Below are 113679 nucleotides of genomic sequence, written 5' to 3'. Positions count from 1 at the left end.
GCGGGTGCGGGCGGTGGCCTGAGTGATGAGATGGTGTAGTTCGGCGGCGAGGCGGGGTGTGGTGACGGGGAAGGCTTCGACGCGTTCGCCCTCGCGGAACAGGTAGCGGCCGTCGTCGATGTAGTCGACGATCTGCAGGCGCGTGCCGCCCTCCTTCCAGCCGTCGAGGGCGGGGCCGAGGTCGACGCGGAATTCTGCGTAGGTGCGGAACGGGCGCTTCAGGAAGCGGGTGGCCAGCTCGCCGGGAGTGCGGCGGGAGCCCGGAGTCTGGGGTTCGGTCAGCTCGTCGCGGTGGACGTTGAAGCCTTGATGCTTGCCCGGCGGGATCGAGGGCAGGACCGCGATCAGGCGTTGGGTGACGGTCTTCGCCGGCCGCAGATAGATCAGGATGTTGCCGCCCCGGCCGTATTCGGCGCCCGGGAGCTGCGCGGCGACGACACCGTTGCCCGCCTCGGTGACCGCACAGGCGCGGACCATGCGCGTGCGGCCGTCGAACCGATGCCCGAACAGCTCCACGCGGATTTCGGGGTGGGCCAGCGCGTGCAGCGCGTGATAGAGCGCTTCGTCGGCGCCGATCTTGGCGATCAGCGAATCCGCGGCGTAGCGGCACTCCTGATCGAACTCGTCCTGGGTTTCCACGCCCGAGGTGAAGGTGAGCGGCCACGGCATCCGGTCGCGGCCGAGTGTTTCCCAGGCGACCCAGAATTCGAACGGGGTCAGTTCCCAGGCGTCGGTCATGCGTCGCCGCCGATCACCGGCGGAACGTGCGGGCGGTCGGGGCCGAGCAGTTCCTCGTGCACACCGCGCAGGTAGTCGGGGGCCTTGTGCTCGTCCTCGTCGTCCTTGCCGCCGCGGGCGCCGGGTGCCATTCCGCCCATGCCACCCGTGCCCGCACGGCCCGCTGCCCCGGTGCCGGGGGTGCTCGCGGTGCCGCCGCGTTGGGGGTTCTGGGCACCGGCACCGGGCACGGCTGTACCTGTGCCGGGCGCGCTCGGGTTCCCGCCTCCGCCGCTCGTGCCGCCGCCTCCCGGGGTGCCACCGCCGGGAGAGCCGCTGCCGGGAGAGCCGCCGGGTGTGCCGGTCAGTGTGGTGGCGGCCGGCGCGGTGCTGTCGGGATCCGTCGCGGCGGGCGAGGTGGTGTCGGGGTTCTCGGTCGTCTCGGGGTCGGCCGTTGTCGAGGTGTCGTCGGTGGTGTCGTCCGGAGTGGCCGTCGTCGGGTCGGTCGGGGTGGTGGCGGGCGTCGTATCGCCGGGATCGGTCACGCCGTTCGTGCCGGTCGTGGTGCCGTCGGTCGCGCCGTTGCCGGTGGGCCGGTAGGTGGTGCCGTCGTCGGCCGGGTTGCCGGACTGCGGCTTCGTCGGCGCGGGCACCTTCGGGACCTGGGTGTCGGATTGCAGCGCGACCGGCCGGTAGACGGTGTTCATCACCTCGCGCGCCGCGGCCTGCGCGGCTTCGGCGCGCGCGGTGCTCGCGCTGTCCATCGCCAACCCCGACATCGGCGACAGGATCTGCACGATCACGCCCATCTTGGTGTCGGACTGACTCTCCGACTCGTGCGGCACCGAATACTTCACCTGCTGGAACCCGGACCGCGCCTCCGCCATCTTGTTGGCGATGAGCCGCGCCGCCTGATCCACCTTGTGGATATCGGCCAGATACTGCTTGGTGCTCGCCAGCGCCTGGGTCGCCGCGGCGCCCGCCCACCCGCGCTCCATCTCCTTCTGGATGTTGTCGTGGAAGGCGGTGGCCTTGGCGGTGGTGTCGTCGGCGAGCTGGGTCCAGCCCTGGATGCTGGTGCTCATCTGGGTGATGTCGATCGACTCGACGAACTGCCTGATCCGCGCGTGCGACATGTCATGGAAGCTCTCCATCACGCCGCCGAGCCGCTGCGGATCATATTCACCGGTGAACCCGGCGGTCAGCGCGCTGTTGGCGGCGTAGAGATCGGCCCGTTCCCGATTACCGTCGGCCTGCGCGGTCAGCTCCGAATCGGTGGCGCTGACATCGGAATCGAACAGCTCACCGACGCGACCGGCCAGCGTCGGGATGGTGGTCCGCGGATTCGCGAGATCCGACAGGAACTCTCCGAGCGACATGTCTCCCCCTGAGGTCAGTCGAGCGTGGTCGTCTGCTGCTTGATGGCCAGTTGCGTCGCTTCGTCGCAGTTCTTGTACGCCGCACCGGCTTTGCGGTACATGTCGGCCATTTGGGTGAGGATTTCGATGTGCTGGCGGGCGGCATCGAAGTACGAACCGGAACCCTCGCCGCCTTCGGCCAGGTTGGCGAACTTCTTGGCGAGTTCTTTCGCGGAGTTGAGGTCGCCGAACGAATCGACGGTGACCATGCGCTGAGTCCGCCGGGCGAGCCCGTTCAGGTCGGTGATGTAGTCCTCGCACAGCTTCGCGCAGCGTTCAGCCGCGTCCACCTCGATGATGAGACGGCCCGCAGCCGCCTCGCTCGCCAGAGTCTGAAACTGCTGAGCCAAGATATTCGGTGCTGCCACTGCCCTCTCCTCTCGAATCCTCTCGACTATTGCGGCAGGTACGCCATGAAGTGCGGTGCCGCCGCGGCGGCCCACTCGCATGGATCGGTCGTCGATTTGTCGCTGAGGAATCTCATCGCCGACACCGAGACGCGGCCCCGACTCGTGTCGAAGGTGACCTGGCATTCGTTCGGCGGGGTTTGCGAACCGACGTAGTGCTGAAGCGCGCGACGGTCACCGATCGTCACATCGCGGAATTCGCTGAAGCGGTCGTTCGCGCGGAACTCATCGAGCGTGTGGGTGGTCGAGATCAGGCCGATGTAGTGTCCGCCAGCCGACCAGTCGCACCCTTTCCAGTCCTCGCGACCGACAGTGAACGGATTGTCGTCCTTCGACGCCGGATCGGCCCCCGCCGCGACCAACGCCCCCTCCGGCACCGTGCACGGATCGAACAACTGCTCCTTCGTCAACGGCGCCCCACTGACCTCGGCCTGCCCACCGCCCTCCTCGGAGCACCCCGCGAGCACCAGCACGGCGCAGGCCCCGACGGCCAACCCGATCAGTCGCATCGTCTCTCCCTTTCCGCGCAACCCACTCAATAGTCTTTGACGCGGCCGGGGCCGGTTCGGTTCCCGCCCGGCTCAGGCCGGGACGTTGGCTTCGTGGCCGAGGGTGCGGAGGGCGGCCTTGATCTTGGACTGGGCCTCGTCGAGGGATTCGGGGGAGGGGTCGGTGTCGGCGCCGGAGATGTCGAAGTCGCCCATGGTGTAGGCCGGGAAGACGTGGGTGTGCAGGTGGGGGACCTCCAGGCCGGCGATGAGCAGGCCGGCGCGGGGGGCGTCGAAAGCGAGGCGGACGGCCTGGCCGATGGTCTGGGCGAGGCCCGTCATCCTGGCCATGACGGCGGGGTCGACGTCCTGCCACTGGTCGATCTCGGCGCGCGGCACGATGAGGGTGTGGCCCTGGGTGACGGGGGCGATGGTGAGGAAGGCGACGAATTCGTCGTCGGTCCAGACGAAGCGGCCGGGGAGCTGTCCTGCGATGATCGCGCTGAAGACGGATGCCATAGCCGCGAGCCTAACTAGATGCCGACGAAATGCGACAGGATGCCCTGCACCTCGTAGATGTCGACCTGCCGGTTGAACCGCTGCTTGACTGGCTCGTTGCCGCTGCCGATCCAGATGTAGAGCTCGGCGTCGAGGTCGAAGGTGCCCGCGGTCTCGACGGCGAAATGGGTGATCGAGCGGTACGGGATGCTGTGGTAACTCACCTTGCGCCCGGTGACGCCCTGTTTGTCGACCAGGATCAGGCGCCGATTGGTGAACAGCATCGCGTCGCGCACCAGGATGAACGCCGAATACACCTGCTCACCCTGCCCGAACAGCTTGGCGTACTCCTGCTGGGCGGCGGCCGGGTCGATGCGACCCGCGTTGCCCATCATCCCGTCGAGCAGACCCATGACGTTCTCCCCTCGCCCGTTCCCGGCGGTGTGGTGCCGCCGACCCCATTGTCCCCCAAGCGAACCCGTCGCGGGGGGGCCTGCGCGGGTGAATTCCCGGTACGGGCCGGGGGAGGGGAACCGTGGTCACCGCCACCGGATATTGCGACTCGATGGCAGGCCGGGGCGTGCGAAGTGCGTGCGAAGTGCGCGACTAATCTGTGACCGTGCGCGTACTCGTCATCGGTTCCGGAGCCCGTGAACATGCCCTCGTCCTGGCGCTGCGCCGGGATCCGTCGGTGACGGCGGTGATCGCGGCCCCCGGCAATCCCGGCATCGGCCAGCAGGCCGAACTACGCCAGGTCGACCCCTGCTCGGCCGAGGCCGTCGTGGCGCTGGCGACCGATGTGGCCGCCGACCTCGTGGTGATCGGGCCCGAGGTGCCGCTGGTGCTCGGCATCGCCGACGCCGTGCGCGCGGCCGGCTTCCCCGTGTTCGGCCCGTCCGCCGACGCGGCCAGGATCGAGGGGTCGAAGGCGTTCGCCAAGGACGTGATGGCGGCGGCGGGTGTTCGGACCGCGCACAGCGAGATCGTCGACAACCCCGCCGACCTGGACGCGGCCCTGGACCGCTTCGGCCCGACCTGGGTGGTCAAGGACGACGGCTTGGCCGCAGGCAAGGGCGTCGTGGTGACCGCCGATCGGCGCGCGGCCCGCGATCACGGCGCCGAGCTGCTCGAACAGGGGCATCCGGTGCTGCTGGAATCGTTCCTGGACGGGCCCGAGGTGTCGCTGTTCTGTCTGGTCGACGGCGAGACCGTCGTCCCGCTGCTGCCGGCGCAGGACCACAAGCGCGTCGGCGACGGCGACTCCGGCCCCAACACCGGCGGCATGGGCGCCTACACCCCGCTGCCGTGGCTGCCCGCCGAGACGCTGACCGAGATCGTCGAGGACGTGGTGAAGCCGGTCGCGGCCGAGTTGGTGCGCCGGGGCAGCGCGTTCTCCGGCCTGCTGTATGCCGGGCTCGCGGTCGGGTCGAACGGGCCCGCCGTCGTCGAATTCAATTGCCGCTTCGGCGATCCCGAGACCCAGGCCGTGCTGGCCCTGCTCGACAGCCCCTTCGCCGAACTGCTGCACGCCACCGCCACCGGCCGCCTGGCCGAGGTCGAGCCGCCGCGCTGGAAGGACGGCGCCGCGATCACCGTCGTCCTCGCCGCCGAGAACTACCCGGCCCGCCCGCGCACCGGCGACGTGATCACCGGCGCCGAGGACAACCTCGACGGCGACACCCTCGTCCTGCACGCGGGCACCGGCCAGCGCGAGGACAAGGCCCTGGTCTCCGCGGGCGGCCGCGTCCTCAACGTCGTCGGCGTCGGCGCCGACCTCGCCCAGGCCAGGGAACGCGCCTACGCCCGGCTGGCCCAGATCAAGCTGCCCGGCAGCCATTTCCGCACCGACATCGGCGCCACCGAGGTCGTCATCCCCGAACGGGCGGTCGCGGCCGAGTAGGAGCCTGCGATCAGGTCGTAGAGGGTCAGTCAGCACTCACGTAGGCTGAGCCCATGTCGGCACCACGCGAGAACTCCGCCCGGGTGGTCACCGTCGAGGAGTTCTTGGCGGGGGCTCCCGAAGAGTTCGGTGATATCCACGACGGCGTGCTCATCGAGTGCATGGCGCAGTCGCCCGAGCACGATCTGGTTGTTCGCCGACTCGCAGCAGCACTGGAATACGCCGTGGACCCGGATGGGCCCTGCCGCGAAGTGCACAGCGATACCCCGGTGCGACTCGCCGACAGCGAGACATCCGACGCCACCCATCGCCTGCGGGTCCGCTATCCAGACGTCATGCTTCGCGATTGCAGTGCAGGCGGTTACGACGTACAGACCGTGGCCGGGGAGACGCTCTTGGTCGCCGAGATCACCTCCGAGGGGACAGTCGACGCTGATATCGGCATCAAGCGCGAGTTGTATGCTCGCGCAGGTATCCCGGTGTATCTCATCGTGCATTTCGACAAGGACTGGCAGCAGATCACCGAAATCGAGGAGTGCCGTCTGGACTGGTCCGGCCGGCGGTACGTCACTCGGCACACCCATACCGATGCCCTCGTGCTGACCAGCCCGGTGGCTCTCGCAGTGACTTTCAACGACTTGCAGAGCCGGCTGCCGCGACGCCGTTGAACAGCATGCCGGCGGGGTCGCTCGCCGCGAACCTCAGGTCAGGCTGAGGCCGTGTAGGGCCAGCCAGGCCTGGGGGTCGACGTGTTGGCCGTTCTGGACGATCTCGAAGTGCAGGTGGGGGCCGGTGGAGTCGCCGCGGTTGCCGATGCGGGCGATCTGCATGCCGGCGGGGACGCGTTCGCCCTGCGAGACGAAGAAGTCGTACATGTGGCCGTAGATGCTGATGGTGCCGTCGTCGTGGCGGATGCGGACCCACAGGCCGAAGCCCTGGGCCGGGCCCGCCTCGACGACGGTGCCGTCGGCGACGGCGTAGATGGGGCTGCCGATGGGGGCGGCGATGTCGATGCCGCGGTGCATGGTGCCCCAGCGGGAGCCGAAGCCCGAGGTGAACGCGCCCTTGGCGGGCAAGCTGAAGCCGCCGCCGGAGGGGGTCGAGCCCGGCACCATCACGCCGGGGACCACCGGGGCGCGCTGACCCATCCAGTCCTGCCATTCGCCCGAGGCGGCAGCCGCGGCCTCGGCCTTGGCGCGTTCCAGCGTCGCGCGGGCCGCCGCGGCGACCACGGCGGCCTCACGCCGCTTCTCACCCGCGGCGATGGCGGCGAGCAGCCGACTCGACGACTGTGGGTTCGGCAGCAGCTGCGGGGTGTAGGCGATGGCGACGTGCTGGGCCTCGCCCAATGCCACGGGGCGGTCGCTCGGCACGTCGGCGCGCTGGGCGTCGGCGGCGACGAACACCGCGACGATCGCGACGCCGGCGATCAGCACCCGCCGTTCGATGAGCACCTGGCGCACGCGGTCCCGGCTCGGCCGCCGCTCCCACAGCGTCTCGGCGAGTGCCTTGGGGCGTAGCCAGAAGACTTTGCGCACCTCGCCCGCGCGCAGCTCGTCCGCGATCTCGCCGACCACGGGATGCGCCGCGGTCCAGCCACGCACCCGGTCCCTGACGCCGATTTCTGGCCGCAGCTGTGAGCGCCAATCCGCCTGCAGGATATGGCCGTTGGCGGTGAAAACCCGGCGCCGAGCCACACGATCGCCCATCGCGGCGTCAGCGGCTGTAGAGCTGTCGTCAGCGTCAGCGTCAGCGTCAGCGTCAGCATCAGCATCAGTGGCAGCGGCAGCGGTGGCACTGGCTGTGGGGCGGTCGGCCGCGGTAGCGGTGGCTGTCGAGCTGTCGGTGACGGCAGCGTCAGCAGTGGTTGTGGGGCGGTCGGCCGCGGCCGCGGTGGCTGTCGAGCTGTCGGCGAAGGCAGCGGCAGCGGTGGTTGTGGAGCTGTCAGCGGCGGCGGCAGCGGTGACTGCATCTGCGTCATCCGCCGCAGCTGGTTCGTCGCGGCCGACGCGCGAGACCGCGTCGCGCTCGGTGTCGGCTGAACTCACAGGCGACGACGGGTCTGCCGCGGGGATCGCGGCGGTGTCAGTGGTGGGCGCGGACGATGTCCGGTCCGCTGCGGCGCCGGAGGTCGTGTCGTCGGCCGACGCGGTATCGACCGTCGACGTCCGTCGTCGCCCTCGCGCCGTCTTCACCCACTCCATGCTGCCCCCGCGCCCCGGCCCCGACGCGGCCTCGCCTGCTGCGTCGGTGGCTGCGTATTCGCTGTCGGAGCCATTGTGCCGACCATATCGGTGAACGCCCGCATCCGGGTGCTCTACCGTTTTCGGGGTGTCCAGACAATCGCGCCGGTCGACCATTCCCCCCTTCTACGTCATGGACGTGTGGAAGGCTGCGGCCGAGCGGGCCAGAACGCACGGTGACGTGCTTGTCCTCGCGGCGGGCCAGCCCTCGACGCAGGCGCCCGCGCCCGTGCTGCGCGCCACCAGGGCCGCGATCGACCACGAGCTGCTCGGCTACACCGAGACCTTCGGCATCCTGCCGCTGCGCGAGGCCATCGCGGGCCATCACAGCGAGACCTACGGCTACGACGTGCACCCGGACGAGGTCGTGGTCACCACCGGTTCCTCCGGCGCGTTCACGCTGATCTTCCTGGCCGCCTTCGACGCGGGCGACACCGTCGTGGTGGCCAGGCCCGGCTACCCGGCCTACCGCAACACCCTCACCGCCCTCGGCTGCACGGTCGTCGAGCTCGACTGCGGCCCGCAGACCCGCTTCCAGCCGACCGTCGCCATGCTCGAGGCCCTGCCGGAACCGCCCGCGGGCCTGGTGGTGGCGAGCCCGGCGAACCCGACCGGCACCATGATCGACCCGGCCGAGCTGGCCGCGCTGGCCCGCTGGTGTGAGGCGAACGGCACGCTGCTGATCTCCGACGAGATCTACCACGGCATCACCTTCGGCGACTCGACCCCGACCGCCTCGGCCTGGGAGTTCTCCCGCGACGCGGTGGTGATCGGCTCGGTCTCGAAGTACTTCTCGATGACAGGCTGGCGGCTGGGCTGGATGCTCGCGCCCGCCGACCTGCGGCCCGCCCTGCAGCGGCTGGCCTCGAACATGACCGTGTGCCCGCCCGCCATCTCCCAGTACGCGGCGATCCACGCTTTCGGACCGGAAGCCAAGGATGAGCTGGACGGCCACGTGCGCCGCTACGCGCGCAACCGGGCACTGTTGCTGGAGGGTCTGCCGAGCATCGGGATCACCGACCTCGCGCCCGCCGACGGCGCCTTCTACGCCTACGCCGATATCGGTCACTTGACCAATGACTCACTGGCCTGGTGTGAGCGCGTGCTCGCCGAGACCGGCGTCGCGCTGGCGCCCGGACTCGACTTCGACACCGTGCACGGCATTCGCACGATTCGCTTCTCCTTCGCGGGCGCCACCGACGACATCGCCGCAGCACTTGACCGGTTGGGAAGGTTCCTGAAGGACTGACCAGTCTGGACTCAACAGTGATGTGCGACAACAACTTTGCCTAGTACGAACACATCTTTGCCGGGATGCGGTAAAACTCAGTTATCCCGATTTCCCGCGTTTCCCCGATGACGATTGCGCACGGTTGAACTGATGATGACTGGCACGATGGCACGGTGACCACCGCGACGACCCCGAAAGGCGAACGACGTCGCCAGGCCCTGGTGGCGGCGGCGGCTGAACTGTTGCTCGAAGGCGGCTTCGACGCGGTGCGACATCGCTCGGTGGCGTCGCGAGCCGATCTTCCGCTCGCCTCGACCACCTACTACTTCGAGTCCCTGGAAGATCTGATCGCCCGCGCCGTGGAGTTCAGCGGCGCGATCGAACTCGACGCCATGCGCCGCCGGGTCGGTGAGGTGAGCCACCGCCGTCGCGGCTCCGAGGCGACGGTCGACCTCGTCCTCGACCTGCTCGTCGGCCCCGACGACGGCGATCTGGACGCCAGGGGGCAGCTGATCGCCCGCTACGAGCGTTCCGTGGCCTCGGCGCGGCACCCCGAGTTACGCGAGGTCCAGCTCCGACTACGCACCCAGCTCGAAGAACTGCTCGCCGACGTGCTGCGCCGCTCCGATCGAGTGGTGCGCCCCGAGCAGTTGCGCCGCCTGGTCGCCGTCGTCGACGGCGCCGTCGTGGCCGCGCTGATAGAGGGTCATCCCGAACCGCGCCGCCCCGCACGGGCCGGTCTGCTGGAGATGATCGACATCGTCGCCCCGCCCGTCGTGCCGAACATGATGCCCCAGCAGCTGGAACGCGCGCGCCAATTAGACTGAGCGTTCGTGAGCCTTGTCCCGAACGTCCTCGCCACTCGTTACGCCAGCCCGGAGCTCGTCGCGCTCTGGTCGCCCGAGAACAAGATCGTGCTCGAGCGCCGGCTGTGGCTCGAGGTGCTGCGGGCGCAGGCCGCGCTCGGCATCGACGTCCCCGCGGGGGTGATCGAGGACTACGAGCGCGTGATCGCCCACGTCGACCTGGCCTCGATCGCCGAACGCGAGCGGGTCACCCGCCACGACGTGAAGGCGCGGATCGAGGAGTTCAACGCGCTGGCCGGGCACGAGCACGTGCACAAGGGCATGACCAGCCGCGACCTCACCGAGAACGTCGAGCAGCTGCAGATCCGGCTCTCGCTCGAGCACGTCTACGACCACGGCGTGGCCACCGCCGCCCGGCTGGCCGAGCGGGCCGCCGAGTACCAGGCGCTGGTGATGGCGGGTCGCTCGCACAATGTCGCCGCGCAGGCCACCACGCTGGGCAAGCGCTTCGCCTCCGCCGCCGACGAGGTGCTGGTCGCGCTCGCGCGGCTGCGCGACCTGATCGATCGCTACCCGCTGCGCGGGATCAAGGGCCCGATGGGCACCGCCCAGGACATGCTCGACCTGCTCGACGGTGACGCGGGCAAGCTGGCCGCCCTCGAGCAGCAGGTGGCCACCCACCTCGGCTTCGCGAACGTGTTCACCAGCGTCGGCCAGGTGTACCCGCGCTCGCTCGATCACGACGTGCTGTCGGCGCTGGTGCAGCTGGGCGCCGGCCCGTCCTCGTTCGCGCACACCATCCGGCTGATGGCGGGCCACGAGCTGGTCACCGAGGGCTTCCAGCCCGGCCAGGTCGGCTCGTCGGCGATGCCGCACAAGATGAACACCCGCTCCTGCGAGCGCGTCAACGGGCTGCAGGTCGTGCTGCGCGGCTACAGCTCGATGGCGGCCGAACTCGCCGGCGCGCAGTGGAACGAGGGCGACGTGTTCTGCTCGGTGGTGCGCCGCGTCGCGCTGCCCGACGCGTTCTTCGCCATCGACGGCCAGACCGAGACGTTCCTGACCGTGCTCGCCGAGTTCGGCGCCTACCCGGCCGTGGTCGCGCGTGAGCTCGACCGGTACCTGCCGTTCCTGGCCACCACCCGCATCCTGATGGCGGCGGTGCGCGCGGGTGTCGGTCGCGAGACCGCGCACGAGGTCATCAAGGAGCACGCGGTCGCGGTGGCGCTGGCCATGCGCGAGCAGGGCCGCGAGCCGGATCTGCTGGACCGGCTCGCCGCCGACGACCGGATGCCGCTGGACCGCGCCGCGCTCGATGCCGCGCTGGCCGACAAGTCGGCCTTCATCGGCGCCGCGTCGGATCAGGTGTCCGAGGTGATCGCGCAGGTGCAGAAGCTGGTCGAGGCCAACCCGGAGGCCGCGCGCTACACCCCGTCGCCGATCCTCTAGTCCCCGTGCCGCGTCCGGGTATTCGTGTCAGGGCGCGGCGCCTCGCGGGCATTTTAGGATGGGGTGTGAACCCCTACACGATCTTCAGCGACATCGTCGCGGGCCGGGCGCCCGCTTCCAAGGTCTACGAGGACGACGACTGCCTGGCCTTCATGGACATTCGTCCCGTGACGCCGGGGCATGTGCTCGTGGTGCCCAAAGTGGCCGCGCCGAGTCTGGCCGACCTCGATCCCGCCCTCGGCGGCAAGCTGTTCCAGGTGGGGCAGCGGATCGCCGCCGCGCTGCGCGCCAGCGAGGTGGCCGCCGACGGGGTGAACTTCTTTCTCGCCGACGGGGTGACGGCCGGGCAGGAAGTGTTCCATGTGCATCTGCACGTGATCCCGCGGACGCCGGGCGACGGTTTCGGGCTGCGCGCACGGCCGACGTCACCGCCGCGCGCCGACCTCGATTACCTCGCCGGGTCCATTCGCGGCGCCCTCACTCGCTGACTTCCGGGCGAACCGGTCATCCCGTACCGGAGGGTTTGCTGACGAAACGCCCATAACGCCGAATGCTTTCTGATCGTTCATCCGTGGGTTACTTTGGACTGTCATTGGCATGCGGTTATGGAGGGTGGGACTGTGCGTCGTACAGGTGTTGCTGCTTCAGTGCTGGCATTCGCCGTCGCCTTGCTCGGCCCCGCGATCGTGCACCCCGCCCCCGCGGCGGCGGCCCAGATCGTCGGGATGAACAACCTCAGCTCCACCCGGACGGCCATCACCGTCACCTCGCCCGCCATGGGGCGCAATATCGACCTGCAGGTGCTGCACCCGGCGGGCGGCGGTTCGCGCTCGACCTACTACCTGCTCGACGGTCTCGATCCCGGGATCGGCCAGAGCACCTGGACGAACGCGACCGATGCCGAGGCCTTCTTCCGCGGCAAGAACGTCAATGTGGTGATGCCGCTCGGCGGCCAGGCCAGCTACTACACCGACTGGATCGCCGACGACCCGCGCTTCGGCCGGTACAAGTGGGAAACCTTCCTCACCCAGGAACTGCCCGGCCTGATCGACGCCGAGTTCAACGGCAACGGCGTCAACGGCATCGGTGGCCTGTCGATGGGCGGCAACGCGGCCTACATCCTGGCCGCCCGGCACCCGGGGCTCTACCGCGCGGTCGCCGGGTACAGCGCGTGCCCGGACAGCGCGATGGCGGCGGGCGCGATCATGTTCTCCATCGCCAACCGCGGCGGCAACCCGGGCAACATGTGGGGCGCGCCGGGCAGTCCGGAATGGGCCGCCCACGACCCGGCCCTGATGGCCGAGCGGCTGCGCGGCAAGGCGCTGTACATGTCGACCGGCACCGGCATCCCCGGCCCGCACGAGGCCGAGCTCAAACCGCAGCTGGCGGAGAACATCTTCCTCGGCGGCCCGATCGAGCTCGGTGTCAACACCTGCATGGTGGCCTTCGAGCAGCGGCTGCGGGCCGCCGGTATCCCCGCCAAGATCGACTGGCACCCGGTCGGCACCCACTCGTGGTCCTACTGGGAGGACGCCCTGCACGCCTCCTGGCCGACCATCGGCCCTGCGCTCGGCGCCTGAGCATCGGCGACGCCGCGGGACTGCCCGCCGCGGCGAGCGGCCCGGACGAGGTACGAGGCCCGGCTCGACGGCTGACCAGCCGCGAGCCGGGCCTCGCGCGTTCGCGCGCTAACCCACCGACCGCCGACGCAGCATCGCGCCCGCGCCGACACCGACGATCGAAAGCCCGACGATGATCAGCACGTATCCCGCGGGGAAGCCCAGGATCTCGACGTACTCCCTGCGCTTCACCCGGTCACGCACGATCGTGTCGTCCGGCGCGGCACCGAAGATGAAATCGCTGGTGATGGCCGAGGGCTGGGTGATCCGCACGGAGAGCTGGGTGAGGTAGTTCTTTCCCGCGGCCAGTGACGCCAGGTCGGGGTCGGTGAGTTCGCCCACGGGCGAGGCGAATTCGGTGAACGTGGACTGCGTCGCCGCGTCCGGGTCGGTGCGCGTGACGCGGTGGTCGCCGAACACGTACAGCCGCACCGACTGCGGCGTGGTCGCGGCGGCGGACATGCGCATCGGATAGATCAGCCGATCCGAGTCGAAGGTGAGGCGGACCGGATCGAGCGCGCCCGACAGCGGGGTCGCGCTGGTGAGGCGCATGGCCACGAACGACCAGCCCTCTCGCAGATAGGGATCCAGCGTCGCGCTTACCTCCGGCCGGAGCTGATAGCCGTTGGCAGCCAACCACTCCCTGACTCCGGTCAGATCGCCGCCGCGCAGGGTCGTCGCCTCCAGCGGCCCGAGCTGGACCTGCCCGAGCACCTCGGGCCCCGAACCGGGCGCGGCGCCCGAGGTCTCGCCGGTGTCGCGGCCGAACCAGTACCGGTCGGTGACCACTTCCGGCGCGGTCAGCCGGGACAGCTCGGCGAACGCGGCGGAGCTGCCCGCCGTGACGGTCGCCGGGGTGGGCGTCGGCATGATCAGGGCCGCGTCGGCGCCGTCGAACCGCATGTCCAGGCGCATCAGTATCGACTCGCGCCGCCCGTCCCAGCCGAGTACGGCGGTCTCACCGTCGACCCGCGCCGAATCGCCCCGGCCGACGACACCACCGCAGGCGCACGCCGTCGCAGGCGTCAGCGCCACCGTGGCCGTCGCGACCACCACCCCCACTGTCACGGCGAGCGACCGAATCGCGTTACGCATCCCCATGGGAGCAGGCTACGCACTCCCGGCTCCTCGGCAATCGGTAGAAATACCCACGCGCGCAAAGACTCCCGTGTGCGAGGCGGCCGACTGCCGCGATGTCGGCTCTCGCCCGGCCGCCGACACCACGCGCCATGTCGATGTCGAACGGTCGGCGACGGCACCTCGACACCCACGCCTTTGCTCAGCCCTCGGCACATGGCGCGGCGGCTCGTCACGAGGTAGTCATGGGCGTTCAGCGGCGCGCTCGGTAGTACTCGCGCCGTTGCCGAGCTCCAGTGGCGGGCGCGGCTCGTCATGATATTTCCGTGAGCCTTCGGCGGAGGGTGCGGCGACGTTTCACGGCGTCGGCGTGGCATTCAGCCGCGGGCTCGGCGCCGAATCACGATGACGCCGATCAGGGCAGCGGCCGCGAGTCCGATCCCGGCGAACACCCACCCGCGCGGCACTCCGAAGAGTTCCACGTTCTCGACGTGGGTGACGGTCTGGCGGAAGGGTTCGTCGCTCGCCGCGCGGACGAAGGTGGCGTCGGTGGTGATCGTCGACGGAGCGGGGACGGTGGTGGTGAGGACCGTGAGGTAGTCGTGGCCGCGCTGGATCGGCTCGTTCAGCAGTGCTTGATCGGCTGGTGTGAGGCGACCGGCGAACTCGATGTCGATGTTGTGCTGGTTGGCGTCGGAGTCCCCGCGCGCGAGTCGATGATCGGCCAGCACGTACATCTTGGTTGTCATCGGTCCGGGCGCCCCTCGGTCGGCCCGCATGGGGTAGATGAGCCGATCGGTCTCGAAGCGCAGCCGGACGGGCTCGGTGGAGACGCGCCCGTCCGGATTGTCGAAGGTGATGCCCCGGTGCATGGCTTCGCCGAGCTGGACGGCGGTGAACGACCAGCCCTCCCGGCGGTAGCCCTCCAGCGCGTCGCGCGTGGTGGGGTCGACGGCGATGCCTCGGGCCGACAGCCACGCGTCGACGGCCTCCAGTGAGCCGGACAGGCTCGGCGGTCCCGGTGGCGACATTCCGCCGAAGACGCTGATGTAGTGCTGGGCCGGTGGTGGTTCCACGGCGGTGAACCAGTTCCGATCCACGACGACTTCGGGTGCGCTGAGGTCGTGCAGCGCGCCGAACAAGCCCGGCTCGACCGGTGCGGTCTCCGCTGGGGCCGGCGTCGGAACCACCACCGCGAGCTGCTCGGATTCCGCCTGGATCGACGGGTCGATGACCAGCGTCTCGGTCCGTCCGTCCCAGGTCAGGAACACATTCGTGAACCCGGCCGAGGGCGGCGGCGAACCGGCGGGGCCGAGCGGAACGGCGGCCGACGCCACCGGCGTACTCGCCCACAGCGCCGCGACGGCGAGGCCGAGGCGGAGGGCGGCGATCATGCGCATCGGCCCAATCTAGTGAACAGCGCAGTTCGTGCCGCGGCCGAGTTGGCGGGCCGCTGACCACGGCTGCGGCTACGGTGGAGCGCATGGCTGGCGAGAATGTGACGGTGTCGGCGCCGAGTGCGAAGAAGGTGCCCACCGAGCGGGTGCACCACGGCGATACGTTCGTCGACGAATACGAGTGGCTACGGGACAAGGAGAATCCCGAGGTCATCGCGTATCTCGAGGCCGAGAACGCGTACACCGAGGCACGGACGGGCCAGCTGCAGCCGCTGCGGGACAAGATCTTCGACGAGATCAAGGCCCGCACCCAGGAGACCGACCTGTCGGTGCCGACGCGGCTGGGCGAGTACTGGTACTACTCGCGCAGCTTCGAGGGCAAGCAGTACGGGGTGCACTGCCGCTGTCCGATCGACGCGAACGCCGAGGGCATCGACGCGTGGACGCCGCCGCAGCTCGAGGTCGACACGGTGATCGAGGGCGAACAGGTGCTGCTCGACAGCAACGTCCTCGCCGAGGGCCTCGACTTCTTCGCGCTGGGCGCGTTCTCGCTGAGCCACGACGGCAATCTGCTGGCCTACTCCGTCGACAGCACCGGCGACGAGCGCTACACGCTGCGCATCAAGGACCTGCGCACCGGCGAACTGCTGCCCGACGAGGTGGCGGGCGCCGCGCCCGGCGCGACCTGGTCGCTGGACGGGACGCACATCTTCTACCAGACCGTCGACGAGTCCTGGCGGCCCGACACCGTGTGGCGCCACCGCGTCGGCACCGCCTCCGACGCCGACGTGACGGTGTTCCACGAGCCCGACGAGCGCTACTGGGTGAGCGTCGGCGCCACCCGCTCCGAGAAGTACCTGATGATCTGGCTCGGTTCCAAGATCACCACCGAGGGCTGGGTGCTGGAGTCCGACAATCCCGAGGGCGAGTTCCGGGTGCTGCTCGCGCGCCGCGAGGGTGTCGAGTACTCGGCCGAGCACGCGGTGATCGGCGGCGAGGACCGCTTCCTGATCCTGCACAACGACGTGGTCGACGGGGTGAAGGCGGAGAACTTCGTGCTGGCCGAGGCGCCGGCCGACGACCCGTCGGACATGACCGTCCTGGTCGGGCACCGCGAGGACGTGCGGCTCGAGGACATCGACGCCTTCGCCAACCACCTGGTGCTCAGCTACCGTCGCGACGCGCTGCCCCGGCTGTCGGTGTGGCCGCTCACCGCGGACGGCTACGGCGAGCTCACCGAGCTCGACTTCGGTCTCGAATTGTTCTCCGCCGGTGCGGGTTCCAGCCCGGAGTGGGAACAGCCGACGCTGCGGGTCGGGGTCACCTCGTTCATCACGCCGATGCAGGTGTTCGACTACGTGCCCGCCACCGGCGAGCTGCTGCTGCGCAAGGAACAGCCCGTTCTCGGCGGCTACGAGCCGAAAGACTATGAGCAGCATCGCGATTGGGCGGTGGCGTCCGACGGCACCCGGATCCCGATCTCGATCATCAAGCGCCGCGACCTGCCCGCCGACGGCCCGAAGCCCACGCTGCTCTACGGCTACGGCTCCTACGAGGCGAGCATCGACCCGTCGTTCTCGGTGTCGCGGCTCTCGCTGCTCGACCGCGGGATGGTGTTCGCGGTGGCGCACGTGCGCGGCGGCGGCGAGATGGGCAGGCTCTGGTACGAGCACGGCAAGACGCTGCGGAAGAAGAACACCTTCACCGACTTCGTCTCCTGCGCACAGCATCTCATCGACGCCGGGGTCACCGCTCCGGACCGGCTGATCGCCGACGGCGGCAGCGCGGGTGGGCTGCTGGTCGGCGCGGTGGCCAACCTGGCACCGGAGCTGTTCGCGGGCATCCTGGCCAACGTGCCGTTCGTCGACCCGCTGACCTCGATCCTCGACCCGTCGCTGCCGCTGACCGTGATCGAGTGGGACGAGTGGGGAAACCCGTTGGAACACAAGGACGTCTACGAGTACATGAAGTCCTACTCGCCGTACGAGAACGTCGAGGCCAAGGACTACCCGGCCATCCTGGCCATCACCAGCCTCAACGACACCCGCGTCCTCTACGTGGAACCGGCCAAGTGGGTCGCCAAACTGCGCGACACCAAGACCGGCGACAGCGAACTGCTCCTGAAGACGGAGATGAGCGCCGGCCACGGCGGCGTGAGCGGCCGCTACGAGAAGTGGAAGGAAGTGGCCTTCGAATACGCCTGGGTCCTCGACAAGGTCGGCCTGGCCGACGCGTAGAGGCGTGCGGTGATGTTCGTCGGGGCGTCATCGGTGGAGCACGCGGGCGTCACCTCGGGCTGACACCGTTGGTTCATGAACGCTGAGCTGCTCGTTTCCGTGTCGGGGATCCGGGACACCACCCGCGATGCCGCGATCGAGTTCGCTGCGGAGATGGACCAGCGGGCGGTGCGCCTGTCGCTGCTGGTCGCGCCCCGGTTGAAGGGCAAGTACCGGCTCGTCGACGATCCGGCGACGCAGTCGTGGCTGCGGGGCAGGCGGCTCGAGGGTGACGCGATCGTGCTGCACGGGTACGACCAGGCCGCGACCAAGCGCAGGCGCGCCGAGTTCGCGAGCCTGCCGCGGCACGAGGCCACGCTGCGGCTCAAGGCGGCCGACCGGGTGATGGAGCAGGTGGAACTGCGCACCCGCCTGTTCGCGGCGCCGCGCTGGGACGCCTCGGCGGGCGCGCTGGCCGCCCTGCCCGATGTGGGCTTCCGGCTCGCGCTCGGCCTCACCACCATCACCGACCTGGAACGCGCGGCGACGAGCAAGGCCAGGGTGTACGGGATCGGCGAGGGCTTCCGCGCCGAACCGTGGTGGTGTCGCGCCCTGGTGATGGGCGCCGCCCGCACCGCCCGCCGCGGTGGCACCCTGCGCCTGGCGATCTCGGCCGCGCAGTTGCAGCGCTCCGGCCCGCGCCAGGCGATGCTCGACGCCGTCGACCTCGCGCTCTACCACGGCGCGCGCAGCGACGTGTACCGCTGGGAACCGTTCGCCGCGGCCAAGGCTGCCTGACCGCCACCGCCGCGCGCAGCGGCGATCACGCGCGCGGCGGTGGCCCTTGTTCCGGCACCTCCGGCCTGGCGTCATGGGTGAACCCACCCGCCTCGGCCCTGGTCAGCGGTGTGCGGCGAGGGTTGTCCGTGAGCTGGCGCAGGCCGCGCCGGATGTCGGCGAGCAGCAACTGGACCATGTCGACGGTGAAGCCGTGTCGGAACACCGCCCGCATGATGGTCTCGTCCTGCCGGTCGGCGGGCAGCGGATAGGCGGCGATGAGCCAGCCACGGACCCGCAGCCGGTCGGACAGGTCATAGAGGTTGTAGTCGGCGCCGTCGACCAGTCGCCACGCCACCGCGGTGATGCCGCGCTCGGGTTCGCCCGCGTGGATCAGCTCGAACGGTCCCAGCGCGCGCAATCCCTCCGCGAAATGCCGGGCGACCAGGTAGATCGCGGACTGCACGCGGGTGTAGCCGGCCCGGCCGAGCCGGATGAAGTCGTAGTACTGGGTGATCACCTGGCCGCCGGGCCGGGAGAAGTTGAGGTTGAAGGTCGGCATGTGGCCGCCGAGATAGTCGACATCGAAGACCAGCTCCCTCGGCAGATCCGCGGCCTCGCGCCACACCACCCAGCCGACGCCGAGGGGCGCGAGCCCGGTCTTGTGGCCGGAGGCGTTGATCGACTTCACCCGCGGTAATCGGAAGTCCCACACCAGATCCGGGGCCGTGAACGGTCCGAGGAAGCCGCCGCTTGCCGCGTCGACGTGGATCGGGATGTCCGGCCCGCCGCTGGCGTGGAGCCGGTCCAGGGCCGCGCTGATCGCGGCGACGTCCTCGAACAGGCCGGTGAAGGTCTGGCCGAAAGTCGGCACCACCGCGATGGTGTTCGCGTCGCAGTAGGCCGCCAGATCGTCGGGGTGCAGGGTGTAGCGGTCGCCGCGCAGCGGCACCTGACGCAGCTCGACATCGAAGTAGCGGGCGAACTTCTCCCAGCACACCTGCACCGGGCCGCTCACCAGATTCGGGGTGCCGGTCCCGCCGCGCGCCCGCCACCGGAACTTGGCCGCCAGCCCGCCGAGCATCGCGGCCTCGCTGGAGCCGGTGGTGGAGGTGCCGAGGGTGGTCGCCGGGTCGGGCGCGTGCCACAGGTCGGCGAGCATCCGGACGCAGCGGTGCTCGAGCTCGGCGGTCTGCGGGTATTCGTCCTTGTCGACGATGTTCTTGTCCAGCGACTCCGCCATCAACCGGCGGGCGGGTTCGTCGATCCAGGTGGTGCAGAAGGTGGCGAGGTTCATCCGGGCGACGCCGTCGAGCAGCAGTTCGTCGTGCACGATCTCGTAGGCGACCTCGGGGAAGAGCTCGTAGGCGGGGAAGCCGCCGTGCGGTGCGGGGCGGGTGAAACCGGGAAGGCTGAAAAGGTCGTGAGGATCCGGGTTCTCGGCCATGGTGGGCTCCAGTCAGGGGGTGCACTGCCAGGTGTTAGCTCCAGGGGAATTCTGCAACGATTTGGCGCGAAAGTGCTCGATTCGAGCGTATCCGGAGGATGCTCAGCGGTTACTATGCGTGAGCAGTTGATCAAGGGTTTCCGCTAGTTGTGCATTTCACAGCAGGAGGCAGCGTTGATGACGGGCACCGCGACGAAAGCCGCGACGACGACGAAGTATCTGTCCTGGGTGACCTTGGCGCTGATGACCACGAGTTCGGTGGCCAGCCTCCGCTCGGCGCCCACCATGGCTGTCTACGGATTGGCCTGTGTCTTCCTGTATGTGATTCCCGCGATTCTCTTCCTGCTACCGACTTCACTGGTGGCGGCGGAATTGGCGTCGGGCTGGGAGGGCGGCGTCTACAAATGGGTGGGCGACGGGTTGAACAAGCCGCTCGGCTTTCTCGCCGTCTGGTGCCAGTTCGCCATGACGATCTTCTACTACCCGAGCTTGCTCGCTTATGTGGCAAGCACTTTCGCCTACATCACTCATCCGTCGCTGGCGTCCAACGGCCTGTATGTGGCGATCGTGATCATCACCGTCTATTGGGCGGGCGTGTACGTGTCCTCGCAGGGCACCAAGACGGTGGCCGGCCTGTCGAGTATGGGTCTGGTGATCGGCACGCTGATTCCCGGAACGGTTCTGGTCGTGCTCGGCCTGGTGTTCCTCGCACAGGGCAATCCGTCTGCGGCGCCGATGGATTCGAGTCATCTGCTGCCCGCGTGGACGGGCCTGGCCAGTCTGGTGCTGATCGTCAACAACTTCCTGTCCTACGCGGGCATGGAAATGAACGCGGTGCACGTGTCGTCGCTGAAGAATCCGGCCAAGGAATTCCCGAAGGCGATGTTCCTGGCCATGGGCCTGGTGCTGGTGATCTTCATCCTGCCCGCGCTGGCGATCAGTTGGGTCGTCCCGTCGGCGAGCCTGAGCCTCACCGCGGGCGTGATGCAGGCCTTCGACGGATTCTTCAGCCATTTCGGGATCGGCTTCCTCACCCCGATCGTCGGCATCGCGCTGGTGGCCGCCGCGCTCGGCGGCATGCTCACCTGGCTGGCCGGACCGTCCAAGGGGCTGTTGCTGATCGGGCGCAGCGAGGGGTATCTGCCACCGGTCCTGACCAAGCTCAACAAACACGGCGTGCAGCAGAACATGCTGGTGGCCCAGGGCGTCTTCACCACCCTGATCGCGCTGCTCTACGCGTTCATCCCGAATGTCTCCAGCGCGTACTGGATCCTGTCGGTGATCACCACGCAGGTGTATCTGATCATGTACGTGCTGATGTTCGCGGCGGCGGCGAAATTGCGCAGAGACGATCCCGATCATCCGCGCGGCTATCGCGCGCCCGCCTTGCTGGCGCTGTGCGCGCTCGGCGCCGCGTCCTCGATCGCCGCTTTCGCGATCGGCTTCGTGCCGCCCTCGCAATTCGGTGCGGGCAGCCCGTGGGTGTATGTGCTCATCGTCGGCGGTGGCATGGGCATCGTCGGTCTGCTCATTCCCTATCTTTTCTACCGAAATCGCAGGGACAGCTGGAAATTCGCCGTTCCGGAAGGGGAGAAGGCATGACGACCGGAGACGCCCCCGCACAGAAGCGCCGCTGGATCTACATCACGGCCGGTGTCCTGCTCGTGGTGTTCGCGCTGACCGGCCTGTTCACCTTCACCGCGATTCGGGAGAACACCCAGGCGAACACCAAAGCCCAACAGCTGCACGACAATCTGCTCGCCGCCGGGCTTCCCGCGCCGGAGCCGACAGTCATCGCCAACGCCCTCGGCGACGACGGCGGATCGGTATGCCAGGACCCGAGCTCGCCGCTGATCAAGGCGAAATACCAGGCCTCGCTGAGCAATGGCGCGTCCGGGCCCGGTCAGCGCCCGGTGATCGGTCCGCGCGACACCGCGGAGGCGGTCGGCCTCACCATCGCCGTCTACTGCCCGGATCGCCTGCAGGACTATCTTTCTCATCTGGACACCCTGAAGCTGGACGACACGACGAAGTGAGGCGGGATCGATGACGGAAGCCTTCGATTTGGACGCGCTGCGCGGGAAGATCGCCGGCCTGATGGGCCAGGCGAAAAAGGACCTGACCGAGCTCGTCGCGCTGAAATCCGTCGCCGACCCCCGCCAGTTCCCTGCCGAGGGGTGCGAGCGGACCGCGCGCTGGGTGGCGGACGCGTTCACCGCGGCCGGGCTCACCGAGGTCGGCCTGCACGAGACGCCCGACGGGAGCAAGGCGGTCATCGGGCACCGGCCCGGCCCGCCCGGCACCCCGACGGTCCTGCTGTACTGCCACTACGACGTGCAGCCCCCGCTCGACGACGCTGCGTGGAAGACGCCGGTCTGGACGCTCACCGAGAAGGACGGCCGCTGGTACGGGCGCGGCGCGGCCGACTGCAAGGGCAATATCGTCACCCACCTGACGGCACTGCGCGCGATCGGACCGGATTTCCCGATCGGCATCAAGGTCGTGTCGGAGGGCTCGGAGGAGCAGGGCACCGGCGGGCTGGAGAGATTCGTCGTCGCCAATCCGGAGCTGCTCAGCGCCGATGTCATCCTGGTCGCCGACTGCGGCAACTTCGCGGTCGGTGTGCCCACCTTCACCCAGACGCTGCGCGGCAACGTGAACGTGGTGGTCACCCTCGAGACGATGCGGGGGCCGATGCACTCCGGCATGTTCGGCGGTCCGGCGCCGGACGCGCTGGCGGCGATGATCCAGCTGCTGGCCTCGCTGCGGGACAAGGACGGCAACACCACCATCGACGGTCTCACCGACGACCAGAAGTGGACCGGCGTGCAATACCCGGTCGAGGACTTCCGCGCCGACGCGGGCGTGCTCGACGGCGTGGACCTGCTCGGCAGCGGCACCGTCTCCGACATGGTGTGGGCGCGGCCGGCGCTGACCGTGCTCGGCATGGACGTGCCCGCCGTCGTCGGGTCCTCGGCCGCGATCCAGCCGACCAGCCGGGCCAGGCTCAACCTGCGGATTCCGCCGGGCACCGAGCCCGAACAGGCCCTCGACCTGCTGGAGAAGCATTTGCGCGCGCACGTGCCGTGGAACGCGCGCCTCGACATCGAGGTCGAGGCATTGGGCGAACCGTTCGTCGCGTCCGAGCACGGGCCGGCCCGGTCGGCGCTCGAGCAGGCGATGGCGACCTCCTACGGTCGCGCGGTGACGACCGAGGGACAGGGCGGCTCGATCCCGCTGTGCAACGTCTTCGCCGACACCTATCCGCAGGCCGAGATCATGCTGATCGGCGTGGAAGAGCCCAAGTGCCTGATCCACGCGCCCAACGAGAGCGTCGACCCGAGCGAGATCGAGCACATGGCGCTGGCCGAGGCGCTGTTCCTGAGCAGCTACCGCTGACTCAGAACTGCGCCTGATCCTCCGGCTGGATCACCCGGAACTCGGTGCCGGCCGGAGCCATCTCGGTCAGCCTGCCGAAATAGACGCCGTGCGCGGCCGGATCGATGACGCCGTGATGGATGGGCACCGCGGTCCGCGGGTTGACCGCGCGCAGGTAGTCGACGGCGTCCCAGATGCGCATCCACGGCGCGGCGGCCGGGATGGCGAGGACGCCGACCGGCACCGGCGGCACCCACAGCGAGTCACCGGGGTGCACGAGCTGGGCCGGGTCGGCGGCGGTGCCGAGCTGGAAGACGGTGTTGTCGATCACCGGGATGTCCGGGTGGATCACCGCGTGACGGCCGCCGCCGCCGGTGATCTGCAGGTCACCGAGCTCGAGCACCTGTCCGGCCGAGACCGGTTCCCAGCCCTCGGCGCGCTGCTGCGCGGTCTGCGGGTCCGAGAGCAGCCGTGCGGTCGGATTGGCCTCGATCAGCGCTTCGATCCGGTTCGGGTCGATGTGGTCGGGATGCTGATGGGTCACCGCGATCGCGTCCAGTCCGGTGATGCCCTCGAAGCCGTGCGCGAAGGTGCCCGGATCGAACAGCACTTTCGTGCCGTGCAGTTCCACGAGGATGCAGGAATGACCGAAGTGGGCGATGCGCATAACCCCGATGCTAAGCCGCCACGACCCCGGAAGGCGGGCACGACGGCCGGGTCAACTAGGATTTCTCCGTAACCCCCACACCACATGAGGAGCAACGCGTGGCACGAGTCGTGGTCGAGGTCATGCCGAAGGCCGAGATCCTGGACCCCCAGGGACAGGCCGTGGTCGGCGCGCTCCCGCGTCTGGGATTCGCCGGAATCTCGGATGTGCGGCAGGGCAAGCGATTCGAGCTCGAGGTGGACGAGAGTGTCTCCGACGCCGAGCTCGAGCAGATCGCCGAGGCGCTGCTGGCCAACACGGTGATCGAGGACTGGAAGGTCGTGCGCGTCTCGTGAGTGCTCGCATCGGCGTTATCACTTTCCCGGGCACGCTCGACGACGTCGACGCCGCCCGCGCCGTGCGGCTGGCCGGCGCCGAGGCCGTGAGCCTGTGGCACGCCGACGCCGACATCAAGGGCGTCGACGCGGTCATCGTCCCCGGTGGCTTCTCCTACGGCGACTACCTGCGCTGCGGCGCCATCGCCCGGTTCGCGCCGGTGATGGGCGAGGTCGTGCGCGCCGCCGGTCAGGGCCTGCCGGTGCTCGGCATCTGCAACGGCTTCCAGGTGCTGTGCGAGGCGGGCCTGCTGCCCGGCGCGCTCACCCGCAACGAGGGCCTGCACTTCATCTGCCGCGACGAGTGGCTGCAGGTCGAGGCGACGAACACCGCCTGGACCTCCCGCTACGAGCAGGGCGCGCAGATCCTCATCCCGCTGAAGTCGGGCGAGGGCCGCTACCAGGCCTCGGCGCAGGTGCTCGACGAGCTCGAGGGCGAAGGCCGCGTGGTGTTCCGCTACGCGGGCGACAACCCGAACGGCTCGCAGCGCGGGATCGCGGGCATCTCCTCGGCCGACGGCCGGATCGTCGGCCTGATGCCGCACCCCGAGCACGCCACCGAGGCGCTCACCGGTCCCAGCGACGACGGCCTCGGCATGTTCTACTCGGTGATCGACACCCTGATCAGCGCCTGAGTTTCCGCCGCGACACCGCCCCGACCTCACCTCGAGGCCGGGGCGTTGTCGTCACTAGGGCAACCTGTCCAGGATCTCGAAGTCCACGCCGTCCGCGCGGGCGAGGTGGGCCGGGCCGACGGCTTGGTTGCCGAGGAAGCCGTTGCGGGCGGACGGGCCGTCCAGGACGATGCCGGTGGCGAGGCGACCGGCGATGGTCGGCACATCCAGCGTGCCGACCGTGTCGGCCAGGGTGCGCAGCAGGTGGACCGCCTCGTAGGTGGAATTGCTGAAGGTGGTCAGCGCCGGGGCGAACGCGCCCTGGTGTCTGCGGTAGCGGGCCCGGCGATCGCGGCCGTCGGCGGTGCGTTCGTCGACGAAGAAGCTCGACGCGACGTACAGGTTGGCGTTGGCGGCGGGGCCCGCGCTCAGCAGGACGTTCTCGTCGACGGCGGGGCTCAGGCGCGGCATGATCGCGGGCAGGCCGGTCGCGGCGAACCGCCGGTTGAACCGGGCGGTGTCGGCGCCGACCATCAGGATCAGCACCGCGTCGGCGCGCAGCAGGGCGGGGCTGTCCAGGAACGCGTGGAAATCACGGGTGCCGAGCGGGACGTACTGCTCGAGCACGATATCGGCGGGTGCGGGCAGCGCGCGGCGCAGCGCGTTGACCGTCTGGCGGGGCCAGATGTAGTCGTTGCCGATCACCGCCCATTTGCGCACCCCCAGTTCACGCGCCATCCACGCCACGGCGGGCACCGTCTGGTGATCGGGATGCTCACCGACCAGGAGGACGCCGGGCCGTTCGTCGGGGAGGCCCTCGTGGTCGGTCGCGTACAGATAAGGGACGCGCCCGTCGACGGCATCGGCGACCGCGCGGCGCACCGCCGAGGTGTGCCAGCCGGTGATCGCGCCGACCATGCCGGTCGCGAGAAAGGCCTCGACCTCGGCGGCGACGGCATACGGGGAGCGGCCGCCGTCGATGGTGGTCAGCCGAATTTCGCGGCCCAGAATTCCTGTGCCACCATTGATTTCGTCGACGGCGAGGGAAATCGCGGCGGTGCAGGAGGGGGCGATGATGCCCGCGGGGCCCTGCGTCGGCACGATCGAGAGAATCTCGATCGTCTCGTCCCGACTCTCGTCGCGCGTTGGCATTCTGTACTCTATCGCTTTGAAATCATGTCGGCAGGTGGGAAATGCGATCGGTGTCCATCATAAGTGGGTCTTCCACACTGCACGGTGCGCTGCGTTCGGCGGAACGCAACTGGGTTCGCCGGCTGGAATCGGCGCTGTCGGCCGAGAATCTCACCGCCGATCACTGGGCCATTCTTTCGCAGCTTTCCACCGATGACGGCATGACCATGTCCGAATTGGCGGCCGCCGCCCGTTTGGCGCCGTCCTCGGCCACCCGGCACGCCGATTGTCTCGCCGAACGCGGGCTGATCTTCCGGGTCGCCGCGACCGATGACCGCCGCCGCATCCTGATCGGTCTGAGCGGTCTCGGCGCGAAGGTCGTCGACCGGGTCAGGACGCAGGAACAGCTCGCCGAGGACGAACTGCGAGCGCGGCTCGGTGTGCGCCGCTATGGCGAACTGGCCGCCGCGCTCGCTGTCATCGCCGATCTGTAGCGCGCCGCCGAATCAGCTGGTCAAGGCCAGCTCGACGAAGGCGCCGAGCGCATGGTCGATGGGGTGGGGCAGCGGTTTTCCCGTGGCGTCGAGTTCGTTCCAGCGCTGCATGTTCACCGCGACCGACAGCTGCCGCGTGCCGTCGGCGCTGATCCAGGACAGCGCGCCGCCGCCCCAGACCGAACCCTCGTGGCCCCAGAATTCGCCGTGTCCCGGGCAGCGTCATCTTCTGTACGCCGAGCCCGTATTCGATGATCTTGCCCTCGAACGAGACGACCGGCCCGGTGCGGCGCATCTGTTCCAGCGACGAGGAATCGATGATCGCGCCTGCCATCAGCAGCCGGAAGAAGCGGTTCAGATCGGCGACGGTCGAGATGAGCGAGGCCGCCGGGCCCACCCACGACATGTCGTAGACGCTGTAGTCGCGCGGCGGGTCGATCATGCCGAACCAGGACTCGTAGTGCAGCGAATGCGGTCCGTCGAGCTCCGGTCCCGTGGGGAGTTCGGTGTCGCGCAGCCCGGCGGGCTCGATGACGGCGGCGGTGATGTACTCCCGCGCGGGCAGGCCCGTCACGGCCGTGATGAGTTCGCACAGGAGCAGGTAGTTGGTGTTGGAGTACACGCCGGGCCTGCCGCCCGGCGCGCCGGTGGCGGGCGCCGCGACACCGAGTGCGATGAGGTCGGCCGGGACGAATCGGGTGAAGCGGTGGTCGTCGAGGCTGGCCGGTGTCGTCTTCGTCAGGTCGGGGAAGGCCGCGAGGGACGGGTAGGCGTGCGGGAGGAGGTCGGCCAGTCCGCTGGTGTGCTCGATCAACATCCGGATCGTGATCGCGGCGCCGCGGTCGCCGGGAACCAGGTGTGACAGGTGGTGGCCGACGGGCGTGTCGAGTGACAGCAGGCCGTCCTCGACCAGGCGCAGCACCGCGGCGGCGGTGAACGTCTTGGTGATGCTGCCGACGCGGTGGCGCAGGTCGGCCGTGACGGGGCGGCCGGTGGCGAGATCGGCGACACCGGCGGCGCCGCGCCAGGTCTCGTCGCCGGCGCGTGCCTCGGCGAAGACGCCGGGCAGTCCGGCGTGGTGGATGGTCTCGAGGGCGATCTGGAGCTTGGCTGGATCGAAAGTCGTGGTCACGGCCCCACTATCGGGCGGGGGCGCCCGCCGGGTATTGGAAGAAATTTCCCCATGCCCGGTATCGGTGCCTGGCGATGGTGGGCAGATAGTGCGTGGCCAGTGCGCCCGGAGTCCGGTCGGCGAAGATCGACACGTCGCGACACAGATGGGCCTGGTCGGTGTATCCGCAAGCCACCGCGACCTCGGCGGCGGGGCGGCCGGCCAGGAGGCCGTCGACCGCGGCGCGGAAGCGGACCAGCATGGCGGCCCGCTTGGGCGTCAGCCCGATCTGGGACTCGAAGCGTGTCCACAATCGCTTGTGGCTCCAGCCGAGTGATTCGGCCAGCGCGCCGATGCGTACTCGACCGCCGGTGCTGAGGATGCGATCCCAGCCGGCGAGCACCTCGGGGTCGGGGGCGCGCGTGGGCGAGCAGCCTTGCGTCAGAAACGATTTCGTCAATGCGAACCGCTCGTCCCAGGTGGGGGCGGCGGCTAGCTGCGCGCGGAGGCGCTGGGTGCGCGGGCCCCACAGGTCGTCGAGGTCGAGCGCGCCGCGGCCCAATTCCGCGGGGGCGACGCCGAGCAGCGACCAGGCCAGGGTCGGCGCGAGCCGAACCTCGATACACGCCGCGCGCGCACCACGAATTCGCATGGGTTCGATGGACATTCCGGCGACGAATCCGCCCAGATTCCGGCTGCCCGACCCGTCGTCGACGAGCAGTCCGCGATCGCCGAATTCGATCAGCACGGTGACCACCGCGGCGCCGGCCACGCGCAGATCGACGCCGGTCCCGGCCGTGTCGCGATAACCGATGAGCGCGATGCCCGGCGACACGGCGCCGGCCGGGACCGCGAAATCCCAGCCCTCATCGGAGCGGTGGTCGAAGTCCAACGTCCCCACCCCTCCAGGCTAGGGGAAAGATACGATCGCGAATATGCCGGTATCTCTGACCGCGGCCACGGCGAGTGGCCTGTGCGCCTTCATCGACGCTTCGCCGTCGCCCTTCCACGTGTGCGCGACGGTCGCCGAGGAATTGGCGGCGAACGGGTTCACGCCGCTGTCGGAGGCACAGCCGTGGGAGAGCGCGGGCGGGAAACACTTTGTGGTGCGCGGTGGTTCGCTCATCGCGTGGGCCGACTACGACGCGGCGCCCACCGACCCGTTCCGGGTGGTCGGCGCGCACACCGACAGCCCCAACCTGCGCGTCAAGCAACACCCCGACCTGGCGGGCTCGGGCTGGCAGCTGGTCGGGCTGGAGCCGTACGGCGGCGCGTGGCTGAACTCCTGGCTGGACCGTGAACTCGGGATCTCCGGGCGGTTGAGCGTGCGCGAGGGCGCGCGGATGCGGGACGTGCTGGTGCGCGTCGACGAACCGATCCTGCGGGTGCCGCAGCTGGCCATCCACCTGTCCGAGGATCGGCGCGGGGTGACCCTGGATCCGCAGCGGCACGTCAACGCCATCTGGGGGACCGGTGACGCGCCCGCTTCGTTCCTGGATTTCGTGGCCGAGCGGGCCGGGGTCGACGGCGCCGACGTGCTCGGCTGGGAACTGATGACCCACGACCTGGCCCCGAGCACGCTGGTCGGCCGCGACAACGACCTGGTGAGCGCGCCCCGCCTGGACAACCAGGGCACCTGCTACGCGGGGCTGCAGGCCTTCCTCGCCGCCATCGACGATCCCGGCGCCGCGACGCCGGTGCTGGTGATGTTCGACCACGAGGAGGTCGGCAGCCAGTCGGATCGGGGCGCGCAGTCGGATCTGCTGCCCGCCGTGCTGGAGCGGATCGTGCTCGCCCGCGGCGGTGGCCGTGCCGACTATCTCGCCGCTCTCGCCGGTTCGGTCGTCGCCTCCGGTGACATGGCCCACGCCACCCATCCGAACTACCCGGATCGACACGAACCGGCGCACCGGATCGAGGTCGGCGGCGGGCCCGTGCTCAAGGTCAACCAGAACCTGCGCTACGCCACCGATGCCGCGGGCGCCGGCGCGTTCGCGCTGGCCTGCGCGCAGGCTGGGGTGCCGCTGCAGCGCTACGTGCACCGCGCCGATCTGCCCTGCGGTTCCACGATCGGCCCGATGACCGCGGCCCGCACGGGCATCTCCACCGTCGACGTCGGCGCGCCGCAGCTGGCCATGCACTCCTGCCGGGAACTCATGGGCGCGGCCGACGTCCCCGCCTACGCGGCGGCGCTGGCGGCTTTCCTGACCCCGGCCGAGCTCGACTGAGCCGTCAGGCGGCGGGCTCGCGCTCGGGCCGGTAGGTGATCACCGCGTAGACGATCACCGCGAAGGTGGCCCACACGTAGGTGCTGCCGATGATCTGCTGCCACCACGCCCAGGCGAGTTCCTTGCCGCCCGAATGCGGCAGCACCCACTGCGGGCCGATGATGAACAGCACCGTGAAAACGCCCACCACCGTGGTGAATCCGCGCGAGCGACGGCGCGTGGCCTGGTCGACGGCGACGACCAGCGCCGGGGCGACCCACACCCAGTGGTGCGACCACGACACCGGCGAGACCAGCAGCACGGCGGCCGCGTTGACCAGCAGTGCCGAGACGTCGCGGCCCGCGCCGATCAGCCGGTACATCCACACCGCGGCCAGCGCCACCGTCAGCGCCGACAGCAGCAGCCACAGCCCGGTCGCCACCGACTCGTCGAGGCCGAGCCGGAACAGCGTGCCCTTGATCGACTGGTTGCCCGCGAAGTACGGCGTGCCGATGCGGCCGGTGTCGGTGACGGTGTGGAACCAGTACTGCACCGAATCGCTCGGGAAGAGCAGGAAGCCGACGCCGACCGCGCCCGCCGCCGACACGACCATCGTGCCCGCGGCCTTCCAGTCCCGGCGCAGCAGGAAATACAGCAGGTAGGCGGCGGGAATCAGCTTGATCGAGACCGCGATGCCGATGAGCATGCCGCGCGGCCAGAACGGCTTGCGCACCAGCACGTCGACGGTGATCGCGGCCATCAGGATCAGGTTGATCTGACCGAAGTTCACCGTCTGCCGGACGGGTTCGAGGAACTGGGCGAGCCCGACCCCGGCGATCACGACGGTCAGCACCGAGATCCGGTCGAGCTCGGGCCGGATCCGCACCAGCACCACCCACAGGGCGACGGCCAGACTCAGCAGCGAGGTCACCAGCACGACGACCTCGGCCACCGCCAGCGGCATCAGCGCCAACGGCACGAAGAACGCCGCGGCCAGCGGGGGATAGGTGAAGGGCAGGCCGAGTCCCATGACCGGCGGCATCGGCCCGTAGAGGTCGCCGCCGTCGAGCCAGACGCGCGCGCCGTTGCGGTAGACCTGCAGGTCGATGTACCCGTGCCACCAGTGCGCGAGCACCGCGACGACCGCGGAGAAGACGAAAAGGCCGATCGCGGCGAACAGCCTGCGCCGCTGCCGATCGGTGGCCTCGGACGACGCCGACGGCCCGGCGGGAAGGGAGCTGGGCGCCGCGTCGTGCGCGGGAACAGGAGACTCGACCTGCTCGGCAACCCCCGGACTCTCGTTCACGGCGTCAGACTAGCGGGTCGGGTCGTGCCCGAAGCGCAGGTGTGACCTGGGCGAGTGCGACGTCTGTCACTTGTTCGCAATACTCGGGGCGGGCCGTTCGGCCGCGACGAGGGCCAATTAGACTCTGGAGTCAAGTTCCCCCGGCCGAAAGGACCCTGGTCTCCCGTGACACTGCAGGTCGACACCGTCGCTACCGCCGCAGCCACCCCGGATGCTCCGCAGCCGTACAAGGAACTCGGTCTCAAAGACGACGAGTACGCCCGCATCAAGGAGATTCTGGGCCGCAGGCCCACCGACGCCGAGCTGGCGATGTACTCCGTGATGTGGAGCGAGCACTGCTCCTACAAGTCCTCGAAGGTGCACCTGCGCTACTTCGGTGAGACGACCACCCCCGAGATGAAGGCCTCCATGCTGGCCGGCATCGGCGAGAACGCCGGCGTGGTCGACATCGGCGACGGCTGGGCGGTCACCTTCAAGGTGGAGAGCCACAACCACCCGTCCTACGTCGAGCCCTACCAGGGCGCGGCCACCGGCGTCGGCGGCATCGTGCGCGACATCATGGCGATGGGCGCGCGCCCGATCGCGGTGATGGACCAGCTGCGCTTCGGCGCGGCCGACGCCCACGACACCCGTCGCGTGGTGGACGGCGTGGTCCGCGGCATCGGTGGCTACGGCAACTCCCTCGGCCTGCCGAACGTAGGCGGCGAGACCGTCTTCGACGCCTCCTACCAGGGCAACCCGCTGGTGAACGCGCTCTGCGCCGGCGCCATGCGCGTGGAGGACCTGCACCTGGCCTTCGCCTCCGGCGCGGGCAACAAGATCATCCTGTTCGGCGCGCGCACCGGCCTCGACGGCATCGGTGGCGTGTCCGTGCTGGCCTCGGACACCTTCTCCGGCGAGGAGACCGGCACCGGCCGCAAGAAGCTGCCCGCCGTGCAGGTCGGTGACCCGTTCACCGAGAAGGTGCTCATCGAGTGCTGTCTGGACCTCTACAAGGCCGGACTGGTCGTCGGCATCCAGGACCTCGGCGGCGCCGGGCTCTCCTGCGCCACCTCGGAGCTGGCCGCCGCCGGCGACGGCGGCATGCACATCGACCTCACCAAGGTCCCGCTGCGCGCCGCCCACATGACTCCCGCCGAGATCCTGTCGAGTGAGTCGCAGGAGCGCATGTGCGCGGTCGTCACCCCCGAGAACGTGGACGCCTTCATGGCCGTCTGCAAGCGCCACGACGTGCTGGCGACCGTCATCGGTGAGGTCACCGACGGCGATCACCTCGTCATCAGCTGGCACGGCGAGACTGTCGTCGACGTGCCGCCGCGCACCGTCGCCCACGAGGGCCCGGTCTACGAGCGCCCGGTCCAGCGTCCCGACTACCAGGACGCGCTGATCGCCGACACCACCGCGAACCTCACCCGGCCCAAGACCGCCGACGAGCTGCGCGAGACGCTGCTGACGATGATCGCCAGCCCGCAGCTGTGCAGCCGCAAGTGGATCACCGAGCAGTACGACCGCTACGTGCGCGGCAACACCGTGCTCGCCGAGCACGCCGACGCCGGCGTGGTGCGCATCGACGAGGAGTCCGGCCGCGGTATCGCGCTGGCCACCGACGCCTCGGGCCGCTACACCAAGCTCGACCCGTACACCGGCGCGCAGCTCGCGCTGGCCGAGGCCTTCCGCAATGTCGCCACCACCGGCGCCACCCCGAAGGCCGTCACCAACTGCCTGAACTTCGGTTCGCCGGAGGATCCGGGCGTGATGTGGCAGTTCCAGCAGGCCGTGCGCGGTCTGGCGGACGGCTGTGCGGCGCTGGGCATTCCGGTGACCGGCGGCAACGTCAGCTTCTACAACCAGACCGGCAAGGACGCCATCCTGCCCACCCCGGTGGTCGGCGTGCTCGGCGTGATCGACGATGTGCACCGCCGCATCCCGACCGGTCTCGGCCTCGAGCCGGGTGAGTCGCTGATCCTGCTCGGCGAGACCCGCGACGAGCTCGACGGCTCGATCTGGTCGCAGGTCGTGCACGATCACCTCGGTGGCGTGCCGCCCAAGGTCGACTTCGCCCGCGAGCAGCTGCTCTCGGAGGTGCTCACCTCGGGTTCGCGCGACGGCATGATCTCGGCCGCGCACGACCTGTCCGAGGGTGGCCTGGCGCAGACCGTCGTCGAAGCCGCGCTGGCGGGCGAGACCGGCTGCCGGATCATCCTGCCCGAGGGTTCCGACCCGTTCGTCGAGCTGTTCTCGGAGTCGGCGGGCCGCGTGCTCGTCGCCGTGCCGCGCTCGGAGGAGACCCGGTTCACCCGCATGTGCGAGGCGCGCCAGCTCCCGTGGGCGCGCATCGGCGTGGTCGACCAGGGCTCGGATTCGATCGAGGTGCAGGGCCAGTTCTCGGTGACACTCGCCGAATTGCGCGAGGCGTTCGAGGGCACCCTGCCTAAGCTGTTCGGAGCGCATACCGCCTGAGAAGGATGAGGAGTCGAGCTTGACCAACCAGGAACCGAGCTCGACTCCCACGCCCGCCGCGCGGGACAACCTCTTCGTCCGTGGAATCCACGTGGCGGAGAGGTTTTTTCATCCCAACTACACCGGCCTCGTGGTGGCCACGCTGTTCTTCGGCCTGTCGCTGACGCCCTCGCTGCTGCCCCGTGACTGGTTCTTCCAGGGTCTGCTCAGCGGCATCAACGCGACGATCGGCTACGGCCTGGGCTGCGCGCTGGCCTGGGCGTGGCGCAAGTGGATCGCGCCGCGCGTCAGCTGGCCCGCCGCCGAGCGGATGTGGGCCCAGCGGCCGAGTTGGACCATGCTGGCGATCAAGTCCGCGATCGTGTTCGCGTGTCTGCTCTTCGCCGTTCTGATGAGCGTGCGATCGGCGCACTGGCAGCGCGAGATCACCGATCTGATGGGGATGGAGCCGGTGTCCGACACCGGATATCCGCGGACCGTGCTGGTCGGCGCGGTGGTGGTGGGGCTGCTCATCTGGATCTCGCGCGGCGTGGTGCGGCTGGTGCGGGCGGTCACCCGCGGGCTGAACCAGTGGGTGCGGATCCCGGCCTCGTTCGCCCGGCCGCTCGGCGTGGTGGTCGTGGTTGTCGCCGCGGTGCTGCTGTTCAACGGCGTGCTGGCCAAAGCCTTCTTCGCCGTGGCCAATTCGGCCTTCAGCGCGCGCAACGGGCACACCTCGGCGCACGCGATCCAGCCGACGCTGCCCGAACGCTCCGGCAGCCCCGAATCTCTGGCGGCCTGGGACACCCTCGGTTCGGAGGGTCGGTGGTTCGTCTCGAACGCGCCGACCGCGCTGGCCATCAGCCAGGTCACCGGAAAGCCCGCCCGCGAACCGATCCGGGTGTACGCGGGCCTGGAATCGGCCGACGGTTTCGAGGCGCAGACCGACCTGGCCGTCGCCGAACTCGACCGCACCAAGGCCTTCGAACGCGAGGTGCTGGTGGTGATCAGCACGACCGGCACCGGCTGGGTCGACTCGACCAGCGCCGAATCGGTCGAGCTGATGTTCGGTGGCGACACCGCCCTGGTCGCCACCCAGTACTCGTATCTGCCCAGCGCGCTGTCGTTCCTGTCCGACCGCGACAAGTCGATGACCATGGGCCGCCTGCTGTTCGACAAGGTCTACGAGCGCTGGGCCGCGCTGCCCGCGGAGACCAGGCCCAAACTGCTGGTCTACGGCGAGAGCCTGGGCTCGCAGGGTTCGGAGGGCGCGTTCTCCGGCCTGGCCGACATCCGCAATCGCACCGACGGCGTGCTGTGGGTGGGTCCGCCCAATTCCAACCGGCTGTGGTCGGAGTTCGTGCGCAGGCGCGATCCGGGCACCGAGGAGATCACGCCGATCTTCGCCGACGGTCTCTCGGTGCGCTTCGCCGCCAGCGCCGACCAGCTGGGGCGGCCGTCGGACAAGTGGACAGATCCGCGCATCGTCTACTTGCAGCACGCGTCCGATCCGGTGGTGTGGTGGTCGCCGGACCTGCTGTTCGAGCAGCCGGACTGGTTGGCCGAGAAGCGCGGGCCCGATGTGTCCAGTGCGATGTCCTGGTATCCGATCGTCACGTTCTGGCAGGTCGCGGCGGATCTGCCGCGCGCGCAATCGGTGTCGAACGGGCACGGCCACAACTACGGCAACGTGGTGCCCGACGCGTGGGCCGCGGTGGCCCAACCCCCGGACTACACACCGGAATTGGCGGAGCGGATCAAGGCGTACCTGATCGAGTCCGCGGCCACCGAGCATCAGCTGAAGTAGCCGGGCGGGGCAGCGCCGAACCCCTCGATCGGGGCTGCCCCTGTCCCGGCTACGACACCGACCGGAACGGATTGTGTTCGGCGATCAGCTGTTCCAGCCGTGCCTCATCGATCCGTCCGATCAGCGACTGCGCCTCCTGCTGGTCGCGCACGACCTTCGCGAGGGTGAAGCAGCTGGTGACCAGGAACAGACCCGACATCGCGAGGAACCCGCGCTGCCAGGCGTCCAGCGGCAGGTAGTAGATGCCCGCGGCCGTGCCGAACAGGCTGACGGCGAACGCGATCGCGGCCTGAACCATGTACGCCGAGGTGTTCTTCGGCTTGGCATTCGGTGTGCTCATGGAAATCAGTGTGCTGAGCGGGGGTTTCGCACGGGCGCGTGAAACTACTCGAGTGCGATGGGTAGTTGCCGCCGCCGAGAGTGACCGACGCGCCATCCACAACACCCCGCTGGGCCGGAACCGGCCAGCCATACTGGATCGGTGTCCGCCACAGGCTCCACCCTAGAGACGCTGCGTGCGCGCGGCGCCGGGGTGCTGCGCCGCCTCGAGGACATCATCGACCTGAACTACCCCGGCCTGGTTCTGGCCACCCTGTTCTTCGCGCTGTCCGTGACGCCCTCGCTGGTGCCGCGCGACTGGCTGTTCCAGGGCCTGATCAGCGGGATCAACGCCGCCATCGGGTACGGGCTCGGGTGCGTGCTCGAATGGCTGTTCCGGCGCTGGGTCCGGGCGAAGATCCCGATCCCCAGCCCCTCCGACCGGCTGCGCTACGGCATCAAGGCGACGGTGCTCGTCGTGTGCGCGCTGGTCGCCGCGCTGATGCTGGTGCAGTCGGCGCGCTGGCAGCGCGAGATCACTTCGCTCATGGGGATGGCGGGCACGACCACCCCCGCCTACCTGCGGACCGGATTGCTCAGCGTGGCGGTCGGCGTCGCGGTGGTCGCCGCCTACCGGACCGTGCGCACGCTGGTGCTGGTTCTGGCGCGGCAGCTGAACCGGTGGGTGCGGGTGCCGCGTGAGCTCGCCCCGGCCGCGGGGGCGCTGGTGCTGGTGGTGTTCACGGTGACCATCGTCAACGGTGTGGCCTCGCGGGCGGTGTTCGCCGTGGCCAACTCGGCGTTCAGCGTGCGCAACGACCGGATGACCGAGCACGCGGTGCGCCCGGAGCAGCCGGAACGCTCCGGCAGCTTCGCCTCGCTCGCGCCGTGGGAGACCCTCGGTTACGAGGGCCGCTGGTTCGTCGCCAACGGGCCGCGCGCCACGGACATCACCGCGGTCACCGGAAAGCCCGCGCGCGAACCGATCCGGGCGTACGTGGGCTTGGAGTCGGTGACCGGCGAGCAGACCGCGGCCCGGCTGGCCGTCGACGAACTCGAGCGAACCAAGGCCTTCGAGCGCGCGGCGATCGTGGTGGTCACCACCACCGGCACCGGGTGGGTCAACGGGATGGCGGCCGGGGCGATCGAATATCTCTACGGCGGCGACACCGCCATCGTCGCCACCCAGTACTCGTATCTGCCGAGTGTGCTGTCGTTCCTCTCGGACCGGGAGAAGGCCGCCGCGGCCGGCCGGGAACTGTTCGACGCGGTGTACGAGCGGATCTCGACCCAGCCGCCGGAGCAGCGGCCGAAGCTGTTCGTGTACGGGGAGAGCCTGGGCTCGCAGGGCTCCGAGGACGCCTTCGACGGGCTCGCCGATCTGCGTGAGGAGGTCGACGGCGCGCTGTGGGTCGGGCCGCCGAACTCGAATCGGCTGTGGCGGCAGTTCGTCGACCGGCGTGATCCCGGCTCGCCCGAGGTGGCGCCGCGCTACGCCGACGGGCTCGTGGTCCGATTCGCCGACGACGCAGGGGATCTGGCGAAGGGCGTCACCTGGCTGGAGCCGCGCATCGCCTATCTGCAGCACCCGTCCGATCCCATCGTGTGGTGGTCGGCCGATCTCATCTTCACCCAGCCGGATTGGTTGAGCGAGCCGCGCGGCGCGGATGTCTCGACACAGATGCGGTGGGCGCCGTTCGTGACGTTCTGGCAGGTGACCGCCGATCTGACCAATGCGCAAGGGGTTTCGGACGGGCACGGGCACCGGTACGGGTCGCTGGTGCTCGACGGCTGGCTGGCGGTCGCCGAGCCGCCGGGGGTGAGTGCGGAGGTGGTCGAGAAGGCCCGTGCCGCACTGGAATCGGCCGAGGAGTACGAGCGGGAGGTGAAGTGAACCCGGTGGCGCGGGCGCGTGGCGCGGTCGCTCTCGCGCTGCCGCCGCTGTGGAGCAATCGGGTGCTGCCCGCGCTGGAGCTTCCGCTGCGCGGGCGCACAGCGGCCAACCTCGGATTCGCCGTGGGGTACGGGGTGGTGTTCGCCGGTCGTCCGAACTGGCTGTCGACCAAGGGGTTGCGCTGGGGGTTGGGTAGCGCGGCGTTGGTGTTCGCCGGTTTCGGTGTGGCCCTGGCGGTTCCGGCGCTGCGCCGGATCCCGCTCGAGGTGGCCGAGCGCGTGCCGGAGACCTCGACGCTCGAGTGGATCGCCCTGCACATCCCGGTGGGCACGGTGCTGGCCGAGGAAGCGGTGTTCCGCGGCACGCTCGACCCGCTGCTCGACGAGATGACCGGACCGGTCGCGGCGACCGGCGCCGGCGCGCTCGACTTCGGGCTGTGCCACGTCCACGCGGCGCGGGTCGCCGGGGAGTCGGTGCCGGGGACCGTCGCCCTCACCACCCTGGCCGGGCTGGTCTTCGGAGCGTTGCGCAGACACACCGGCAGTGCGACCGCGCCCGCCCTGCTCCACCTGGCGATCAACGCCGGGGGAGCGATGCTGCCGCTCGCGGCGCTCCGGCTGGAGCTGCGAGCGGGCCGCGGGGCCTAGGCCGCCATCGACTCGGTCAGGCTGTCGCGACGAAGCCCGCGACGGCGTCGGTGAAGGCGTCGTTGTCGTCGCCCGCCGCGGTGTGGGCGGCCGTGGTGATCTCGGCGAGGCGGGCGTGTGGCGCCAGGGCGAGGAAGGCGGCGGTGCCCTCGTCGCTGACGACATCGGACTTGCCGCCGCGCACGAGCAGGACGGGGATTGTCAAAGCCTCTGCGGCCGACTCCATCTCGGCGATGCGGGCCTCGGCGTCGGTGTCCAGGTTGCTGATCAGGTCCGGATCCCAGTGCCAGTACCACCGGCCGTCGCGTTGGCGCAGATTGCGCAGCAGTCCGTCGGCGTTGTCGGGGCGCGGGCGGTGCGGCAGGTAGGCGGCGACCGCGTCGGCCACCTGGTCGAGGGTATCGAAACCGTCGCGGTGCCTGCCGAGGAAGTCCATCACGCGCTCCACGCCCTTGGATTCCGAGCGGGGCACGATGTCCACCAGCACCAGCGCGCGGATCGCCGCGCCGCCGGGCGCTGCCGTCGCGAGCAGGCCGGTGATGCCGCCCATGCTGGCGCCGACCACCACCGCGCCGCGCTCCGATGTCGCGCCGAGCTGCTCGAGCACGGTGAGCAGATCGCCGACCATCACCTCGCGCGTGTAGTCGCGCGTCGGTGACCACTCGCTGTCGCCGTGGCCGCGCGCGTCGACGGCGACCACCCGCATGCCCTCGGCGGCCAGCGCGCGGCCGGTGCGCTTCCACGAGTGCCGGTTCTGGCCGCCACCGTGCAGCATCACCACGAGCGGCCCGTCCGCGGGGCCGAAGGCATCGGCGGCCAGCGCCAGCCCGTCGGCGCCGCGCAGGCGCAGCGTGGTGGGTTCCAGCGGCTCGGTCGAGCTCGACATGACACCTCCTGAACGACGTTCACTGTGCTGAACGATGTTCAGAATGTAGCGTGAGGACCCGATCGAAGGGAAGTGGGGACGAGTGGCCGAACCGAGCCGGGCGGGGCGTCGCGACGAGATCGCCGAGGCGAAACGCGCGATCATCCTGCGTGCGGCCCGGACGATCTTCGAGCGCGACGGCGTCGACGCGGCCAATATCCGGGCGATCGCGACCGCCGCCGGCTACACCCCCGGTGCCCTCTACGGCTATTTCCCGAGCAAGGAACACATCTACGCCGCGCTGCTCGGCGAATCGCTGGAACGGCTGTCTGCCGAGGTGGCCGAGGTGACCGCACTGGCCGACCCGGCCGACCGGTTCCGCGCCGCCGGCCTGGCCTTCTTCGATTTCTACGACGGCAACCCCCGCGACCTCGACCTCGGCTTCTACCTCTTCCGCGGCGGCATCCGCCCGCACGGCCTCGGCGCCGAACTGAACGCGGGCCTCAACGCCGTCATGCTGGCCGGCCTCGCCCCCATGGTCTCGGCCACCGTCGAACTCGGCGCCACCGAGGACCGAGCCCGCGTCATCACCGCCGACGTCCTCGCCCACCTCTCCGGCCTGCTCCTGCTCGCCCACACCAAACGCCTGGCCCTCCTCGGCGGCACCGACGCCCGCCAGATGATGCGCGACTACCTCGACCTCCGCATCGACGCCCTCCACACCGGCCGAGGCTGACTGCGCCGGACCCGTAGCTCGACCGGCCCAGCCCGGCTGATGACCCGTCGAGCGACGGTGTTCTCGAAACGCAGAGTGCCGCTGTCGGACTCGGTTCGCTCGGTCGCTCCGCAGGATGCTGTGGCATCATCATTCGGTCTGTGAGGGGGGGGCGATGGGTTTGCTTCGAACGCTCGGTTGGGCGATTGCCGTGACGGCGCTCGTGGGTGGGTGCGCGCGACCTGCGGTGCCGGAGTGGACGTGGGTCTCTGGCTACTCCCGATTGCCCAGTGGCTGCGCTGATCTCGGCGAATCCGTGGACGGGGCCGTTCGTGGATTCCTCGGCGCGCTGCCTGGCCGGGATCGGCCCATGCATGCCAGGAAGCTGTCGGAGCGGGATCTGTGGTGCTCACTGACCGCCGAGGACCCGGTGCCGAGTGAGCGAACCGGCCCGATGTCACGCACGGCCACGGTCTCGCTCACGCTCGAGACCACACCGCGAATGGAGCAAGCCGGACCGACGACCGCGGCGATGACATCGCGCGAATTCCTGCCACCGGCGTCCGCTGTGGGCGCTCCCGAGTCGCTGCCCGGAGTCGGCGACGCGGCGCGGATCTGGGTGGTGCGAACTTCCCGGGACACTGTCCAGGTCGAAGCTGAGGCCGTCGTCGGCAATTTGACCATCAGGGTCATCACGGGCGGTCACAACTGGAGCCTCGGATATCCCAACGGGGACACCTCTTCGTTGCGCGAGGATCTGCGATCCGGTGCCGAGTCGCTCATCGCCGCGGTCGCCCGTACGATCCCGCCGCGGCTGCCGACGGCGGTGTTCGACGGCGACAGCACTACGTCGTCGTCCAGTGCGCCGACCAGCACGCCGAATTCTGCCGCGCCGGTGTGGGATCCGTGTGAGCTGACCAGGACCGCGCTCGCGGGCTCCGAGCTCACCCAGGCGGAGAAGTCCAGCCCAGACCCCGCTCATTCGAAGTCCTGCTATTGGAAAGGATCCTGGTTCAACCTTTCCGTCGAGTCCACCGAAGAATGGTTCGCCAGGCGTTTCTACGACCGCGACCGCTATGTGACACCGACACCGGTCGAGGTCGGCGGCCGGACCGGCCTACGGCTGTCCTGGGTGGACAGTGAGTACACCTGCGACCTGGCCTTCGATGTTCCACAGGGTGAGGCCGAAGGGCGGCAGGTCGGCGCCGTGCTGCTCCAAGTCGACACCGGTGTCGAGGCTGGACTCCGTGAGGAGGCGTGCGCGAAGGTGACCAGCCTCGCCGAGAAGATCGTCGGTCACCTGCCGCCTGGCCGGTGACCCGGCGCGGCTCGCAGGAGCCCGCTCACGAGTTCGCGAGCTGCGCCGCTCTCTGGAACGTGACGCCGAGTACCGCGCCGATGTCCCGCACCGGCACCCCGTCAGCGGCCAAGCGCCGCGCGGTCGCTGTGGCCAGGGCCATCGCGTGTGCTTCCTGCCGAGCGGCCTCGGCCCTCGCTGCGGAGACCTCTGCCGCCGCCGCGGTGACGTCGGTATCGCCGACGTGTGCTGTGACGTCGAGTTCGACAGACGACGGTGCGACATCGGCGACGGTGCAGATGTAGTTGGTCGCCTCTATGCCGATGTCGGCGTACCGGCGTGCCTGGGTGAGCCCTTCGATGTTGCCGTTGACGCCGTCCAGTTGGGGAATTCGGATCATCCACCAGCGATCGTCGCGGGAAACCTCGATGCGGTAGACGGTCATGATTCCTCCGTGCATTGCTGCGTGCAGTGGGCGATCGCTTTGTTGACAGTGCGAACCATGCCCGGTGATTGCGAGTTGTGCCCGGAAGCCACGGTGACTGTGATGACTCTGTGTCGACATATCCACATGGTGTGGCTGCCCTTTCCCGGGCGACTGGTGAAGCCGGCCGCGACGAGACGCTTCAAGGTGGTCCGCGTGGGCTCCGGTGCGATCACCATTTTAGTCTAATCAATTTTACGCAATCAAGTCTAATTAAGTAGACGAGTTCGAGATGCTGTACGTGGGTGACGATGCCGGTTGTCGGCAGGGGTCGGTAGCGTTGCGCGGATGGCGCGACAGAAGGTGGATCCGGCCCAGGTGCGGGCGGCGGTCGCAGCGGTGGCCAACTGGCTGCGGACGGCTCAGGCGGCGCAGCCGGAGCGGCCGGTGATCGCGGCCGCCGTGCGGGGGACCGCGCGGGCGTTGGCCGCGGATGCGCCGGGGCATTCGGTGGAGGTGCGGGTGCCGCCGTTCGTGGCGGTGCAGTGTGTCGAGGGGCCGCGGCACACGAGGGGGACGCCGCCGAACGTGGTCGAGACCGATGTCAGGACCTGGCTGCTGCTGGCCACGGGCCTGCTCGACTTCGACGCGGCCGTCGAGTCCGGCGCCCTCTCGGTCTCGGGTACCCGCGCGGGCGAGATCGCCGCCTGGCTCCCGATCGTGCCGCTACGGCCGTCCGGCCAGCAGGCCTGATCTCGGGTGCTCGCCGGTGCGGCGTATCGGCCCGGGCTTATCGCACGCCGACAGTGCTGTCGACGTCTTCATCACCAGTCGGTTTTCGGTGTTGGTGACGCGCACGAACCCGAAACGTGAGTAGAACGCGGCCGCCGACTCATCGATGGCATCGACGACGATCAGCCGGCCGCCCGTCGTCTGAGCCGCTCCCAAGATCTTGGAGACCGCGTCGACGAGCAACTGTTCGCCCAACCCCTGACCATGCAGAGATCGATCGAGCGCGAATTTCGCGAGAAGGAACGCCGGGACGACCTTCAGCCCGGAGGACAACTTCTGTGAGAGGCCGTCGACGTCGCGTTCCACCTGGGTCGGCGCGATCGCGTAGTAGGCACGCACAGTCGGATCGTCCTCGGTGACCCATACATACGTGCGGCTCGTCCAGCGCTGCTCGGCCTGCAACGCCATACGCTGCAACCACTCGTCGAGAACCGGTTTCCCGCAGTCGAACTCGCTGAGTTTGTGGTCGACGGTGATCGCCGTCGAGATCCAGGTCACCGGCGAACGAAGACTCGGGGCTTCGCGGCGGCCTTCGCCAACGCTGGAGCCTCATCGGGTGCATCGAGTGACGCCATCATCGCGTCGAACTGTTCGGCGGGCATCAACGTTCGGCTCGACAGCGCCAAGATCCGGTCCGCGCGGTCGAAGGCCGCCGCTCGGATGAACTCGCTCAAGGTCTCGTTGACCGCGTCGGCGGCGGCTTGGAGTTGTGTCTGTCGTTCCTTGTCGAGTCGCACCTCGACTCGTTGGGACTTCGTGGTCACGTCGATGCCCCTCTCTGGTCTGGAACGCGACGGGTCCGCGCGTTGTCCTCGGGTTTCGACCCATTGTACGGACAATGTACGGAATGCTCTACCGAGTTGCGGCGCCGCGGCTCAGGCTGCCGCGTTCGTGCGGTGCAGGCCCTTGCGGTCGTAGTAGCGGGTGATGAGGACCCCGCCGACGACGGCGATGAGGATGCCGAGCAGGGACATCCAGATGCCGCGGTCGAGGCCGGCGGCGTAGTTCGCGTCGAAGTAGAGGATCGAGCGGACGCCGAGGAAGACCTGGTGCATCGGTTCGAATTCGGCGAGCCAGACGAACTGGGTCGGGATGGCTTCGATGGGGACGGTGCCGCCGGAGGACGGCAGGCCGAGGATGACGAACAGGGCCAGGTTCACCAGCAGGCCCGCGGTGCCGAGGGCGGCCAGCGAGGTCAGGGCCGTCCAGCCGACGGCGATCATGGCCAGCACCGAGAACAGGAACATCGCCAGCGGATTGTCGACCGCCATGCCGACGATCCTCGCCGCGATCAAGAAGATGATCGAGACGACCACCGCCACCAGTGCCATCACGCCCCATTTGATGAGCAGCGTGTGGAACCGCGAGATCGACGCCGTCGGATAGTGCACGTACCAGGGGCCGTACTCGGTGGGCACGAAGCCGAGGTGCGCGTCGACCATCGTGTGGATCACCATGCCGCCGACCATGCCCGCCAGCAGCAGGAGCAGCGCGTAGAAGAACGCCGTGAGCCCCTCGCCGCTGCCCGGCGGCAGCGGCCGGAACTCCTGCTGCACGATGTCCACCGGGCTCGCGAGGGTGATCTGCGCGGCCCCCGACACCTCCGGCGTCGGCGCGCCCTCCGGCGTCTGCGCCAGCGTGGCCCGCACCTGGTCGGTGAGCTGCGCGCCGACCTGCTTGTCGACCTCGGCCAGCGCCTGATCGCCGATGCGGTGCACGATCTGGGTGCCGAACGCGCCCATCCGCGGATTCGTCTGCAGCGTGATGACCGGCTTCTCCATCTCACCGGCGACCACGCTGCCGACGCCGAGATTGCCCAGCCGTTTGCTGAAATCGCCGGAGATGATGATGGCGCCGTAGATCTGCGCGGTGCGCAGCAACTGTTCGGACTCCGCCTTGCCGACCACCAACAGGTCGACTTTGTCGGCGGGCACGTTGGCGATCAGCCCGTCGGCCACCTGCTTGCCGAACTCGACCCGCTCGCCGGTGCCGGTGACGTCGCCGACGTCGAGGTTGACCAGCGCGACGGGGAAGTCGTGCAGGTTCTCCTCCGGGTCGGTCACGTACCCGAGGTACATGATGCCGAGCAGGGCGGTGAGCACCGTGAGGACCAGCGTCGGCATCACCACAATGTGCGACCAGTGCCGCCGATCTTTCCCAGATGTGGCGAATGTCGCTCCGCCGCTCGCCGGCTGCCCGGAATCTTTCGGCTCCGATGGTGCGTTCTCACTGTTCTGAGCGGCATCATCGGCCGGTTCGTGCGCGCTGTGGTCAGTCGTCACCTTGCGCACGGTAACAGCTCGTCATGGCCGATCGGTGGGTTCGCGGCCGGTGATTGCCGCCGGTGTGCGAGCGCGCGTACAACGCGGTCGTCTTCACCCGTAGAATGACGGGTGCCCCCAGCCCGCCCGAACAGGGAGCAAACGGTGAATGACTCTCACGAGCCCGAGAACGAGCCCCGCGAGGAGTGTGGCGTCTTCGGCGTCTGGGCTCCCGACGAGGACGTCGCCAAGCTCACCTACTACGGCCTGTACGCCCTGCAGCACCGTGGCCAGGAGGCGGCGGGCATAGCCGTCTCCGACGGCTCCCAGATCCTGGTCTTCAAGGATCTCGGCCTGGTCAGCCAGGTCTTCGACGAGCAGACCCTGGGCGCGATGCCGGGGCACATCGCCGTCGGCCACTGTCGCTACTCCACCACCGGTGGCGTCACCTGGGAGAACGCGCAGCCGATCTTCCGCACCACCGCCGTCGGCTCCGGCCTCGCGCTCGGCCACAACGGCAACCTGGTCAACACCGCCGAATTGGCCGGTCGCGCACGCGAACTGGGCCTCATCGGCGCCGGCGTGATCGACGGCCGCCCGCAGATGACCGGCGCCACTTCCGATTCCGACATCGTCACCGCGCTGCTGGCCCACGCCGCCGCGGACTCGAGCATCGAGCAGGCCGCGATGGAGCTGCTGCCGCAACTGCGCGGCGCGTTCTGCCTGACCTTCATGGACGAGCACACCCTGTACGCGGCGCGCGACCCGCACGGCGTGCGCCCGCTGGTGCTCGGCAGGCTCGAGCGCGGCTGGGTGGTCGCCTCGGAGACCGCGGCGCTCGACATCGTCGGCGCGGCGTTCGTCCGCGAGATCGAACCGGGCGAGCTGCTCGCGATCGACTCCGACGGCGTGCGCTCGATGCGCTTCGCCAACCCCGAGCCCAAGGGCTGCGTCTTCGAGTACGTGTACCTGGCTCGCCCCGACACCACGATCGCCGGGCGCTCGGTGCACTCCACCCGCGTGGAGATCGGCCGCAAGCTGGCCAAGGAGAACCCAGTCGACGCCGACCTCGTGATCCCGGTCCCGGAATCGGGCACCCCGGCCGCCGTCGGCTACGCGCAGGGCTCCGGCATTCCCTATGGCCAGGGCCTGATGAAGAACGCCTATGTGGGCCGCACCTTCATCCAGCCGAGCCAGACCATCCGCCAGCTCGGCATCCGGCTCAAGCTCAACCCGTTGCGCGAGGTGATCCGCGGCAAGCGGCTCATCGTCGTCGACGACTCCATCGTGCGCGGCAACACCCAGCGCGCGCTGATCCGCATGCTGCGGGAGGCGGGCGCGCTGGAGATCCACGTGCGGATCGCCTCGCCGCCGGTGAAGTGGCCCTGCTTCTACGGCATCGACTTCGCCTCGCGCGCGGAGCTGATCGCCAACGGCACCGGCGCCGACGACAGCTACGCCGACATGGTCGACAACGTGCGCCGCTCGATCGGCGCCGACAGCCTCGGCTACATCTCCACCGAGGGCATGATCGCGGCCACCGAGCAGCCCGCCTCGCGGCTGTGCACGGCCTGCTTCACCGGCGAGTACCCCATCCCACTGCCGGAGGAAGCCGCCATCGGCAAGAACGTGCTCGAGGGCATGCTGTCGGGCAAGCCGGAGTCGCGGCTGCTGGCGGAGAACGTCAACGCCGACGCGTTGAGCAGGCCGTAGCGTCACTCGTTCGACGGAGGGGTCGGTCAGGATAAGCCTGGCCGGCCCCTTGTGTGTTGTGTACGCAAGAAATTCCGGTGCACGAATATTTCGTAAGATTAGTTCATAACATGACGGCAATTTTTCGCTCGATTTGAAACTGGGCGGTAATGGTTCGCCTGTACGGTCCCCCGTTATATCGCTAGCTCACCGCGTCGTCACCGCACCCGAGATCCGGGTGTGGCGGCGACGCAGGCGTTCGAGAATGGGACCTGATGTTGAACAGTGCAATGGGCGGACGCAAGAATCGCGCGAAACAAGTTGCCGCAGTGGGAATCGCCGCCGTGGTCGCCGCCGCGCTGGCCGGGTGCGGCTCCGGCCGGACCGACCAGGCGGGCTCCGGAGCGGGCCTGGTCGTCGGCACCACCGACAAGATCTTCGCGCTCGACCCGGCCGCGGCCTACGACAACGGCTCGCTGCTGGTGGAGACCCAGATCTATTCGTACCTGCTGAATTTCGCGCCCGGCGACACCACGCCGAAGCCCGACGCGGCGGAGAAGTGCGAGTTCACCAGCCCGACCGTCTACACGTGCAAGATCAAATCCGGGCTGAAATTCGCCAGCGGTAATCCGTTGACCGCCAAGAGCGTGAAGTTCTCGTTCGACCGCATGGTGAAGATCAACGATCCGCACGGTCCCGCCTCGCTGCTGGGCAATCTCGACAAGACCGACGTGGTCGACGATCTCACCGTCGCGTTCACGCTCAAGGTCGCCAACGATCAGACCTTTCCGACCGTGCTGCCCACCCAGGCGGGCCCCATCGTCGACGAGCAGGTCTTCCCGGCCGACAAGGTCGCCACCGACGAGGAAGTGTTGCAGGGCAAGGGCTATTCCGGCCCGTACACGATCACCAGCTACGACAAGAACAAGCTGGTGGAGTACAAGGCGAACCCGGACTACCAGGGCCTGCTCGGCAAGCCGGCGACCGAGACGGTCTCGACCAAGTACTACGCCACCTCCGACAACCTGAAGCTGGACCTGCAGAACGGCGCCATCGACGTCGGCTACCGCTCGTTCACGCCCACCGACATCGACGCCCTGCGCAAGGACAGCAATGTCAAGGTGACCGACGGTCCCGGCGGCGAGCTGCGCTACATGGTCTTCAACATGAACACCATGCCGGGCAACACCCCTGAGCAGAAGCTGGCCGTGCGCAAGGCCATGGCGTCCTCGATCGACCGCGAGGCGCTGGCGACCAACGTGTACAAGGGCACCTACCAGCCCGCGTTCGGCTATGTGCCGCAGGGCATGCCGGGCGCCGCGACGCCGCTGCAGGACATCTACGGCGCCAAGCCCGACAAGGACAAGGCCGCCAAGTTCCTCGCCGACGCGGGCATGGCCGTGCCGGTGACGCTGAACCTGCAGTACAACCCGGATCACTACGGTCCGAGTTCGTCGGAGGAGTACGCCGCGATCAAGTCGCAGCTCGAGGCCTCCGGCCTGTTCAAGGTGAACCTGCAGTCCACCGAGTGGGTGACCTACCAGCGCGAACGCGCCTCCGACACCTACCCGCTGTACCAGTTCGGCTGGTTCCCGGACTTCCCGGACGCCGACAACTACCTCTCGCCGTTCTTCGGCCCGAACAACTTCCTGCAGTCGCACTTCGAGAACCCCGGCATCAACGCCCAGCTGACCGCCGAGGCAACCGAGCCGGACAAGACCAAGCGGCTCGAACTGATCAAGCAGCTGCAGACCGATCTGGCGCAGAACCATCTGCCGACCCTGCCGCTGCTCTCGGGTAAGCAGGTCGCGGTCTCCAAGCCCGGCGTCACCGGGCTCGACCAGACCCTCGACGGCTCCTTCAAGTTCCGGTTCACGGTGCTGGGCAAGTGAGTCAGGACACCGCCGCGCCCGGATCGCCGGTCCGGGCGCGGCGCACGGGGACGGGAAAGAGCAAGGGCGGCGGGCAGTCCCGCCAGGTGGCCCTGCTGAAGTATCTGGCGGTGCGGCTGGCGCTGATCGTGCCGACCGCCTGGCTGCTGGTGACGGTGGTGTTCTTCCTCATGCGCGTGATCGGTGACCCGATCAGCGCGGCCCTGGGTGGTCGGCTCACCCAGGACCAGATCGAGGAACGCAAGGAGGCGGCCGGCTTCAACCGGCCCATCCTGACCCAGTACTGGGAGTACATCTCGGGCCTGGCCCGGCTGGATTTCGGTCGCTCGCAGGACAATCGGGCGATCAGCGAGGTGGTGGTCACCTACGGCGCGGCGACGGTGGAGCTGGTGTTCTGGGCGCTGATCGTCGCCTTCGCGGTGGGTGTGCCGCTGGGCCGCTACGCCGCGACCCATCGCGACACCCCCGCCGACGCGGCGCTGCGCCTCGGCGCCATCGTGGCCTACGCGGCGCCGGTGTTCTTCGTCGGCATGCTGCTCAAGCTCGTGTTCTCGGTGGGCCTCGGCTGGTTCCCGGTCGGCGGCAGGGCGAGCACGAATGTCGAACTGGCCCTGCAGCATGTGTCGCCGAAGACCAACATCCTGGTCATCGACGCCATCCTCTACGGCGACCCCTCGTACCTGCTCGACGTGCTGAAACACGCGGTGCTGCCCGCGGTGGCGCTCGGCCTGCTCACGGCCGGTGTGTTCCTGCGGCTGGTGCGGGTGAATCTGATCCAGACCATGCGCAGCGATTTCGTCGAGGCGGCCAAGGCGCGTGGGCTCACGCCGCGCGTGGTGGTCGGCAGGCACGCGGTGCGCAACGCGCTGATCCCGATCATCACGGTGATGGGCATGTGCATCGCGATGATGCTCGGCGGCGCGGTACTCACCGAGACCACCTTCGAGTGGAAGGGCCTGGGCTATCAGCTCGCCGAGTACCTCAAGGCGCGTGACTTCGTCGCCGTGCAGGGCATCGTGGCCTGTATCGCGCTGGTCGTCGCGCTGATGAGTTTCGTCGTCGACGCCATCGTCGCGATGATCGACCCGAGGGTGAGGTTCTGATGAGCGCACCGGTGGCCACCAGCAAGTGGCGCATCCCCGGCGCCGAACTGATGGCGAGAACCGCTGGGCTGCAACGGGTCACGCTGATCACCGGCCTGGTGCTGGTGGCGGTGTTCGTGCTGGTGGCGGTCTTCGCGCCGCTGCTTGCGCCCTACGACCTGGCGCAGAACTCCGCCGACGGGGTGGCGTTCGTGCCGCAGCAGGGGCCATCCGCCGAGCACTGGTTCGGCACCTCGGTCCGCGCGGAGGACGTGTTCTCGCGCGTGCTCTACGGCGCGCGAACGGCGTTGAGCGTCATCGTGATCGCGGTCTCGCTGTCGCTGCTGATCGGCGTTCCGCTCGGTCTGGTGTCCGGGTACGTCGGGCGCTGGGTCGACCGGGTGCTGACCCTGGTGATGGACGCGATCTACGCCTTCCCGACGCTGCTGCTGGCGATCGTCGTCTCGATCGTGGTGGCCGGCGGCACGTCGAGCAGCCTGGGCGGCGTGCTCTCGGCCGCGATCGCGATCACGGCGGTGTATGTGCCGCAGTACTTCCGGGTGGTCCGCAACGCCACGGTCGCGGTGAAGAACGAGCCGTATGTCGACGCCGCCCGGGTGACCGGCGCGTCGACCTCGCGAATCATGTTCCGCCACATCCTGTCCAACGTCACCAGCTCGCTGCCGGTGATCCTCACCATCAACGCCGCCGAGGCCATCCTCACCCTGGCCGCCCTCGGCTTCCTCGGCTTCGGCATCGAACCGACCCAGGCGGCCGAGTGGGGCTACGACCTCAACAAGGCGCTCAACGACGTCTCCAACGGCATCTGGTGGACCTCCATCTTCCCCGGCACCGCGATCGTGCTGGTGGTGCTCGGGATGACGCTGGTCGGCGAGAGCCTGGACGAGACGCTGAATCCGATGCTGCGCACCCGGCGTTCGGTGACCACGGCCACCGAGAACCCGGCCGCCGCCGTCGACGACAAGGAACTGACCGAATGACTACAACTGTCGAACCGGCGGCCGCGCTGTCGGTCTCGGGTCTGTCGGTCACCTTCGCGACCGACGCGGGCCCGGTGCACGCCGTGCGCGGGGTGTCCTACGAGGTGTTCCCCGGCGAGGTACTCGCCATCGTCGGCGAGTCCGGGTCGGGCAAGTCGGTGAGCTCGCGCACCGCCATCGGGCTGCTGCCGCAGTCGGCGCAGGTGAGCGGGCTGGTGACGGTGGGGGACCGGGCCGTCACGCAGATGAGCGAGAAGCAGCTCACCGCGTTGCGCGGCGGCGCGGTGTCGATGGTGTTCCAGGAACCGGCGCGTGCGCTGGATCCGCTGTTCACCGTCGGCTTCCAGATCGCCGAGGCGCTGCGCGCGCACAGCGAGATGAGCAAGAAGGACGCCAGGGTCAAGGCGATCGAGCTGCTGCGCTCGGTGGGCCTGCCCGATCCGGAGCACCGGGTGGACTACTACCCGCACCAGCTCTCCGGCGGGCAGAAGCAGCGCGTGATGATCGCGATCGCCATCGCCTGCGAACCGAAGGTCATCATCGCCGACGAGCCGACCACCGCGCTGGATGTCACCGTGCAGGCCGAGATCCTGGAACTGCTGCGCGATCTGCGCGACCGGCTCGGCAGCGCCATCGTGCTGATCACCCACAACATGGGCGTCGTCGCCGACCTCGCCGACCGCGTGGTGGTGATGCGCGAGGGCGTGGTGGTGGAGCAGGCGCCGGTGGACGAGCTGTTCGCCAGCCCGCAGGCCGAGTACACCAGGGCGCTGCTCGACGCCGTCCCGCACCTCGGCGCGGCCACCGTCGAGCGGCCCGCCATCGATCCCGGCGCGGAGCCGGTGCTCGAGGTCAGCGATCTGGTGGTGCAGTTCCCCGGGCCGTTCGGGCGCCCGGCGTTCCGCGCCGTCGACGAGGTGAGCCTGACGATCCGGCCGGGGGAGACCCTCGGGCTCGTCGGCGAGTCCGGGTCGGGAAAGTCGACCATCGGACGCTGTGTCGCGGCGCTGCAGCGGCCCACGTCCGGGCACGTGCGCATCCGCGGCCAGGACATCGCCACGCTGTCCCAGCGCAAGCTGCGCCCCATCCGGCGGCGGTTCGGGTTCGTCTTCCAGGACCCGGCCGGCTCGCTCAACCCGCGGCTGACCGTCGGCGAGTGCGTGGCCGAACCGATGGTCGTGCACCGCACCGGTGACCGGGCGGCCATTCGCGCCAGGGTGCGCAAGCTGCTCGACGACGTGCAGTTGCCCGCGGGCGCCGAGAATCGCTATCCGCATGAGCTCTCCGGCGGGCAGCGGCAGCGGGCCAGCCTGGCCAGGGCGCTGGTGCTCGACCCCGACCTGCTGGTGGCCGACGAGCCGACCAGCGCGCTCGATGTCTCGGTGCAGGCGGCGGTGCTGGAGCTGTTCGCGCAGCTGCAGCGCGAGTGCGGCTGGGCGTGCCTGTTCATCAGCCACGACCTGGCCGTCGTCGACCAGCTGGCCGACCGGATCATGGTGCTGCGCGAGGGGGCCTGCGTCGAGGAGGGCGACAACGAACAGATCCTGCGCGCTCCCCGGCACGAGTACACCCGCCGTCTGGTGGCCGCGGTCCCCGTCCCCGACCCGGTGCGCCAGCGAGCGCGGCGGGCCGAGATCGCGGCCACATTCGCCACGGAGCTGGAAGAATGACTTAGGAGCCGCACGACAGCTGAACCGGCGGATCACTTAGAGTTACTAGGCATCTATCCGCCGATTCGGTTTGGAGCTTTCCCCCACAATGACTGAACAGACCCCCAGCGGCGCCGGCGCTTCCTACGCCGCCGCCGGCGTGGACATCGAAGCCGGTGACCGCGCCGTCGAATTGTTCGGACCATTGGCGAAGAAGGCCAGCCGACCCGAGGTGCAGGGTGGGCTCGGCGGCTTCGCCGGCCTCTTCGCGCTCAAGGGCGGATACCGTGAGCCCCTGCTCGCGGCCTCCACCGACGGCGTCGGCACCAAGATCGCCGTCGCCCAGGCGCTGGACAAGCACGACACCGTCGGCCTCGACCTGGTCGCCATGGTCGTCGACGATCTGGTGGTCTGTGGTGCCGAGCCACTGTTCCTGCAGGACTACATCGCCATCGGCAAGGTCGTCCCGGAGAAGGTCGCCGAGCTGGTCTCCGGCATCGCCGAGGGCTGCATCAAGGCCGGCTGCGCGCTGCTCGGCGGCGAGACCGCCGAGCACCCCGGCCTGATGGACCCGGACGACTACGACCTGTCGGCCACCGGCGTCGGCGTGGTCGAGGCCGATTCGGTGCTCGGCCCCGACCGGGTGCGCCCCGGTGACGTCGTCATCGCGATGGGCTCCTCGGGTCTGCACTCCAACGGCTACAGCCTGGCCCGCAAGGTCCTGCTCGACATCGACCGCATGTCGCTCACCGGCCACGTCGAGGAGTTCGGCCGCACCCTCGGTGAGGAACTGCTCGAGCCGACCCGCATCTACGCCAAGGACTGCCTGGCGCTGATCGCCGAGACCGATGTGCGTACCTTCTCACACGTCACCGGCGGCGGCCTGGCCGCCAACCTGGCGCGCGTGCTGCCCGCCGGCTTGGTGGCCGAGCTGGACCGCGGCACCTGGAACCCGGCCCCGGTGTTCAAGATGATCGCCCAGCGCGGTCGTGTCGAGCGGGTCGAGATGGAGAAGACGTTCAACATGGGCGTCGGCATGGTCGCGATCGTCGCGCCCGAGGACGCCGACCGCGCGCTGGCGGTGCTCACCGCCCGCCACATCGATTGCTGGACCCTGGGTCAGGTCAAGAAGGCCGCCGACGCCGACGCGCCCCGCGCGGTGCTGTTGGGGGATCATCCAAGGTTCTGACGAATCCTTTGCACCATTCGGGCCGGGTCGCGGGTATCGCGACCCGGCCCGTGTGTGTTTTGCTGGGTTTGCCCCGTGAACGGAACGGTTATCCCAGCTAGTGGGGGTTTGTGCCCGTCGGCTCGGGGTGGTCGGGGCCTCGAGGCGGCGAACACGACGAGCGTCCTGTGGTGTGCACAGGACGCTCGTCGTCTATTCGGATGTTCGCCGTACTCCTGCGAGCCTGGCGCCGACAACCGGACAACGGCTGAAGGGGGAGGCCACTCGGGCCTCCCCCTTCACCGGCGTACGGTCAGCGGCGCCAGCTGTCGTAGTCGTCGTCCTCGTTCCAACGGGATGACGACTCGTCTGCGTCGTGCTCGTCGGAAATCACGCCGCCACTCCTGTGAGAGTGCGGAGTGCTATCCGACAGCTCGCGCTGAAGGCTCGCGAAGTCGGTCGGCGCGGAGCTGTACTTGAGCTCACGTGCGACTTTGGTCTGCTTTGCCTTAGCCCGGCCACGGCCCATGGCTGACCCCCTCGCGTCACTGCGGGGCGGCCTGGGGTTTGTTGGCGGCCCCGTTCGAATTAATACTCTTCCTGACAGACACTTTAGCGTGTGTCAGGCGGTCGCGCTCCCAGGAGTATGGGAACAGCTGTCGAACAGGTGCCGTTTGCCCCTTCTTCGCCGAGACCACCCGGTCTCAGAGCACCCCCGGAATCGCGCGGATCACACCGACTCTGGCGTCGCCGCCCAGGACCGCGGGGGCCGCGAGCTCGGTGTGCGCGTCGGTCCACTCCACCCCGAGCCTGCGCAGAATCGCCAGCGTCAGCGGCATCCTGGCACGGTCGTGACCGTCATCGATCTTGTACGCGAAGGCCCTGCCGTCGGGGAGCGCGCCCGCGTGCACACCGTCGGCGCCGATCTTGCAGAACAGGCCGGGCGTGGCCGCCATCGCCAGCAGGTCCGGGCCGTTGGTGCCCGAAATCACTCGCGGATTCGCCCGCACGGCATCGGCGATCCGGCGCGACGCGGTGCCGGTCTCGGCCGTGGTGAAACCGGCGAAGGCGCGCGCGAGATTGATCAGCGAGACGGGCACGATCGGCAGGCCGCAGCCGTCGATGCCCAGGTCGGTCTCCGGTTCGCCGGTGACGTCGGCGACGGTGGCCAGCACGGCCTGCTGCAGGGGATGCTCCACGTCGAGATATCCGGTGCGCGGCCAGTCGTTGATCGCGCAGGTCGCCAGCATCGCCGCGTGTTTGCCCGAGCAGTTCATGTAGAGCGGGCTCGGACCGGCGCCGGTGAGCGCGGCGGCGCGGGCCCGGTCCTCGAAGGGCAGGTCGGGCGGGCAGGCCAGGTCGGCGGGGGTGTGACCGAAACGGTCGAGCAGGCGGCGGACCAGGGCCACATGGTCGGGTTCGCCGAAGTGTGAGGCGGTGGTGATGGCGAGTTCGTCGTCGTCGACGGGCTCGAAGCCGTTGCGCAGCAGGGTCAGCGCCTGCATCGGCTTGTTGGTCGAGCGCGGGAAGATGGGGCCGTGCACCTCACCGAGCTCGAGTTCGGGTGCGCCGTCGGCGTCCAGTAGGACGACCGAACCGCGGTGCACGCACTCACGGAAACCGGACCGCACGACCTCGACGAGTTCGACGCTCATGCTGTGTCCTCGCGGCATGATCGGGCGCCCTGCGTGGTTACGCAAGCTTCCGCCTCCGGGCGCTGACCTCTCATGCCTGCACCTCGCTCGCGCTGGTTTGTTTCCTGGTGTGCCGGTCGATCTGCATCCGGATGTCGTCGGAGATGCTCGGCTCCTCCGCGCGCAGCCGTTCCAGCAGCGCCGGGTCGGCGCCGGTGAACACGTCGCGCACGGTGATGCCGTGCGCGGGCACCCGCACCACGCGCACCTCGTCGCCCGCGCCGATCGTGCCTTCGGTGAGCACCCGGAAGTAGGTGCCGGTATCGGACCGCAGGGCGAAGCGCTTGACCCACTGCTTCTCGCCGGACCACTGCTGGAAGGTGGCGCACGGGACGCGGGGCGCGCTCACCTCGAGCAGGGTGTCGCCGATGGCCAGGTGCGCGCCGAGCACGGCGTCACTGAGCGGCAGCCCGCTCACCCGCAGGTTCTCGCCGAACCAGCCAGCGGGCAGTTCGCGGTCGAGTTCGGCAGCCCAGCGGTGGGCGTCCTCGGCGGCGTAGGCGTACACGGCCTGGTGCACGCCACCGTGGTGGACGGTGTTGCACACGTGGTCGCCGTCGAGGCCGAGGGCGCCGACCGCCACGCGGCCGTCGACGGGCCGCTTGTCGATCGCGCTGCGGCCGACGCGGCCACGCACCTCGATGTCGGCGTGCACGACGCACACGGCCTCGACCAGGCCGGTGTCACCGGCGCGCAGGACGGGGCGGGTCATCGACCGCGCAGCCGGTCGACGGCGGCGCGGCCCGCCTGCACGACATCGTCGGCGGGAACCGAGTCGGGGTCGATGGCGGCGGCCATGGAGCCGACCACCAGTTCGGTGCCCGCCGGCACCGAACGTTTGACCAGGGCCAGCGCGATCGGGCCGAGTTCGTAGTGGTCGACGACCGTGCCGAGCCTGCCGATGGTGCGCCCGCCCGCGGTGACGTCGTCGCCGGTGGCGGGGCGCTCGTCGGCCGAGCCGTCCAGGTGCAGCAGCACCAGATTGCGCGGCGGCTTGCCGAGGTTGTGGACCCGGGCGACCGTCTCCTGTCCGCGGTAGCAGCCCTTGTTCAGATGGACGGCGCCGTGCTCGTCGACGCCGCCGATCCAGCGGGCCTCGTGCGGGATGGTGCGCTCGTCGGTGTCGACGCCGATGCGGGGGCGCAGGGCGGCCACGCGCAGCGCCTCGAAGGCCCACATGCCCGCGGGCTGGGCGCCCGCCGCGGTGAGCCTGGTCCACCAGTCGGTGAGTTCGGCGCGCGGGATGATCAGGTCGAAGGAGTCGGCGCTCGGCCACGGCATGCGCCGCAGGAACCCGCCCGGCACCGCGACCGCCTCGTACATCCCGGGCAGCGCCGCGATGCCGAGTGCGTCGAGCAGCGTGTCGACCTGGGGGCCGAGCAGGCTCAGCACGGCGTGATCGGGCGCGTCCTCGGGCTTGGCGTCGGCCCAGAACACCATCTTCTGCAGGAAGGCGAGCAGTTCGGCGGCGCGTTCGGCCTCGGTGTCGAGCCAGACGGTGCCGCCCAGCTCGGTGAGCACGAAGTGGTGCAGCACGCGGCCGTTGAGATCGAGGTCGAGATTCTCGGCGCTGTGCCCGTCGGGCAGCGTGGCGATGTGCTGACTGGTGATGGTGTGCAGCCAGCTCAGCCGCTCGGCGCCGGTGATCTTGGCGACGCCGCGATGGGAGCGGTCGACGATCGCGACGCGCTGCGCGGCGGCCTTCTGCTCACCGAACGGATCGCCGTAATGCCACGCGACTGCGGCGTCCGGCGAGCCTGGTGCGCCCGCGACGGCACCCGGAGTGTGGAGAACAGGACTGGGGGCGACGACCACCGACACAACAACCACTGTAGGCGCGTCCACCGACACGCGCCGCAGCCGGGCGTCTTATTGGGAGCAGCCGTAGGCATAACGGACCGATAACGCCTACGCTCGTCACATGGGAGAACGGGTTCTTGTGACACTCGACGGCGCGGTCGCAGATGCGGACGCGCCGTCGCTTTATGCCGACGACATCGGCGCCTTGCGTGGCGATGGCGTCTTCGAAACGATTTTGGTGCGCGGCGGCACGGCCACCGCGCTGGAATTCCACCTGGCCAGGCTGCGCCGCTCGGCCCAGGCCCTCGACCTGCCGGAGCCCGGCCTGTCGAAGTGGCGCGCGGCGGTCGAGGTGGCCTGCAAGGAATGGGGCGCCGACGAAGAGGGCATGCTGCGGCTGATCTACACCCGCGGCCGTGACTCCGAGTACGACGCGCCCGCCGGCCTCACCTCGAACGAGCCGAAGCCCACCGCGTATGTGCTCGTCTCCCCGGTCCCCGCTCGGGTCGCCACGGCCCGCGCCGAGGGCGTGAAGGTGATGTCGCTGGCCCGCGGCATCTCGGTCGACCTGGCACAGGCGGCGCCGTGGCAGCTGCTCGGCGCGAAGACGCTGTCCTACGCCACCAACATGGCCGCGCTGCGTTTCGCCCGCCGGATGGGCGCCGAGGACGTGATCTTCCACAGCACCGAACACCGGGTGCTCGAGGGTCCGCGGTCGACGGTGGTGATCGCTCGGGACAAGCAGCTCATCACCCCGCCCCCCAAGAGCGGCGTGCTTCCCGGCGTCACCCAGCGTTCGCTGTTCGCGGTCGCGGAGAAGCAGGGCTGGGAGTGCAAGTACCAGTCGCTGTTCACCGCCGACCTGTTCGACTGCGACAGCATCTGGCTGCTGTCGAGCATCACGCTCGCGGCGCGGGTGAACCAGCTCGACGGTGTGCGCATGTCGGCGCCCGACAACGCCGACGAGATCAGGGAAATGGTCGACCTGGGGATCGAGAAGCCGGGCACCATCGGGGACTGGTAGCCGGATGCGGGGCACGGGTGGGGTGCCCCCGCGGCGCCGGTCACGGCGCGTATATCCAATCGTGCGGCAATCTTTCAGCGTGTCGTGGTGGTTGTCACGCTCGGGGGACGCGATATCCGGCGTACGATCTACTACGACATGTCGTAGTAGTGGCTGGAGGTCGGATGGACACGCTGGACGTCTCCCGGTGGCAGTTCGGTATCACTACCGTCTATCACTTCATCTTCGTTCCGCTCACCATCGGTCTGGCACCGCTGATCGCCATGATGCAGACCGCCTGGGTGGTCACCGGTAAGGACCATTGGTACCGGCTCACCAAGTTCTTCGGCAAGCTGTTCCTGATCAACTTCGCCCTCGGCGTCGCCACCGGCATCGTCCAGGAATTCCAGTTCGGCATGAACTGGAGCGAATACTCCCGCTTCATCGGCGACATCTTCGGCGCGCCACTGGCTTTGGAAGCGCTCATCGCCTTCTTCATGGAGTCGACGTTCATCGGCCTGTGGATCTTCGGCTGGACGCGGCTACCGAAACTCGTGCACCTGGCGACCATCTGGATCGTCGCGTTCGGCGTCAACGCCTCGGCCTACTTCATCGTCGCCGCGAACTCGTTCATGCAGCATCCGGTCGGCGCGCGCTACAACCCCGAGACCGGCCGCGCCGAACTGGAGAGCATCTGGGCGCTGCTCACCAACAACACGACCCTGGCCGCGTTCCCGCACGTCATCGCGGGCGCCTTCCTCACCGCGGGCACCTTCGTCGCCGGTATCGCGGGCTGGTGGATGGTGCGCAACGCGCGCAGCGGCGACCCGGCGAAGCTCGAGGAGGCGCGCACCATGTGGCGCCCCGTCGGGCGCGCGTCGCTGGTGGTGGTGGCGCTGGCCGGCGTCGCGGTGATCTTCACCGGTGACATCCAGGGCAAGCTGATGTTCGAGCAGCAGCCGATGAAGATGGCCTCGGCGGAATCGCTGTGCCACACCCAGACCGACCCCGACTTCTCCGTCCTCACCGTCGGCACGCACAACAACTGCGACAGCGTCACCCACGTGATCGAGGTGCCCTACGTGCTGCCGTATCTCGCCGAGGGCAAGTTCACCGGAGTCACCCTCGACGGCGTCGTCGACCTGCAGCAGACCTACAACGTGAAGTACGGGCCCGGCGACTACCGGCCCAACCTGTTCGTCACCTACTGGTCCTTCCGCGCCATGATCGGCCTGGCCGCGGGCTCGGTGGCGCTGTTGCTGGTGGGCTTCTGGGTGACCCGCGGCGGCCGCGTGCCCGATCAGCGCTGGTTCTCCTGGCTGAGCCTGCTCGCCATCCCCACCCCGTTCCTGGCCAACAGCGCGGGCTGGGTGTTCACCGAGATGGGGCGTCAGCCGTGGGCGGTGGTGCCCAACCCGACCGGTGACCCGAACATCAGGATGACCGTGCAGCAGGCGGTCTCCGATCACGCGCCCACCACGGTGTGGATCTCGCTCATCGTGTTCACGCTGCTCTACGGCGCGCTGGCGGTGGTCTGGTTCTACCTGATCCGGCGCTACACCGTGGCGGGCCCGGACGAACCCGCGCCGACCCCGCCCGACGACGGCCCCGACGGTCCGGACACCGGCAGGCACCGCAAGCCGGAAGAGCCTGCCGTCGAACACCTTTCCTTCGCTTACTAGGAGCCCGGCGATGAATCTGCAGGAATTCTGGTTCGTCCTGATCGGTGTGTTGTTCACCGGCTATTTCGTGCTGGAGGGCTTCGACTTCGGTGTCGGCATGCTGATGCCGATCCTCGGCAAGGGGTCCGATACGCGCAGGCGGGTGGTCCTCAACACCATCGGGCCGGTGTGGGACGGCAACGAGGTCTGGCTGATCACCGCGGGCGGCGCCATGTTCGCCGCCTTCCCCGAGTGGTACGCCAGCATGTTCTCCGGGTTCTACCTGGCACTGTTGCTGCTGCTGGTGGCGCTGATCCTGCGGATCTGCGCGATCGAGTACCGGGCCAAGATCAACGATCCGAAGTGGCGGTCCTGGTGCGACATCGGGATCGGGATCGGGTCCTGGGTCCCGGCGCTGGCCTGGGGCTGGGTCTTCGCGAACCTCGTGCGCGGGCTGCCGCTGAACGAGGAACGCCAGATCGTCGGCTCGGTCGGGGACTTCTTCAGCGCCTACGCGCTGCTGGGCGGGCTGGCCACCGGCATCCTGTTCGCGCTGCACGGCGCGGTGTTCCTGGTGCTCAAGACCGGCGGCGAGGTCCGCGACGACGCCCAGCGCATCGCCCGGCTGCTGCTGGTGCCCACCGCGGTCGTCGTCGGGGCGTTCGGCCTGTGGACCCAGCTCGCCTACGGCGCGGGCTGGACCTGGGCCGTGCTGGTGACCGCCGTGCTCGGGCTCGTGCTCGCCGGCGCCGCCAACGTGGCCGGTCGGGACGGCTGGGCCTTCGTCGGCACCACCGTCACCATCTTCTCCGCGACGGTGCTGATCGTCGGCTCGATGTTCCCGAACGTGCTGCCCTCGACCATCAGCCCGATGTTCGACCTCACCATCGACAACGCGTCGTCCTCGCCCTACACGCTGAAGGTGATGAGCTGGGCCGCCCTGCTGGCCACCCCAGTGGTGCTGGTGTACCAGGGCTGGACGTACTGGGTGTTCCGCAAGCGGCTGACCGTCGAGCAGATCCCGCCGTCGACCGGGCTGCTGCTGAGCAAGGACTGAGCCGGTGGGATCGGCGGACTCGCCCCGCGAGGGTGTGCACGGGGCGAAGCCGTCGCCGGGCGAAGGGGATTCGGACGGGCGCAGAGGCGCGGAGTCGCCGGGCGGATCGGAGGCGGCTCGGGGCGCTCGGGCGGCGTCGCTGGGTGACCCGGGGGTGGCTCGGGCGGCGTCGCTGGGTGACCCGGGGGTGGTTCGGGGTGCTCGGGCGGCGTCGCTGGGTGGCCCGGGGGTGGCCGAACCCGGTGGCGCGGAGTCGCTGGGTAGACAGGGCGCACCCCTGGGCGCTGGGGCTGAGTCGTCGGGCGGATCGGGGCAGGCCGTCGGTTGCGGGGTGAGTTCGTCGTCGGTGGGCGGTGGGGCGGAGCCGCGGGGTGATTCGGTTTTGGTCGCTGGTGCGGGCGTTGGCTCGTCGCCGGGTCGATCGGGATCGGGCGTGGCGGAGGTCGCGCCCGGGCGGAAGATGCGGCGTGGGCCAGTGGATCCGCGGCTGTTGCGTTATGCCCGGGCGGCGCGGCCGCATCTGGTGGTGGCGGTGCTGCTGGCGCTGGTGATCACGGCGAGCATCGTGGTGATGGCCGTGGTGCTCGGTCGTGTGCTCGCCGGTGTGATCACCGATCCCGGTCTGCGCGAGTTCTCCTCGTGGACCACGGAATTGATCGTGCTGGCGGGTGCGGTGGCGGTGCGCGGGGCGGCCGGCTGGTGGCAGGCGCGGCTGGCGCACCGGGCGGGCGCGACCGTGGTCGCCGAACTCGAATCGGCGGTGCTGCGGGCGGGCGCGGAACTCCCGCCCCGGGAACTGGACGCGCGACGCACCGAGCTCGCCGTGGTGATCGGCGACGGGCTGAGCGGGCTGCGCGGCTGGTTCACCGGCTACCTGCCCGCACTGCTGCTTGCCTGCCTGGTGCCGCCGATCGTGTTGGTGGTCATCGCCTTCCACGATCCGACCTCGGCGCTCATCGCCGTGATCACCGTGCCGCTGATCCCGCTGTTCATGGTGCTCATCGGCCTGCTCACGCAGGGCCGCGCCGAAGCCACCCTCGCCGCGACCACCCGTCTGTCCGATCAGCTCCTCGACCTGTTCGCCGGGATGCCGACCCTGCGCGCCCTCGGCCGCGAAGGACCGACCGGCCCGACGATGGTGGATCAGGTTCGTGCCCTGGGCGATTCGCTGCGTCAGCGCACCATGCGCGCGCTGCGCATCGCCTTCCTCTCCTCGATGGTCCTGGAATCGCTGGCGACCCTGAGCGTCGCGCTGATCGCCGTCGCCATCGGCCTGCGGCTGGTCTACGGCGAGATGACGTTGTACGCGGGACTCGTCGCGCTGATCCTCGCCCCGGAGGTCTACTGGCCGCTGCGGCAGGTGGGGGAGAAGTTCCACGCCGCGCAGGACGGAATGGCAGCCGCGGACAAGGCTTTCGCCGTCTTGGAGGCCGGAACGCCAGTTGTCCGCCCTGTGGTCCGTGGTCCGAGCGAGGATGCGGCGGATTCGCCGGTATACGCGAGCGATGGCGGCGCTGGGGAGGCCCCTGGCTCGGCTCCTCACCAAGCACTCCGCGCCTCACCAAGTGAACGATCCGGGGCCGCGTCGGAAGACTCTGCTGGACAGGGCATCGCGACGAACAACACTCATGGCGTGCCAGGGCGCGCTGGGGCAGCGCACGGGGGTGTGGCCGGGCGCGGGTGGTCGGCGCACGGGGGTGGCACTGTGGGCTCGCGAATCCTCGTGCGGGGGTTGACCGTCGCGGCCCGGTCGGGGAATGCGCCCGATACGTTGACCGCGGAGTTCGCGCCGGGGATGGTCACGGTGCTGACGGGGCCCAACGGGTGCGGGAAATCGACGACGCTCCAGGCGGTTCTCGGGTTGATCGAGCCGGATGCCGGTGCCGTGCTCGTCGACGGCGTCGATGTCCGCGAGCTCGATTCCGCCGGCTGGTGGGGCCGCGTCGCCTGGCTGCCGCAGCGGCCGGTCCTGGTGCCCGGCACCCTGCGCGAGAACGTCGAAATGCTCGGCGCGCACACCGACGCTGACCTCCTCGACGAGGTCAGCGCGACAACAGGTTTCGAGTCCGTGCTCGCCGCGCTGCCCGACCGCTGGGACACCCGCGTCGGCCAGGGCGGCGTCGGCCTGTCCCTCGGTGAACGCCAGCGCCTGGCCCTCACCCGTGTCCTCGCCGCCCGCCGCCCGATCCTGCTCCTCGACGAACCCACCGCCCACCTCGACTCCGCCACCGAACAACACGTCCTTCGCACCCTGCGCACCCTCGCCGCCGACGGCGCGACCGTCGTGATCGTCGGCCACCGCCCCACCGTGCTGGCGGCCGCCGACGTGGTCGTCCAGGTCGCCGGAACGACTGTTCATCCAGACGATTCACCGTCCTCGGATGTCGATGGCGGCGCACCCGATGCCGATTCAGCAGCGATGCCCGCACCGGGGGCGACGGGCGCGACGTCGGCACGACGGGAAGAACCGCACGCTGCAAACCGGGGTGGACTCGACCCAGTCGGTACGGACGGAACTCGGGCGACCGACGGTGCGGGACTCGGTGCGAACCGAGGGGCCGGGGACCGATCGGAGGAGGGGGTACGGGCGTGGTGAGCGCAGTGCGAACGGTTGGTCGCGATCCCGAGCGGGGCACGTTGGTGCGGGATCTGCGGGAGATGTGGCAGTTGCTCGCGCTGTCGCCGTGGCGCGTGGTCGTCGCTGTCGCGTGGGGTGTGGCGGCGCTCGGCAGTGGACTGGCTTTGGCGGCGCTCGCGGCGTGGTTGATCGCGCGGGCGTGGCAGATGCCGCCGGTGCTGTATCTGAGTGTCGCGGTGACTTCGGTACGCGCACTCGGCATCTCGCGCGGGCTGTGCCGGTACCTGGAGCGGCTGGCGAGTCACGACGTGGCGCTACGGGCGATGACGTCGGCGCGGACCACGGTGTACCGCACGCTGGCGCACTCGGACATCTGGTGGTGGCGGACCACGTCAGCGGACCGTTTCGGGGCTACCTCGGCGGTCGGGCACAGCAAAGCGGGCGCGGATCGTGAAGCCCGGCGTCTCGGCGGAAGCTCGGCGGTAGGCAGGGGCGGAGCGGGCGCGGTTCGTGGAGCGGGTCGTTTCGGCGGAGGGTCGGCAGTAGGCCGAGGTGAAGCGGGCGTGGTTCGGGAGACCGGGCCGCGTGGCGGCGATCTGCGGGAGTTGCGGCGGGGTGATCTGCTCGTCCGGATCGGCAGGGACATCGACGATCTCGGCGCCGTGGTGGTGCGGGTACTGGTTCCCGTCGCGGTCGCGGTGGTGTTGTCGCTGGCGGCGGTGATGCTGATCGCGTTCATCTCCGTGCCCGCCGCGGTGATTCTCGCTGTCGCGCTGGCGGTTTCGGGGATGCTCGCGCCCTGGTTGTCGAGCCTGGCCGCGCGGGAGGCCGACGAGGCGAACCAGGCCGACCGCGCCGAGTTCACGGCCGAGGCGCTGACGGTTCTCGACCACGCTCCCGAACTGCGTGTCGCGGGCAAGCTCGACACGGCCCTCGCCAAGGCGGACGCCGCGACCGGCCGGGCGGTCCGCGCGGAGGACACCGCCGCCGCCCACAGCGCCTGGGCCGCCGCCGCGACCCCGCTGTCGATCGGCGTCAGCGCCCTGGGCGCCCTGCTGGTCGGTATCGCCGCCTACGGCCCCACCGGCGGCCTCCCCGGCGGCATGACCCCGATGGCCCTCACCATCCTCGTCCTCGTCCCCCTGTCCGCCTTCGAGGCCGTCGGCGCCCTCCCCGCCGCCGCCACCACCCTCACCACCTCCCGAGCCGCCCTCCACCGCCTCCGCACCGCCGAGTCCGGCCGTGCCACCGAATCCGGCGCACCCGAGATCGAACGTATCCCGCTGCGCGAGGGCCGTCGCATCGCCGTTGTCGGGCCCAGCGGAGCCGGCAAGACCACCCTGCTCATGACATGGGCAGGATTGTTCGACACGCCTCGGGACGGCGTCACGTTCTTCGCCGAAGACGCGCACCTGTTCAGCACGTCGATCCTGGAGAACCTGCGCGTCGCCCGGGGTGACCTCACCACCGAGGAAGCCGAAGACGCCCTGCGCGCGGTCGGTCTCGGCCCCTGGCTGGACTCGCTGGCCGAGGGCGTCCACACCGCACTCACCGGGGGCGCGGCGGCCGTCTCCGGCGGGCAGCGTCGCCGGATCCTGCTGGCTCGGGCGCTGGTCGCCCCCGCACACACCCTGCTGCTCGACGAACCCACCGAGCATCTCGCCGCCGCCGAGGGCGAAACCCTGCTGCGTGCACTGCTGGACGAGAACAGTGGCCTGGTGGACCCCGACCGCACGGTCGTCGTCGTCACCCACCAGCTGCCCGCAGACCATCGCGCCGACACGATTGTCACCGTCGACGGCTCCGGCGGCACGAGTACCGATGAACGCCCAGCTCAGGACCACAATTAATTCGATTGCCGACACTCGGGCACCCCGATAGATTCATCGGTACACAAGAGAGGAGGTGGTCTGAAGAATGTATGTTCATCGGATGCGTGAGGTGGCTGCCCGCTAGCAGCACCACTGCGGGAGATTCCCCAGCGGTGCGCTGAGCGAATCCCAGGCAGTCACCCGACCCCCGAGCCCCCGGAGTATCCAACCGGGATCACCGAGTTCTCCGAACCCGGCGATATGGCTCGGGGGTCGCTCCATATCCGGGGAGGGGGAAAGTACCTGATCAAGGGCGGAAACAACCGCTACGATGTGCACATGGCCGTTGATCCGGTGCGCGAGTGGCCAATTCCACCGGCCGGTGGGTTCACCGTCGACGACTTCCTACAGATGCGTGACCTGCCCAAGCACACCGAGTTGATCGACGGGGGTCTTGTTTTCGCGAGTCCGCAGCGGAAGTGGCACCGGCAGGTCCTCGACATGCTCCGCCAGGCACTCGACGCCCAGGCGCTCGAGGAAATGCGGGCGGACCGGGAAATGGCGGTGCGGCTCGGACCGCGGCAGATGCCGGAACCCGACGTCCTCGTGGTTACCGCCGAGGCGTTCAGCCGGCCCGAGCCGGAGAGCTACTACTTCGCCGAAGACCTCGTCCTCGCTGTCGAAGTCGTGTCTCCCGACTCGGAGGAGCGCGATCGGGACACGAAGCCGCGGAAGTATGCGATGGCCGGCATCCCGCACTTCTGGCGGGTCGAACGAAGCTCCGAAGACCGCGTCGTGGTGTATGCCTACGAGTTGGACCCGGTCTCGACTCGCTATGTCCCGGTCGGGATCTACCACGACCGGTTGAAGACCGGCACTCCGTTCGACATGGACATCGATTTGACGACCGCCAAGGAGCGGGGCTGAAACGCCGAGGTCCCGCCCGTTAACGGGTGGGACCTCGGTACGTACTCAGCCGATGTAGCGCTGCAGGCGGGCCGACAGGCGGGGTTCGAGGGCGCCGTCGGCGTCCACTCGTTCCTCCACGTAGGCCAGGTCCCCACCTTCGACGATGCCGTAGAGGCGCTTGGCGCCGCCGACGACCGCGCCGGACTGGCTGCGGATCACCACGTCGGTGGCCAGCTCCCAGGACGACTGGGTGCGCGCGGTGCCGTAGAACAGTTCGACGATGCCGGAGCTGTGGGTGAGCAGCAGTTCGAGCATCTCGTCGTCACCGTCGGTGCCGACCCGCCAGAAGCCGCTCTCGCGCAGATCGGGGCGCTCGTAGCTGCCCTCGGCGTCGAGCTTCCAGGTCTGCGATTCCCAGACCAGGTAGTCGCCGCCGTCGTGGGAGACGACGATCTGCTGGCCGAAGCGGTAGTCGCCGTCGGTGGGGTGGTTGCCCTCGCCCTCGCCGCGCCACACACCGACCATGGGCAGCAGCGCCAGCATGGCGTGGTTCAGGTCGGGGCCTTCGCGCAGATTCGCGGTGTCGTCGGGCAGCGGAAGGTCCGGCAGGACCGAGATGTTTCGGACGCCGGTCTCTTTCGCGCGCTCGGCCGCGATGTTCACGGCTTCGTCGCCACTACGGCGCTCGGCCGGAGCGTCTTGCTCGGTACTCGCTCGCTCAGCCGGATCGGGACCTTCGCTCGCGAGTCCGCTCATGACTCGGTGAAGAGCCGGTAGAAGACGTACAGGCCGAACCAGCCGATGAGGATCGACACGGCGATGAGGAGAATCTCGAAGAAGAGGACCACGTTCCGGAGTCTAGCGAGTCCCGCCGGCGAACACGACAACGGCCCTGGTAGTTCCCGCACGGGAACTACCAGGGCCGTTGTGAGGTTTCTTACTTCGCGACCGCGACGTCCACCGAGTGGATGCCGGCGCCCTCGGGGGTGACCGAGGCCGAACCGTTGCCCGACGAGGACAGCGCGCGCAGGGTCCACGAACCCGGCGCGGCGAAGAAGCGGAAGTCACCGGTGCCGGAGGCGACGACCTCGGCGGTGAAGTCACCGTTGCCGTCGAGCAGACGCACGAACGCGCCGCCCACCGGCTGACCGTCGGAGCTCAGGACGCGGCCGGTGATGACCGTCTCCTTCTCCACGTCGACGCCGGCCGGGATGGCCTGACCCTGGGTAGGTGCTGCACACATGGAATTACGCTCCCAACTCGATAGGTGCACCGACGAGCGAACCGTATTCGGTCCAGCTGCCGTCGTAGTTCTTGACGTTCTGGTGGCCGAGCAGCTCCTGCAGCACGAACCAGGTGTGCGAGGAACGCTCACCGATGCGGCAGTAGGCGATGGTCTCCTTCTCGCCGTCCAGGCCCGCATCCTTGTAGAGCTCGGCGAGCTCGGCATCGGAACGGAAGGTGCCGTCCTCGTTGGCCGCCTTGCTCCACGGCACGTTGATGGCGCCCGGGATGTGGCCGGGACGCTGGCTCTGCTCCTGCGGCAGGTGCGCGGGAGCGAGGATCTTGCCGGAGAACTCGTCGGGGCTGCGCACGTCGACGAGGTTCTTGGTGCCGATGGCCGCGATGACCTCGTCGCGGAACGCGCGGATCGAGGTGTCGGGGGCGGCGGCCTTGTACTGGGTGGCCGGGCGCGAGACCGCGTCACGCGAGAGCGGACGACCGTCGAGCTCCCACTTCTTGCGGCCACCGTCGAGCAGCTTGACGTCGTTGTGGCCGTACAGCTTGAAGTACCAGTAGGCGTAGGCCGCGAACCAGTTGTTGTTGCCGCCGTACAGCACGACGGTGTCGTCGTTGCTGATGCCGCGCGCCGACAGCAGGTCGGAGAACTGCTCCTGGTTCACGAAGTCGCGACGCACCTGATCCTGCAGGTCGGTCTTCCAGTCCAGCCGGACGGCGCCCTCGATGTGGCCACCCTCGTAGGCGGAGGTGTCCTCGTCGACCTCGACGAAGACGACGCCGGGGGCGTTGAGGTTCTCTTCGGCCCAGTCAACGGAGACCAGGACATCGGAGCGAGCCATGTTGTTCCTTTCAGAGATGACTTGCAGGGTCTGTGAAAAAGCCGGAGCTCAGTTCGGTGCCGGGGCAGTGGACCGGCGGAAGCGGGCCACCAGCGGGTAGATCTGGCAGCCCAGGCAGACCCCGAACGCCGCGTTCAGGAACGCCGCGAACAGGGCGAAGCCGGCGAACACCGCGCCGACGATCGGGGAGCCGAGCGCGAAGCCCAGCAGGGCGAGAGCGGCGAACACGAAGCCGAGCAGCTGCGCGAAACGCAGCGGCGGCACGGGCTCGGTCTCGGTGGGCGGACCCAGCCGCGGCGCGATGAACGCCGCGTAGATCCGGCCGTAGGGGTGCTTGGCCGGGCCCGCCGACGCGCCGATCGCGAACACCACGGCCTGCAGGCCGATCAGGATCGCGGCGGCGACGGGGGAGAAGGCGGCGGCGACGAGCACCAGAATCAGCACGCCGGTCGTCACCCAGGCCACGAAACGGGGCCCGCGGACGTCGACACGCTGTGGGGAATCGAGAGAAGTGGTCATGGTGCGAACTCCTGCGCTGATGAGTCTGTTGACTTCGGATCTGCCAGTTCGCCGGGGGATCGAGACGATCACTCGCGCGGCGGACATAGGTCGGCGTCAGGAATCTCAGAGGTGAGACGGCCGACCGTTCAGCGGCACAGGCAGCAACAACCACCGAGGCGACACAGATCAACTGTGCGGCGTCGGGTGAGCATCAGCTCGTGGTCGGATTGCACGAGAGGTAGTTTACCCGGTCTTCCCGGGAAATGTCCCGGCCCCCCTGTACTGGGGGCTGGATCACACTGTCAGCGGCTCGAGCGCGGTGCGCAGATCGCCGGCCTTCGGCACGCCGGAGATGCGGAAACGCTCCTTGCCCTCGGCGTCGAAGACGAAGGTCGTCGGCAGTGAGAGCACGTTCAGTTCGCGGGCGAGCGCGGGATCGGCGTCGATGTCGATCTCGATGTCGCGCGGGGCATTCGGCGAATCCGACAGCTCGGCGGTGACCCCGGCGACCACCCGGCGGACCGCGTCGCACGGCCCGCACCAGTCGGCCGAGAAGTGCAGGACGGCCGGGCTGGCGCCGGTGACGCCCGCCGCGTCGAGCAGGCGGGCGCGCTGCGCGGTCTCGGGGTCGAGGGTGGCGGGCCGGACCCGGCCCTGATTGCGCCGCAGCAGCAGGCCCACCGCGACGGCGGCCAGCACGACGGCGGCGAGGATGACGAGTTCGATCATGGTTGCTGCAATCGGTCCAGGTCGATGGTCAGGGAGCGGCCGATGCCGTAGACGATGATCTGGCCGCCCTTCGCCTCCACCTCGGTGGGGGCGATGCCGAACGGCAGCTCCTTGGTATCGATCGTACGGCTGAACCGCTCGAGCACCGCGGGCCGATCGACGTCGAGGATCTCGGTCTTGGTCGTCGAGGTCGGCGTATCGGTGGGGGAGGTGCGGTCGGTGTAGAAGCGGGTGGCCTGGATGCGGATCTTGTCGCCGTCGAGCATCAGGTCGGCCTCCACCTGGACCTCGACCTTGGTGGCGTTGCTGGTCGGCATGGCGCCCGCGGGCAGGATGCGCCCGTTCGGCGCGATCGGCAGCGAGCCCCTGAGCACGTGCGCGCCCGAGGTGGTCAGCCCGGAGCCGCCGGAACCGCCGGTGCCGTCGGACTTGTCGGCGGGCGGGCCGAGCACCTGCAGGTCGGGGATGCCGAACAGCCGGCCGAGCTCGATCGGCTCGATCGCCATCTGGGCCTCGACCCGGTCGACCGCGACCTCCCGCGCGGTGCCGTCGACCAGCTGGCCGACGGGCGCGTGCAGGCCGTAGAGGTTGGCCTCGAGCGCGATCTCGCCGGGGATGTCGGGGCGCTTGCTGCGCGCGCGGATCAGCACGTCGCCGTAGCGGCCCGAGGCCGCCTGGGCGAGGAAGGGGAAGCCCTTCACGGTCACTTCGGGGTCGGCCGACAACTCGGCTCCGGCCCGCAGCTGCCGCGACACGTGGTACTCCGTGTAGGCGGCGGCGCCGAAATCGATCACCACCGCCACACCGGCCAGGCACAGCAGCCCGATGATCAGCTTGCGCATGGTCCTCACCCTAGCCGCGCCCGCCGCGGCGAGCCCGACGGGCCATGTTGCGAGGTAGTGCGGGTATAGGCGCTAATGTTGCACACGACTTACCTGTGTTTCGGCGACGTAGCTACGCGGCTGCCGTCGTCCGCGGAGCCACGAGATAGGAGGAGAGCCCGGTGGAGCTGCTCCTACTGACCTCCGACCCCAACCCTGATTCGGTGCTGCCCTCGTTGTCGCTGCTGGCGCACAACGTGCGGCCCGCGCCGACCGAGGTGTCGTCCCTGCTCGAGGCGGGTAGCGCCGATGTCGCGCTGGTCGACGCCAGAACCGACCTGGCCGCCGCGCGCGGCCTGTGCAGGCTGCTCGGCAGCACGGGGTCGTCGGTGCCGGTCGTCGCGGTGCTCACCGAGGGCGGTCTGGTGGCCGTCAACGCGGACTGGGGCCTGGACGACATCCTGCTGCCCGGCACCGGTCCCGCCGAACTCGACGCCCGGCTGCGGCTGCTCGTCGGCCGCAACGGCGGCGTGGCCAGCCCCGAGAACACCGGCAAGATCACCCTGGGTGAACTGGTGATCGACGAGGGCACCTACACCGCGCGGCTGCGCGGTCGCCCGCTCGATCTCACCTACAAGGAATTCGAGCTGCTCAAGTACCTCGCCCAGCACGCCGGCCGGGTGTTCACCCGCGCCCAGCTGCTGCAGGAGGTGTGGGGCTACGACTTCTTCGGCGGCACCCGCACCGTCGACGTGCACGTGCGGCGCCTGCGCGCCAAGCTCGGCAGCGAGTACGAGTCGCTGATCGGCACGGTGCGTAATGTCGGTTACAAGGCGGTGCGCCCGGCCAGGACCCCGGCCACCAAGGGCGAGACGGTGAGCTTCCCGGACGAGGACGTCGACGGCGACGACTCGCTGGCGCCGCTCAACGGCACCGCGCAGTAGCGACACTGAGGACGGTTCGATGGCGCAGACGGCAACCCTGACCTGGACCGACCACGTCGTGCCCGAGGTGGCGACCCGGGTGCGCGCTGTGCTCGACCGGGCCAAGGCCGGCGACGGCGTGGCGCCGGTGTCCGAGCAGGCGGTTCTCTCGCTCGCCGAGACGGCTGAGGGCACCAGGCATCTGCTCGCCGAGCGGGCGGGCGAGGTCGTCGGTTACGCGAATCTCGTTGCCGCGCATGACGAACACCCCGCGATGGCCGAGGTCGCGGTCGACCCCGACGCGCGCGGCGACGGGATCGGCGCCGAACTCGTCCGGGCCGCGCTGGCCGAGGGCGGCGACGGCGCGCGGGTGTGGGCACACGGTGACCTCCCCGCGGCCAAGGCGCTCGCCGGACGCCTCGGCCTGGTCACGGCGCGGGAGCTGTGGCAGATGCGCCGGCCACTGGCAACACCCGAGCTACCGGAGCTGGTGCTGCCGGAGAACATCCTGCTGCGGACCTATCAGGGCGCGGTCGACGACGCCGAACTGCTGCGGGTGAACAACGCCGCGTTCTCCTGGCATCCCGAACAGGGCGGCTGGGCCGAGCGCGATATCGCGGCCCGCCGCGCGGAACCCTGGTTCGACCCCGCCGGCCTGTTCCTGGCCTTCGACGCCGCCGCGCCGGACCGGTTGCTCGGCTTTCACTGGACCAAGGTGGCGCCCGACGCGGCGCCCGCCGGCGAGGTCTACGTGGTCGGCATCGATCCGGACGCGCAGGGCCGTGGCCTGGGCCGATTGCTGACGCTGGCCGGCCTGCACTACCTGCGGGCGAGGGAGCTGTCGGAGGTGTTGCTCTACACCGAGGCCGACAACGAGGCGGCCGTGCGCACCTACACGAAACTGGGCTTCGCGCCCGCGCACGTCGACGTCGCCTACGCGCTGCCGTCCTGATTGCGAGACACGTCACAGGTGTGATGAATTCTTCGGCGCGGCTGAATAGTGCGCGCCTGACCGGGTAAGAGCGAGTAAAACTGGGGCAAACGTCACATTCGTGGCGGAAATCGCGCTTGGCTGTTCATTCCCCGTTAACCCGCGTCGGGCCAACTGTCAACCGGGCGAACCTACGTTACTTCTGGGCGGCACAGTTGCCGCCTGGTGCGCGCGTTCCCCCGCGATCCGCACCGCCAGAACTCGCCCGGGCCGGTGAGGGACCGAGCGAGTCGCCAGCAATGTCGGAGGAAAAGTGAACTTCAAGCGCACCAGTGCCCTGGTCGGTGTCTTCGCCGCGGGCGCGATGTCCCTTGCCGCCTGTGGCAGCGACGACAACACCGGTGGCGACACCAGCAACGCCGCCAACACCAGCGTGACCTGCGAGGGCAAGAAGGCGCTGAAGGCGTCCGGCGCGTCCTCGCAGAAGAACGCCATGGAGCGCTTCGTCGCCGCCTACGAGACCAACTGTGACGGCTTCACCCTCAACTACACCTCCAGCGGCTCCGGCGCGGGCGTGAACGAATTCATCGGCGGCCAGACCGATTTCGGTGGCTCCGACTCGGCGCTGAGCTCCAAGAAGGAAGAGCCGGCCAAGGCTCAGGAGCGTTGCGGCGCCCCGGCGTGGAACCTGCCGACCGTCTTCGGCCCGATCGCCATCACCTACAACGTCGACGGCGTGACCGACCTGGTCCTCGACGGCCCGACCGCCGCCAAGGTGTTCAACGGCTCCGTCGCCACCTGGGACGCCCCCGAGATCAAGGCGCTGAACCCCAACGCCAAGCTGCCCTCGGAGAAGATCGCCGTGATCTTCCGCTCCGACGAGTCGGGCACCACCGACAACTTCCAGCTCTACCTCGACGCCGCGTCCGACGGCGCCTGGGGCAAGGGCGGCGGCAAGACCTTCAACGGTGGTGTCGGTGAGGGCGCCAAGGGCAACGAGGGCACCTCGGCCGCGATCAAGAACACCAAGAACTCGATCACCTACAACGAGTGGTCCTTCGCCAAGGCGCAGAACCTGTCGATCGCGCAGATCATCACCTCCGCGTCCAAGGACCCGGTCAAGCTGACCGCCGAGTCGGCCGGTAAGTCGATCGACGGCGTGAAGATCAAGGGCGAGGGCAACGACCTGGTCCTCGACACCAGCTCGTTCTACCGTCCGACCGCGGCCGGCTCGTACCCGATCATGATGGCGACCTACGAGATCGTGTGCTCCAAGTACACCGACGCCGAGACCGGCAAGGCCGTCAAGGCGTTCCTGACCTCGGCCGTCACCAACGGCCAGAACGGTCTCGCCGACGCCGGCTACGTGCCGCTGCCCGACGCGTTCAAGACCAAGCTGACCACCGCGATCAACGCCATCTCCTGATCGCTTCCTGGCCATGACCATGCACCCTGAGGTGACCGCAGCGGGCTCGTCGGACTCGACGGGCCCGCGGGCGGCCGGAGATACTGCGAATATGCCGACCGAACCGAAAAGCGACAAGGCGCCCGCCAAGGGTCGTTCCGGCGCGCTGAACGCCGAGACGATCTTCCGCTGGACGGCCACCGCGGCCGGCGCGACCATCGTCGCGGCCATCGCGCTGATCGCGCTGTTCCTGCTGATCCGCGCGGTCCCCTCGCTCAGGGCTGACGAGGTCAACTTCTTCACCAGCACCGAATTCTCCACCGGTGACGCGAACAACCTCCGGTTCGGCATCCGTGACCTGTTCATGGTCACGGTGCTGAGCTCGGTGTTCGCGCTCATCGTCGCGGTGCCGATCGGCGTCGGCATCGCGCTGTTCCTCACGCACTACGCGCCGTCGCGGCTCGCGCGGCCGTTCACGATGCTGATCGACCTGCTCGCCGCGGTGCCGTCCATCGTGTTCGGTCTGTGGGGCTTCCTGGTGCTGGCGCCGCAGATCGCGCCCGTCCAGGAATTCCTCAACGAGAACCTCGGCTGGCTGTTCCTGTTCTCCGACGGCAACGTCTCGATCGCCGGCGGCGGCACCATCTTCACCGCCGGTGTCGTGCTCGCCGTGATGATCCTGCCGATCATCACCTCGGTCGCCCGCGAGGTGTTCGCGCTGACGCCGCGCGCACACATCGAGGCCGCGCAGGCCCTCGGCGCCACCAAGTGGGAAGTCGTCCGGATGACCGTGCTGCCCTACGGCCGCAGCGGTGTGATCGCCGGTTCCATGCTCGGCCTCGGCCGCGCGCTCGGTGAGACCATCGCGGTCCTCGTCGTGCTGCGCACCGCGAGCCAGGCCGGTACCTGGTCGCTGTTCGACGGCGGCTACACCTTCGCGTCCAAGATCGCCTCGGCGGCCTCGGAATTCAGCGCGCCGCTGCCGACGGGCGCCTACATCGCCGCCGGCTTCGTTCTCTTCGCGCTGACCTTCATCGTCAACGCGCTGGCCCGCCTGGCCTCCGGTGGAAAGGTGAACGGCTGATGACCACCACGACGACCCTCGACAAGCCGATCAAGGCGCCGCCGTTCCGGCAGGTCGGCACCGCGCGCAAGATCAAGAACAACATCGCGACCGGCCTGGTCACCCTGTGCTTCGTGATCGCGCTCATCCCGCTGGTGTGGGTGCTCGGCCTGGTGATCACCAAGGGCATCACCGCGATCGTCACCGCCGACTGGTGGTTCAACTCGCAGAAGGGCATCCTGCCGGACCAGACCGGCGGCGGTGTGTACCACGCGATCTACGGCACCATCGTGCAGTCGGCGGTCGCCTCGATCATCGCGGTGCCGCTGGGCATCATGGCCGCGGTCTACCTGGTCGAGTACGGCCGTGGCCGCCTGGCCAAGGTCACCACCTTCATGGTCGACATCCTCGCCGGCGTGCCCTCGATCGTGGCCGCGCTGTTCATCTTCGCGCTGTGGATCGCCACCTTCGGCATGCCGCAGAGCTCCTTCGCCGTCTCGCTGGCTCTCGTGCTGCTGATGCTGCCGGTGGTCGTGCGCAGCACCGAGGAGATGCTGAAGCTGGTGCCCGACGAGCTGCGCGAGGCGTCCTACGCGCTCGGCGTGCCGAGGTGGAAGACCATCCTGCGCATCGTCATTCCGACCGCGGCGCCCGGCATGATCTCCGGCATCCTGCTCGCCCTCGCCCGCGTCATGGGTGAGACCGCGCCCGTGCTGGTGCTGGTCGGCTACAGCAAGTCGATCAACCAGAACATCTTCGACGGCAACATGGCTTCGCTGCCGCTGCTGATCTACCAAGAGCTGGCCAACCCGGAGGCCGCCGGCCGCGAACGTGTCTGGGGTGCGGCGCTCACGCTGATCCTGATGATCGCGTTGCTGTACCTGGCCGCCGCCGGCGTCAACAAGCTGCTCACCCGGAACCGATAGAAGCGAACGGATAACTCAGATGGCCAAGCGGATCGACGTCAAAGATCTCAACATCTACTACGGTTCGTTCCACGCCGTGTCGAGCGTGGACCTGACCGTGCTGCCGCGCAGCGTCACCGCCTTCATCGGTCCCTCCGGTTGTGGCAAGTCCACCGTGCTGCGTTCGCTCAACCGCATGCACGAGGTGACCCCGAACGCGCGCGTCGAGGGCGCGGTGCTGCTCGACGGCGAGGACATCTACGGCGCCGCCATCGACCCGGTCGGCGTGCGTCGCACCATCGGCATGGTGTTCCAGCGCCCGAACCCGTTCCCCACCATGTCCATCAAGGACAACGTGGTCGCGGGCCTGAAGCTGCAGGGCGTGCGCAACAAGAAGGAACTCGACGAGGTCGCCGAGCGCTCGCTGCGCGGCGCCAACCTCTGGAACGAGGTCAAGGACCGCCTCGACAAGCCGGGCGGCGGCCTCTCCGGTGGTCAGCAGCAGCGTCTGTGCATCGCCCGCGCCATCGCGGTCTCGCCCGACGTGCTGCTGATGGACGAGCCCTGTTCGGCGCTGGACCCGATCTCCACCCTGGCGATCGAGGACCTGATCACCGAGCTGAAGAAGGAATTCACCATCGTCATCGTCACCCACAACATGCAGCAGGCCGCGCGCGTGAGTGACCAGACCGGTTTCTTCAACCTCGAGGCCCAGGGCAAGCCCGGCAAGCTGATCGAGATCGACGACACCGAGAAGATCTTCTCCAACCCCACCCAGCGCGCCACCGAGGACTACATCTCGGGCCGCTTCGGGTAGACCGCACCAACGAGAAAGCCCCCGCCTCCTGCAAGGAGCGCGGGGGCTTTCTCGTTGGTATCAGGAAACGACGATCCAGCCGTACTTGCCCTGGCCGTACGAGTAGCACAGCCACTTCGTCGAACCCTCGTACTTCGTATTGCCGACGGTGTTCGCGTTGCACGGCGCCGATGGCTGAGCCGTGGCCTGCGGGGCGAGCAATGCCGTGGTCAGGATCGTGGCCACACCGACCAACGCGCCAGCGAAAAATCGTACTTTCATGACGAAACCTCTTCCGTTTCAATAGTTTCCACAGAGGTTCCCCCATCAGAACCCCCCCTTGGTTACGCAGCCTACCGAATTACATTGGGGGCGGCAATGACTCGACGCGAGAAGGAGAAAGCCCCCGTGCTCGGCCGACGAGCACGGGGGCTTTCTCCTTGTCACCTACGAGGTCTCGAGGTCCTCGTCGGACGGGAGCACGCCGGTGACCAGGAAGATCACGCGGCGGCCGATCTCGACGGCGTGGTCGGCGAAGCGCTCGTAGTAGCGGCCGAGCAGGGTGACGTCGACGGCCGAGGCCACGCCGTACTTCCACTCCCGGTCCATCAGCAGGGTGAACAGGTGGCGGTGGAGGTCGTCCATCGCCTCGTCGTCCTGGTTGAGCTGGGCGGCGCGCTCGGGATCGCGGGTCTCGAGCACCTCCTTGGCGCCGGCGCCCATGTTCACGGCGATGCGGCCCATCTCGGCGAAGTAGCCGTTGACGGCCTCCGGCAGGGCGTGGTTGGGGTGGCGACGGCGGGTCACCTTGGCGACGTGCAGCGCCAGCGTGCCCATCCGGTTCACGTCGTTGACGATCTGGATGGCGCTCACGACCTGGCGCAGATCGCCCGCGACGGGCGCCTGCAGCGCGAGCAGCGCGAAGGCCTTCTCCTCGGCCTCGGAGATCATCACCGAGATCCGGTCCTGCTCGCCGATGACCTGTTCGGCCAGCGCGAGGTCGGCCTGCAGCAGCGACTGGGTGGCCTGTTCCATCGCCTGGCCAGCGAGACCGGCCATCTCACCCAGGAGGTTGGCGAGATCGGCCATTTGCTCGTTGTAGATGACACGCATGTTTGCAGACCCTAGTGGGTACCCCCGCCCCTGTCACCCAACGGCGGGTTAATGCCGCATGGCAGTGTCATGCCAGCTCAGCGGGTGGTTCTATTTACAGGTGTCGTCCGCGGCGTTCATGTGCTCGAGGTCGGAGGGCAGGGCCACCGGGCCCGCGCTGTGCGGGGTGCCGATCGGCACGTTCGGCAGCTCGGTTCCGATCGGGGTGGCGGTGCGCACGGTGCCGGCGAAGTCGGTGCCGAGCACGACTTCGATGATGCTGCCGAGCTCGGGCGCTTCCTCCAGGCTCGCGCCGGGGATCGTGCTCGCCACCGTCGCCGCCTCGGCTTCCATGCCGGGGGCGAAGCGGATCTTCGAGCTGGTCGAGGTGCCCCCCGCGTAGTTGCCGGTGCTGTAGATCTGGAAGCCCTGGGCGTCCAGCTTGGTCGCCGCGCGGTTCGCGGCACCGACGGTGCCCGAGCCATTGGAGACCAGGAGCGACATGGTGCTCGGCGCGACCGCGAGCAGCTTCGGCGCGGCGGGCGCCGGGGTGGGGGCCGAGCTCTCGATTTCCGGCGCCTTCACCTCACCGGGCAGGGGCTGGTCGTCGATGACGGCGCGGAAGATGGCTTTGATGTCGGTCTCGCGCGGGATCTCGTTGCCATAGGCGTTGGTGCCGGCGGTCGGGATCGTCAGGAAGGTGACGGCGCCCGCGTCCATCTTCTGCAGCGAGCGGCCGAGCAGCAGCAGGTCCTGCGGCGTCACCTTGTCCACGAAGGTGTGGCTGGTGAAGGCCTGGATGAACCCGTTGAGCTTGCCGGGATCGAACAGCACTTTGCTCGACAGGGCGCCGCGCAGCAGCGAGGCCATGAACTTCTGCTGCCGGTTGATCCGGTCGTAGTCACTGCGTTCCTCGCCGACGACGTGCCGGGCGCGCACGTAGTTGAGTGCGGTCTCGCCCATCACACGCTGCTTGCCGGAGGTCTCCAGGACCGTGCCGAGCACACCGTCGATGATCGGCTTGGTCGAGCACACCTCGACGCCGCCGATCTGATCGACCATGGCCTCGAAGCCCGCGAAGTCGATGCCGATGAAGTGGCCGATGCTCAGACCCGACATCTTGCGGACCACGTCGACCAAGCAGCGCGGACCGCCGCGGGCGTAGACGGCATTGAGCTTGTCGCCCATGGCCGAGGGCATCTTCTCGTCGGTATAGGCGGCCTTCTCGTTGTCCCACCCCGAGCACTGCGGCCGGGTGACATCGAGATCGCGCGGGAACGAGACCACGACCACGCGCGAGCGGTTCTTGGGGATGTGCACCAGCATCACCGTGTCGGCGCGCGAACCCTCGGCGTCGTCGGTGGTGCCGGCGCCCATGTCGGCGTTCACGCCGGCCCTGGTGTCGGTGCCGACGATCAGATAGTTCTCGTCACCGAGCTGCATGTCGCCGTCGAGGACGTCCTCGGTGGTGCCGTCGAGCGCGGAAACCTGGGTGAAGCTGTTGCCGGTGGCGCGCAGGTAGCTCCAGCCGCCGCCGGTGACCACCAGTGTGAGCACCGCGAAGATGGTGAGCGCGACGCGGCCGGCCATCCTGGCCTGCCGATTGCGGCGGCCGTCGGCGCCGGGACGGCGCGGGGGAGCGGCGGACGCGGTCTTGACCGGCTTGGCCCGCTTCGGTGGCTCGGTGACCGCGGGCAGGATGTCGGTGGCGGGGTCGTCGAGCGGTTCGGCGGTCCGGCGGGGCGCGGCCGGTCTGCGGCCGTTGCGCACGGCCTCGGTCGGCAGCGCGGTGGTGGCGGTGCGGTCGGCGGGTGATTCGGCGCGGCGCACGACCGTCTCCTCCACGGGAGGGACGCCTGCGGCGCGCGGTTCGAGCTCGGGACGGGGGGTGGGGCGGGGAGCCTGTTCGCGGGCGCGCCTGCCCGCTCGGGAGCCAGGCGCGGGCTCGTCGCCGGGGGGCCGTCGACGCCTGGTGCGCTCACTGTCGACGCGGTCGACCAAGTCCTGCACCGTCAGCGGCGGCGCGGTGGGGTCCTGCGTCGCGTCCGCGTGCCTGGACCGCCGCGAGCCGCTCTCGGCCTGCTCGGTGGGTTCGGCCTGCGGATAGCGCTCCCAGGGGGCGCGACTTCCGGGCCGGGGCGTTCGCCCACGCCGATCGTCACCCACCAACGAACCTCACTTCTCTAGCTACCGCAGCATGCGCGTCACCGCCCGGCTCCGATTCGTACCGCAGCCGAACGATGTCCGCAATGATAACGATTCCGCCACGAGTAGCCACTCCAGTACGCAAACGAATCGACGGCGAACTCGTTGCACACCGATGACGAGTACCGGTTGACCTCGCGGTACTCAGCCGCCGCTGTGCATCACATCGGCTGCGGTGGGGACGGTGTCGTCCTCGGGGTCGTCGAGCCAGCCGTCGGGGAGGGCGACCTTGGCCTGGGGCGAGCCCTGGCGGCCGCGGGGGCCGAGCGCGTCGGTGGGGAAGGGGACCGAGGGGTCCAGCCGGCCGACGAGGTCCTCGATCTGGGTCAGCTCGGAGACGGTGGCGAAGCTGCGGCGCAGCTGCGAGCCGACCGGGAAGCCCATCAGGTACCAGGCCATGTGCTTGCGGATGTCGCGCATCGCCTTGTCCTCGCCGTCGTGCTCGGCGAGCAGTGTGGCGTGCCGGATCAGGATCTCGCCGACGCGGCCCAGGGTCGGGCCCTCGGGAATCGGCTCGCCGCGCAGCGCGGCGCTGAGTTCGGCGAACAGCCACGGGCGGCCGAGGCAGCCGCGGCCGACGACGACGCCGTCGCAGCCGGTCTCGTTCATCATCCGCAGCGCGTCGTCGGCGGAGAAGATGTCGCCGTTGCCGAGCACGGGAATCGTGGTGACGGCTTCCTTGAGCCGGGCGATGGCCGACCAGTCGGCCGCGCCGGAGTACAGCTGCGCGGCGGTGCGCGCGTGCAGCGCCACCGCGGCCGCGCCCTCGGCCTCGGCGATGCGGCCGGTGTCGAGGTAGGTGAGGTGGTCGTCGTCGATGCCGATGCGGAACTTGAAGGTGACCGGCACACCGGCAGGTTCGGCCGCCGACACCATCTCCTTGACGATGTTGGCGAACAGCCTGCGCTTGTACGGCAACGCGGAACCGCCGCCGAGCCTGGTCACCTTGCGGACCGGGCAGCCCAGGTTCAGGTCGATGTGGTCGGCCCAGCCCTCGCCGACGATGATGCGCACGGCCTCGCCGAGCGTCTTCGGGTCGACGCCGTAGAGCTGCATCGAGCGCGGGCTCTCGCCTTCGTCGAACGACATCATGTGCAGCGTCTTCTCGTTGCGCTCGACCACCGCGCGCGCGGTGATCATCTCGCACACGTAGATCGAGGTGTCGCTGCCGAATTCCCGGCACAGCGTGCGGAAGGCTCGGTTGGTGATGCCCGCCATGGGAGCGAGCACCACCGGCGGGTCGGCCGGGTAGGGCCCGATCCGCAGCGCCGTCGGCGCCTGGGGCATCGTGATAGTCACGTGCGCCATTGTCTCATCACCCGAGGTCGCAGCCCAAAAACGGAGGGTGTCCCCGATCACGGAAACGGCCGGGATCCGGTCGATTCGGGCTGGATGTGATCGATCTCGCTCGATAGATGTTTCGCATGGTTACAGCATCATTTGTGAGCCACGCACGCTGAGCGACGCGGCCGCGCCGTCGTCGCTGATCGATCCGGGTGCCACGCCTCAGTAGCCTGTTACCGCTGGCACCGTCGCCTCCGGCGGTGCGCTGTCCCCACCCCCATCGGAGAAACACCCATGGCCGACGACGCCACCGACCTGACCAAGCCCACCGCCGAGCCGACTCCCGCCCAGCCGGGCAAGGGCACGGTCGCGGTGCAGATCTCGTCGCTGATCGGCGGCGCGGTGATCGCCGTGCTCGCGATCGTCGCGATCGTGCTCGGCGTGCTGCTCGGTTCGGCGCGCTCGGACCTGTCCGAGATGAAGGCGCGCAACGCCGACGACGCCAAGGCCGAGCAGATCGCGCTCGACTACGCCGTCGGCTCGGCGACGCTGAACTACGAGGACGTCGACGCCTGGGTCGCCAAGCTGAAGGCGGGCACCTCGCCGGAGCTGTCGAACAAGTTCGACGCGACCGGCGACAAGCTCGAGCAGATCATCATCCCGCTGAAGTGGACCTCCTCCGCCACGCCGATCACCGCCAAGGTGATGTCGCGCGAGGGCGAGGTCTACAAGGTCGCCGCCTTCGTCGACGTGAGCACCACCAACGCGCAGAACCCCGACGGCCTGCGCAACACGGTCACCTACAACATCACCGTCGACGCGGGCAAGGACTGGAAGATCACCGATGTCGGCAGCACGGACGGCGCTCTGCCGACCAAGTAGGCCCGAAAACGACGAACGCGCCGTCTCCCCGAGGGGAGGCGGCGCGTTCGGTGTGTGGACTAGACCCCGGCCAGCTCGCGCTTCTTGGCCTCACGGGCGAGCATCTTGTCGCGCTGCTCCTCGAACTTGACCACGTCCTGGCCGAGCTTGTCCAGGAAGCCGGCCAGCCGCTCACGGGTGGCCTCGCCGCGCGCGGTGAAGTCGGTGCGCTCGAAGATGTTCCACTTCTTGAGGACCGGCTGGACCACCTCTTCGAGGTGCTGACGCAGGTCGTAGATGCCGTGCTTGGCCATCAGCACGCCGTTGCGACGGAAGTTCGGCATGCCGGCGCCGGGCATCTGGAAGTTCTCGACGATCAGCGAGATGGCCTCGATCGCCTGGTCGGGCGACAGGTCCAGCGCCGCGCCGCAGAGGTTGCGGTAGAAGATCATGTGCAGGTTCTCGTCGGCGGCGACGCGCTGCAGCATGCGGTCGGCGATCGGGTCGTCGCACACCTTGCCGGTGTTGCGGTGGCTCACGCGAGTGGCCAGTTCCTGGAAGGTCACGTAGGCGACCGAGTGCAGGAAGCCGGCGTCGACCTCGGTGGGGGAGGCGAACCCGTTCGTCATGTGGATCATGCGGGCGTTCTCGAGGGCCACCGGATCGACGCCGCGGGTGACCACCAGGTAGTCACGCATCACGATGCCGTGGCGGTTCTCCTCGGCGGTCCAGCGACCGACCCAGGTGCCCCAGGCGCCGTCCTGGGAGAAGTTCTCGGCGATCTCACGGTGGTAGGACGGCAGATTGTCCTCGGTGAGCAGGTTGGTGATCATGGCCGCCTTGGCCACCTCGCTGAGCTTGGACTGCTCAGGATCCCAGTCGATGCCGCCCATGGCGGCGAAGTTGCGGCCCTCATCCCACGGGACGTAGTCGTGGGGATGCCATTCCTTGGCCAGCGACAGGTGCCGGTTGACGTTTTCTTCGGCAACCGGCTCCAACTCCGTGAGTAGTTCGAGTTGAGTCAGATCCCTTGCCATGTAAAAACCCTTCGCTGTCGTGCTTGCGGTCGAACGTCGCGATGCGGCCATACCTTACGGCACCGTAGGTGTGATGCGAAACGCAACAGAGCGGATTTCCGCCGAAGTTGAGCAACGCCACAACCTCGGCCGACGCCGTCTCGTCGTGCTGACGAGTCTAGGTGTTCGGCCCGCAGCGTAGGGACTATCGCTGCGGGCCGCACAGTGTTAGCTCCCGTAACGAAGTCTCAGCGTTTCCCGCCGAGCAGGCCGCCGAGAATGCTGCCGAGCCCGCCGCCGGCGTTCTTGGCCAACGCGTCCCCGATGACGCCGCCGAGCCCGCCCGCGTTGCCGCTGCCGCCGAGCAGACCGCCCAGCAGATCGCCGAGACCGCCACCGCCGGAGGACTGCTGCTGCGGGGCGGGCGCCGCCGCGCCGCCGCCGGTCATCTGCTTGGCGAGGTAGGCCAGCACGATCGGGGCCAGGATCGGCAGCAGCTTGCCGATCAGGTCGTTGCCGCCGGTCCCGCCGGTGCCGCCGAGCGCGCTGATGACGGTGTTCTTCTCGCTGCCGAAGACGTTGTCGACGATCTTCTCGCCGTCGGCCACGTCGACCTGGTTCAGGTCGACGGCGCCTTCGCCCTCGACGAGTCCGCCGTGCTGGTCCAGCGCGCCCATCAGCGAAGCGGCGCCCTGTGGTTCGGAAGCGTTGGCCTGCAGGCCGCCGAGCAGGGTCGGCAGCGCCGCCTGCACGGCCGTGGTTGCGGTCGCCTGGTCGACGCCGAGCTGGTCGGCGATCTGGGCGATCGGTACCTGGGAGAGCAAATCATCGAAGGAAGTCATCGGCTCCGCCTTGTCGAGGGGGCCCGGTAGTGCCCGGGTCGCGCTCAGGGTAGAAGACCGAGATGGCCCGACCGGGGGTTTCGGCGGCGACGGCGCCGTACGCGTCGCCACGTGACGATGGTCACGTGGTGTTGTGGTGCCCCCTGTAGGACTCGAACCTACGACCTAGTGATTAAAAGTCACCAGCTCTACCAACTGAGCTAAAGGGGCGCGGTGGGGAGTCTAGCGGACACCGCGGCGCTGGGCCGAATACCCGTGCGTGAGGCCGGTCGCGCCGGTCGATCCGCCCTGGTAACGAAGAAGGGGACGCCGACGATTCGGTGGTAACCGGCTGGTACCCACCACCGTTCGCACTTCCGGTCGCGGCATGGTATCGAATACTGTTGTAACGCAACAACTTTCGACGAGCAGGGGTTTTGTGGCGGATCTGGTGATGCGGTGCGGGCGCGCGTCCGCCGACCGTCGGGGTGCGTTCGGGGTGGGGTCAACCGGGCTGTGCGCCTGTGGATTTCATAGCCTACGAAACCATTTCGGTAGCGCCCGGTTTGCTGGCCCGGATATCCGTCCCGGTTGTTCGGATGGGTGTTCCATTTGCCGCGTGTCGGCTGGGGAATCCGGGTACGGTGATCGCCTGGTGAATAACGGAACAATCACCGGCGCCGCGATTTCCGATGCCCGGCGCCGGCTGGGAAGTCCCGGAATTCAGCGAGGGTTCGTCCGCGCCGGGGTGCTCGCGAATGGCGCGCGAATCCTCGGCGAAGGGGTCGGCGTCACCGCAAGAGGAGGCGGTTCTCACAGGTAGTTGGGCCCGAGTGTGCACCCCCTGCGGCGCACTCGGGCAGGCGAACTATACCAGCCGGAGGGGTACCGGCTTTCTGCGAGATTTCATACCGAAAGTTTGAATTAAAACCACTATTTTGCGCTGACGGTCCGTTATTGATCGTGAGCGGCGAGAAGGTTCGGAGGCGTTTCGAGCATGGCACGGCAGCAAGAGCGGGCCCGCCGGACACGCGCGGCGATAATCAAGTCCGCGGCCGTCGAGTTCGGGAAGAGCGGATATGCCGCGGCATCGCTCAACCGCATTCTGGAGGGTTCGCGGGCGACCAAGGGGGCGATGTACTTCCACTTCGACTCCAAAGAGGATCTGGCGCGCGCGGTGCTCGACACCGCGGTCGAGCGCTATCGCGCCTGCGCGGAGCGCTGGCTCGCGCGCGCCGACCTGGGCGCGCTCGACGTGCTGCACGGCATGGTCGACGAGATCGCCCTGCGGCTCGAGCACGACACCATCGTCCAGGCCGAGTACCGGCTGGTGATCGAACCCGACTTCCATCGCGACGTGGGCAACGGCGGCGCCCGCATCGTCGGCCGGGCCACCAGGGTCCTCGCCGTGCGCGCGATCGAGGGCGGCCAGCTGCGCGCCGACGCCGATCCTGACCGCTTCACCCGCACCCTCGCCGCGGCCCTCGCCGGCCAGCGCTACCTGGTCGACCCGATCGCCAACGGCACCGCCGCCGACCTCCGGGCCCGCTTCGCCGAGGTGCTGGAGGTTATCGTGGAGTCGATGGCTACCCCGGTGTGGATCCAGCAGTTCCGCGCCGAGGGGTGGCGCACTCACGCGCGTCTGGACGACCTCGGTTTGGGCGCCTGACCAGGCGATTTGGAAGTCCGCACTCACCTGTCATAAGCTATGCGAGCTCCCAACGGAAACGTTGAAAGCCGGTCCGGAGAGATCCGGGACGAGCCCCCTTCGTCTAGCGGCCTAGGACGCCGCCCTTTCAAGGCGGTAGCGCGGGTTCGAATCCCGTAGGGGGTACAGTCTTCGGACTGTGTAGCAGTACAGCAAGGCCCTGTGGCGCAGTTGGTTAGCGCGCCGCCCTGTCACGGCGGAGGTCGCGGGTTCGAGTCCCGTCAGGGTCGCAAGTAAGCGCCGGAGTGATCCGGCGCTTCGCGTATGGCATTCAGTACGGGTGCCTGCGGCCAGGTAGCTCAGTTGGTACGAGCGTCCGCCTGAAAAGCGGAAGGTCGCCGGTTCGATCCCGGCCCTGGCCACTCCTGAAGACCAGCCTTTCGGCTGGTCTTCACTCATTTCCGGGGTCTGTGCCCCGCGTTCGCGGCGTCAGTGCTCGCAGTCGTTGTGAATCGGCGGGCTGTACATCGTTGTGCCACAGGCGAGGCAGGTATGTGTGCGATGGTGGCCGCCGATCCGTCTGCACGGCGTCACGCCGACGAGTGATCGCCCCGGCCCGAGCCGGTGGCCGTTGGAGCAGAAGCGCGGGGCCGGTTCCGTCCAGCACCCGTTGCGCAGGTACGGCCGAATCGAATCGCACATGCGTTCGATTATCCACACCACCGACCGCGCCGCGCGACCGGCGTACCCTCCAGATCGCTCAGCCGAGGTCCCAGACGGTACAGACGCCGTACGACATGTTCGTGTCGGCGAGTGGAGGCGGAAGGCGATTTCGCGGGACTCTCGAAAGTATGACCTGATCGCGGTACCGTCGCGGTTGCAGGACAACCGTTTTGGGGGGATACCGATGACTGCTGATGCCGATGCGCGGCGCGATGAAGCCAAGGTGCTGGAGCGGATCGCGGCCGTCGCCGCCGACGCGGGATTGGGCGGGCATCTGCGGGGGTTCGGTGCGTACACGCCGATGTGGAAGCGGATCGTCCGGCGCTGGGTGTTCGTCGTGGTCGTCGGTGGGTTGGTGGCGTTCGCCGCCGTCAAGGGGGAGACCGGGGTGGTCGTGATCATCGGCGGATTCCTCGTGCTGCCGGTGTTCTTGCCGCTGGTTGTCGTCACGATCAGCGCATGTCGGCACCAGCGCAGATTCCGGGGCGCCAGGCTCGATCTCTACGAGAACGGGTTGGTTCGAACGCAATACGGGCTCGTTCGCGCCGTTCGGTACGACTCGACCCGGCTGTTCCGCCGTCCCAGCCGCACCAATCGCGGCGGCGCCGCGCAGATGACGTTTCGCTACGACCTCACCGACACCACGGGCAGCGAGATCCAGCTGGCCGACGGTTTCGTGCCGCAGCAGGAGTGGGCGCCGATGATCGATCAGGGCATCGTCACCGCCAAGCTGCCCGCCGCGTTGGAGCGGCTGCGCGCCGGCGAACGGCTCGATTTCGGCGAGGTCTGGATCTCGGCCACCGAGGTCGGGGACCGCAAACGGTCGGTGCCCTGGGGGCAGGTGAAGGCGATCAACCTCATGATGAACGACACGTTGTTCGATGTCACCGCCGAGGGCAAGTTCTTCGGCATCGTCGCGGGCGGGGTCGCCGATGTCCAGGATTTCGTGCTCTTCCGGACCCTGGCCGAGCGGCTCCGCACCGAAGCGCGCCGCTGAAGCCGGGTCTCAGTCCGCGGTCTTGGTGGGGATGCGCAGGGCGTTCACCCAGAGGCGGGTGACGGTGAAGACGAGGTCCTCGATGGGGCGGGGGACGCCGTCGAGGAGGCCGTCGGCGGTGACGAAATAGTTGAACGCCAGCCGGCTCACCATGCCGGAGAGGGCACGGGAGGCGAGCATCGGGTCCAGGTCGGGATCGGCGAGGCCGCGCTGCTGCAGGTTCGCGATACTGCGCGCGTTGCGGCTGATGAACGCGTCGGCGCGGACCTGGCGGAGCTTGCTGAACTCCGGGTCGATATTGGCGACCTGCTCTAGCAGGCCCATCAATTTCGCGTTGCGCCGATACGCCTCGAAGTAGGCCATGTTGCTGGCCTCGATGATCGAGGCCGGATCGTCCTCACCGGCGACATGCTCCATCCCGGGATGCATCATGTCTTCCTGGGCGTGCTCCAGGATCGCCGCGAAGATCTCCTCCTTGCTGGCGAAATAGGTGTAGAAGGTGCCCGAGGAGCACTTGGCCTCCTGGGTGATGTCGACCAGCCGGGTATCGAGATAACCCAGCCGCTCGAACACCTTCCGGCCCGCGTCGATCAGCGCGGTCCTGGTACGGAGGCCACGCGGGGTGGCCGGGAGCTCGCGCAACAGCGAGGTGCGCGCCATCGAGGGCGCGCGCTCGCCGTCGGAATCCGCGGGACGTTCCATGCAGTATTTATATCCCGGGCTGGAACACGATCCTGCCGACGGTCTCCCCGTCGCCGAGCCTGCCGAGGCCGTCGGGCACATCGGCGAGCGAAAGCCGTTCGCTGATGAGCGGTTTCACCAGCCCTTCGTCGGCGAGCCGGGTCAGCTCGGCGTGGCAGTCGTGGATGGCCCGCTGGTCGTACTGCTTGTACAGGCCCCAGTGCAGACCGATGATCGAATAGTTCTTGATCAGCGCGTGATTGAGCGCGGGCTGCGGGATGGTGCCGCCGGCGAAGCCGATCACCAGGATGCGGCCCTCGAAGGCGACGCACTTGGTCGACTTGGCGTAGGCGTCGCCGCCGACCGGGTCGTAGATCACGTCGGCGCCGCGGCCGCCGGTGAACTCCTTCACGATCGGCACGAAATCCTCGGTGTGCCGATCGATCACGAGGTCGGCGCCGAGCGCGCGGCAGTAGTCGGCCTTCGCCGCACCGCCGACGACGCCGATCACCTTGGCGCCCGCGGCCTTGCCCAGCTGCACGGCGGTGCTGCCGACGCCGCCCGCCGCCGCGTGCACGAGCAGCGTCTCGCCCGGCAGCAGCCGGGTGCGCCGGTGCAGCGCGAACCAGCTCGTCTGATAGCCGATCACCAGCGCGGCCGCTTCGGCGTCGTCGAGGGATGCCGGTGCGGGGAAGGCGTTCTCCGCGTCGAGGACGGCCAGTTCGGCGAAACCACCGCCGGGCAGGTTCGCGGTGCCGACGATCCGGTCGCCCGGGGCGAACCGGTCGACGCCCGCGCCGACCGCGAGCACCTCACCGCACAGTTCCACGCCGGGCGTGAACGGCAGCGGTGGCTTGATCTGATACTGCCCACGACACAGCAGCACGTCGGGGAAGTTGCCGGGCGCGGCGAGCACGCCGACCAGCACCTGCCCCGGCCCGGCCACCGGATCGTCGACCTCGGTGAGCTGGAGCACGTCGCGTGGTTCGCCGAGCTCGGCGACCTGCCAGGCCTTCATCAGATCTCCTTCTTCGTGTATTTGCGCAGTTCCTGGCGGGCGATGGCGCGCTTGTGCACCTCGTCGGGCCCGTCGGCCAGGCGCAGGGTGCGCAGGTGCGCCCAGGCCGCGGCGAGCGGGAAGTCGTCGGTGACGCCCGCACCGCCGTGCACCTGGATCGCCCGGTCGACGATCTTCAGCGCGATGTTCGGCGCGGCCACCTTGATCGCGGCGATCTCGGTGCGCGCGGCCTTGTTGCCGACGGTGTCCATCAGGTGGGCCGCTTTCAGCGTGAGCAGCCGGATCATCTCGATCTCGATGCGCGCCTCGGCGATCCAGTCCTGGATATTGGCGTTGTCGGCGATCGCCCTGCCGAAGGTCACCCGCTCCTGCGCGCGCTTGCACATCAGTTCCAGCGCGCGTTCGGCCATGCCGATGGTGCGCATGCAGTGATGGATGCGGCCGGGACCGAGCCGGGCCTGGCTGATGGCGAACCCCTCACCCTCGCCCTTCAGCACGTCGGTGACCGGAACCCGCACATCGGTGAAGTCGATCTCGGCGTGCCCGTCGCGATCCTGGTAGCCGAACACCGGGAGCCCACGCAGCAGCGTGATGCCCGGCGCGTCGATCGGGACGACCATCATGGTCTGCTGCCGGTGCGGCGCGGCGGTCGGATCGGTCTTGCCCATCACGATGAGCACCCGGCAGTTCTTGTGCAAAGCGTTCGTGGCGAACCACTTACGACCGTTGAGCACGTAGGAGTCACCGTCGCGCACCATCGAGAGCTCGATGTTGGTGGCGTCGGAGCTGGCCACCCGCGGCTCGGTCATCGCGAAGGCCGAGGCCATGGTGCCCTCGAGCAGCGGCTTCAGGTACTTCTCTTTGTGCTCCTCGGTGCCGAACAGTTCCAGCACCTCCATGTTCCCGGTGTCGGGGGCGTTGCAGTTGCAGGCCTCCGGCGCGAGATGGCTGCGGCCCATGATCTCGGCCAGCGGCGCGTACTCGAGGTTGGTCAGGCCGGGGCCGCGGCCCGGATGCGGGTGGAAGAGGTTCCACAGCCCGCGCCGCTTGGCCTCGGTCTTGAGGTCCTCGAGCACCGGTGGCTGGAAGTGTGGGTCGCCGGAGGCGCGCATCTGCTCCTCGTAGACGGGCTCGGCCGGGTAGACGTGGGTGTCCATGAAGTCGAGCAGGTCTTCCTGGTACCTCTTGGCACGATCGGTGAGGTCGAACATCGTGTTCCTCTCTCGCTCAGTGGGTCTCGGCCAGCAGCGCCGACTGGTAGCGGCGCATGCCGCGCAGCCAGCGGTCGTAGTCGGAGCCCTTGTTGCGGTACATCTCGAGCACCTGGGGGTGCGGCAGGATCAGGAACTGTTCGGCGTCGACGGCGGCCAGCACGATCTCGGCCACCTCGGCGGGCTCGAGCACCTCGCCCGCCGAGACGACCGCCCTGGTGGCGGCGGCGCCGAGCGCTTCGCCCGAATCCCGGCCCGCGTACAGCAGTTTCGTGTTCACGCCCATCGGGCACAGGCAGCTCACGCGCACGCCCTGGTCGCCATAGGTGATGTTCAGCCATTCGGCGAAGCCGACCGCGGCGTGCTTGGTCACCGAGTAGGTGGCCGAGCCGATCTGAGTGAGCAGCCCGGCCGCCGAGGCGGTGCTGACGAAGTAGCCCTCGCCGCGCTCGACCCACCCGGGCACGAGCAGCTGGGCGGCCCTGATGTGGGCGCGCAGGTTCACCGCGAGCGAGAGGTCCCAGTCGTCCTCGGTGGCATCGAGGCCGGCGGCACCGCTGATGCCCGCGTTGGCGAAATACAGGTCGACCGGACCGAATTCGCGCTCGGCCACCGCGATCAGCTCGCGGATCGCGGCCGTGTCGGCGGCATCGGCGCCGACACCGACGGTGGTGCCGGGGTACTCGCCGTTGATCCGCGCCGAGACGGCCAGCGCGGCCACTTCGTCGAGGTCGGCGACCACGACCCGGGCGCCCGCCGCGGCGAGGGCGGTGGCCACGGCGGCCCCGATGCCCGCGCCGCCGCCGGTCACGACGGCTACTTTGTCAGCTACTCGCACTAGGTCTTCCTCACTGGTACAGGTGGACACCGGGCACGGCGGCGGGATCGTCGCGCACCTCGGCCGGATTGGTCTCGCGCAGCAGCCACGCGCTGGCGACGGTGATCAGCGCCATGGCGAGCAGGAACACCGAGACACCGGTGGTGGAGCCGGTGTTCGCGATGATCGCGGTCATCAGGAAGGGCGCGCCGCCGCTGATGGTGATCGCCGCCAGCTGGTAGGCCAGTGACGCGCCCGAGTAGCGCACCCGCGGTTCGAACAGCTCACCCATGAACGCGGCGAGCGGGCCGTAGGTGAGCGCCTGCAGCGCCGAACCCACCCCGACCGCGAGGAACACCGCGTACACGCTGGCGGTGTTGACCAGACCGAAGAACGGGAACGCCCACAGCGCCATGCCGATTCCGCCGACCAGGATCAACGGGCGCCGCCCGATCCGGTCCGAGGCCGCGCCCGCCCACAGGATCACCCCGGTCAGCAGGGCTGAGCACAGCAGCGAGATCGCCAGCAGCGCATTGCGATTCATGCCGAGTTCGGCGGTGCCGTAGCTGAGCAGACCGGCGATGCTCACGTAGAACAGCGAATTGGTCGCCGCGAGCAGCCCGCAGCCGAGCAGGATGGTGCGCCAGTGTCCCTTGACGGCCTCGGCCAGCGGCGCCTGGGCCACGGCGGGTTCCTTCTTCGACGCGGCCTCGGCCTGCAATTCCTTGAACTCGGGGGAGTCCTCGACCCTGGTGTGGATGTAGAGGACCACCGGGAACAGCAGCGCGCTGGCCAGGAACGGCACCCGCCAGCCCCAACTCAGGAACGCGTCGGTCGACAGCGCGGCGGTGGCGCCGAGGAAGACGAGATTGCCCAGGATCAGGCCCAGCGGCACGCCCATCTGCCCGAAGGTGCCTGCGAAGCCGCGTTTCTTCGGGCCCGCGGATTCGGTGAGCAGCAATACGATTCCGCCCCACTGTCCGCCGCAGGCGACGCCCTGCACGAAGCGCAGCGTGACCAGCAGGATGGGGGCGAGCACGCCGATGGTGCCGGTGCTGGGCAGGCAGCCGATCAGGAAGGTGGCCACGCCCATGCCGAGCAGGCAGGCGACGACCACGGGCTTGCGGCCGTACCGGTCACCGAAGTGCCCGGCCAGCACACCGCCGATCGGCCTGGCCACGAACCCCGCCCAGAAGGTGCTGAACGAGAGCAGCGTGCCCATGAGCGCGGAGGCGTCCGGGAAGAACACGTGCGGGAAGACCAGCGCCGCGGCCGTGCCGTAGAGGAAGAAGTCGTACCACTCGATGGAGCTGCCGACCAGACCGGCGGCCAAGAGCTTGCGATGGGCGCGTTTGCGTTCGCTCGCGCTCGGTAGGGGCACCGAGGAGCCGGTCAGTGTGTTGGAGCCGGGCCGCTGTTCGGGGTCGATCATCGTTACTCCTCGATGGATCCGCGGGTGAACATAATAGAAGTTGACGTCAACTTCAAATTAGCGAGCGCTTGCTTAGCTTAGGAGAGCCGGCGCGCCCCCGCTGGAACTCGGCGAAAACGGGTGCCGAGCTGGGCGGGGGCCGCCGTGATCAGGGGAGCAGGGTGGCGATCCAGGCGCGGGTGTCGGCCGGGTCGATCACGTCGTCGAGCTCGAATCCGGTCGCGGCGGTCAGGCCCTTGCCCTGTTGATAGGCCAGCGCCAGCAGCTGCTGGAACAGCGTCTCGCGCTCGTCCGGATCGGCCACGGCGGCCAGTTCCTTGCTGAAACCGAGCCGCACCGCGCCCTCGAGGCCCATCGGCCCGATCTCGCCGGTGGGCCAGGCGACGGTGAAGTTCGGCGCGTGGAAGTGGCCCGCCGCCATGGCCATCGCGCCGAGTCCGTAGCCCTTGCGCAGGATGACCATCCCGAACGGCACCGTCAGCTGGGCGCCCAGTGCGAACAACCTGCTGAACCGGCGCACGGTCGCGGTCTTCTCCGCCTCCGGCCCGACCATGAATCCCGGTGTGTCACACAGCGAGACGACGGGCAGCCCGAACGACTGGCACAGCGTGAGGAATTCGCCCAGCTTGTCCGCGGCCTCGGCGTCGATGGCACCGCCGAGGTGATGACTGCTGTTGGCGACCATCCCGAACGGCTGACCGTGCACCCGCACCAGTGCGGTGACGATCCCGACGCCGTGGTCGGCGCGCAGTTCGAGCACCGAGCCGACGTCGGCGATCGCCTCGATCGCGCGGTGGATGTCGTAGGCGCGCAACCGGTTCTCCGGCACCACGTGCCTGGCCAGGCGCGGGTCCGGCGCCTCGAAGTCGGTGACCGGACCCTGGAAGTAGCTCAGGTACCGCTTGGCCAGCGCGACCGCGTGCGCCTCGTCGCGGGCCACCAGGTCGACCACGCCGTTGCGCCGCTGCACCTCGATCGGGCCGATGTCCTCGGGCTGGTAGGCGCCGAGGCCGCCGCCCTCGATCATCGCCGGACCGCCCATTCCGATATTGGCGTCGGGGGTCGCGATGATGACGTCGCAGACGCCGGCCAGCGCCGCGTTCCCGGCGAAGCAGCGGCCCGACACGATCGACACCAGCGGCACCTGTCCACGCAGGGCGCCGAGCGCGCGGAAGGTGGTCACGTCCAGGCCCATTCCGGTCCAGTCGGTGTCGCCCGGCCTACCGCCGCCGCCCTCGGCGAACAGCACGACCGGGACCCGCTTGCGCGCGGCGAGTTCGAAGGCACGGTCGGTCTTGGCGTGGTTGACCTTGCCCTGGGTGCCGGCGAGCACGGTGTAGTCGTAGGAGATCACCACGGCCTCGGCCTTGGCGAAGCGCTCGGCGCCGATCGTGGCCAGCCCGGTGACCAGGCCGTCGGCGGGGGTGTTGGCGATCAGGTCGTCCTCGCTGCGCCTGCTGCGCTGCGCGGCGACGGCGAGCGCGCCGTACTCGACGAAGCTGCCGGGGTCGACGAGGTCGGCGATGTTCTCCCTGGCCGTGCGGCGCCCGAGCCGATGCCGCTTCGCGACAGCCTCGGGGCGGGCCTCGTCCAGGGTGACGCGATGACGGGCACGGATCTCCTCGACATCGGCGCGCGGCTGGTCCGGATCGAGAACCGGCCCCGCGCTCCCGTCGTCCCCGGCGCCGGTGTGGCTCACGATCACCAGCGGGTCGCCGGGCGCGACGACCTGACCCGGCCGCACCAGTACCCGCACGGCGCGGGCGGCACGCGGCGCGGCGACGACGTGCTGCATCTTCATCGCCTCGAGCACCGCGAGCTGCCCGCCCGCGCCGACCTCGGCGCCCTCGGCCGCGACCTCGACCACGGTGCCCGCCAGCTGGGCGCGCACGGCCTCCTGGCCCGGATACAACTCGACCGGGGCGGCGGCGGCTTCGGCCTGTGGCACGACGAACTCGGTGACCCGCTCCGCGAGGAACCCGGTGGTCGCGACACCCGACTGGAACTCGCTGTCGGACAGGATCTCCCGCAGGAAGCCGATGTTCGTGCCGAGCCCGGTGACGGTGAATTCCGCCAGGGCCGTCGCGGTCTTGCGTGCGGCGGCCGGGAACGACCGGCCGCGGGTGCGGGTGATCACCTTGGCCAGCAGCGAGTCGTAGCGGGGGCTCGGGGTGAGTCCGGGGCGGGCGAAGGTGTCGACGCGGACGCCGGGGCCGGTCGGCGGCGCGAAGGCCGTCAGGGTGCCCGCGGTGGGGACGGCGGAACCGTCGGCCGCCATGGTCTCCATGTTCACGCGCGCCTGGATCGCGATGCCGTCGGCGGCGGCGGGGTCTCCGGTGGTCGTTGTTCCGTCGGAGACGATTCCGGCGGGCAGGTCCAGCTCGTCGAGCGCCGCGCCCCCGGCGATGGCGAGCTGGACGGCGACCAGGTCGACCCCGGTCACCTCCTCGGTCACCGTGTGCTCCACCTGGATACGGGGATTCACCTCCAGGAACACGAATTCCGCTCCGGATACGAGGAATTCGACGGTCGCCAGTCCGCGATAGCCCACCCGCGCGCACAGCCAGGCCGCCGCGGTGTGCAGGTTCCGGCGCAGCGCTTCCGAAAGACCCTGGGCGGGAGCGATCTCGAGCAGTTTCTGATGTCTGCGCTGCACGCTGCAGTCCCGATCGCCCAGCGCGAGCGCGGCGCCGCCCGCGGCGACGATCTGGACCTCGATGTGCCGCGCCCGCTCGAGCAGCGCCTCGGCGAAGACCGCCGGATCGCCGAAGCCGAGCTGGGCCTCGGCGGCGCACTGACGGTAGGCGTCGTCGAGTTCCTCGGCGGCGCGCACCACCCGCATGCCGCGCCCGCCGCCACCGGCCAGCGCCTTGATCATGATCGCGCCGGACTGCTCCTCGAAGAAGGCGCGCACCCGCGCCAGTTCGGTGGGGCCCTCGGTCGCGGGCAGCACCGGCACGTCCGCGGCAGCCGCGGCCCGCCGCGCCGAGGACTTGTCGCCGAACAGGTCGAGGACGGCGGGGTCGGGGCCGAGGAAGGTGCAGTCCGCCGCGGCGCACGCGCGCGCGAATTCCGCGTTCTCGCTGAGGAATCCGTAGCCGGGGTGGAGATGATCGGCGCCGGATTCCTTGACGGCGGCCAGGATGGCGGCCTGGTCGAGATAGGCGGCGGCGCCGGTGCCGGGCAGGGCGATCGCCGTGTCGGCGGCGTGCACGTTCGGGTTGTCGGCGTCGTCCTCGGCGTAGACGGCCACCGTCTCGACGCCGAGTTCGGCGGCGGTGCGGATGATCCGCAGGGCGATCTCGCCGCGGTTGGCGATCAGCAGTCTCACTTGGCGTCCTCGCTGGTGGTGGTGATGTGCTCGGCGAGGGTGAACAGCTCACCCTTGCGGATCTTGCCGGTCGCCGTCATCGGCATCGCGTCCAGGATCTCGACCAGCGGCACCTTGTAGCCGGCCATGTTCTGCCCGGCCCAGTCCCGCAGTTCACCCGCGGTGACGGCTGATCCGGGCCGCAGTTGCACGAAGGCGAGGGGCACCTGGCCGCGCCGCGCGTCCGGCGCGGGGACCACGCCCACCGTCTGCACCTCCGGGTGCAACGTCAGCAGCGACTCCACCTCCGACGGGAAGACGCTCATGCCGTTGACCTTGATCATCTCCTTGTTGCGAGCCAGATAGTGCAGCGCGCCACGCTCGTTCAGCTTGCCCACGTCGCCGGTGTGCAGCCAGCCCTCGCGCAGCGTCTCGGCGGTGGCCTCGGGCTTGCCGTAGTAGCGGGTCAGGATCGAGGGGCTGCGGACGATGATCTGGCCCTCCTGGCCGATCGGCACCGGGGCGCCGTGCTCGTCGACGATCAGGATGTCGGTGCCGGGCACCGGCAGGCCACAGAACACCGGCTCGCTGCGCAGGTCGTAGTCGTCGTCCTGCAGGCCGAGGGTGAAGGTGTCGGCGGTGTGCGTCTCGGTCATGCCGTAGCTGGCCTCGCGCAGGGTGGTGCCTGCCGCCGCGCGCCAGCGGGCCCTGATCTCGGCGTTCAGTTTCACCACGAAGGAGACGCCGGTGGTGTTCTCCAGCGCGTCGAGCGTGGCCGGGTCGAAGGCGGGGTGCTCCATCATCTCGACGTAGTTGTCGATCATGCCGATCATCGAGGCGACCTTGTAGCGGCTCAGCAGGGTCAGCGCGGTCGCGGCGTCCCACCGGTTCATCAGCACCGCGGTGCCGCCGCCGATCAGTGGGAACAGGATGCCGAAGTCCTCGCCGGCGATCCAGAACACGGGCAGGAAGTTCAGCACCGCCCGCGGTGGGCCGTCCAGCGCGAAGCCGTTGGCGATGCTCGCGGTGGCTGCGGTGTAGACCATGTGGCGCTGGGTGTGCTCGCAGCCCTTGGGCATTCCGGTCGTGCCGCCGGTGTAGTTCAGTGCGGCCAGGGCGTCGGGATCGGCGGGTCGTGCTGGGGCGCGGGGACTTTCGACGATCTCGTGCCAGTCGGTGTGCACGGGTGTGGTGGCGAAGGGCGGCGGCACGGCGGGCTCGGCGGTGAACATGTCGGCGAGCGCGGTGACGGCGACCAGCCGCACCGGCGTCTCGACGCGCACCTGTGCGACCAGCGGGGCCAGATCGGCCTGGGCGAGCAGGACCGTCACGCCGGCGTCGACGAGTTCGTGGCGCAGTTCGTGCGCGCGGAACAGCGGATTGATCGGCACGTGCACCGCGCCGGCCTTCAGGATCCCGAGCATGGCGATCAGGAACTGCGGACAGTTGCCGAGGAACACCCCGATCCGGTCACCCGGCTCGACGCCGTTGGCCAGCAGCCAGCCCGCGACACGGTCGGACAGTTCGTCGTATTCGGCGTAGCTGATGTCGCGCCCATAGAACGCGATGGCGGTGACCTCGGGTCGCACACGCGCCCAGTGCCGCAGATAGTCGACGATCGCCATGGAGTCGATCGGATACGTCACCGCGCGCGGTACGGCGGCGGGCCAGGCGGCCGCCTGCACGGCCCTGATCTCCGCGAGCGCCTCGGCGTAATCGGGCGAGACGGCGGCGGCGGGTTCGACGGTCATGGGCACATCCGTTCCGGTACTTGGGTTATCGGGTGAAGCCGATCAATCGCTCGGCGATGGCGATGTGATCGGTGATGAACTGTTCGCGCTCCTCGGCGTCGGCCCCGGCGACGCGCGAGGCGCCGATCAGCAGCGCGTCGGCGAGCGCCTCGACGATGCGCGGCAGCGGCGCGCACGGATCGATGCCCGCCTCGGGCTCGACCCGGGTGAGGTACCCGGTGAACCGCGTGCGCAGCCGGGTGCGCACCCGGGACCACTGCGCGCCGATCGCGGGGTCGATCCCGGCCCGGTGCTCGATCAGGGTCACCAGCGCGCCGTTGGCGAAGACCGCCTCGGCGAAGGCCCGCGTGGTGGCCGCGACCACCTCGCGCGGCGCGGTGCGCTCGGTGTCGACCACGAACTGCGCCTCGTGGAACTGCGCGCACACCCGCTCGGTGATGGCGCCGAAGATCTCGTCCTTGGAGGAGAAGTAGGCGTAGAACGTGGCCCGGGAGACCCCGGACCTGGTGGTGACGGTCTCCACCGAGGTCTGGTCGTAGCCGAGTTCGGCGAAACAGTGTGCCGCCGCGTCGAGCAGTTCGCCGCGACGCGGTCCGGCGCTGTCCTTGCGCGCCGAGCGCGCTCGCTCCTGCGCTTCGCTTGTGGTCACGGTCACAGTGTTGTTGACGTTGACGTCAATGTCAACAGTCGAATCCTGACGCGACCTGCGCGGTTACCGTCGAGGGCCCGTCTCGGGGTAGAGTCCTCCCGCACGCAGCGATGCGGCACGGCCCTGTGGCGCAGTTGGTTAGCGCGCCGCCCTGTCACGGCGGAGGTCGCGGGTTCGAGTCCCGTCAGGGTCGCAAAAGAAATCCCCTCGCCCGTTCCGGGTCGAGGGGATTTTCGCTATCTGCGATGGTCGATGCTGGTTATCCGATACCGGCCGGGCGCCACCTCGGCGGTCCGCATGGTCTGCTGGATCTTCTCGATCGCGGCCTCGCCGGGCCACTGCTGCTGGACGGTGACGTTCCAGAGCGTGGGGTCGGTGGCGTCGGCCCTGGTGATGTGGATGCAGTACTTCACGCCGGTCGGGAAGGTGGCGATGCCCGCCGCGAGCGCGGCCTCGTCGCCGACGTGGGCGTCGTCGGTGACGTAGGTGCGGGCCTTGGCGGCGTCGCGATCCACGTAGTAGCTGTACTCGAAGCCGAGGATCGCGCCCTGGGGCGAGGCGGTGTCGCCGCGTTCGGCGCTGATGGTGATGGACTGGCTGCGGAACGACTCGCAACCCGCCACGGCGTGCGCGGGCGGCGGCGCGACCGCGGTCTGGGTGGGCGCCGTGGTGGGCGCGCCGGCGACAGCCGCCTGCTGGGTGGACCCGGACTTCTCGTCGGGACCGAGGAAGATCGTCGCCGCCACCCCGACGAGCAGCACGAACAGCAGCGCGCCGACGATGCCCTTCACCGCGGCCGCCGCCTTCGCCCGGCCGTGCGGATCGTCGTAGCGCTCGTCGTCGTACTTCTTGCGCGGTCGCCTGCTGATCGGGCCGCCGCCACCGAAGTCCTTGAGGCGCGGCAGCACCGGCATCTCGACCCGGTCTCCGCTCTGCTCGGTCGCGGTGGTGGTGGCCCAGTCGTTCCAGTCGACCTCGTCGGGGCGCTGCGGGGCGGGCTCGACCGGCGCGTCGCTGTGCCAGTCGTTCCAGTCGCCGGTGAAGCCGTCCTCGTCGGCGGGATCGCGGTAGATCGGCTGGGTCAGGGCGTGCGGATCGCCCTCGGGCACTTCGGTATAGGGCTCCGGCTCCGGGGGCGGCCAGGTCTCCGGATTGGTGCCGATGGTCTGCGGCTCGGCCTCACGCCTGCGCCGGCGACGCCGTTTGCCCTGGGGGCGACGGCGCGCCGGCTCCGGCGACGACAGATAGGCGCCGAACGGGTTGTCCATCCGCCACGACCTACGCGGTCGCCGGGACGACTCCCGGCTGCCCGTGCTTCGGGGCGGCCGACGGGCGTTCGGTCTCCTGATCCTGTTGGGGGCGCGCGGCGGGCGGAATCACCCCGGACTGGACCGGCGGTTGCTGCGCCGCGGGGGCCGGTGCGGGGTTGCTGTTCTGTTGTGGCGCTTCGACAGCCGGGGTCGACGGGCCCTGGGTGGAGGGCGCCGCCGGGGCCGGCTTGGTCGAATTGTTGGTGGTGCCACCGCCGGTGGACGGTTCGGGCTTGGCGGTGGTGTCGCCGTTGCCGAGCCCGGCGAACAGGCCGCCGCCGGAGGTGCCGCCGCTGGTCGACGGGGTGGTCGGCGTGCTCGGTGTGGTCGTGGCGGGCGAGGTCTGGGCGCTCTCGGCGCCGGTGACGTTCGCGGCCAGCGTGTCGATGCCGGTGGTCGCGAGTTCGGCGCCCTTGTCGATCCCGTGCATCGCCACCTCGGCGATCTTGTCGATCAGGTGTGTGCCGAAGGTCACACCGGCGTCGATGGCCGCGGTGCCCAGCGACACACCGCCGTCGATCAGGGCCTCCTGCAACGCGATCTGCGCGGCCGTCGCCGGATCGGTGGTGGTGCTGCTGTCGGAATCCCAGCTGTCGGTGGAGGTGCCGCCGGTGCCGAGGACGTAGACGCCCGGCGCCACCTCGGTCGCGCCCGCGGGCACGGTGACCCCGTTGGTGCCGTCGAGGTCGGAGGTCAGTTCCCTGGTGTTGCGGGTGTAGCCGTCCATCTCCGTGCTCGCCGTCCCGACCACGCCGACGGCCTCGGTGATCGCCTCCTCGGCGAGTTCGACGATCGCGTCGAGGTTGTTGCCGTTCACCGCCGGCGCCGCCGCCTTGGCCTTGGCGCGGAAGTCGGCGATGATCGCGTCGACCTTGGCCGCCGCGCTCGCCTGCGTCGAATGCGCCTGGCCCAGCAGGGTGCTCAGGCGCTGGCCGCGGTCGGCCGCCGCGGAGACCTCGGTCGCGGTCCGGCGCAGCGCGGGCGTGGCCGGGGCCGCGGTCTCGGTGGATTCCAGGGCGTAGAGGCCGAGGCGGTGGGGGTCCTCGGTGGCGCTGGTCGCGGTGGAGGCCGAGGTCAGCGCGGCCACGACGTCGGCGTCGGGGTCGGCGGAGGTGTTGGTGCCCAGCGATTTCCGTAACTCCAGCAGTGGCACCTCGAGCAGGGCGACCACCGGGGCGATCTTGGCCTCGGCCTCGGCGGGCGAGATCGTGCTGAGCGTGGTCTCGGTGGCCAGCGATTTCGTGCGCATCACGCCACCTCGGTCTCGACGGCGCCCAGGTCGCCCGCCAGGCCGGTATCGATCCCGGTGACGGTGGCGCCGAAGCGATTCAGGATGTCCTGATAGGCCGTGACCAGGTTGCCCGCCGTGCTCAAGGTCGACGCGTGCGCCCCCGCCGCCGCCGTCCAGGCCGCCGCGAACTCCCGCCCGAGCACCCCGAGCCCGGACAGGTCGGCCCCCGCCGCGGTGGTGGTGTTGGTGGCCGCTTCTCCGAGTAGATCTGCGACCCGAGCTGCAGCGCGCTGATAAGCGTCGAGCGCTGATGGGTCGAATGACATTTCCGCCACGATGTCTTCCCCTTCACGATCGCGGGTGCTCGTCGGGCACTCCCGGCACGAAAAGCGTAACCAGCAAGCGCCCCCAGGGTGCAAGGTTCGTTTCCGAGGCGTCGGTGACCGGCGGGTAGGGTCGGGGCGGTCATGGGTGTCCTGCTGATCGCGTTGCTCGGGTTCGCGCTGCTCGACGCGCTGGACGTGCTGTTGGTGGCGATCACGACGGCCGTCGTGGCGGACAGCCGGTTGACGCGGCGATCGCCGATGGTGGGCGGGCTGAGTTTCCTCGGCGGCGTGTTCGCGGTGTCGGTGGCGTTCGGCGTGGCGACCGTGCTCGGCATCGACTTCCTGGTCCGGCTGTTCGACTTCCAGCTGACGCCGATGCTGCGGTACTGGGGCGAGCTGCTGATCGGCGTGGTGCTGATCGTCGTCGCCGCGCTGCCGATGGACACCACCATGCGCGGCGGCGGGCGCTGGGTGCGGCCGGTGCGCGAGTACCCGTGGCTGATGGGCGTCGTCGGATTCACCCTCGGGCTGGCGAAGGTGCCGACCTCGGTGCCGTATCTGGCCGCGCTGGCCCTGCTCTCGGCGCAGCGTCCGCTGCCGGTGGTGTGGCCGCTGATCGTGGCCGCGTACTGCGCGATCGCGCTGCTGCTGCCCCTGATCGTGCTCGCGCTGGCCATGCGCCGGACCCCGCGCGCCCGCAAGGTGTACCGGGTGCTGGTGCGCGGGCTGACCCGCTTCGGACCGCCCGTCGTGCGGGTGCTTTTCGTGGTCTTCGGCGTGGTCCTGGTGGTCGACGCGCTGGTCCACGCCCGGCAACTGTGGTGAAGGGCCCACACGGCCGCTCAGGTTCGCGTCAGGTCGATCGAGTACGGTCATAACGAATCGATGACATGCCGCCGTGCCCGCTGACCGGGTCACGGGGCGTAACCAGGTGAGCAGGGAGGGCGACCCTTGAGGGTTACCGTTGTTGTGCCGACCTACAACGAGCGGGAAAATCTGCCGGTGGCGGTGGAGCGGCTGACGGCGCTGCCGGTCCCCGATCTGCACGTGCTGGTGGTGGACGACAATTCCCCCGACGGCACCGGTGAGGTGGCCGACAAGCTGGCCGCCGAGCTGCCGAACGTGGTGAGCGTGCTGCACCGCACCGAGAAGGACGGCCTCGGCCGTGCCTACATCGCCGGCATCACCAAGGCCCTCGACGAGGGCGCCGACGTGGTGATCCAGATGGACGCCGACCTCTCGCACCCCGCCGAGGTGATCCCGGCCATGCTGGAGAAGCTGAGCTCCGCCGATGTCGGTGTCGTGCTCGGCTCCCGCTACGTGCCCGGCGGCTCCACCGCGGCGGAGTGGAAGTGGTACCGCAAGGCCCTCTCGGCCTGGGCCAACTTCTACGTGAACCTGATCCTGCGCCTCGGCGTGAAGGACGCGACCGCCGGTTTCAAGGCGTGGAAGGCCGACACCCTGCGCGCGATCGACGTGGCCTCGATCCGCAGCAACGGCTACTCGTTCCAGGTCGAGATGAACTACCGCGCGATCAAGAAGGGCTACACGATCGCCGAGGTGCCGATCCGCTTCGAGGAGCGCACCCTCGGCGCCTCGAAGATGAGCCTGAAGGTGCAGCTGGAGTCGGCGCTGATGCCGTGGAAGCTGCTGTTCGGCCGCTCGGTCTAGCCCGCGCAGACGAGAAGGACCCCACCATGGCGGTGGGGTCCTTCTGCGTCTCGGGGGTCAGCGGGTGGTGATCGAGCGGCGCACGCCTTCCAGCGCGACCACCAGCACCGGCACCAGCACCACGTGCATCACCGACAGCGCGATGGTGGAGGCGGTGTCGAAGTCGGCGGACACGGTCAGCCAGATGGTCCCGATCGACAGCAGCGAACCGACGACGGCGGCGACCCGCAGCACCCCGGTCCACAGGTAGGAGACCAGCACCGCGACCGTCATGCCGATCAGCAGCGGCACGGCCGACATCATGATCACGCCGCCGGGCGCGACGTCGCTGGCGACGCCGGCGTTGGTCATGGTGAACGAGCCGCCCGCCAGCTCGCCGACGGCCCAGACGATCAGGTTCAGCGCGACGGCGGCGGCCACGGCGCCCAGCACGGCGACGGTCCGGTTCAGGGCGGGCAGGGTGCGGACGGCGGGGCGGGTGGCGGTGGCGGTGGTCATGGTGTTCTCCCTCATTCGGTGGTGAGACAATCTTCAAACCTGAACAATCCTTTAGGTCAAGCGGTTCGGTGAAACTTTCTCGGGCCGACCGATGAGACGCTGGTCATAGGCCCTGTGCCGCTGCTCTACGACACAGGGTCGTAGCATGGCGGGGTGCGTTCACCGACGGATCACACCGCGCGCTTACGCGGCGCGGCGGTGGGTGCCGCCTCGGGCGCGGTCGCCGTGCTCGCGCACGGCCTCGGTGGCGCGACCGGCCTTCCGTCCGGTTCCTCGGCGACGTTGCTGCTGGCCGCCTGCGCGCTGATCGGCGTGGTGGTCTCGGCGCTGCCACGGGGCAACACCGCCCTGTCGACGATGGCGGTGCTCGCCCTCGGCCAGGTCGTCGGGCACACCGCGCTCTCGCTGGGGCACGCCCAGCACCAGCACACCTTCTCCGCCGCGATGCTGCTCGCGCACCTGGTGGCGATCCCGGTGGGCGCTCTCGCGATCCGCGCCGCCGAGGTGGGCGTGCGCCGGGCCATCACCAGCGTCCGGCGGCTGGTGCGGGTGCTCGGCGGTGGGCCGTCGCTGTTCGTCCGTTCCGTCGTCGCGCCGGTGCCCGATGAGCGCGCGGTGCTGCGTCAACTGCTGGTGCGACCGGGTCTCGGCGTGCGTGGTCCGCCATCGGTGGGTGTGTCCGTCATTCACCCCGTTCCGGCCTAGTCGTGCCGACGGGGTCTTACCCAACCCCGATGATCGGAGTCCCACGCGATGTTCGCGCGTACCCATCTCACCTCTGCCCGTGCCGTCCGCCGCCTCGGCGCGGGGGCCGCCCTGTCCGTCCTCGCCCTGTTCGCCACCTCGTGCGCGGACGACGAACCCGCCCCCGCCGCGTCCGCGGATCGGATCACCATGGGCGACCAGTGGATCAAGGCCGCCGATTCGGGCATGTCCGCCGCCTTCGGCAGCCTGCGCAACACCGGCGACACCCCGGTGACGTTGATCTCGGCCACCAGCCCCGCCTCGGATCGCGTCGAGATCCACGAGGTCGTCCCGGACAGCTCGGGCGCGAAGACCATGCGCCCCAAGGCGGGTGGCATCACCATTCCCGCCAAGGGCGAGGCCGTGCTGAAGCCCGGTGGCGAGCACCTGATGTTCATGGATCTGAAGCAGCCGTTGCGAACCGGCGCCGAGACCTCGCTCACGCTGACCTTCGCCGACGGCTCGAGCACCGTCGTCACCGCGCAGGTGCGGGACTTCGCCGGCGGCAAGGAGAACTACGCCCCGGGCACCGAGAACTCCTCGCACGGTGGCTGATCCGCGCTCCGGGCTCTCCCGCCGTCGTTTGCTCGGCGGGGGAGCGGCCGCGGTCGGCGCGGCCGGAATCGGCTGGGGCGCGGTCGGTCTCACACGCTCCGAGTCCGAGCGGGACGACGCGCTCGACGTGGTCTCGTTCTACGGCCCGCACCAGGCCGGGATCGAGCAGGACGCGCCTGGCCACGTGGCCTTCGCCGGGTTCGACCTCGCGCCCGGCGTCGACCGGGACGACGTCATCGGCCTGCTCCGCATCTGGACCGACGACGCGTCCCGGCTCACCCAGGGTCTGCCCGCGCTCGCCGACACCGAGCCGGAACTGGCAGTGCGTCCGGCCCGGCTCACGGTCACCGTCGGCTTCGGGCCGGAGCTGTTCACCGTCGCCGGTCTCCCCGAGCGGCGGCCCAGGTGGTTGCGGCAGCTCCCACCGTTCCCCATCGACCGGCTGGACCCGGCCTACACCGGCGCCGACCTGGTACTCCAGGTCTGTGCCGCAGAGGCCACCACGGTCGCGCACGCGGTGCGGGTGCTGTCCAAGCACGTGAAGTCCCTGGTGACGGTGCGCTGGGTGCAGCGCGGCTTCCGCGACGCGCCGAAAGGGCAGACCATGCGCAATCTCATGGGCCAGGTCGACGGCACGGTCAACATCGCCCCCGGCACGGTCGACTTCGACCGGCTCGTCTGGGACGACGGCGCGTCGACGCCCTGGCTCGCGGGCGGCACCTCGCTGGTGCTGCGCCGCATCGCCATGGACCTCGACACCTGGGACGAACTCGACGAGGACGGCAGGGAGCTCACGGTCGGCCGCCGCGTGGCCGATGGCGCGCCGCTCACCGGCACCGCCGAGCACGACGAGCCCGACCTGGCCGCGGTCGACCGCAACGGGATCCCGGTGATCCCGCCGTCCTCGCACGTCGCCAGGGCCAGGCACACCCACGACGGGGAACGGTTCCTGCGGCGCGGGTTCAACTACGACGAGGCGCCCGCGCCGGGGCAGGTGTCGAACTCCGGGCTGCTCTTCGTCGCCTATCAGCGCGATGTCGACGCCCAGTTCCTGCCCGTGCAGCAGCGGCTGGCCGAGTTCGACGCGCTCAACGAGTGGACGACGCCGATCGGCTCCGCCGTGTTCGCGATCCCGCCCGGGGTACCGGGGCCGGGGCACTACCTCGGGCAGCAGCTGTTCGAGAGCTGAACGGTCCGGCCGGGCCTCGCGCCCGGCCGGGCTCAGGCTCGGGGCCAGTTCAGCAGCGTCTGTTCGAACAGTCGCCGCACGCCCTCGACCTCGTCGTCCATGTCGGCCGGGTCCCAGCCGGACACGTCGATCGGCGGCAGGACCGCCACGTCGACCACGCCGGAGCGCGCGATCGGGGAGTCGCGCCAGGCGATCTCGCCGGCATTGCGGATCACCACCGGGATCACCGGAACACCCGCCTGGATGGCGATGTGGAACGCGCCCTTCTTGAACGGGCCGACCCCCGGCGTGTAGGAGCGGGTGCCCTCCGGGGCCACAGCGATGGACAGACCGTCGCGCAGGGTCGACACCACGGGCGCCAGCGCGGCCTTGGCGCGCTCGGTGTTCGTTCGATCGATGAAGGTGACTCCGACGAAGCGCATGAGCGGACCGAACAGTGGGTGCTTGGCCAGCTCCTTCTTGCCGATGCCGGTCACCGCGCCGTCGAGCACCTTCGGCACGATGATCACGTCGAACTGGCTCTGGTGGTTGAACAGGAACACCGCGGGCCGCGGCGCGCGGGCGTGCTCGGCGCCGACGACCCGCAGCCGCACCTTGATGGCGGCAAGGGTGGCGGTCGTGGCGTCGTGCATGAGCCCGTCGGCCATGCGCTGGCGTCGGCGGGTGTAGGACGTGCGCACGACGCCGAACAGCGCGCCGCCGAGCAGCGCGGCGAAGCCGGTGACCGTGCGCAGATAGTCGATCGGGCGCGGTGCGAGCCGGGGCCGGAAGCGCAGGACGGGCCAGCCCCGGTCGGCCGCGATCTCCGCCAGCTCGGGGTCCGGGTCGACCGCGGTCGGGACGTCGGCGAGGTCGAGCAGGGTCAGGTCGGTCGCGCTGTCGGCGTAGACGTAACCGATCTCCGCCTCGGCCGCCGCCGCGAATTCGCTGACCGCCGCGGCCTTTTCCCCCCGCCACAGCGGGTCGCCCTCGGGTCGCCCGATCACCACGCCGTCCTCGACCGCCAGCTTCGTGCACAGGACGTGCTGGATGCCGAGCTGCTCGGCGGCGGGCTCCACCTGGTACCGGGTGAGCTCGCTGACCAGCACCACCGTGTGCCCGGCGCGCTGGTGCTCACGCACGAGCCGCCAGGCCTCGGGGAACAGCCGGCCGTAGATCTCCTTGCGGAAACCCTTGCGGCCGAGCAGCTCCAGATCTTCCTCGGTCGACCCGGCCCAGTCCTGTTCGACGGCGCGCAGGAAGCGGCTGTAGTCACCGTCGGTGCCGCCGCGCCGGATACCGCCGAGCAGGGTGGCGGCCGGAGCATCGCCGCGCCGGAAAACCTTGCGCGCCAAGCTCCGTCGCGGCAGCCCGTCGACGACCGTGCCGCCGAAATCGAAGACGGCGGCGATATGCGGACCCTTCGGACCCGAGCGGATCGCGGCGACGGCCGCGTCGAGGTCGCCCATCAGAGCACGGTCCGGTTCGACGGATCGAGACTGGCCGCCCTGGCGATGCGCTCACCGAGATCGCGCAGCTGCTCGGCGAATTCCTGTCTGCGGGCCAGCAGCGCGTCCTCCTCACCCGGCGCCGACGGCGCGATCAGGCCGTGGTTGTCGGCGAGTTTCCACGCGCTGGTGAACAGTTCGCTCGAGACCGACTCGGCGCTGTGCAGCCTTTGCTGCAACAGCATCTGCTTGCCGACCGCCACGCACTCGTCGATGAACTCCTTGCGATCGATCACCGCGTCGGACGCGCGCGCGGCCAGCCGCTCGGCCACCACCAGCTGCGCGTCGAAGAACGAGCGCAGCACGCGGTGCGCCATCACGAAGCCGGAATCGGTGAGCGCGCCGAGGAATTGGCGGTCGAGCCGGTCGTCGGGGGTGTTCTCGTCCCATTCGGGCACGATGATGCGCACCTCGTCGATGATCTGCTCGGCGAATTCCTGGCGCTCGGGGAAGAAGAACTCGAACTTGAGCATGTCGCGCAGCGCGAACGCCGCCTTCCAGGCCGAGCGCAGCGGGTCATCGCCCGGCTCCTCGACGGCGGTCAGCGCGGCGAGCTCGAGTATGGCGCGGTTGACGAACCAGTGCACCGCGCTGTTGCGGTAGAACGCCGCCTCCAGGTGCGCGCCCGCCTCGATCGCGTACACCGGTTCCAGCCCACCGCGATACACCGTGACCACCCCGGCGAGCGCCAGTTGCTCCAGCACCACCCGCAGGCCCTGATCGTCGCGCAGAGCCGACAGTTCGCCGCTGGGCAGCCCGCGCTTGTCGATGTAACCGAGGACGGGGTCGACCACGGTGCGCACCTGACCGAGCGTGAGCGCGCGCTCGTGCACGCCGAGCAGGGCGAGGGTGACCAGCGCGTTGACGGTGATCGGGGTGACCTGGTTGATGCCGACGGCCACGTCGAAGGCCAACCGCTGCACGGCTTTACGCTCGGTTTCGGCCAATTCGGACTCGTCGGGCACGCTGGTCGCGCCGGTCGTGGTGTCGCGCAGCGGAATGGTCATCGGCCTGCGGTCGAGGGGGTCGCCGTGCGCGGCGAGCCGCTCGCGCGCCGACAGCGGCTCACCGAAGCGCACGTAGACCCGCCCAGCCGAATGCTGTTGGCTGCGCACATATCTGGCGAGCCAGCCGATGCCCTCCGGCTTCTTCGTGCCGCCCGATTGCTCGCTCGCGATCGCGCCGAGTTCGTTGAGGCGCTCGTAGGTGATCGAGACCGGGACCAGCATCACGTCCTCGACCCGGCGGGAACGCACCGCGGCCGCGAGATAATTGAGCAATCCGTAGCGCGGTGGCCGCAATTTCCCGGTGCGGGTGCGGCCACCCTCGAAATACCACTCCATATTGAAGCGCTTGGCCAGCAGATAGGCGAAGTATTCCTCGACGACCGCCTTGTAGATCTCGTCGTCGCCGAAACTGCGGCGGATGAACACCGTGCCGGTGCGCCGGGCGATCGGGCCCATCGGCCAGAAACTCAGATTCGCGCCGCCGATGACGTGATTCGGGGGAAAGTCGTTGCGCGCCAACACATCGCCGAGCACGAACGCGTCGACATAGGAGCGGTGCGAGGGCAGGAAGACCAGCGGGAACTTGCGGTTGAGCCTGCGCAGCGAGTCCAGCCCGGTCAGGTCGGTGTCGACCTTCCAGGTGGAGGCGTGGATCGGGCGCATGGCCTGGGTGAACAGGTCGGAGACCAGCCTGCTCTGCGCCGCCACCAGTTCACGCAGCGCTTTCTCGGCATTGCGGTACACCTGGTCGGGCTCGGAGCCGATCTCGTCGGCGATGTAGTCGAGTTTGCGCTGGAAATCGGGGGAGTCGAGGATCTCCTCGGCCACCAGCTGCGGCACCTTGTAGCGATCGCCGATGACGGTGCGTTCGGCGCGCTCGAGCGCCACCACCGCGGCGCGCACCACCGCGCGCGCGAACGGTTCGCCCGAGCCGGCCCGCAGCAGCGCGGCGGCCTCGGGATTGTTGGTCCGCAGCTCGCTGAGCTTGGCGGGCGCGCCGACGAGCACCCGGTGCCGGTCGGGATCGGTGCGCACCAGCCTGCGCTGCACGAGCCGGTTGGGCTTGCGCGGGTTGGTGAGCAGCGCGAGATCGGCGAAGGTGACCCGGCGGACGCCGTCGCGCTCGGGCGGCAGCCACAGCACCCGAACCGGAACCACCAGTGGGTCGTCGTGCCTGCCGACCAGGCGTTTGCTGATCGCCTTGGCGTCGAGGTCGAGCTGGGTCACCGGCGCGGTCGAGCCGAGTTCGCGGTCGAGGCCGCCCTCGGCGATCCAGCTGCCGATCAATTCGCGCTCGACGCCGGAGGCCGCGTCGACCAGGGCGACCACCGAATCGGCCATGGGGCCCGTTCGCGGGCCGCGCCGCCCACCGATCTCGATCATCTCTCCATTCAAGCGTCAGAATCGCCTCGGCGCACCGAACTTGGGTCACTGGGCGTGGGCCAGGCGCGCCGGGTGGCGAAGAATACCCACTTTGGAGGCTCGATAATCGACCAGGTAATGCTAACCTAACCCGCATAAGTTAGGTCAGCTTTACCTTGGAGGATCGTTGTCGTCGACGGAACAGCCCGTGCGGGTGGAGTATGTAGCCGACCCGGCGGCAGCGATGTCCCGCCTGGCGGCGGCCGATCGCTTCGGTGAATACGTGATGTACGAGCGTCCCGGCGAATGGGTCTTCGCCGCCGACCCGCTCGGCAGCGTCGAACTCGACGCGGGCGAGCTGCGCACCGTATGGGACGGCCGGACCACCGCGCGCGCCTGGACCGGCAGCCCGGCCCAGGTCGTCGACGCCGCCCTGGCCGCGCTGCCGCTGGGTGGCCGCAGCGCCTACGGCTGGATCGCGTTCGAGTTCTGCGCCTACTCGCTGGCCGCCACCACCTATCTGAACCGGCTCACGCCGCTGGCCCACCTGCTGATCCCCCGGATCGAGGTCCGCATCGACGCCACCGGCGTGCGGATCAGCGGCGCCACCCCGAGCGAAGTGTGCGACATCCACGATCTGATCGCCGAGTCGCAGGGCGCCGAGCTGCCCGCCGCGCATCCGGTCGACGTGCGTCCCGATCCGACCGGCTACCAGGACCGGGTCGCCAAGGCGGTGGCCGAGATCCAGGCCGGTGATTACCAAAAGGTGATCCTGTCCCGCAAGGTCGAGCTGCCCTTCGCGGTCGACGTGCCCGCCACCTATCGGCTCGGCCGGGCCAACAACACCCCGGCCCGCTCGTTCCTGCTGCGCCTCGGTGGCCTGGAGGCGGCCGGATTCAGCCCCGAGCTGGTGGCCTCGGTCGACGACGACCGGATCGTCACCACCGAGCCGCTGGCCGGCACTCGTGCCTTCGGCCTCGGCGTCGAGGCCGACACCGCGGCCAGGGCCGAGCTGCTCGCCGACCCGAAGGAGATCGTGGAGCACGCGATCTCGGTGCAGACCTCCTTCGCCGAGATCAGCCAGGTCGCCCTGCCCGGCACGCCCGCCGTCTCCGACTTCATGGCGGTGCGCGAGCGCGGCAGTGTGCAGCACCTGGCCTCCACCGTGCGCGGCACCCTCGCGGCCGACCGCACCAGCTGGGACGCGCTCGAGGTGCTGTTCCCCTCGGTGACCGCCTCGGGCATCCCGAAGCGGGCGGGCGTCGACTCCGTCTTCCGCAACGATCACGACCCGCGCGGGCTGTACTCCGGTGCGGTGGTGTGCGTCTCGCCGACCGGCGCGCTCGAGGCGACCCTGGTGCTGCGGGCGATCTATCAGACCGGCGAGGGCGCGTGGCTGCGCGCGGGCGCGGGTGTGGTCGGGCAGTCGCGGCCCGAGCGCGAATTCGAGGAGACCTGCGAAAAGCTCGGCAGCGTAGCCCCTTACGTCGTCAGGGCTTGATTCGACGACAACGGCGGCTCACCTTCCCCGGGAGGTGAGCCGCCGTCGTTCGGTTCAGCCGTGCAGCGCGCGCAGCGCCTTCTTGTCGATCTTGCCGACGGCCGTGATCGGGAGCGAATCCGCTTGGCGGACAAGGTCGGGGAGCTTGTATGTCGCCAGGCCGCGCTCGGTGAGGAAGGCCTTCAGCTCGCCGAGGCTCGGCAGTTCGCCGGTGACGACCAGGACCACGCACGCCTTTTCACCCAGTGCCGCGTCGGGCAGGCCGACCGCGGCCGCGTGCCGGACGGCGGGGTGAGCGAGCAGGTGTTCCTCGAGTTCGTCGCAGGAGATGTTCTCGCCGCCGCGATTGATCACGTCCTTGATCCGGCCGCTGACGACGAGGTGGCCGCTGGGCAGCTGGCGCACCAGATCGCCGCTGCGATAGAAGCCGTCGGGAGTGAAAGCGCGTGCGTTGTGTTCGGGTGCACGGTAATACCCGCGCAGCGTGTAGGGGCCGCGCGTCAGCAGTTCGCCCTCCTCGCCGGGCGCGACATCGTTGCCGTCGGCGTCGACGACGCGCAGTTCGTCGGCGGGGGAGAGCGGGCGGCCCTGGGTGGTGCACACCAGTTCCGCGTCGTCGTCGAGGCGGGTGAAGTTGAGCAGGCCCTCGGCCATGCCGAACACCTGCTGCAGGCGGCAGTCCAGTGCGGGCTCCACCTCGCGGGCATTCACCTCGGCCAGCCGCGCGCCGCCGACCTGCAACAGCCGCAGCGAGCTCAGGTCCGCGTCCTCCCATTCCACCGCGGCGCTCCACAATTGGGCCAGCGGCGGGACGACGGCGGTCACCGTCACCGCGTGCCGCTCGATCGCGGCGAAGGCCGCCTCCGGGCTCGGATCGAGGGTGAACGCGAGCGCGCCGCCCGTGGCGACGGTGCCGAGGATGCCGGGGCAGGCGAGCGGGAAGTTGTGGGCCGCGGGCAGGGTCGCCAGGTAGACGTCGTCGGGGGTCAGCGCGCACACCTCGGCGCTGGCCGTGGCGTTGTAGGCGTAGTCGTCGTGGGTGCGCGCGATCAGCTTGGGCAGACCGGTGGTGCCGCCGGAGACCAGCATCACCGCGATCTCGGCCGGGTCGATCGTGGGCAGCGAATCCCCTTCGCGCGGGACCGAATCCAGGGCGGTGAACTCACCGGGATCACCGGCGACGAGCACGTGGCGCAGGGTCGGCACGTTCGCCCGCACGGTGGTGGCGAGCTCGCGATAGTCGAAATCGGCCAGGCGATCCGGGATGAGGTAGGCCACGGCCTCCGCGAGCGTGGCGAGGTGTTCGATCTCGGCGCGGCGGTGCGCGGGCAGCGTCAGCACCGGGATGATGCCGGCGCGCAGCAGGCCGAACAGCACCGTCGCGAACTCCGGGATGTTCGGCAGCTGGACGATCACCCGGTCGCCGGGGGCGATGCCGAGCGCGAGCAGGCCGTGTGCCATGCGGTCGGCGGCGGCGTCGAGTTCGGCGTAGGACACGGGCGCCGCGTCGCTCAGCACGGCCGCGTGTTCGGGCTGGGCGCGCGCGGTGTCGCGGAGGAGATCGCCCAGGGTGCGCCCGGCCCAGTAGCCGGCTGCGCGGTACTCCTGCGCGGCGGTCTCCGGGAAGGGGACGTAGCCCGCACGGTGGTCTGTGGTCGATGTCGACGTCACGAACTGCCTCACTGTGGTCCTGGCGGCCGGTGCCGCGCGTCCTCGGCCCTCCGTGCGGTGCCGCCGTAGCGCTCCACATGGGAAGGTTAGGCAACCCTATCTCAATGGAGTAGGCTGCGGCCGGGCAGTACCGAAAATCCGTCCGATCGCGGGCGGCGAGCAAGGAGTGATCGGCAGATGGAGCAAGCACCCGCAGGCGGCGCCGGGATCGACCGCGCGGAGATCCGCGCCGCGATCGCCCGTCAGCTCGATCTCGATCTCGCCGACCTCGCCGACACCACCGACCTGATCCAGCTCGGCCTCGACTCGATCCGCACCATGAAACTCGCCGGCGGCTGGCGTAAGCGCGGCATCGCGGTCAACTTCGCCCTCCTGGCCGCCCACCCCACCGTCGACGCGTGGCACGCCCTGCTCAACGGCGCCGATCCCGAAGAACTCGCCGCCGAGAAGGGGGGTTCGGCGGGCGTGCGCACCATCGAGCACGTGAATTCTGCTGCGGTGGAACGTGAATCGGTAATCGTGCCGGACGACGGGACGCCCTTCGCGCTGGCGCCCATGCAGCACGCGTATTGGATCGGCCGGTCCGAGGCGCAGGAGCTCGGCGGTGTCGCCGCGCATCTGTATGTCGAATTCGACGGCGCCGGTGTGGAACCCGAGCGGCTCGAGCGGGCCGTGGAGCAGCTGCTGGTCCGGCATCCCATGCTGCGCACCCGGTTCCTGCCCGACGGTACCCAGCAGACCCTCGACCGGCCGGGACGCGCGGTGTTCAGCGTGGCCGACCTGCGGGCGGACGCGCCGGAGGTCACCGAGCGGCGGCTCGCGGAGCTGCGGACCGCGCGCACCCATCAGAAGATGGCGGTGCAGGACGGTCAGGTGATCGATATCGCGCTCACCCGCCTCGCCGACGGACGGACCCGCCTGCACCTCGACGTCGACATGCTCGCCGCCGACGCCATGAGCTACCGCATCCTCATCACCGATCTGGCCCGGCTCTACCACGGCGAGCAACTGCCGCCGCAGGACTACACCTTCCGCCAGTATCTGGCCGAGCACGGGACCGGCGCGGCAGCCGATTCCGGCCACGCCGACGAGCGCGCCCGCGACCGCGCCTGGTGGCAGGCCCGCCTGCCCGAACTGCCCGGCGCGCCGGAACTGCCGCAGGCCCAGCACATCTCGGACCCCAGCCGCACCGTCCGCCTGCACCGCTGGCTCTCCCCGCAGGCCAAGGCGCAGGTCTTCGACGCCGCGCACACCCGGGGTATCACCCCCGCGATGGCACTGGCCTCGGTGTTCGCCGAGACCATCGGCGGCTGGTCGGCGCAGCGCCGGTTCCTGCTGAATCTGCCGCTGTTCCACCGTGAACCGGTGCATCCGCAGGTCGACGGTGTCGTCGGCGACTTCACCTCCTCGGTGCTGCTCGAGGTCGACGTCACCGAGCCGGCCACCGTCGCCGACCGTGCCCGCGCCCTGCAGCAGCGCCTGCACGAGGCCGGCGCCCACTCGGCGTACTCCGGCCTCGAGGTCCTGCGCGATCTCGGCAGGCAGCGCGGCGAGCCGGTCCTCGCGCCCATCGTCTACACCAGCGCGCTGAACCTGGGCGAACTGTTCGCCGACACCGTCACCGACACCTTCGGCGACCCGGTCTGGATCATCTCCCAGGGCCCGCAGGTCCTGCTCGACGCCCAGATCACCGAGGTCCGCGGCGGCCTCCTGCTCAACTGGGACATCCGCGAATCCGCCTTCCCCGCAGGCATGATCGAGGCGATGTTCGCCCGCTACATCGAGGCCATCGAGCGGCTCGGCGGTCAGAGCGCCGAGCTTCCCGACGCGCACGGTGGCGGCGCGGCGACCGGCGGTGCGACGGGGACGGCCGACGGAGCCACACGCGGCGACGTCCGGACGGCCGACGTCGCATCCGGTCTCGCCGCGGCGGCGGCACAGGTCGCCACGCGCGGCAGCGGCGCCGGGATGCCGGTCGACGCCGAGTCGACGACCGGTCCGGCCGGCCCGGCGGTTCCCGACGCAACG

At 69.4% G+C, this 113679-nt stretch carries 103 protein-coding genes and 5 tRNA genes (2 of these 108 running past the window's edge); 55 read left to right on the top strand and 53 right to left on the bottom strand.

Annotation, left to right across the window (positions count from 1 at the left end; all coding sequences use genetic code 11):
* The 6 genes from DFR69_RS11520 to DFR69_RS11495 all read right to left on the bottom strand — a co-directional run.
* On the bottom strand, positions 1-738 hold the 5' portion of the coding sequence (locus tag DFR69_RS11520; RefSeq protein WP_110037433.1) for an ESX secretion-associated protein EspG. The gene continues 15 nt to the left of window position 1, outside the view; 738 of the gene's 753 nt are visible here — the first part of the coding sequence; its start codon is at positions 736-738; its stop codon lies beyond the left edge, outside the window.
* On the bottom strand, positions 735-2096 hold the full coding sequence (locus DFR69_RS35530; protein WP_110037432.1) for a hypothetical protein: 1362 nt from the start codon (positions 2094-2096) through the stop codon (positions 735-737). The genes DFR69_RS11520 and DFR69_RS35530 overlap by 4 nt, the downstream gene beginning before the upstream one ends.
* Before the next feature lie 14 nt (positions 2097-2110).
* Positions 2111-2503 (bottom strand): hypothetical protein, encoded by a 393-nt coding sequence (locus DFR69_RS11510; RefSeq protein WP_146229254.1) that lies wholly within the window; start codon positions 2501-2503, stop codon positions 2111-2113.
* A 26-nt stretch (positions 2504-2529) separates the two neighbouring features.
* A complete protein-coding gene (locus DFR69_RS11505; RefSeq protein ID WP_110037430.1) occupies positions 2530-3051 on the bottom strand; it encodes a DUF3558 domain-containing protein in 522 nt (173 codons plus the stop codon).
* Between the two features lie 72 nt (positions 3052-3123).
* Complete coding sequence (locus DFR69_RS11500; RefSeq protein WP_110037429.1) at positions 3124-3549, bottom strand: HIT family protein; 426 nt, start codon at positions 3547-3549, stop codon at positions 3124-3126.
* Positions 3550-3563: 14 nt separating this feature from the next.
* Complete coding sequence (locus tag DFR69_RS11495) at positions 3564-3941, bottom strand: PH domain-containing protein (protein ID WP_110037428.1); 378 nt, start codon at positions 3939-3941, stop codon at positions 3564-3566.
* A 206-nt stretch (positions 3942-4147) separates the two neighbouring features.
* On the opposite strand from DFR69_RS11495, the gene purD reads away from it, so the two are divergent.
* Positions 4148-5428, top strand: coding sequence for a phosphoribosylamine--glycine ligase (gene purD / locus DFR69_RS11490; RefSeq protein WP_110037591.1), 1281 nt, complete (start codon positions 4148-4150; stop codon positions 5426-5428).
* 53 nt (positions 5429-5481) lie between these two features.
* Positions 5482-6096, top strand: a complete 615-nt coding sequence (locus DFR69_RS11485; RefSeq protein ID WP_110037427.1) for a Uma2 family endonuclease — start codon at positions 5482-5484, stop codon at positions 6094-6096.
* A 33-nt stretch (positions 6097-6129) separates the two neighbouring features.
* Here the strand turns inward: DFR69_RS11485 and DFR69_RS11480 are convergent, their stop codons facing one another.
* The gene (locus DFR69_RS11480) at positions 6130-7137 is read right to left on the bottom strand and encodes a M23 family metallopeptidase (RefSeq protein ID WP_110037426.1); all 1008 of its coding nucleotides are present in this window, start codon (positions 7135-7137) and stop codon (positions 6130-6132) included.
* 667 nt (positions 7138-7804) lie between these two features.
* On the opposite strand from DFR69_RS11480, the gene DFR69_RS11475 reads away from it, so the two are divergent.
* The 5 genes from DFR69_RS11475 (at position 7805) to DFR69_RS11455 (ending at position 12737) form a co-directional block, all read left to right on the top strand.
* Positions 7805-8920, top strand: a complete 1116-nt coding sequence (locus DFR69_RS11475) for a pyridoxal phosphate-dependent aminotransferase (RefSeq protein WP_373866996.1) — start codon at positions 7805-7807, stop codon at positions 8918-8920.
* A 155-nt stretch (positions 8921-9075) separates the two neighbouring features.
* On the top strand, positions 9076-9729 hold the full coding sequence (locus DFR69_RS11470) for a TetR/AcrR family transcriptional regulator (RefSeq protein ID WP_110037424.1): 654 nt from the start codon (positions 9076-9078) through the stop codon (positions 9727-9729).
* 6 nt (positions 9730-9735) lie between these two features.
* A complete protein-coding gene (gene purB, locus DFR69_RS11465; protein WP_110037423.1) occupies positions 9736-11157 on the top strand; it encodes an adenylosuccinate lyase in 1422 nt (473 codons plus the stop codon).
* A 65-nt stretch (positions 11158-11222) separates the two neighbouring features.
* Positions 11223-11645, top strand: a complete 423-nt coding sequence (locus DFR69_RS11460) for an HIT family protein (RefSeq protein WP_110037422.1) — start codon at positions 11223-11225, stop codon at positions 11643-11645.
* Positions 11646-11804: 159 nt separating this feature from the next.
* On the top strand, positions 11805-12737 hold the full coding sequence (locus tag DFR69_RS11455) for an alpha/beta hydrolase (RefSeq protein ID WP_110037421.1): 933 nt from the start codon (positions 11805-11807) through the stop codon (positions 12735-12737).
* 108 nt (positions 12738-12845) lie between these two features.
* Here DFR69_RS11455 and DFR69_RS11450 read toward each other — a convergent pair whose 3' ends face one another.
* Both DFR69_RS11450 and DFR69_RS11445 read right to left on the bottom strand, forming a co-directional pair.
* Positions 12846-13877, bottom strand: coding sequence for a DUF2330 domain-containing protein (locus DFR69_RS11450; RefSeq protein ID WP_244198205.1), 1032 nt, complete (start codon positions 13875-13877; stop codon positions 12846-12848).
* 353 nt (positions 13878-14230) lie between these two features.
* On the bottom strand, positions 14231-15253 hold the full coding sequence (locus tag DFR69_RS11445; RefSeq protein WP_110037420.1) for a DUF2330 domain-containing protein: 1023 nt from the start codon (positions 15251-15253) through the stop codon (positions 14231-14233).
* Between the two features lie 83 nt (positions 15254-15336).
* Here DFR69_RS11445 and DFR69_RS11440 point away from each other — a divergent pair, with 83 nt between their 5' ends.
* Entirely contained in the window at positions 15337-17487 is a 2151-nt protein-coding gene (locus DFR69_RS11440; RefSeq protein WP_110037589.1) for a S9 family peptidase, read from the top strand.
* 75 nt (positions 17488-17562) lie between these two features.
* Positions 17563-18264, top strand: a complete 702-nt coding sequence (locus DFR69_RS11435) for a DUF2334 domain-containing protein (protein ID WP_110037419.1) — start codon at positions 17563-17565, stop codon at positions 18262-18264.
* Between the two features lie 25 nt (positions 18265-18289).
* Here the strand turns inward: DFR69_RS11435 and gad are convergent, their stop codons facing one another.
* Positions 18290-19690 carry a glutamate decarboxylase gene (gene gad / locus DFR69_RS11430; protein ID WP_110037418.1) on the bottom strand — a complete coding sequence of 467 codons (1401 nt, stop codon included), beginning with the start codon at positions 19688-19690 and terminating at the stop codon, positions 18290-18292.
* A gap of 177 nt (positions 19691-19867) precedes the next feature.
* Between gad and gadC the strand changes: the two genes are divergently transcribed.
* The 3 genes from gadC to DFR69_RS11415 are packed head-to-tail and all read left to right on the top strand — an operon-like array spanning position 19868 to position 23089.
* Entirely contained in the window at positions 19868-21292 is a 1425-nt protein-coding gene (gene gadC, locus DFR69_RS11425; RefSeq protein ID WP_110037417.1) for a glutamate/gamma-aminobutyrate antiporter GadC, read from the top strand.
* Positions 21289-21726: a hypothetical protein gene (locus DFR69_RS11420; protein ID WP_110037416.1), complete on the top strand. Its 438-nt coding sequence runs from the start codon at positions 21289-21291 to the stop codon at positions 21724-21726. The genes gadC and DFR69_RS11420 overlap by 4 nt, the downstream gene beginning before the upstream one ends.
* 10 nt (positions 21727-21736) lie before the next feature.
* Entirely contained in the window at positions 21737-23089 is a 1353-nt protein-coding gene (locus DFR69_RS11415) for a dipeptidase (protein WP_110037415.1), read from the top strand.
* 1 nt (position 23090) lies between these two features.
* On the opposite strand, the gene DFR69_RS11410 is transcribed toward DFR69_RS11415, so the two are convergent.
* Complete coding sequence (locus tag DFR69_RS11410) at positions 23091-23735, bottom strand: MBL fold metallo-hydrolase (RefSeq protein ID WP_110037414.1); 645 nt, start codon at positions 23733-23735, stop codon at positions 23091-23093.
* A gap of 98 nt (positions 23736-23833) precedes the next feature.
* Here DFR69_RS11410 and purS point away from each other — a divergent pair, with 98 nt between their 5' ends.
* Together purS and purQ are read left to right on the top strand one after the other, a co-directional pair.
* Positions 23834-24070, top strand: coding sequence for a phosphoribosylformylglycinamidine synthase subunit PurS (purS, locus tag DFR69_RS11405; protein ID WP_022565847.1), 237 nt, complete (start codon positions 23834-23836; stop codon positions 24068-24070).
* Positions 24067-24744 (top strand): phosphoribosylformylglycinamidine synthase subunit PurQ, encoded by a 678-nt coding sequence (gene purQ, locus DFR69_RS11400; protein ID WP_110037413.1) that lies wholly within the window; start codon positions 24067-24069, stop codon positions 24742-24744. Before purS ends, purQ begins: the two co-directional genes overlap by 4 nt.
* A gap of 54 nt (positions 24745-24798) precedes the next feature.
* Here purQ and DFR69_RS11395 read toward each other — a convergent pair whose 3' ends face one another.
* Entirely contained in the window at positions 24799-25875 is a 1077-nt protein-coding gene (locus DFR69_RS11395; RefSeq protein WP_110037412.1) for a substrate-binding domain-containing protein, read from the bottom strand.
* A 41-nt stretch (positions 25876-25916) separates the two neighbouring features.
* Between DFR69_RS11395 and DFR69_RS11390 the strand changes: the two genes are divergently transcribed.
* The gene (locus tag DFR69_RS11390) at positions 25917-26348 is read left to right on the top strand and encodes a MarR family winged helix-turn-helix transcriptional regulator (RefSeq protein ID WP_110037411.1); all 432 of its coding nucleotides are present in this window, start codon (positions 25917-25919) and stop codon (positions 26346-26348) included.
* Here DFR69_RS11390 and DFR69_RS11385 read toward each other — a convergent pair.
* Together DFR69_RS11385 and DFR69_RS11380 are read right to left on the bottom strand one after the other, a co-directional pair.
* On the bottom strand, positions 26332-27480 hold the full coding sequence (locus DFR69_RS11385) for a serine hydrolase domain-containing protein (RefSeq protein ID WP_244198204.1): 1149 nt from the start codon (positions 27478-27480) through the stop codon (positions 26332-26334). The genes DFR69_RS11390 and DFR69_RS11385 overlap by 17 nt on opposite strands.
* A gap of 7 nt (positions 27481-27487) precedes the next feature.
* Positions 27488-28360 (bottom strand): helix-turn-helix domain-containing protein, encoded by an 873-nt coding sequence (locus DFR69_RS11380; protein WP_244198203.1) that lies wholly within the window; start codon positions 28358-28360, stop codon positions 27488-27490.
* 34 nt (positions 28361-28394) lie between these two features.
* Here DFR69_RS11380 and DFR69_RS11375 point away from each other — a divergent pair, with 34 nt between their 5' ends.
* Entirely contained in the window at positions 28395-29687 is a 1293-nt protein-coding gene (locus tag DFR69_RS11375; protein WP_110037410.1) for a M18 family aminopeptidase, read from the top strand.
* A 4-nt stretch (positions 29688-29691) separates the two neighbouring features.
* On the opposite strand, the gene DFR69_RS11370 is transcribed toward DFR69_RS11375, so the two are convergent.
* Positions 29692-30972 carry a glycosyltransferase 87 family protein gene (locus DFR69_RS11370; RefSeq protein ID WP_308633189.1) on the bottom strand — a complete coding sequence of 427 codons (1281 nt, stop codon included), beginning with the start codon at positions 30970-30972 and terminating at the stop codon, positions 29692-29694.
* A 165-nt stretch (positions 30973-31137) separates the two neighbouring features.
* Here DFR69_RS11370 and purL point away from each other — a divergent pair, with 165 nt between their 5' ends.
* Together purL and DFR69_RS11360 are read left to right on the top strand one after the other, a co-directional pair.
* Positions 31138-33432 (top strand): phosphoribosylformylglycinamidine synthase subunit PurL, encoded by a 2295-nt coding sequence (gene purL / locus DFR69_RS11365; protein ID WP_110037409.1) that lies wholly within the window; start codon positions 31138-31140, stop codon positions 33430-33432.
* Between the two features lie 19 nt (positions 33433-33451).
* Complete coding sequence (locus DFR69_RS11360; protein ID WP_244198202.1) at positions 33452-35218, top strand: alpha/beta hydrolase; 1767 nt, start codon at positions 33452-33454, stop codon at positions 35216-35218.
* Between the two features lie 49 nt (positions 35219-35267).
* Here DFR69_RS11360 and DFR69_RS11355 read toward each other — a convergent pair whose 3' ends face one another.
* Positions 35268-35558: a YiaA/YiaB family inner membrane protein gene (locus DFR69_RS11355; RefSeq protein ID WP_110037407.1), complete on the bottom strand. Its 291-nt coding sequence runs from the start codon at positions 35556-35558 to the stop codon at positions 35268-35270.
* 141 nt (positions 35559-35699) lie between these two features.
* On the opposite strand from DFR69_RS11355, the gene DFR69_RS11350 reads away from it, so the two are divergent.
* Both DFR69_RS11350 and DFR69_RS11345 read left to right on the top strand, forming a co-directional pair.
* A complete protein-coding gene (locus DFR69_RS11350) occupies positions 35700-37430 on the top strand; it encodes an alpha/beta hydrolase (RefSeq protein ID WP_110037406.1) in 1731 nt (576 codons plus the stop codon).
* A gap of 5 nt (positions 37431-37435) precedes the next feature.
* The gene (locus DFR69_RS11345) at positions 37436-38077 is read left to right on the top strand and encodes a CPBP family intramembrane glutamic endopeptidase (RefSeq protein ID WP_244198201.1); all 642 of its coding nucleotides are present in this window, start codon (positions 37436-37438) and stop codon (positions 38075-38077) included.
* Positions 38078-38093: 16 nt separating this feature from the next.
* Here DFR69_RS11345 and DFR69_RS11340 read toward each other — a convergent pair whose 3' ends face one another.
* Positions 38094-38963, bottom strand: coding sequence for an alpha/beta fold hydrolase (locus tag DFR69_RS11340; protein ID WP_110037404.1), 870 nt, complete (start codon positions 38961-38963; stop codon positions 38094-38096).
* Between the two features lie 82 nt (positions 38964-39045).
* On the opposite strand from DFR69_RS11340, the gene DFR69_RS11335 reads away from it, so the two are divergent.
* Both DFR69_RS11335 and DFR69_RS11330 read left to right on the top strand, forming a co-directional pair.
* Positions 39046-39678, top strand: coding sequence for a TetR/AcrR family transcriptional regulator (locus DFR69_RS11335; protein ID WP_110037403.1), 633 nt, complete (start codon positions 39046-39048; stop codon positions 39676-39678).
* A 349-nt stretch (positions 39679-40027) separates the two neighbouring features.
* Complete coding sequence (locus DFR69_RS11330; protein WP_167456228.1) at positions 40028-40975, top strand: DUF3558 family protein; 948 nt, start codon at positions 40028-40030, stop codon at positions 40973-40975.
* 25 nt (positions 40976-41000) lie between these two features.
* Here the strand turns inward: DFR69_RS11330 and DFR69_RS11325 are convergent, their stop codons facing one another.
* Positions 41001-41519 carry a HicB family toxin-antitoxin system gene (locus DFR69_RS11325; protein WP_167456227.1) on the bottom strand — a complete coding sequence of 173 codons (519 nt, stop codon included), beginning with the start codon at positions 41517-41519 and terminating at the stop codon, positions 41001-41003.
* Positions 41520-41726: 207 nt separating this feature from the next.
* Here DFR69_RS11325 and DFR69_RS11315 point away from each other — a divergent pair, with 207 nt between their 5' ends.
* Positions 41727-42131 (top strand): sterol carrier family protein, encoded by a 405-nt coding sequence (locus tag DFR69_RS11315; protein WP_110037400.1) that lies wholly within the window; start codon positions 41727-41729, stop codon positions 42129-42131.
* Here the strand turns inward: DFR69_RS11315 and DFR69_RS11310 are convergent.
* From DFR69_RS11310 to DFR69_RS11300, 3 genes are all read right to left on the bottom strand, one after another.
* Positions 42105-42668: a GNAT family N-acetyltransferase gene (locus tag DFR69_RS11310; protein ID WP_244198200.1), complete on the bottom strand. Its 564-nt coding sequence runs from the start codon at positions 42666-42668 to the stop codon at positions 42105-42107. The genes DFR69_RS11315 and DFR69_RS11310 overlap by 27 nt on opposite strands.
* Positions 42665-42934 (bottom strand): type II toxin-antitoxin system TacA family antitoxin, encoded by a 270-nt coding sequence (locus DFR69_RS11305; RefSeq protein WP_110037399.1) that lies wholly within the window; start codon positions 42932-42934, stop codon positions 42665-42667. Before DFR69_RS11305 ends, DFR69_RS11310 begins: the two co-directional genes overlap by 4 nt.
* Before the next feature lie 111 nt (positions 42935-43045).
* On the bottom strand, positions 43046-44293 hold the full coding sequence (locus tag DFR69_RS11300; RefSeq protein ID WP_110037398.1) for a YhgE/Pip domain-containing protein: 1248 nt from the start codon (positions 44291-44293) through the stop codon (positions 43046-43048).
* Positions 44294-44596: 303 nt separating this feature from the next.
* Here DFR69_RS11300 and purF point away from each other — a divergent pair, with 303 nt between their 5' ends.
* The 6 genes from purF (at position 44597) to purM (ending at position 52936) form a co-directional block, all read left to right on the top strand.
* A complete protein-coding gene (gene purF / locus DFR69_RS11295) occupies positions 44597-46144 on the top strand; it encodes an amidophosphoribosyltransferase (RefSeq protein ID WP_244198199.1) in 1548 nt (515 codons plus the stop codon).
* 269 nt (positions 46145-46413) lie between these two features.
* A complete protein-coding gene (locus tag DFR69_RS11290) occupies positions 46414-48015 on the top strand; it encodes an ABC transporter substrate-binding protein (RefSeq protein ID WP_373866995.1) in 1602 nt (533 codons plus the stop codon).
* A 92-nt stretch (positions 48016-48107) separates the two neighbouring features.
* On the top strand, positions 48108-49118 hold the full coding sequence (locus DFR69_RS11285) for an ABC transporter permease (RefSeq protein ID WP_373866994.1): 1011 nt from the start codon (positions 48108-48110) through the stop codon (positions 49116-49118).
* Positions 49118-50098 (top strand): ABC transporter permease, encoded by a 981-nt coding sequence (locus DFR69_RS11280; RefSeq protein ID WP_110037395.1) that lies wholly within the window; start codon positions 49118-49120, stop codon positions 50096-50098. Before DFR69_RS11285 ends, DFR69_RS11280 begins: the two co-directional genes overlap by 1 nt.
* Positions 50095-51768 carry an ABC transporter ATP-binding protein gene (locus tag DFR69_RS11275; RefSeq protein WP_110037394.1) on the top strand — a complete coding sequence of 558 codons (1674 nt, stop codon included), beginning with the start codon at positions 50095-50097 and terminating at the stop codon, positions 51766-51768. Before DFR69_RS11280 ends, DFR69_RS11275 begins: the two co-directional genes overlap by 4 nt.
* A gap of 88 nt (positions 51769-51856) precedes the next feature.
* Complete coding sequence (gene purM, locus DFR69_RS11270; RefSeq protein ID WP_110037393.1) at positions 51857-52936, top strand: phosphoribosylformylglycinamidine cyclo-ligase; 1080 nt, start codon at positions 51857-51859, stop codon at positions 52934-52936.
* A gap of 292 nt (positions 52937-53228) precedes the next feature.
* On the opposite strand, the gene DFR69_RS11265 is transcribed toward purM, so the two are convergent.
* The 4 genes from DFR69_RS11265 to ygfZ all read right to left on the bottom strand — a co-directional run bounded on the left by DFR69_RS11265 (position 53229) and on the right by ygfZ (position 56430).
* Complete coding sequence (locus DFR69_RS11265) at positions 53229-53444, bottom strand: DUF3073 domain-containing protein (protein ID WP_110037392.1); 216 nt, start codon at positions 53442-53444, stop codon at positions 53229-53231.
* 175 nt (positions 53445-53619) lie between these two features.
* Complete coding sequence (locus tag DFR69_RS11260; protein ID WP_110037391.1) at positions 53620-54570, bottom strand: asparaginase; 951 nt, start codon at positions 54568-54570, stop codon at positions 53620-53622.
* Between the two features lie 70 nt (positions 54571-54640).
* Positions 54641-55321, bottom strand: coding sequence for an MOSC domain-containing protein (locus DFR69_RS11255; protein WP_110037390.1), 681 nt, complete (start codon positions 55319-55321; stop codon positions 54641-54643).
* The gene (gene ygfZ, locus DFR69_RS11250) at positions 55318-56430 is read right to left on the bottom strand and encodes a CAF17-like 4Fe-4S cluster assembly/insertion protein YgfZ (protein ID WP_186817317.1); all 1113 of its coding nucleotides are present in this window, start codon (positions 56428-56430) and stop codon (positions 55318-55320) included. The genes DFR69_RS11255 and ygfZ overlap by 4 nt, the downstream gene beginning before the upstream one ends.
* Positions 56431-56530: 100 nt before the next feature.
* On the opposite strand from ygfZ, the gene DFR69_RS11245 reads away from it, so the two are divergent.
* The 6 genes from DFR69_RS11245 (at position 56531) to DFR69_RS11220 (ending at position 65446) form a co-directional block, all read left to right on the top strand.
* A complete protein-coding gene (locus DFR69_RS11245) occupies positions 56531-57433 on the top strand; it encodes an aminodeoxychorismate lyase (protein ID WP_110037388.1) in 903 nt (300 codons plus the stop codon).
* A 164-nt stretch (positions 57434-57597) separates the two neighbouring features.
* The gene (locus tag DFR69_RS11240; RefSeq protein ID WP_110037387.1) at positions 57598-59094 is read left to right on the top strand and encodes a cytochrome ubiquinol oxidase subunit I; all 1497 of its coding nucleotides are present in this window, start codon (positions 57598-57600) and stop codon (positions 59092-59094) included.
* A gap of 10 nt (positions 59095-59104) precedes the next feature.
* Positions 59105-60130, top strand: coding sequence for a cytochrome d ubiquinol oxidase subunit II (gene cydB / locus DFR69_RS11235; protein WP_110037386.1), 1026 nt, complete (start codon positions 59105-59107; stop codon positions 60128-60130).
* A 460-nt stretch (positions 60131-60590) separates the two neighbouring features.
* Positions 60591-62726: a thiol reductant ABC exporter subunit CydD gene (gene cydD / locus DFR69_RS11230; protein ID WP_110037583.1), complete on the top strand. Its 2136-nt coding sequence runs from the start codon at positions 60591-60593 to the stop codon at positions 62724-62726.
* 62 nt (positions 62727-62788) lie between these two features.
* On the top strand, positions 62789-64558 hold the full coding sequence (locus DFR69_RS11225) for an ATP-binding cassette domain-containing protein (RefSeq protein ID WP_244198214.1): 1770 nt from the start codon (positions 62789-62791) through the stop codon (positions 64556-64558).
* A gap of 222 nt (positions 64559-64780) precedes the next feature.
* Positions 64781-65446, top strand: a complete 666-nt coding sequence (locus DFR69_RS11220) for a Uma2 family endonuclease (protein ID WP_208643951.1) — start codon at positions 64781-64783, stop codon at positions 65444-65446.
* A gap of 45 nt (positions 65447-65491) precedes the next feature.
* Here DFR69_RS11220 and DFR69_RS11215 read toward each other — a convergent pair whose 3' ends face one another.
* The 6 genes from DFR69_RS11215 to DFR69_RS11190 all read right to left on the bottom strand — a co-directional run bounded on the left by DFR69_RS11215 (position 65492) and on the right by DFR69_RS11190 (position 69581).
* Positions 65492-66184 (bottom strand): heme-binding beta-barrel domain-containing protein, encoded by a 693-nt coding sequence (locus DFR69_RS11215; protein ID WP_110037385.1) that lies wholly within the window; start codon positions 66182-66184, stop codon positions 65492-65494.
* Between the two features lie 181 nt (positions 66185-66365).
* Positions 66366-66671 (bottom strand): DUF1416 domain-containing protein, encoded by a 306-nt coding sequence (locus DFR69_RS11210; RefSeq protein WP_110037384.1) that lies wholly within the window; start codon positions 66669-66671, stop codon positions 66366-66368.
* A gap of 4 nt (positions 66672-66675) precedes the next feature.
* Positions 66676-67509 (bottom strand): sulfurtransferase, encoded by an 834-nt coding sequence (locus DFR69_RS11205; protein ID WP_110037383.1) that lies wholly within the window; start codon positions 67507-67509, stop codon positions 66676-66678.
* 48 nt (positions 67510-67557) lie between these two features.
* Positions 67558-68028 (bottom strand): DUF4395 domain-containing protein, encoded by a 471-nt coding sequence (locus DFR69_RS11200; RefSeq protein ID WP_110037382.1) that lies wholly within the window; start codon positions 68026-68028, stop codon positions 67558-67560.
* A gap of 276 nt (positions 68029-68304) precedes the next feature.
* Positions 68305-68739, bottom strand: coding sequence for a thioredoxin family protein (locus DFR69_RS11195; protein ID WP_110037381.1), 435 nt, complete (start codon positions 68737-68739; stop codon positions 68305-68307).
* The gene (locus DFR69_RS11190; protein ID WP_110037380.1) at positions 68736-69581 is read right to left on the bottom strand and encodes an LmeA family phospholipid-binding protein; all 846 of its coding nucleotides are present in this window, start codon (positions 69579-69581) and stop codon (positions 68736-68738) included. The genes DFR69_RS11195 and DFR69_RS11190 overlap by 4 nt, the downstream gene beginning before the upstream one ends.
* A gap of 161 nt (positions 69582-69742) precedes the next feature.
* Here DFR69_RS11190 and DFR69_RS11185 point away from each other — a divergent pair, with 161 nt between their 5' ends.
* The 6 genes from DFR69_RS11185 (at position 69743) to pstB (ending at position 75604) form a co-directional block, all read left to right on the top strand.
* Positions 69743-70504, top strand: a complete 762-nt coding sequence (locus tag DFR69_RS11185; RefSeq protein ID WP_110037379.1) for a winged helix-turn-helix transcriptional regulator — start codon at positions 69743-69745, stop codon at positions 70502-70504.
* 19 nt (positions 70505-70523) lie between these two features.
* Positions 70524-71435: a mycothiol synthase gene (gene mshD, locus DFR69_RS11180; RefSeq protein ID WP_110037378.1), complete on the top strand. Its 912-nt coding sequence runs from the start codon at positions 70524-70526 to the stop codon at positions 71433-71435.
* A 292-nt stretch (positions 71436-71727) separates the two neighbouring features.
* Positions 71728-72840, top strand: a complete 1113-nt coding sequence (gene pstS / locus DFR69_RS11175; protein ID WP_110037377.1) for a phosphate ABC transporter substrate-binding protein PstS — start codon at positions 71728-71730, stop codon at positions 72838-72840.
* A gap of 91 nt (positions 72841-72931) precedes the next feature.
* The gene (gene pstC, locus DFR69_RS11170; RefSeq protein WP_232996418.1) at positions 72932-73903 is read left to right on the top strand and encodes a phosphate ABC transporter permease subunit PstC; all 972 of its coding nucleotides are present in this window, start codon (positions 72932-72934) and stop codon (positions 73901-73903) included.
* Entirely contained in the window at positions 73903-74808 is a 906-nt protein-coding gene (gene pstA / locus DFR69_RS11165; protein WP_110037375.1) for a phosphate ABC transporter permease PstA, read from the top strand. Before pstC ends, pstA begins: the two co-directional genes overlap by 1 nt.
* 19 nt (positions 74809-74827) lie before the next feature.
* Positions 74828-75604: a phosphate ABC transporter ATP-binding protein PstB gene (gene pstB / locus DFR69_RS11160; protein WP_110037374.1), complete on the top strand. Its 777-nt coding sequence runs from the start codon at positions 74828-74830 to the stop codon at positions 75602-75604.
* Positions 75605-75664: 60 nt separating this feature from the next.
* Here pstB and DFR69_RS33925 read toward each other — a convergent pair whose 3' ends face one another.
* The 4 genes from DFR69_RS33925 to dusB form a co-directional block, all read right to left on the bottom strand.
* Positions 75665-75865 (bottom strand): hypothetical protein, encoded by a 201-nt coding sequence (locus DFR69_RS33925; RefSeq protein WP_146229253.1) that lies wholly within the window; start codon positions 75863-75865, stop codon positions 75665-75667.
* A gap of 165 nt (positions 75866-76030) precedes the next feature.
* Complete coding sequence (phoU, locus tag DFR69_RS11155; RefSeq protein ID WP_110037373.1) at positions 76031-76696, bottom strand: phosphate signaling complex protein PhoU; 666 nt, start codon at positions 76694-76696, stop codon at positions 76031-76033.
* Between the two features lie 90 nt (positions 76697-76786).
* Positions 76787-78841 (bottom strand): LCP family glycopolymer transferase, encoded by a 2055-nt coding sequence (locus tag DFR69_RS11150; RefSeq protein ID WP_110037372.1) that lies wholly within the window; start codon positions 78839-78841, stop codon positions 76787-76789.
* Between the two features lie 183 nt (positions 78842-79024).
* On the bottom strand, positions 79025-80188 hold the full coding sequence (gene dusB, locus DFR69_RS11145) for a tRNA dihydrouridine synthase DusB (RefSeq protein WP_186817337.1): 1164 nt from the start codon (positions 80186-80188) through the stop codon (positions 79025-79027).
* Between the two features lie 270 nt (positions 80189-80458).
* Here dusB and DFR69_RS11140 point away from each other — a divergent pair, with 270 nt between their 5' ends.
* On the top strand, positions 80459-81046 hold the full coding sequence (locus DFR69_RS11140) for a hypothetical protein (protein WP_110037371.1): 588 nt from the start codon (positions 80459-80461) through the stop codon (positions 81044-81046).
* A 59-nt stretch (positions 81047-81105) separates the two neighbouring features.
* Here DFR69_RS11140 and DFR69_RS11135 read toward each other — a convergent pair whose 3' ends face one another.
* From DFR69_RS11135 to DFR69_RS11125, 3 genes are all read right to left on the bottom strand, one after another.
* Complete coding sequence (locus DFR69_RS11135) at positions 81106-82062, bottom strand: acyl-ACP desaturase (protein ID WP_110037370.1); 957 nt, start codon at positions 82060-82062, stop codon at positions 81106-81108.
* A 227-nt stretch (positions 82063-82289) separates the two neighbouring features.
* Positions 82290-82883, bottom strand: a complete 594-nt coding sequence (locus DFR69_RS11130; RefSeq protein WP_110037369.1) for a DUF937 domain-containing protein — start codon at positions 82881-82883, stop codon at positions 82290-82292.
* Between the two features lie 134 nt (positions 82884-83017).
* Positions 83018-83093: transfer RNA gene (locus tag DFR69_RS11125), tRNA-Lys, on the bottom strand.
* A gap of 766 nt (positions 83094-83859) precedes the next feature.
* Between DFR69_RS11125 and DFR69_RS11120 the strand changes: the two genes are divergently transcribed.
* The 5 genes from DFR69_RS11120 to DFR69_RS11100 all read left to right on the top strand — a co-directional run bounded on the left by DFR69_RS11120 (position 83860) and on the right by DFR69_RS11100 (position 86230).
* Positions 83860-84531, top strand: coding sequence for a TetR/AcrR family transcriptional regulator (locus DFR69_RS11120; RefSeq protein WP_110037368.1), 672 nt, complete (start codon positions 83860-83862; stop codon positions 84529-84531).
* A 92-nt stretch (positions 84532-84623) separates the two neighbouring features.
* Positions 84624-84696 (top strand) — tRNA-Glu (locus DFR69_RS11115).
* A gap of 30 nt (positions 84697-84726) precedes the next feature.
* Positions 84727-84800 (top strand) — tRNA-Asp (locus DFR69_RS11110).
* A gap of 58 nt (positions 84801-84858) precedes the next feature.
* Positions 84859-84932: transfer RNA gene (locus DFR69_RS11105), tRNA-Phe, on the top strand.
* Between the two features lie 278 nt (positions 84933-85210).
* Positions 85211-86230, top strand: coding sequence for a DUF6585 family protein (locus DFR69_RS11100; RefSeq protein WP_146229252.1), 1020 nt, complete (start codon positions 85211-85213; stop codon positions 86228-86230).
* A gap of 9 nt (positions 86231-86239) precedes the next feature.
* Here the strand turns inward: DFR69_RS11100 and DFR69_RS11095 are convergent, their stop codons facing one another.
* From DFR69_RS11095 to DFR69_RS11060, 8 genes are all read right to left on the bottom strand, one after another.
* Positions 86240-86932, bottom strand: coding sequence for a TetR/AcrR family transcriptional regulator (locus DFR69_RS11095; RefSeq protein WP_208643950.1), 693 nt, complete (start codon positions 86930-86932; stop codon positions 86240-86242).
* A 7-nt stretch (positions 86933-86939) separates the two neighbouring features.
* On the bottom strand, positions 86940-87929 hold the full coding sequence (locus tag DFR69_RS11090; protein ID WP_110037366.1) for an NADPH:quinone oxidoreductase family protein: 990 nt from the start codon (positions 87927-87929) through the stop codon (positions 86940-86942).
* Entirely contained in the window at positions 87929-89140 is a 1212-nt protein-coding gene (locus DFR69_RS11085; protein WP_110037365.1) for an acyl-CoA dehydrogenase family protein, read from the bottom strand. Before DFR69_RS11085 ends, DFR69_RS11090 begins: the two co-directional genes overlap by 1 nt.
* A 16-nt stretch (positions 89141-89156) precedes the next feature.
* On the bottom strand, positions 89157-89978 hold the full coding sequence (locus tag DFR69_RS11080; protein WP_110037364.1) for an SDR family oxidoreductase: 822 nt from the start codon (positions 89976-89978) through the stop codon (positions 89157-89159).
* 10 nt (positions 89979-89988) lie between these two features.
* Entirely contained in the window at positions 89989-91389 is a 1401-nt protein-coding gene (locus tag DFR69_RS11075; protein ID WP_110037363.1) for an MFS transporter, read from the bottom strand.
* Between the two features lie 148 nt (positions 91390-91537).
* Positions 91538-94720: an acetyl-CoA carboxylase family protein gene (locus DFR69_RS11070; RefSeq protein WP_110037362.1), complete on the bottom strand. Its 3183-nt coding sequence runs from the start codon at positions 94718-94720 to the stop codon at positions 91538-91540.
* Positions 94717-96450: an AMP-binding protein gene (locus DFR69_RS11065; protein WP_110037361.1), complete on the bottom strand. Its 1734-nt coding sequence runs from the start codon at positions 96448-96450 to the stop codon at positions 94717-94719. Before DFR69_RS11065 ends, DFR69_RS11070 begins: the two co-directional genes overlap by 4 nt.
* Positions 96451-96475: 25 nt before the next feature.
* Complete coding sequence (locus tag DFR69_RS11060) at positions 96476-97099, bottom strand: TetR/AcrR family transcriptional regulator (protein WP_425271598.1); 624 nt, start codon at positions 97097-97099, stop codon at positions 96476-96478.
* A gap of 119 nt (positions 97100-97218) precedes the next feature.
* Between DFR69_RS11060 and DFR69_RS11055 the strand changes: the two genes are divergently transcribed.
* Positions 97219-97292: transfer RNA gene (locus DFR69_RS11055), tRNA-Asp, on the top strand.
* A gap of 43 nt (positions 97293-97335) precedes the next feature.
* Here the strand turns inward: DFR69_RS11055 and DFR69_RS11050 are convergent.
* Genes DFR69_RS11050 through DFR69_RS11040 form a run of 3 tightly spaced genes read right to left on the bottom strand, consistent with a single transcriptional unit; the run spans position 97336 to position 99966 of the window.
* Positions 97336-98367, bottom strand: a complete 1032-nt coding sequence (locus DFR69_RS11050) for a DUF8176 domain-containing protein (protein ID WP_110037359.1) — start codon at positions 98365-98367, stop codon at positions 97336-97338.
* Positions 98368-98377: 10 nt separating this feature from the next.
* Positions 98378-99658, bottom strand: a complete 1281-nt coding sequence (locus DFR69_RS11045) for a hypothetical protein (RefSeq protein WP_110037358.1) — start codon at positions 99656-99658, stop codon at positions 98378-98380.
* Complete coding sequence (locus tag DFR69_RS11040) at positions 99658-99966, bottom strand: hypothetical protein (protein WP_110037357.1); 309 nt, start codon at positions 99964-99966, stop codon at positions 99658-99660. Before DFR69_RS11040 ends, DFR69_RS11045 begins: the two co-directional genes overlap by 1 nt.
* Positions 99967-100107: 141 nt before the next feature.
* On the opposite strand from DFR69_RS11040, the gene DFR69_RS11035 reads away from it, so the two are divergent.
* Both DFR69_RS11035 and DFR69_RS11030 read left to right on the top strand, forming a co-directional pair.
* Positions 100108-100791, top strand: a complete 684-nt coding sequence (locus DFR69_RS11035; protein ID WP_110037356.1) for a GAP family protein — start codon at positions 100108-100110, stop codon at positions 100789-100791.
* Positions 100792-100917: 126 nt separating this feature from the next.
* Positions 100918-101637: a polyprenol monophosphomannose synthase gene (locus DFR69_RS11030; protein ID WP_261774387.1), complete on the top strand. Its 720-nt coding sequence runs from the start codon at positions 100918-100920 to the stop codon at positions 101635-101637.
* A 57-nt stretch (positions 101638-101694) separates the two neighbouring features.
* Here DFR69_RS11030 and DFR69_RS11025 read toward each other — a convergent pair whose 3' ends face one another.
* A complete protein-coding gene (locus DFR69_RS11025; RefSeq protein WP_110037578.1) occupies positions 101695-102135 on the bottom strand; it encodes a DUF6069 family protein in 441 nt (146 codons plus the stop codon).
* Positions 102136-102288: 153 nt separating this feature from the next.
* Between DFR69_RS11025 and DFR69_RS11020 the strand changes: the two genes are divergently transcribed.
* Genes DFR69_RS11020 through DFR69_RS11010 form a run of 3 tightly spaced genes read left to right on the top strand, consistent with a single transcriptional unit; the run spans position 102289 to position 104623 of the window.
* Positions 102289-102840 (top strand): hypothetical protein, encoded by a 552-nt coding sequence (locus tag DFR69_RS11020; RefSeq protein WP_146229251.1) that lies wholly within the window; start codon positions 102289-102291, stop codon positions 102838-102840.
* Positions 102841-102888: 48 nt separating this feature from the next.
* On the top strand, positions 102889-103434 hold the full coding sequence (locus DFR69_RS11015) for a copper chaperone PCu(A)C (RefSeq protein ID WP_110037353.1): 546 nt from the start codon (positions 102889-102891) through the stop codon (positions 103432-103434).
* Complete coding sequence (locus DFR69_RS11010; RefSeq protein ID WP_110037352.1) at positions 103427-104623, top strand: Dyp-type peroxidase; 1197 nt, start codon at positions 103427-103429, stop codon at positions 104621-104623. Before DFR69_RS11015 ends, DFR69_RS11010 begins: the two co-directional genes overlap by 8 nt.
* A 32-nt stretch (positions 104624-104655) precedes the next feature.
* Here the strand turns inward: DFR69_RS11010 and DFR69_RS11005 are convergent, their stop codons facing one another.
* Both DFR69_RS11005 and DFR69_RS11000 read right to left on the bottom strand, forming a co-directional pair.
* On the bottom strand, positions 104656-106071 hold the full coding sequence (locus DFR69_RS11005) for a 1-acylglycerol-3-phosphate O-acyltransferase (RefSeq protein ID WP_110037351.1): 1416 nt from the start codon (positions 106069-106071) through the stop codon (positions 104656-104658).
* Complete coding sequence (locus DFR69_RS11000; RefSeq protein WP_110037350.1) at positions 106071-108500, bottom strand: glycerol-3-phosphate 1-O-acyltransferase; 2430 nt, start codon at positions 108498-108500, stop codon at positions 106071-106073. Before DFR69_RS11000 ends, DFR69_RS11005 begins: the two co-directional genes overlap by 1 nt.
* Positions 108501-108693: 193 nt before the next feature.
* Here DFR69_RS11000 and DFR69_RS10995 point away from each other — a divergent pair, with 193 nt between their 5' ends.
* Positions 108694-109980 (top strand): salicylate synthase, encoded by a 1287-nt coding sequence (locus DFR69_RS10995; protein ID WP_373867010.1) that lies wholly within the window; start codon positions 108694-108696, stop codon positions 109978-109980.
* A gap of 54 nt (positions 109981-110034) precedes the next feature.
* Here DFR69_RS10995 and DFR69_RS10990 read toward each other — a convergent pair whose 3' ends face one another.
* Complete coding sequence (locus tag DFR69_RS10990) at positions 110035-111651, bottom strand: (2,3-dihydroxybenzoyl)adenylate synthase (RefSeq protein ID WP_110037564.1); 1617 nt, start codon at positions 111649-111651, stop codon at positions 110035-110037.
* A 177-nt stretch (positions 111652-111828) separates the two neighbouring features.
* Between DFR69_RS10990 and DFR69_RS35150 the strand changes: the two genes are divergently transcribed.
* On the top strand, positions 111829-113679 hold the beginning of the coding sequence (locus DFR69_RS35150; protein WP_244198198.1) for an amino acid adenylation domain-containing protein. 2028 nt of this gene lie beyond the right edge of the window; only the first 1851 of its 3879 coding nucleotides appear in the window; its start codon is at positions 111829-111831; the stop codon falls past the right edge of the window.

This window comes from Nocardia neocaledoniensis (genome assembly GCF_003182135.1).
Lineage (GTDB): Bacteria > Actinomycetota > Actinomycetes > Mycobacteriales > Mycobacteriaceae > Nocardia > Nocardia neocaledoniensis.
This window is presented reverse-complemented; position numbering and strand designations above follow the sequence as displayed.

What these genes read in the sequence shown, in the direction of transcription:
- DFR69_RS11375 (WP_110037410.1), top strand. Translation starts at nt 28,395, where the DNA reads ATGCCGGTATCTCTGACCGCGGCCACGGCGAGTGGCCTGTGCGCCTTC.
- DFR69_RS11415 (WP_110037415.1), top strand. Translation starts at nt 21,737, where the DNA reads ATGACGGAAGCCTTCGATTTGGACGCGCTGCGCGGGAAGATCGCCGGC.
- DFR69_RS11410 (WP_110037414.1), bottom strand. Translation starts at nt 23,735, where the DNA reads ATGCGCATCGCCCACTTCGGTCATTCCTGCATCCTCGTGGAACTGCAC.
- DFR69_RS11495 (WP_110037428.1), bottom strand. Translation starts at nt 3,941, where the DNA reads ATGGGTCTGCTCGACGGGATGATGGGCAACGCGGGTCGCATCGACCCG.
- DFR69_RS11225 (WP_244198214.1), top strand. Translation starts at nt 62,789, where the DNA reads ATGTGGCAGTTGCTCGCGCTGTCGCCGTGGCGCGTGGTCGTCGCTGTC.
- DFR69_RS11200 (WP_110037382.1), bottom strand. Translation starts at nt 68,028, where the DNA reads ATGACCACTTCTCTCGATTCCCCACAGCGTGTCGACGTCCGCGGGCCC.
- purM (WP_110037393.1), top strand. Translation starts at nt 51,857, where the DNA reads ATGACTGAACAGACCCCCAGCGGCGCCGGCGCTTCCTACGCCGCCGCC.
- DFR69_RS11065 (WP_110037361.1), bottom strand. Translation starts at nt 96,450, where the DNA reads ATGACCGTCGAACCCGCCGCCGCCGTCTCGCCCGATTACGCCGAGGCG.
- gadC (WP_110037417.1), top strand. Translation starts at nt 19,868, where the DNA reads ATGACGGGCACCGCGACGAAAGCCGCGACGACGACGAAGTATCTGTCC.
- DFR69_RS11220 (WP_208643951.1), top strand. Translation starts at nt 64,781, where the DNA reads ATGGCTCGGGGGTCGCTCCATATCCGGGGAGGGGGAAAGTACCTGATC.
- DFR69_RS11085 (WP_110037365.1), bottom strand. Translation starts at nt 89,140, where the DNA reads ATGTTCGACCTCACCGATCGTGCCAAGAGGTACCAGGAAGACCTGCTC.
- gad (WP_110037418.1), bottom strand. Translation starts at nt 19,690, where the DNA reads ATGGCCGAGAACCCGGATCCTCACGACCTTTTCAGCCTTCCCGGTTTC.
- DFR69_RS35530 (WP_110037432.1), bottom strand. Translation starts at nt 2,096, where the DNA reads ATGTCGCTCGGAGAGTTCCTGTCGGATCTCGCGAATCCGCGGACCACC.
- DFR69_RS11195 (WP_110037381.1), bottom strand. Translation starts at nt 68,739, where the DNA reads ATGATCGAACTCGTCATCCTCGCCGCCGTCGTGCTGGCCGCCGTCGCG.
- DFR69_RS11130 (WP_110037369.1), bottom strand. Translation starts at nt 82,883, where the DNA reads ATGACTTCCTTCGATGATTTGCTCTCCCAGGTACCGATCGCCCAGATC.
- DFR69_RS11440 (WP_110037589.1), top strand. Translation starts at nt 15,337, where the DNA reads ATGGCTGGCGAGAATGTGACGGTGTCGGCGCCGAGTGCGAAGAAGGTG.
- DFR69_RS11215 (WP_110037385.1), bottom strand. Translation starts at nt 66,184, where the DNA reads ATGAGCGGACTCGCGAGCGAAGGTCCCGATCCGGCTGAGCGAGCGAGT.
- DFR69_RS11505 (WP_110037430.1), bottom strand. Translation starts at nt 3,051, where the DNA reads ATGCGACTGATCGGGTTGGCCGTCGGGGCCTGCGCCGTGCTGGTGCTC.
- DFR69_RS11050 (WP_110037359.1), bottom strand. Translation starts at nt 98,367, where the DNA reads ATGGACAACCCGTTCGGCGCCTATCTGTCGTCGCCGGAGCCGGCGCGC.
- DFR69_RS11420 (WP_110037416.1), top strand. Translation starts at nt 21,289, where the DNA reads ATGACGACCGGAGACGCCCCCGCACAGAAGCGCCGCTGGATCTACATC.
- DFR69_RS11315 (WP_110037400.1), top strand. Translation starts at nt 41,727, where the DNA reads ATGGCGCGACAGAAGGTGGATCCGGCCCAGGTGCGGGCGGCGGTCGCA.
- DFR69_RS11265 (WP_110037392.1), bottom strand. Translation starts at nt 53,444, where the DNA reads ATGGGCCGTGGCCGGGCTAAGGCAAAGCAGACCAAAGTCGCACGTGAG.
- DFR69_RS11435 (WP_110037419.1), top strand. Translation starts at nt 17,563, where the DNA reads ATGAACGCTGAGCTGCTCGTTTCCGTGTCGGGGATCCGGGACACCACC.
- DFR69_RS11005 (WP_110037351.1), bottom strand. Translation starts at nt 106,071, where the DNA reads ATGGGCGACCTCGACGCGGCCGTCGCCGCGATCCGCTCGGGTCCGAAG.
- DFR69_RS11245 (WP_110037388.1), top strand. Translation starts at nt 56,531, where the DNA reads ATGGGAGAACGGGTTCTTGTGACACTCGACGGCGCGGTCGCAGATGCG.
- pstA (WP_110037375.1), top strand. Translation starts at nt 73,903, where the DNA reads ATGACCACCACGACGACCCTCGACAAGCCGATCAAGGCGCCGCCGTTC.
- DFR69_RS11205 (WP_110037383.1), bottom strand. Translation starts at nt 67,509, where the DNA reads ATGGCTCGCTCCGATGTCCTGGTCTCCGTTGACTGGGCCGAAGAGAAC.
- DFR69_RS11090 (WP_110037366.1), bottom strand. Translation starts at nt 87,929, where the DNA reads ATGAAGGCCTGGCAGGTCGCCGAGCTCGGCGAACCACGCGACGTGCTC.
- DFR69_RS11275 (WP_110037394.1), top strand. Translation starts at nt 50,095, where the DNA reads ATGACTACAACTGTCGAACCGGCGGCCGCGCTGTCGGTCTCGGGTCTG.
- DFR69_RS11300 (WP_110037398.1), bottom strand. Translation starts at nt 44,293, where the DNA reads ATGCCGACGCTGGTCCTCACGGTGCTCACCGCCCTGCTCGGCATCATG.
- DFR69_RS11040 (WP_110037357.1), bottom strand. Translation starts at nt 99,966, where the DNA reads ATGTCATTCGACCCATCAGCGCTCGACGCTTATCAGCGCGCTGCAGCT.
- DFR69_RS11015 (WP_110037353.1), top strand. Translation starts at nt 102,889, where the DNA reads ATGTTCGCGCGTACCCATCTCACCTCTGCCCGTGCCGTCCGCCGCCTC.
- cydB (WP_110037386.1), top strand. Translation starts at nt 59,105, where the DNA reads ATGAATCTGCAGGAATTCTGGTTCGTCCTGATCGGTGTGTTGTTCACC.
- DFR69_RS11255 (WP_110037390.1), bottom strand. Translation starts at nt 55,321, where the DNA reads ATGACCCGCCCCGTCCTGCGCGCCGGTGACACCGGCCTGGTCGAGGCC.
- DFR69_RS11450 (WP_244198205.1), bottom strand. Translation starts at nt 13,877, where the DNA reads ATGGGGATGCGTAACGCGATTCGGTCGCTCGCCGTGACAGTGGGGGTG.
- mshD (WP_110037378.1), top strand. Translation starts at nt 70,524, where the DNA reads ATGGCGCAGACGGCAACCCTGACCTGGACCGACCACGTCGTGCCCGAG.
- DFR69_RS11095 (WP_208643950.1), bottom strand. Translation starts at nt 86,932, where the DNA reads ATGGAACGTCCCGCGGATTCCGACGGCGAGCGCGCGCCCTCGATGGCG.
- DFR69_RS11340 (WP_110037404.1), bottom strand. Translation starts at nt 38,963, where the DNA reads ATGTCGAGCTCGACCGAGCCGCTGGAACCCACCACGCTGCGCCTGCGC.
- DFR69_RS33925 (WP_146229253.1), bottom strand. Translation starts at nt 75,865, where the DNA reads ATGAAAGTACGATTTTTCGCTGGCGCGTTGGTCGGTGTGGCCACGATC.
- DFR69_RS11210 (WP_110037384.1), bottom strand. Translation starts at nt 66,671, where the DNA reads ATGTGTGCAGCACCTACCCAGGGTCAGGCCATCCCGGCCGGCGTCGAC.
- DFR69_RS11330 (WP_167456228.1), top strand. Translation starts at nt 40,028, where the DNA reads ATGCATGCCAGGAAGCTGTCGGAGCGGGATCTGTGGTGCTCACTGACC.
- DFR69_RS11480 (WP_110037426.1), bottom strand. Translation starts at nt 7,137, where the DNA reads ATGGGCGATCGTGTGGCTCGGCGCCGGGTTTTCACCGCCAACGGCCAT.
- DFR69_RS11100 (WP_146229252.1), top strand. Translation starts at nt 85,211, where the DNA reads ATGCGTTCGATTATCCACACCACCGACCGCGCCGCGCGACCGGCGTAC.
- DFR69_RS11355 (WP_110037407.1), bottom strand. Translation starts at nt 35,558, where the DNA reads ATGAGCACACCGAATGCCAAGCCGAAGAACACCTCGGCGTACATGGTT.
- DFR69_RS11395 (WP_110037412.1), bottom strand. Translation starts at nt 25,875, where the DNA reads ATGCCAACGCGCGACGAGAGTCGGGACGAGACGATCGAGATTCTCTCG.
- DFR69_RS11485 (WP_110037427.1), top strand. Translation starts at nt 5,482, where the DNA reads ATGTCGGCACCACGCGAGAACTCCGCCCGGGTGGTCACCGTCGAGGAG.
- dusB (WP_186817337.1), bottom strand. Translation starts at nt 80,188, where the DNA reads ATGGCGCACGTGACTATCACGATGCCCCAGGCGCCGACGGCGCTGCGG.
- pstC (WP_232996418.1), top strand. Translation starts at nt 72,932, where the DNA reads ATGCCGACCGAACCGAAAAGCGACAAGGCGCCCGCCAAGGGTCGTTCC.
- DFR69_RS11025 (WP_110037578.1), bottom strand. Translation starts at nt 102,135, where the DNA reads ATGACCACCGCCACCGCCACCCGCCCCGCCGTCCGCACCCTGCCCGCC.
- DFR69_RS11280 (WP_110037395.1), top strand. Translation starts at nt 49,118, where the DNA reads ATGAGCGCACCGGTGGCCACCAGCAAGTGGCGCATCCCCGGCGCCGAA.
- DFR69_RS11190 (WP_110037380.1), bottom strand. Translation starts at nt 69,581, where the DNA reads ATGCGCAAGCTGATCATCGGGCTGCTGTGCCTGGCCGGTGTGGCGGTG.
- DFR69_RS11035 (WP_110037356.1), top strand. Translation starts at nt 100,108, where the DNA reads ATGGGTGTCCTGCTGATCGCGTTGCTCGGGTTCGCGCTGCTCGACGCG.
- DFR69_RS11135 (WP_110037370.1), bottom strand. Translation starts at nt 82,062, where the DNA reads ATGGCAAGGGATCTGACTCAACTCGAACTACTCACGGAGTTGGAGCCG.
- DFR69_RS11390 (WP_110037411.1), top strand. Translation starts at nt 25,917, where the DNA reads ATGCGATCGGTGTCCATCATAAGTGGGTCTTCCACACTGCACGGTGCG.
- DFR69_RS11290 (WP_373866995.1), top strand. Translation starts at nt 46,414, where the DNA reads ATGGGCGGACGCAAGAATCGCGCGAAACAAGTTGCCGCAGTGGGAATC.
- DFR69_RS11260 (WP_110037391.1), bottom strand. Translation starts at nt 54,570, where the DNA reads ATGAGCGTCGAACTCGTCGAGGTCGTGCGGTCCGGTTTCCGTGAGTGC.
- pstB (WP_110037374.1), top strand. Translation starts at nt 74,828, where the DNA reads ATGGCCAAGCGGATCGACGTCAAAGATCTCAACATCTACTACGGTTCG.
- DFR69_RS11445 (WP_110037420.1), bottom strand. Translation starts at nt 15,253, where the DNA reads ATGCGCATGATCGCCGCCCTCCGCCTCGGCCTCGCCGTCGCGGCGCTG.
- DFR69_RS11120 (WP_110037368.1), top strand. Translation starts at nt 83,860, where the DNA reads ATGGCACGGCAGCAAGAGCGGGCCCGCCGGACACGCGCGGCGATAATC.
- DFR69_RS11140 (WP_110037371.1), top strand. Translation starts at nt 80,459, where the DNA reads ATGGCCGACGACGCCACCGACCTGACCAAGCCCACCGCCGAGCCGACT.
- DFR69_RS11000 (WP_110037350.1), bottom strand. Translation starts at nt 108,500, where the DNA reads ATGATCGAGATCGGTGGGCGGCGCGGCCCGCGAACGGGCCCCATGGCC.
- DFR69_RS11500 (WP_110037429.1), bottom strand. Translation starts at nt 3,549, where the DNA reads ATGGCATCCGTCTTCAGCGCGATCATCGCAGGACAGCTCCCCGGCCGC.
- phoU (WP_110037373.1), bottom strand. Translation starts at nt 76,696, where the DNA reads ATGCGTGTCATCTACAACGAGCAAATGGCCGATCTCGCCAACCTCCTG.
- DFR69_RS11475 (WP_373866996.1), top strand. Translation starts at nt 7,805, where the DNA reads ATGGACGTGTGGAAGGCTGCGGCCGAGCGGGCCAGAACGCACGGTGAC.
- DFR69_RS11045 (WP_110037358.1), bottom strand. Translation starts at nt 99,658, where the DNA reads ATGCGCACGAAATCGCTGGCCACCGAGACCACGCTCAGCACGATCTCG.
- cydD (WP_110037583.1), top strand. Translation starts at nt 60,591, where the DNA reads ATGCGGCGTGGGCCAGTGGATCCGCGGCTGTTGCGTTATGCCCGGGCG.
- DFR69_RS11240 (WP_110037387.1), top strand. Translation starts at nt 57,598, where the DNA reads ATGGACACGCTGGACGTCTCCCGGTGGCAGTTCGGTATCACTACCGTC.
- DFR69_RS11325 (WP_167456227.1), bottom strand. Translation starts at nt 41,519, where the DNA reads ATGTCGACACAGAGTCATCACAGTCACCGTGGCTTCCGGGCACAACTC.
- DFR69_RS11075 (WP_110037363.1), bottom strand. Translation starts at nt 91,389, where the DNA reads ATGATCGACCCCGAACAGCGGCCCGGCTCCAACACACTGACCGGCTCC.